The sequence below is a fragment of the Pseudomonas sp. N-1-13 genome (genome assembly GCF_057787095.1).
Genome location: NZ_JBYNRI010000001.1, coordinates 339008 through 454350, shown reverse-complemented (window position 1 = coordinate 454350; position 115343 = coordinate 339008). Strand labels below are relative to the sequence as shown.

The window sequence follows — 115343 nt, the reverse complement described above, 5'->3', positions numbered from 1 at the left end:
TTCGTTGCCGTCACGCTTGACCCGCACGCGGACCAGGGTCGACAAGGCGTTGACCACGGAAATACCTACCCCGTGCAAACCGCCGGAGAACTGGTAGTTCTTGTTGGAAAACTTGCCACCCGCATGGAGCTTGGTGAGGATCAACTCGACGCCGGATACGCCCTCTTCAGGGTGAATATCCACCGGCATACCGCGACCGTCGTCGCTGACTTCCAGCGAGTGATCGGCGTGCAGGATGACCTGCACCGAACGGGCGTGCCCGGCCAAGGCTTCGTCGACACTGTTGTCGATGACTTCCTGGGCAAGGTGGTTCGGCCGACTGGTGTCGGTGTACATGCCGGGGCGCTTGCGCACCGGGTCGAGGCCCGAGAGGACTTCGATGGCGTCTGCGTTATAAGAGCTAGCGCTGGGAGTGGCCATGGGGTCTCGTCGTCAGTGTTCAATGAAAAAGAGGCGATGGCTCACAGCGACGTGAAGTCGATCGCCTGGTACAAATCGGCGCCAATGCCGGCAAAACTCAACAGCGCCGGCAACTGCTGGGCAAACCCTTGAAAACTGTGGTCGCCGCCGGCCTGGATGCGCAAGGCACAGGCGCGGTAATACTGCTGGGCGTGGCGATAATCCAGCGTTTCGTCACCGGTTTGCAACCATACCTGATACCGCTGCGGATCCTGGGGCGCCGGCACTTCCAGTTCGGCCAGGGCCGTGACGTGGTCGTGGGTCAATTCCCAGGTTTCATCGGTGTACAAATTCTTCTGCGTGCCCAGGTAACCGTCGAACATCCGATGGGGGCTGACCGCAGGGTTGACCAGCAGGGCCTTGAGCCCGTGGCGCTCGGCCAAGTGAGTCGCATAGTAGCCGCCGAGCGAGCTGCCGACCAGCAGTGGGCGGCCCAGTTGTGCAATCGCCTGTTCCAGCTGACCGATGGCCTGGCGGGGGTGGTGATGCAAGGCGGGCACCTGTAGCTGGTCGCTGAGGCCGAGGCGTGCCATTACTTCGATCAACTGACTGGCCTTGGTCGACGCTGGGGCGCTGTTGAAGCCGTGGATGTAAAGGATCGAACCCGACATTGCCGACTCCCTGGGTGTTGGGCAAAGGGCGGAGTTTACAGGGAGATTGCGGTGATTGGGGGGGATTTGCCCGTGTTGTCGCCTCCTATGATCCGTCGATCACAGCACCTGTGGGAGCAAAGCTTGCTCGCGAGGCGGCTTTGTAGCCGATCTGTTTCTCCCGGTTGTACTTCGATCAAACTGTGGGAGCGAGCCTGCTCGCGATGGCGGTCTGATTGAGTACATATCCATTGCTGCGGTAACGGCTACTTATGGTTCCGCTCTTACAGCGGCTCACTTTTGAGAAGCCGGAATGCCGGCCCAGGCAAAAGTAAGCAAAACGCTTTTGCCCCACCACTCGGCACCTCGCCTAGGCTCGGTGTGCCCTCACTCCGGCATTGCTCCGTGGGCCCGCCGCGAAGGGCCATCCATGGCCCAGCGCGGCTATCCCGGCATCCATGCCGGGATGCCCACTCCACAATGCCTGCGTTCGGCCAGCGTGGTTAACGGGGCGCCCAAGATCAACGTCCACCGCGAGGCGGCCTGAGAGCCGACCTGGCTTAGGGTGATCGCGTTTCTCCTGTGGGAGCGAGCTTGCTCGCGATGGCGATGGGTCTGCTTGCATCAATACTGAATGTGCCGCTGCCATCGCGAGCAGGCTCGCTCCCACAGGGATTTGTGGTGAATGCGATACCTGAGAACAACTCGAAAAAAATGTGGGAGCGAGCTTGCTCGCGATGGCGGTGGACCAGCTTGCATCAGCGTTGGATGTACCACCATCTTCGCGAGCAAGCTCGCTCCCACAGTTGGATTGAAGTACTGCCACCGGAGACAGGTCGGCGATAAGTGCTCCCACACAATGCTTCCGCTCGGCGCTAGCGCGGATCGACGATATCCAACGCCCGGTTCGCCAACAATTCACTGAGTTCGATCATCTGCTGGACTCCCAGGGCGAAATGCCGACGCGAGCCTTCCAGGTCGAAGGTCAGGTCGCCGAGCATGGCGTTGGCGGAGGCCAGGGTTTCGCTGAGGTTGGCTAGGAGGGTTTCGGTGTCTGCGCTCTCCGCGACGGAGAACAATGGACCTGAGGGTTGTTTCTTCTTGGGTTGGGGGTTGGGGGTTGGGGGTTGGGGCTTGGGGTCGAGGTAATGGTCGATGGCCCGCTTGGCGGCTTCATCGAGTTTTTGGGGATCGAGACCGGCGTGGGGTGATGAGGGATCAGTTTCGGGGGGATTGGGTGTGGCTTTGAACATAGGGTGACACTCCGTTTACTGGTTGGAGCTACCACGTTCGTTTCCAAGCGAGGGGGTGGCAGCCGTACGCAGGTTGGAAAACCGGGGTAAACGAGCCCGACAGACCCGAAGGTCTCCCGCGCACAGCCGCCATAACGAAAGCATGGTCAAAAAACGACCGCAAGCATACGTTATGAAGGGCGCTTTCGCGCCGTCTACTTATCGGATTTCCAAGCCCGGCCGCTGAATTTGCAGCGACGGAAAAAGACTAGCGACAGCCCTTCCCACCCGGCAACCGCCAGAGTTCGTCGGAAAAATCTGCTTGCGTCAGGACGCGTGTCCGACCATTCCCACAACCCTGGTCGGCTGTCAGGCCGCCATCGCGAGCAGGCTCGCGATGGCGGCCTGATTTCGGTCGCTTATAAGATCAGTGCCCACCGCCAATCTTGTGGGAGCAAAGCTTGCTCGCGATAGCGGTGAGTCTGCTTGCATCAATGCCGAATGTACCGCCGCCTTCGCGAGCAAGCTTTGCTCCCACAGGTCCAGCTCAAACAAGTCTGATGGGTGTACACCTGCAAGAGCCAGGCCGGCTCTCAGGCCGCCTCGCGGTGGAGGTTGATCTTGGGCGCCCCGTTAACCACGCTGGCCGAACGCAGGCATTGTGGAGTGGGCAACCCGGCATGGATGCCGGGTTAGCCGCGCTGGGCCATGGATGGCCCTTCGCGGCGGGCCCACGGAGCAATGCCTACGTTCGGGCACACCGAGCCTAGGCGAGGTGCCGAGTGGTGGGGCAGAAGCGCTTTGGTTACTTTCGCGCTTTTCGAAAGTGACCCGCCGTAAGGGCGGAACCATAAGTGGCCGTTACCGCAGCAATGGATATGTACCCGGTCAACAACATCCTGGCCGGCTGTAAGGCCGCCATCGCGAGCAAGCTCGCTCCCACAGTTGGGCCGAACTTAATACCCGTTGGAGCCATAGTCCGGGGTAAACGCAAACCCAACCACCCGCTCAACCCCCGTCTCCAACCGCCCATCCGGCAAAAGCCGCAACCACCGATACCCCGGCGCCTGCCCCCCACCGCAAAATCCTCACTCCCCGGCTCAAACTGAATACAGGTCGAAGGCGAAGCCAACAAACGAACCCCCTCACGCACCTGATCAACCTCCTGATGCACATGCCCCCACAGAACAGCACGCACCTGAGGAAACCGATCCAACACCGCAAACAGCGCCTCAGGATTACGCAACCCAATCGGCTCCATCCACGCACACCCAATCGAAACAGGATGATGATGCAGGCACACCAAGTGATGTCGCTCCGGCGCCTCGCTCAAAGCATTGGCCAACAGAATCAATTGCTCCTCGGCCAAAAACCCCGGCACAGAACCTGGCACGGCAGAATCGAGCATCGTCACCCGCCAATTGCCAATGTCCACCACCGGATCGAGCAACGTACTCTTGACCGCCGCCTCAAGCATCACCTGCGGCTCATCATGGTTACCGGGAATCCAACGCGCCGGCGCGTCGATACGCGCACTCAGTTGCCGAAACGCCTCATAGGACTGCAGCGTTCCGTCCTGGGACAAATCCCCAGTGGCAAGCATCAGGTCAATGTTCGGCTGCTGCTTGAGCACCAAGTCAATGACCGCCCGCAGGCTGTCGCGGGTGTTCATGCCCAGCAACGAAGCGTCGGCCTCGGCAAACAGGTGACTGTCAGACAGTTGGACCAGCAGCGCCGTATCGGCGGTGGTCAAGGTGGATACGCTCGGCAAATCGCTCTCTCCCAGGCGCGACTACGCCATTGGATGAAGCGGCAATTATGCTGGGGAAGATCGAAAGGGGAAACCCGCGAACCGGAACCGGTTCACAACCAGTGTCCAGTTTTTGACCGGCAGCTACCGAACAACCTCGAATTCGTGGCCCAGCGCCAGGCAATGACTCAGCCATTCCCCCAGAAACAGGTTCAACTGGGCCTTTTCATCCGGTTGGTGCATCGACGCATTGGGATAAGGATAGATGCCGCGAAAACGTCGCGCATGTTCGGCGCTCACGACTTCGGCCATGCGCGCATCGTGATAGACCTGCACTTCCAGTTGCGGCACCGGCAGCCACGGCAGGCTGTGTTCCTGGCGCACTTGCAAGGTGGTGGTGTATGGGCAAGTTTGCAGCACTTCAATGGCCAGCACGCCGAGCATCTGGTCGCCATGGGTCACGGCGATGCGCCGGGGCGCGGGGTCGTTGCGCATGTCCGGCAACAAGCGCATCAGGCGGGCGTAGTTGGCCTCGCAGGCGGCCTGCAACCCGACCAGATCGACGCGATAACGGTCGCGCAGCTTGCTTAAGACCATAGCCCCCTCACTTCATCGCGATTCAAGGCCAGCCATTGCAAGGCAATGATGCTGGCCGCGTTGCAAATCTGCCCGTCGCGCACTGCTTGCAAGGCATCTTCAAAAGCCCAGACCTTCACACGAATGTCTTCGGCTTCTTCCACAAGCCCATGCAGGCCACCGGCCCCCGCACTGTCGCAACGCCCCAAATAAAGATGCACGAATTCATTGCTGCCGCCCGGCGATGGAAAATACTTGGTCATCGGCCAGAGCGCAGCGAAGACAAGCCCAGCTTCCTCCTGCGCTTCGCGATGAGCAACTTCTTCCGGTTGCTCGTCCTTGTCGATCAGGCCGGCCACCAGCTCCACCAGCCAGGGATTGGTGGTCTTGCCAATGGCGCCGACGCGAAACTGCTCGATCAGCACCACCTCATCGCGTTGCGGATCGTAGGGCAGCACGCACACCGCGTCATGACGCACGAACAGTTCACGGCTGATTTCACGGCTCATGCCACCGGCAAACAACTCGTGGCGCAGGTGGACGCGATCGAGTTTGTAGAAACCCTGAAAGCAGTTTTCACGCTTTACGATGTCCACGGCGCTCGGTGTGGCGTTGGCGAAATCGGTCATGACAGTCCTCGTTTGCAGCGGATCGATGCGAGGTTCCAGCCTCGGCTTCGCGCCATCCTAACGCGCCCGTACCGTTTGATGCAGCCCCTTTCCAGTCATCGGGATAGACGGCTGCCCTCAAAGCCACTCTAATGAGCTTAGTGGCGAACTGATTGCCCTGCCGACAGTCGAAGCGGGTAACTTTTCGCCTTTCCCTGTTTCATGAAGGACGCCCATGTCGCTTTTCAAAACCCTTTGCGTGGCCACTATTGCCCTGACCCTGGGCGCTTGCCAAAGCCTGTTCCAACCCAACTACCGCGCTCCGCTGGAAACCACCCGCGATGCCTCGGAACAACTGCAACCAGGATGCGCCAGCGCCGACTGCCCCCTGGTCAACATTGACACCCTGCGCTTTCCCGCCGAGCCGGCCTTGGACGGCATTATCGAGAAACGCCTGCTGCAAATGACCCGCACCACACCGGACGCTCCGGTGGCGCCGACGCTGGCCGCCTACCGCGAGCAGTTTTTGCGCAGCGCAGCGCCGCGCAACAGCAGTTACTTGCAAGCCAAGGTACGGGAGCAGCATGACGGCTTGGTGATCATCGAATTGTCCAGTTACCTGGACACTGGAGGTGCGCACGGTACGCCGGGGCGCGGTTTCATCAACTATTCGCGCCAGCAGCACAAGGTATTGACGCTGTCGGACATGCTGCTGCCGGGCCAGGAAGAGGCGTTCTGGAAAGCCGTGCAGGTCGCCCACAACAGCTGGCTGATCAGCACCAAACTGGATCAGGAACCGGAGTTCGTGAAGCAGTGGCCGTTCCAGAAAACCCCGAACGTGGCGCTGACCTACGGCGGGGTGATCCTCAAGTACCAAGTGAGCACTATCGCGCCATACGCCCTGGGCCACATCGAACTGAAGATCGCTTACCCGCGCCTCAATGGCATCCTCAAGCCCGAGCTGTTTCCCGGCCGTAGTTGAAAGCCCGGCCCAGTATCAGTTGCAGCAACCCTGCCAGGACCAGCGACGGCAGGGTGGCGCCGATGTCCGGGTAGAAGTTGGCCAGCAGGTGATAGGTGCTCACCCCGCCCAGCCAGGCCAACAGTGCCGGCCAGCACAACGCCGCTGACACGACCCGGCTGGCGCGCTTGCGCAGGATGAAGTGGTCCACCAGCACCACCCCGAACAGCGGTGCGAACACCGAGCCGATCAGCAACAGGAAATTCTGATACTGCGCCAACGGCGCGAAGCAGGCGATCAAGGTGCAGACCACGCCAATCGCCAAGGCCAGGTGCTCGACTTTCAACCCCGTCAGCATGCCGCTGGACACCGCCGCCGAGTGGATATCAGCGAAGGCATTTTCCGATTCATCCAGCAAAATCAGCAGCAGCGGGATACCCAACCCGGCGCCCGCCAGGGCCAGCAACAGCGCGTTGACTTCACCGCTCGGCGCGAACGCCAGGGTGTAGGCCACGCCCAGGCTCATCAGCCAGAAATTACCGATAAAGAACCCCAGCGCGGTGCCGCCGAAGACGTTTTTTGCGCGTTTGCCGAAGCGTGAGTAGTCGGCAATCAGCGGCAACCAGGACAGCGGCATGGCTATCGCAATGTCGAAACCGACGGCAAACGGCATCGAACCATCTCCCGCCCGCGCCCACAACGCCGCCAGATCAGCCTTGGCAAACAGGTTCCAGGTCAGCCAGATGCACGCCGCCAGCAGCAGCCAGATGCCCCACTTGCGCAGGACCTTACGCACGAACGTCAGCGGCCCGCTCACTGCCAGCAGGGTCGCCAGTGCGCCGAAAAATAATGTCCACAGCAGTGGGTTCGACCCCAGGCTGCCTTCGCTGAAGGCCCGGGCGCCGAGCAGGCTGGCGGCGTCACGCATGACGATGATTTCGAATGAGCCCCAACCGATCAACTGCAGCAGGTTCAACACCGCCGGCACGCTCGCGCCCTTGCCGCCGAGGCTGAGCTTGAGGGCGGCCATGGCCGACAGGCCGGTGTCACTGCCGATCACTCCGACGGCCGCCAGCAGCAGGACGCCCACCAGCGTGCCGAGGAAAATCGCCAGCAACGAACCGCTCAGGCCCAGGCCCGGCGCGAGCAAGGCGCCAACCTGCAAGACCATCAGGCCGATGCCGAGGGAAAACCACAGGGAGAACAGATCACGGGCGCCGAAGACGCGCCTGTCCAAGGGGACGGCGGCGTCGGGAGAGTAGGTGCTGGGTTGGATGTTCAAGGGTTGTTATCTCAGAGGAATATTTGTTGTTTTTTTGGCCGCTATCGCGAGCAAGCTCGCTCCCACAGAGGATCAACGGCGCACACAGACTTTGCGTCCACAGCAGATCCCCTGTGGGAGCGAGCTTGCTCGCGATGAGGGCAGTGAAAACACCGCCCCCCACAGCTCAAATCACACTTTCTTGTACAGCTGACTACCTTCCTTCTTGAACCGCTCAGCCTGTTCCGCCAAGCCCTGGGCGACCTCGACATCCACCGCTTCAATGCGCTGGTTGGCCGCGTATTCGCGCACTTCCTGGGTGATTTTCATCGAGCAGAACTTCGGCCCGCACATCGAGCAGAAATGCGCGACCTTGGCCGAATCCTTCGGCAGGGTTTCGTCGTGGTACGAGCGGGCGGTGTCCGGGTCCAGGCCGAGGTTGAACTGGTCTTCCCAGCGGAACTCGAAACGCGCCTTGCTCAAGGCGTTGTCGCGGATTTGCGCGCCTGGGTGCCCTTTGGCCAGATCGGCCGCATGCGCGGCGATCTTGTAGGTGATGATCCCGGTCTTCACGTCATCCTTGTTTGGCAGCCCCAAGTGTTCTTTCGGGGTGACGTAGCAGAGCATGGCGCAACCGAACCAGCCAATCATCGCCGCACCGATACCGGAGGTGATGTGGTCATAGCCCGGCGCAATATCGGTGGTCAGCGGGCCGAGGGTGTAGAACGGCGCCTCGTCGCAGCACTCCAACTGCTTGTCCATGTTCTCTTTGATCAACTGCATCGGCACGTGGCCCGGGCCTTCGATCATGCACTGCACGTCATGCTTCCAGGCGATCTTGGTCAGCTCGCCGAGGGTTTCCAGCTCACCGAACTGCGCTTCGTCGTTGGCGTCGGCAATCGAACCCGGACGCAGGCCATCGCCCAGCGAGAAGCTGACGTCGTAGGCCTTCATGATTTCGCAGATGTCTTCGAAGTGGGTGTAGAGGAAGTTCTCTTTGTGGTGCGCCAGGCACCACTTGGCCATGATCGAGCCGCCACGGCTGACGATGCCGGTGACGCGCTTGGCGGTCATCGGCACATAACGCAGCAGCACGCCGGCGTGGATGGTGAAGTAGTCGACGCCCTGCTCGGCCTGTTCGATCAACGTGTCGCGGAACAGCTCCCAGGTCAGGTCTTCGGCCACGCCGCCGACTTTTTCCAGGGCCTGATAGATCGGCACGGTGCCGATCGGAACCGGCGAGTTGCGGATGATCCACTCGCGGGTTTCGTGGATGTGCTTGCCAGTGGACAGGTCCATGACCGTGTCCGAACCCCAGCGAATGCCCCAGGTCAGCTTCGCCACTTCTTCTTCGATGGACGAGCCCAGTGCGCTGTTGCCGATGTTGCCGTTGATCTTCACCAGGAAGTTACGGCCGATGATCATCGGTTCCAGTTCGGTGTGGTTGATGTTGGCCGGGATGATCGCGCGCCCCCGGGCGATTTCGTCACGCACGAATTCCGGGGTGATGACTTTCGGCACACTGGCACCGAAGCTGTGGCCGGCGTGTTGCTGGTCCAGCAGGCCGGCGGCGCGGGCCACTTCCAGCTTCATGTTTTCGCGGATGGCGACGTATTCCATCTCAGCGGTGATGATGCCTTTGCGCGCGTAGTGCATCTGGCTGACGTTGGCGCCGGGTTTGGCGCGACGCGGGTTGTTCACATGGGCGAAGCGCAGTTTGGTCAGCTCGGGATCGGCCAGGCGTTCCTGGCCGAAGTTGGAGCTCAGTCCCGCCAGGCGCTCGGTGTCGCCACGGGCTTCGATCCACGGTGAGCGCACATCGGCCAGGCCTTTGCGTACGTCGATGATCACATTCGGGTCGGTGTAGGGACCCGAAGTGTCGTACACCACCACGGGCGCATTGATTTCGCCGCCAAAGTCGGTGGGGGTCACGTCGAGGCTGATTTCGCGCATGGGCACGCGAATATCCGGGCGGCTGCCCTGGACATAGATTTTTTGCGAGCGGGTAAAGGGCTGAACCGATTGCTCATCGACCTTGGCCGAATCACTGAGGTTGGTCGCGTTTTTTGATTTTGTCGTCATCACGGGCTCTCCAGACACACATCCAGGCAGTGGATTTTTGTCGGAGCGAACCTGTAACGAATGGACGCGTCCCTGCACGAGAGTGCGGACGCTGTGCTTGCTGCTCGAGGATGCTCGAAGATCGAAAGTCGATTGTCGAACAACATCCCGGACGAAGCACAAGAGGACTCGCCGGGTGACGAGAAATCTTGTTCCCTACGCAGGCGCTAACCTGATCAGGTTCAACGGGATCCGAAATTATTCGATCTCAGCCTCATAGCAAGGCACCCCGACAAGAACCCGGCCAGTCTAGACATAACCACCGCAGAACGCCATCGCGACGGCAAAAGGCGTGATGAATGGCGCATATACAGGATTGTTGCCGTGCGTGCGCGCAACTACACTCGCTACGCCGCGCCTCTTGTGCGCAATCATTTGAGAAGTAGGGAACGCCTCATGCTGCGCAAACTCTCACTGGCCCTTGCCGTGTCTTGTGCGTCCAATGGAATGGCCTGGGCTGCCGAAGCGCCCTTGACCACCAAAACCGATCTGGTGAGCGTGTATCAGGAAGCGGTGGACAACAACGCCGACCTGGCCGCCGCCCGCGCCCAGTATGGCGCCCAGAAAGAAGTGGTGCCCCAGGCGCGCGCCGGGTTGTTACCCAACCTGTCGGCCGGTGCCGACCTGAACAACACCCGTACCGAGCTCGACGAGCCCGCCATGACCGCCTCCCGTAGCGGTACGGTCTACCAGGCCACGCTGTCCCAGCCGATTTTCCGTGCCGATCGCTGGTTTCAGTTCCAGGCGGCGAAGTCGGTCAACGAACAAGCGTCGCTGCAACTCTCGGCCACTGAACAGAACATGATCCTGCAAAGCGCCGAGAGCTATTTCAACGTGCTGCGCAGCCAGGACAACCTGGCCTCGACCAAGGCCGAGGAAGCGGCGTTCAAGCGTCAGCTCGACCAGTCCAACGAGCGCTTCGACGTGGGTCTGTCGGACAAGACCGACGTGCTGCAATCCCAGGCCAGCTACGACACCGCGCGAGCCAACCGGATCCTGGCCCAGCGGCAGGTCGACGACGCCTTCGAAGCCCTGATCACCCTGACCAACCGTCAGTACAACTCGCTCCAGGGCATCGTCCACACGCTGCCGATCCTGCCGCCGGCACCGAACGACGCCAAGGCCTGGGTCGATACGGCCGCCAAGCAGAACCTCAATCTGCTGGCCAGCAACTACGCCGTCACGGCCGCCGAAGACACCCTGCGTCAGCGCAAGTCCGGGCATGCCCCGACCCTCGATGCGATCGCCCAATACAAAAAAGGCGACAACGATGGCCTCGGTTTTACCAACCCCAGCCCCACCGGCCAGCGTTATGGTGGCGATGCCGAGCAACGCACCATCGGCCTGCAATTGAGCATCCCGATCTACAGCGGCGGGCTGACCAGCTCTCAGGTGCGCGAATCCTACTCGCAACTGACTCAGACCGAACAACAGCGCGAGGCCCTGCGCCGGCAGGTGGTGGAGAACACCCGCAACCTGCACCGGGCGGTGAATACCGATGTGGAACAGGTCCAGGCCCGCCGCCAGTCCATCATCTCCAACCAGAGCGCAGTGGAAGCCACGGAGATCGGTTACCAGGTGGGCACGCGCAACATCGTCGATGTACTCGATGCCCAGCGTCAGCTGTACACCTCGGTGCGCAACTACAACAACGCCCGCTACGACTACATCCTCGACAACCTGCGGCTCAAGCAGGCAGCGGGTACGTTGAGCCCGTCGGATCTGCAGGACCTGTCGCGCTATCTCAAACCCGACTACAACCCGGACAAGGACTTTCTACCGCCGGATCTGGCACAGGCTGCGGCGGAGCAACTGCGCTCGCGGCCGACGCAGTAACCCCTCGGAGGGAAGCTCTGCCAGCGACCTCCTGTGGGAGCAAGGCTTGCCCGCGATGAATACAACTCGATCGCCCTGGAACCGGGGCGCTTGCATCGCGAGCAAGCGTTGCTCCCACAGATACTCAGTCGATCAACCGCCCCAACCCCTCCAGTAACCGCTGCAACGCGCCCTGATTGGTGCGCATCACCGCAAGCCCCGCCTCGGCCATGCGCTGGGCATCGCGAGGCAGTTCGAACAGGCGTTGTACCGCCAGAGCCAGGCTTTCGGCATCTTCGACTTCCGCCAGCGCCCCGGCAGCCCGCAGTTGCGCGGCGATTTCGAGGAAGTTGAACAGGTGCGGCCCGCTGAGCACCGGCTTGGCCAGTGCCGCCGGCTCCAGCAGGTTATGGCCGCCGTTGGGTACCAGGCTGCCGCCGACAAACGCGCTGTCGGCCAGCGCGTAGAGAAACAACAGCTCGCCCATGGTATCGCCCAGCAGCACCGTGGTCTGGGCAGTGACAGGCTGTGCGCAGGAACGCCGCACCGTGGCGAAACCTTCGTTCTCACACAATTGATGCACTGAATCGAAACGCTCGGGATGGCGCGGCACCAGGATCAGCAACGCATCGGGATAACTGGCGAGCAACCGACGGTGGGCGGCCAGCACCACCTCATCTTCGCCTTCATGGGTGCTGGCGGCGATCCACACCGGGCGTTCCGTCGCTTGCCACTCATGGCGCAAGGCGCTGGCGCTTTCCAGCAGTTGCGGATCGATGGTCAGGTCGAACTTGATCGAACCGGTGACCTCGACGGTTTGCGCCCGGGCACCCAACTGGCGCAAGCGCTCGGCCTCGGCTTCGGTCTGGACAGCGAACAGGCTCATCTCGGCGAGCATTGGCCGGGTGAGTTTGGGCAAACGTGCATAACCGCGCGCAGAACGCTCCGACAGTCGCGCGTTGGCCAGGGCAACAGGGATGCCGCGCCTGGCGCATTGATGAATGTGGTTGGGCCACAACTCGGTTTCCATGATCACCGCGAGCACCGGCCGAACCCGATCGAGGAAACGGTTGGCCGCGCAGGGCAAGTCGTAGGGCAAATAGCAATGCTGAATGCGTGGCTCGTTGGCGAACAACGCCTGGATGCGCTCGGAGCCGGTGGGCGTCATGCAGGTGACCGTGATCGGCAGTTGTGGATAACGTTGCAGCAAGGCGCGGATCATCGGCGCGGCGGCGATGCTCTCGCCCACCGACACGGCGTGGACCCAGATGCCTCCCGGCACCATCACCGGCAAACCCCAGGAAAAACGCTCGCCGATGCGCCGGGCGTAGGCCGGCGCCTTGCGTGCCCGCAACCAGAGCCGAATCGCTACCAGTGGCAGCCCCAGATAAAACAATGCGCTATAGAGAGTTCTGTTCATGGCGGCGGAGTTTATCGGGTTTTCAGCCGATCGCCTGCAACTGCACGGCAAAACGTTCCGCCAGCCAGCGCGCGGCCGGGCCCAACGGCTCGTCGCGGCGCCAGACCAGCTCCACCACCAGGGCCGGCGGGGTCCACTCACTGTTGAGCTCGACCATATCCCCCAGGTACGCCGGGTACTGCACCACATGCCGTGGCAGCCACGCCCAGCCCAGGCCGCTTCTCAGCCATTCGGCCAAGACGTAGAAACTGTCGGCGCGCCAGACCTGCGGGCTGGCCTGTTCACTCCCGGGGTAGACACTGGACTGGGTCGCCATGAGCAATTGTCGATGCCGGGCCATTTCCAGGCAGGTCACGTAATCATGGCTCGCCAGTGGATGCCCCCTGCCACAGACCGTGACCATCTCGACGCTGCCCAGCACCCGGCGCTCCAGCGCTTCGGGGATCTGGTCGTGATAAAACAACAACCCCAGGTCAGCGCGGCGCTCCACCAGTTTGCGCGCCACATCGCCCTGCGCGGCGCTGGCCAGTTGTACCTCGAGGGTCGGGAACCGCTCGGCCAGGGCCGCCAGGCTGTCGATGACCGGCTGATAGGGCATCGCCTCATCCTGAGCCAGGCGCAACATCGCCTCCTGACCGCGCATCAGGGCCAGGGCCCGGCCATTGAGACGCTCACACTGGCGCAGCACTTCCCGCGCCTCTTCCAACAAGGCCTCGCCGGCTTCGGTGAGCTTCGGCTGGCGGCCACTGCTGCGCTCGAACAGCGTCACGCCCAGGTCGGTTTCCAACAACGCAATCGCGCTGCTAATGGCCGATTGAGCCTTGCGCTGGTCCCGCGCCACGGCGGAAAACGAACGTTTCTCGGCGACACCGACAAACAGCCGCAGCTGCTCCAGATTCCACAGAACACTCATGCCCCGACCTATCTCGTATACAGATAGGTAATGACTTTACCCCATCTTACCGTGCCCTAAAATGTCCACACAGAAAGACGCACCCTTCAAGAGGATCTTCGCCTATGAACGCTTACTACTACCTGGCCATCGCCATCTGCGCCGAAGTGATCGCCACCGTGTCGATGAAAGCGATCAAAGGCTTGAGCACACCCCTGCCTCTGCTGCTGGTGATCGCCGGCTACGGCATCGCATTCTGGATGCTGACCCTGGTGGTGCGCACCGTTCCGGTGGGCGTGGCATATGCGGTCTGGGCTGGGATGGGGATCGTCATGGTCAGCGTGGCGGCGCTGTTCATCTACGGGCAGAAGCTGGACGTGCCGGCGATGCTGGGGATGGCGTTGATTGTACTGGGGGTGGTGGTGATCCAGCTGTTTTCCAAGACTGCCGGGCACTGAAAACATGGATTAATGGGGCTGATAGCACATGTGTGGCAAGGAGAAATCTGTGGGAGCAAGGCTTGCCCGCGATAAAATGACGCGGTCTCTCTGGAACCGAGGCGCCGGTATCGCGAGCAAGCGTTGCTCCCACAGGTTGAGCGGCGAAAACTCCATCCATCGAGTCTGTATACTGCGCCCTCGTCTTGAACACTGAGGTCGCTGCATGCCATCCGTTATTTCCACCGACGTTCTGATTGTCGGCGCCGGAGTCGCCGGCCTCTGGCTGAATGCGCGCCTGCGCCGCCAGGGCTTTTCGACTGTGTTGGTGGAAAGCGCCAGCCTCGGCGGCGGGCAGAGCATCAAATCCCAGGGCATCATCCATGGTGGCGCCAAGTACGCGTTGCACGGTGCCCTCACCGGCGCCTCGGAAGCCATCGCCGACATGCCACGCCGCTGGCGCGAAGCCCTGGCTGGCGAGGGCGAACTGGATCTGTCCGGCGTGCGCCTGCTGTCCGAAGCTCACTACCTCTGGTCTCCCGGCACCCTGGCCGGCAACCTCACCAGCTTCTTCGCCAGCAAGGCCGTGCGTGGGCGGGTCGATCAGGTCAAGGGCGAGCAACTGCCGCCGGCCCTGCAAGACAAGCGCTTCAAGGGCAAGGTCTATCGCCTGGCCGAGTTGGTGGTGGACGTCCCCAGCCTGCTTGCGCGGCTGGCAGATCTGGCCGGCGATGGTTTGCTGGCCGGCAAAGATATCGAGCCGTTGCGCGACGGCGACGAACTGATCGGCCTCAAGGTTGATGGCCGCGAGATTCGCGCCCAGCGTATCGTCCTCAGCGCCGGGGCCGGCACCGCCGATCTGCTCAGTGCCCTGGGCCTGGAGCAACCGGCCATGCAGCGTCGGCCGTTGCACATGGTGCTGGTCAAGGGACCGAGCCTCAAGCCGCTGTACGCCCACTGCCTGGGGGGCGGGCCGAAGCCGCGCATCACCGTGACCACCCACCCGGCCGCCGATGGCCAATGGGTCTGGTACCTGGGCGGCGACATTGCCGAAGCCGACGGCGTGGCCCGCGAGCCCGCCGCGCAGATTGCTACCGCCCAGAAAGAACTTGGCCAATTGCTGCCCTGGGTCGACCTCAGCGCCGCACAATGGGCCACGCTGCGGGTCGACCGCGCCGAACCGCTGCAATCGGGCCTGACCCGCCCGGACAACGCCTTTCTCGCCGAACAGGATCGCCTGCTGGTGGGCTGGCCGACCAAACTGGCCCTGGCCCCGGACTTTGCCGATCGAGTGATCGCCACGCTGCAACGCGATGGCATCACCCCCAGCCATCCGGCGCCATTGCCGGACCTGCCGAAACCGCCCATGGGCATCCCGGCCTGGGAGCAACTGCTGCCATGAGCCAACCGACCCTGCACGACTTGCATCGCCCGCTGGGCAATAACGGCCCGCGGGTTTCACCCCTGGGCCTGGGGACCGTCAAGCTCGGCCGCGACCAGGGGGTCAAATACCCCAACGGTTTCCAGATTCCCGATGACGACGAAGCGCGCATGCTGCTCAAACTGGCGCGTGACCTGGGCATCAACCTGATCGACACCGCGCCGGCCTATGGCCGCAGCGAAGAACGCCTGGGCCCGTTGTTGCGCGGCCAGCGTCAGGATTGGGTGATTGTCAGCAAGGTCGGTGAAGAGTTCAGTGACGGCCAGTCGCACCACGATTTCAGTGCCGCCCACACCCGACTCTCGGTGGAACGCAGCCTCAAGCGCCTGGAAACGGACTACATCGACATGGTGCTGGTGCACTCCGACGGCAACGACCTGGCGATCCTCAACGACAGCGAGGTCTACCCAACCCTGGCGGCGCTCAAGCGCGAGGGCAAGATCGGCGGCTTCGGCTTTTCCGGCAAAACCGTCGAGGGCGGTTTGAAAGCCCTGGAGCAAGGCGATTGCGCGATGGTCACCTACAATCTGAACGAACGAAACGAGAAGACTGTCATTGACTACGCAGCCTTGCATGGCAAGGCCATTCTGGTGAAGAAAGCCTTGGCCAGCGGTCACGTCTGCCTGAACCCGGGTGTGGACCCGGTCCGGGCCAGCTTCGAACTGTTGTTTGAACATCCCGGTGTCGCCAGTGCTATTGTCGGCACCATCAATCCGCTGCACCTCGCCCATAACGTCGCGACCGTAGCCAAGGTCCTACGTAAAAACTGACGCCGCCCTGCGCGGCCTTAAGGAAGGAGCCGACATGCCGCGCACGCTCATCAGAAAAAACCCCAGCAACTTCAAGACCCTGCCCCTGTTCGTCGAAGCGACACCCGAAGGCCTGACTTACCAGAGCGTCGGGATGCCATTGAATTTTTCCCAAACCCTGCAGCGGCGCCGTCCGGTGACGGTGGACGACCCCGAGCGTTTTTCCCTGGAACTGGCAAACCTCGGTGTCTCGGTGCGCCTGACCCTGCACTGGCAGAACCGCGACTATTGGGTGCTGGTGCGCCAGCGTCGACAGGACCGCGGCGACGTGGTGCTCAAGTTGATTTCCGGTTATGTCCCGGCCCATGAACTGAACCTGCCGCTGCTCACCGCCATCAGTGAAATTGCCGAAGAATGCCTTCTGGAAACCCCCGAGGGCTGGCTTGGCGGACGCTTCAATGACACCTGGTTGCCCGCGCCATACGCCACCGCCCTGCATTATCGTGAAGCCTTGCCGTTTCGCCTGACGCCGCTGTCCGGTTCGGCCCGCCCAGTGCGCAGCGCCAACCTGCAACTGATCGAGCGACCACGCGCCTACGTGCACCTGCCGACGGCCTCGCTGCAACTGATTTACGATTTGCGCCTGGATGTGCCCAAGGAAGCCAAGTCCCTGAGCCTGTTTCATGTGGATGAGCGCCTGGAGGGAGACCAACTGGTGGCGCGCCTGGACCGCAAGCGACCTGATCTTTACCTGATGCCGCTACAGGACGGCCAACCCTTGCCCGAGCTGTACACCTTGAAGAAGGATCAACTGTACCCGGCCAGCACCCGCGGGCTGTACCTGGCGGAGAGTTTTGCCAGGCAGGACGGCTGGCTGGTACGAGACGAGCGGATTCGCTGGAAGGATTGGCTGCACCAGCAAGGGCTGACGCCACCGGGCAAGGAGTCGGGGCTGACCCGGCTGAGGGGCAAGGCCCGGCAATTGCTCAAGAAGATCGTGCCGCGCAAGGTGGCTCGTTAACGTCATCGAGTTGGTGATGGGCCCTGTGGGAGCGAGCCTGCTCGCGATGGCGTTGGACCCGTCAGCCTCGATTTGGCTGACACATCGCTATCGCGAGCAGGCTCGCTCCCACAGGTTGGCGCATTGCCTGACACATTGTCACCAGCAAAGGCTCAGTGATTGCGGATCTTTTCCACAATCGCCGTCGTCGAGCTGTTTTCCACCAGCCCCAACACCTTCACAGTGCCGCCGTAGGCCGCGACAATGTCCGCTCCCACGACCTGATCGATCCCGTAGTCACCGCCCTTGACCAGCACATCCGGCTTGACCTCGCGCAGCAGGTTTTCCGGCGTGCCTTCGCTGAAGCTGATCACCCAATCCACCGCGCCAAGACCAGCCAGGACCGCCATGCGCCGGTCGACGCTGTTGATCGGCCGCCCCGGCCCTTTGAGACGACTCACGGATGCATCGTCGTTGACCGCGACGATCAGGCGATCGCCCTGGGCCCTGGCTTGCTCGAGATAGGTCACGTGGCCAGCATGCAGGATGTCGAAGCAGCCGTTGGTGAAAACGATTGTCTCGTTGTGGGCACGGGCGTCGTCGACGGCCAGCAGCAATTGCTCCAGGCCCAGCACGCCCCGCTCGGAGCCTTCTTCGCGCTGGATCGCGCGGCGTAGCTCCGGGGCGCTGATGGCGGCAGTACCGAGCTTGCCGACGACAATGCCCGCCGCCAGGTTCGCCAGGGCCACCGCATGGGGCAGTTCCTCGCCGGCGGCGATGGCCGCGGCCAGGGTGGAAATCACGGTATCGCCGGCACCAGTCACGTCGAACACTTCACGGGCACGCGCCGGCAGGTGCAACGCCGGATGATCGGGACGCAGCAGGGTCATGCCATGTTCGCCACGGGTCACCAGCAAAGCGCCGAGGTCGAGGTCTTGCATCAGCTGAGCGCCTTTGCTCACCAGTTCGTGCTCATCGGCGCAACCGCCGACGATGGTTTCGAATTCGCTGAGATTCGGCGTGATCACGCTCGCGCCGCGGTAGATCGAGAAATCCTTGCCCTTGGGGTCAGCCAGTACCGGAATGCCACGGGCACGAGCGGCCTGGATCAGCGCCTGATGGTTTTTCAACGCACCTTTGCCGTAGTCCGACAACACCAGCACCTTGACGCCTTCGAGCAGGTTATCGACCTCCGCCCCGAGGGCCAGGGGATCGGTGGCGAACGGTTCTTCGAAATCGATCCGCAACAGTTGCTGGTGACGGCTCATGACCCGCAGCTTGACGATGGTCGGCTGGTGCGCAACCCGCTGGAATATCGCCCGCACGCCGGCGCCATTGAGGCTATTGGTCAGGCTGTCGGCGGCTTCGTCGTCACCGGTCACCCCCACCAGAGAGGCCGGTGCACCAAGGGCGGCGATGTTCAAGGCAACGTTGGCGGCACCACCGGGACGGTCCTCGATGTGTTCGACCTTGACCACCGGAACCGGCGCCTCAGGGGAAATCCGTGAGGTACCGCCATGCCAATAGCGGTCGAGCATGACATCGCCGACCACCAATACAGGGGCTTGATCGAATCGCGGCATGGACAACTTCATGGAGCATCCCACATACAAAATGAACAGGGCCGCGATATTAGCACAGGGTTGGCGAAGGCTCGTCCATGGCCCTCCTGACCTGCGCTTTTTTCATTCCTTTTGCAGCAGTGCCGAAAGTCGGCCAACGGCTTGGGCCAGTTCCACCTCGCTGGTATCGATCTCACAGTCGGGCGACAGCGGCGCCTCGTAGGGGCTGTCGAGCCCGGTGAAATTCTTGATCCGCCCGGCGCGCGCTTCCCGATACAACCCCTTGGGATCACGCTGGGCGCAAACTTCAAAAGGCGTGCTTACATAAACCTCCAGAAAGACGCCCTGAGGGAACAATTTTCGCGCCGTCTCCCGATCAGCGCGAAACGGGGAGATTGCTGCCACTATCACGATCAGGCCGGCATCGACCATCAAGCGCGCCACTTCGCCAATCCGCCGGATATTTTCCTTGCGCGCCTCGGCGTCCATCCCCAGGTCACGGCACAACCCCCGGCGCAGGTTGTCGCCGTCGAGCAGGCAGGTGTGCAAGCCTTGCTGGTTGAGCTGCACCTCCAAAGCATTGCCCAGCGCAGACTTGCCCGCACCTGATAGCCCAGTCAGCCAGATACAACGCGGCCTCTGGGACTTGATCGCGGCCCGGTCCTTTGGCGCAACAGCCAGTGCGCAAGGGCCAATCTCTGACGTTGGCATCAACACCTTTGACGTTTCATTCATAGCCGAGCATCTCGTAGTCACGTTGATACACTCGCCGTACCAAACGGCGGGTACGCACAGAGCAGATTTCCCGGACCGGCAACGCCACGCGTTGCTGGGTACGATTTACGTGGGGCAACGTTGCAGTCAACCCCAAATGCTCGCACACCCTTTGATAATCACGGCTCAGGTACTCCTGATAACCGATGAAGTCCATCGCCAAGTGGCCAAGGGAGTCGGTGAGGAAATCCGTCTGGGCGGTGAAATGCAATTGCCGTGTAATGTTTTCCGGATGCAGCCAGCGGGCGACGAAATCATCGAAGTCCCGATAATGGCTTACCAGGTTTTGTGCGGCATGATCGCGTGCTCCCAACGTATTCCCTCGCAGGAAAGCATAGGCCGAATATGTGCGCTCCAACGGGTCACGGACAAAAGCAAATTTGAAGCTGCCCGCGTACTGCTCTGGAAATTGCTCCTGGTACCAGTACAGCGGCAAGTGACCCGGGCTGTAGCCATCGAACATGCCCGTGCAAATGCTGCTTCCGGCGCACTTGGGCACATGGATGAACAGACAAGCGCGCTGCGCGAAGGCTTTGGGGAAGCGGCAGTTGGCTGACATCGATTTGTTCACGATCTGTCGGTCAACCACCGACAAGCGTCCCAACAAGAAGGAGCGCTGCGACTTGGGCAGCAGCTTCCAGAGATAACGTTGCAGCATTCGAATACCCGCGCGCTGGGGGTTACCCCCTCATGATCCAAAATTCGTTCAGCAGGACTTCCTGTAGTCGGAACCATATCAAGCGCGGGTCATAGATTTATTGTGGGTTGGTCACTACAAGTAAGCGATTAGATACAAATGCCTGCAGGAGCACAGCCCCCCACAGGCTTGACCCGTACTCAGGCGATGTCCTGAGTGGGAGCGTCCAATCCCATGGCGTGGAGACGAGCATAATAGCCATTCTGCGCCAATAGCTCGCTGTGAACACCACGCTCGACAATCCGGCCCTGATCCATCACCAGGATCAGATCGGCCTTTTCGATGGTCGACAAACGATGCGCAATGACCAGCGTAGTGCGGCCTTTCATGACCTGATCCAGCGCGGCCTGGATATGCCGTTCGGACTCGGTATCCAGGGCCGACGTGGCTTCATCGAGAATCAGCAACGGTGCGTTCTTCAATAGGGCCCTGGCAATGGCCAGACGCTGACGCTGCCCGCCGGACAACAGCACGCCGTTTTCACCCACCTCGGTGTCCAGCCCCTTGGGCAGCTGCGCAATAAAGTCCATGGCGTAGGCGTCTTCAGCCGCCTTCTCAATATCGGCCCGTGGCGCGCCGGCCAAATCCCCGTAGGCGATATTGTTGGCCACCGTGTCGTTGAACAGTGTGACGTGCTGGGTGACCTGGGCGACATGTCGACGCAGGTTGCGCAGGCGATAGTCTTCTATTTCCACCTCGTCGAGAAAAATCTGCCCGACGTCATGGTGATAGAAGCGCGGGATGAGGCTCGCCAGGGTCGACTTACCGCTACCTGAACGCCCCACCAGTGCAATCATCTGCCCAGGTGCCGCCGTGAAACTGATGTCCTTGAGCACCTCCCGATCAGCGCCAGGGTAGGTGAAACTCAGATTGCGAACCTCCAGACGGCCGCTGACGCGCTCCTTCTCGACCGTTCCCCTATCGACTTCCGGCTCGACGTCCAGTTGTTCAAAAATGCTTTCAGCACCGGCCACGCCTTTCTGGATGGTGGAGCTGACTTCCGAAAGCTGGCGAATCGGCTTGGGCAACAAGCCCGCCGCAGTAATGTAAGCCACCAGATCGCCAGCCGTCGCATCGCCACGCAGAAAAAGCACCAGGAACATCAGAGCCGCCATGGCGGTGTAAATCACCAGTTGCAGCATGGGTGTATAGACAGCGCCGGTGCGAGTCATGCGCAGTTGTTTATCGGTATTACCCTGGCTGGCATTGGCAAAGCGCTGCTTTTCGTAGCCCTCGCCACCAAAACTGCGCACCACGCGGTACCCCTGGATGGTTTCGGACGCGACATGAGTAACGTCGCCCATGGCCACCTGGATTTTTTTACTTTGCTTGCGGAATTTTTTACTGGCGCTGCTCACCATTAATGCAATCAAAGGCAGGATCGCCAACATCACCAGCGTCAGCTTCCAGTTCATCCAGACGAGGTAAGCGAAGAGGAAGACCACAGTGAGACCTTCACGAATCACCACCTTGATAGCATCGGTGGCGGCGCCGGTAACCATGGTGACGTTAAACGTGATTCGGGAAATCAGATGCCCGGAGTTGTGCGTATCGAAGTAGCGGTTAGGCAGCACCAACAGTTTGTTGAACAGTTCGACCCGCAGGTCGTGCACCAGTCCCAGGGATACCCTGGCCAGGTAATAGTTTCCCAGGAACGACCCCAGGCCCTGCCAGGCAGCGATCAGAATGATCAGCAGCGGCACCGCCATCAGCAGTTTCAAGTCCTTGAGATACGGAACGGTGGGAAAGAGCACCGCATTGGGATTGCTCAGACCATCGACAAAATATTTGAGAATCCCCGCCAACATGGGTTGGGTGGACGCAAATATCACGAAGCCCAGGATACTCAGCAGGAAAATGCCAGCGTAGGGTTTGACGTATCCCAGCAAACGAAAATAGATCTTCAGGCTGGAATCCTGTTCCGTTTTGGGCGGTGCGTCACTCATTGTCGAGCTCACTGATTAAGAAGAACACGGAACTTTATCACAGGCGCCCGGCTTGGCCCGTGCCCAGACCAAAACCCCGGCCAAGCCGATCGGCAGCCAACTGATGAACCATTCCGCGCGAGGGGTTCCTGTCAGGCTCGCGGCGTCGAACTGCATCGCCAGGAATGAAAATACCCACATGCCCAGCACGCCTCGGCCCAGCAGGGTGTCCCGGGCACGCCAGGCTTCACGCAGCACAGCGAACCAGACCGTGCACCAAAGCAGCAGCCCAGGTAGCCCGAGCTGAATGGCAACGTGGCTGAACAGGTTATGCGCGTGATCAAAAGAGTGGCCTGGAATCGCGACCCTGTAGTCACCCGCCAACCCCAAGCCACCCCACGGCCGTTCGGCCATCATATGCAGGCTCGACATTAAAATCTCGGGCCGATAGGACGCACCTCTGGCCATCACCAGCGGTTCAAGCAACCAGAAGGTCAGCATGGCCAGCACCACAGTCATGGCGGCGATGACCCGTGTACGCTGGTCGGTGCAGTAAAGAGGCATTGCCAGCACACTTAGCAACAAGGCCAGGGCCGCGCCGCGACTCTGGGACATCACGACAAAGACACCCAGCACAGCCAACGCCAACGCCCAAAGTACCTGCAACCCGATATGGCGCGGCACCCAGTGCAGCATCCAGACCGCCGCCAGCCCAATCACGTAGGTGCCCAGGATCGGATGGGAAAGCTTGCCCAACCCCTCCAGGCGCGCCACCCAGTTGCGCCCTTCAATGCCGTAGAAGTCGACAATCGACACCAGCGCGACGAGCGCAAGCCCCAGCCCTCCCCACTGCATGATACGAATCACTCGCTCGGGCTGACGATTGGCAAGGATTGGGAAAAACAACAGGAACGCCAGGATATAGAGCAGTCGCTTGGCTTCGCGGCCTGGCTCCGACACCTCGGACCATAACAGTGTAATCAGCGCCCAGGCCGCCAACGCCAGAAGCGTCAGGTAAATCAACCGCTGGGCACGCCACACCTCCAACAGCCGATGGCGCGCTGACCAAGCGAAGATAATCACCGGCAACCAGAGAAACGCGATCAAACCTTGCTGATAGACCTTGTTGGTCGGTGCCAGGGCTATCGCCATCAAAAACCATAACAAGCCAAAGGCCATCCACGCCTGTGCCCAACGCGTCGCGTACATCTATCGCTCCTAAACGGTCTACCAGCCAAAACCGGCATGGTTAAAACACAAACTTTTGGGCATCATGGCCCGCTACGGCACCGGTTCTTTTTTCAACAAGGCTTTCCTACGATGCAATCCTCACGGCTTCCCCAAGCCGCTTTGAATCAATTGATTGAAGGCGCCAGTATTCTGGAGGCCGACGGCCACGGCCCGAAAGTCTATCTGTTGCAGGATGGGAATATCCTCAAATTGTTTCGCCTCAAGCGGTTTTTTTCTTCGGCCCTTTTACGGCCTTATTCAGCGCGGTTCATCAGCAACGCGACCCGATTGCAGGAACTCGGCGTGCCTACGCTCGAAGTGCTGGCTTTCTACAAATTGCAAAAGCCCGGCATGACCGCCGTGCTGTATCGACCTCTGCCAGGAAAAACCCTGCGTCAACTATCGAATCAGGAAAACTTCAGTTGGCAGCAGACCCTTCCGACACTGGTCGAGCTGATTCGCAGCCTTCACGCTCGTGGCATTTATTTTCGCTCATTGCACCTGGGTAACATCGTCGTCACTCCTGAGAACAAGCTGGGACTGATCGATGTGGCCGACATGCGCTTCCTGCGCTCCCCTCTGCCACGCCGCCTTGTGCGTCGCAACCTGCAACATTTCGCTCGTTATATTGCCAGGGAGAACCTGAACGAGAGCTTTCCCATGCAGGCGCTGGAAAGCGCCTTATTGCCCGTTTAAGATCAAATTCCGAGCGGTCTGGCTGAAACTCAGCCAAGCCTGCTCAGGGGCCAGTGCCTGGTACTGGGCCTGCGCTACGGCGTCAGCTGGAGCTTGTGAAGCCCTTGTGATCGCCTCACTCCAAGCCACTTCGTCATTGGCCGGTGCGTACCAGCCGGTATCCCCCAGTTGCTCACGGAATACAGCGATTTCGCTGGCCAGTACCGGGATGCCTGCCAGTATTGCTTCCTGAAGGATCAGACCAAGCCCTTCGTCGAGTGACGGAATCAACACCCAGTCGAATGCCTTATAAAGCGTCGCGACATCCTCCAGATGCCCAGTCAACAAGACCTTGCCAACAAGATCCGGCTGGGTAATCCGAGCCTGGAGCGCATCGCGTCTCGGCCCTTCGCCTACAATGACCAAGCGCCAATCGCCATGGCCCGACGCCGCTCGCGCGAACGCGTCCAACAAGCTGACAAATCCCTTTTTACCCACCAACCGGCCGACGGCGCCAAAAACACGCTGGTCCGCCAAGGATAAACCCAGACGGGCGCGAGCCTCCTCACGAGGCTTGAGTGAGGCCTGAAAGGCGACCGGATCGAACGCGCTGCGTAATGCAACGACCGGCAGGCCGAGTTCGTCCTGCAGCGACGTAGCCAAGGTCTCGGAGACTGCCGCCAGACTCAGGCGCGAAGCAGGAAACCCGCGCAGCAACTCACGGCTTGTAATGTGCAGGCGTGTCGCGCCATGGAAGATCACCACCACGCGGATCTGAGGCATGTCCTTGAGCACAGGCAAGAGAGTCCGGGCCACGCCCAGGCCATCGAGCAATACCACGCGGGCATCACTGTCGAGCAAAGCCTCCCGAAAACGGCTTCGCATCCAGGGTCTGAACAGACGCCAGATGTGCCGCCCCTTGAGTCGGGCTGACGTCAGATTCCACTCATGCGCGGGCCCGACATCGACCTGACAGTCAGAAGCCGCCCCCTGCAAAAGCCAGGTTTTTACGGGCATCCCAGGCTCGATTCGCGAAAGGATCTGATGATGGACCTTGTGTACCGAAGCAAACGGCAAACCGCCTGCCCACATAACATTGATAATGCTCATCAAGCAGCAAACCTTTTATCGCCGACCAGGATTCGTGCTTCGAGACATCTAATAATTGATAATCCAGCCAACGCAGACTCCGAGCAAAAGAACCAGAAAGAGCTTGATTTGCTCTCTGCGTCTGCGACGCGCTTTGCGCTGACGCTCGACAGGGACTTCGACATGGACGCCGAATCCGGTATGCAAAACAGCATCCCCTTCCAGCGTGACCGCCGTCAAGTTCAGTTGCGCATAGCGAAGCGACAGTGCCTTCTCGCCGCCATAGCCCGCAAACGGGGCACACAGCTGATACTCCTTCAGGCGTCGCAGGCCGGGATTGAGGGAAAAACTCTGCCACTCGGGCTTGTCGGATATAAGCGGATAACACGGCACGCCGCCGACGATCTCACGCTCGCCCAGGCGAATGTAAGGGCTGTGTACGCACAGGTCGTAAACATAGTTGCGCAGCCAGACCTGTAGGATTTCGGGACGTAATTCGAGAATCTTGCGCGAGTCTTCTACAAAGGCCGGGCGATAGAACTCCCAGTCATCCTCACAGTGAAAGATGTAAGGGGTCTTCACATGCCCGTACGCCAGGTCAATAGACGCCAATTGCCCCAGCTTCGGTCGATTGACGAATACGGTACAGCGATCCTTCCAATGCGCTGGGATAACTGCATTTACGCCCTCGTCGCCGGCATCTTCGGTAATGAAGACTTCACGAATCGGCGCCGTGTTGAAATGGTCGAAGCTCTCAAGGGTTCGCTTGAGCAGATCGAGCCGACCGCAACTGGTCACCACCAGGGTAATGTCACTTTCGTCGGAAAACTGCACCTGAAATACCATTTAGTCAAACGCCATCCGAACGCCAGATAGCTGAACGGTTCCCGTCAAACGCCCAGTTTCAGGCGCAATTTTTCCAGCAGACTCAACGGTGCACGAGGCCGCAAGGGCGGCTCCAGTGCCTCAACGATTTTTTGCCCGATGCGGGCGAAACTGAACTGTTCCAGCGCCAGCTCATGGCCGTTGCGCGCAATACGATGGGCCAGTTCGGGGTCAGCTCGCAGTCGGTAAAGCTTTTCCTGAAGCTGCGCAACGTCGCAATACAACACCACGTTATGCATGTCCTGCAACCCCAGCGCACGTGCTTCATCGACCCCCTGATCGAAAGCCAGCAGCACACAACCACAGGCCATGGCTTCGAAATTTTTGATCATGAACTCGCCCATACCCACATCGGCGCTGACAAAAAAACGAATGCGGTTCAGGGTTTCGCAATACTCTTCCCCGGACTTGGTGCGGGTTACCACCAGCGGCTCAACGCGTGCCAACTCATCCAGCAGTATCTTGCGCCCACTGTAGGCGGCGCTGTTGGTGCTTCCTACAAAGGCCAGTTCGATATCCCGCTCGCGATTCTGATTTTGCAATAACGATTGATCGTAGCCTTTGGGTACGAACACCGCATCGAAACCTTCGGTGCGAAGACGTTGAGCAACCATGAAACCGGAGCTGATGACCCGCACCCATGGCAGACGACGATAATGGGCACTGAACTTGCCCGTGTATTTGCACGCAATGTAGTTCTGATAGGCGTCGTGTTCCAGGATCACCAGATTCGGGATCGTGCGAATGAATGCCGCCTGGCGGATCTCCTGCTTGAAGCGCAGGAAAAATACGATCCGATCGTAACGCGATACGTCCACGTGACGCCGGAAATACCCTCGCAAGTTACGCTGCTCATTGCTGTCGAGCCAGCGCAGGTCACACTCGCAATGGGCTGCCACGCCTTCATAGAGGCGGTCCAGGATGGCCCGCTGCTCTTTCTGGACCAAAAATAAAACTTTCATCGTCTTCCTTGCGGCACCGAACGACTTGATAAATAACCCGGTATCGCGCCGGACGGACTTCCCCGCCTCATCATGCGAGGCTGCTACGCCGACGCCAACTGCGGATCTGATTGGATCAGGCCCTTGACGCCAGTTCGGCGACCATAGGCAAACGCCAGAAAGCCTCACGAGCAGCCCGATCGGAAAAGCGTTCACGCAAGCGATCAAGCATCAGCTCTGCACACCTGCGACGCTGCAACTCGTCCATGGCCGCCAAGTGTTGCAGCCCCTGCGCCATATGTTCGGCATCGCCTAGCGGAAATAAAATGCCGACACCCTCCACCACTTCCTTTGCTCCACCGCAGGCGGTGGCCAGTAGCGGCACACCGGCGGCCATGGCTTCGAGCAGCACCATGCCGAACGGCTCATGGTCAGAACTCAGAGCGAATACATCAAAGGCGCGAAAATAGCGACGCGCTTCAGGCACCTGACCGAGGAACAGCACACGGTCGGCAATGCCCAGTTCCAGCGCCAGTTCCTTAAGGTCTTGTTCCAGACGGCCCTTGCCGAGAATCACCAACTGGCTATTGGCGGGCAAATACTCCAGCGCCAGGGCAAAACCTCGCAACAGCGTGGCCTGGTCCTTGTCCGGGTGCAGACGGCCAACATTGCCGACAATCCAGGCCTGGGCATCCAACCCCAGGCTATGCCGCGCTTCGTCCCGGGACACCAGGCCAGCCTGTATGGCTTCCAGGTCGATACGGTTGTAGAGGGTCTGGATCCGGCTAGCCGGCCATTTCGGCAAGAGACGACGAATGTCGTCACGCACTGCATCGGAGACACCAAGCAGGCTCAGGCGTTTGCGGAAAAACTGGACGAACACCCGTCTGGTCAACCGCTGATAGTCCCCCAACGCGTGGTGCACTCCGATCACCGGCAGACCGGTAGCGAGCAAGGTGATGTAGATCGGCTTAAAGCGATGGGCGATGCAAAAACTGAAATTGCGCGAGGCGGCAATCTTTCTCAAATCGCTGATCGCGCCCAGCTTCAAGCCTCTGATGGCACTGGAGCTGTACTCCATGAACAGCACCTCGTCAGAGGCGCAACGGGCGGCCACTTCCGTATCGGCCGCCCCGGTAAGAAACACTGTCGTCACGCGATAGCCAGTGCCTGCGAACAGACTGGCATACTGACGGGCGCAGTCGAGGAACGGCCCATCGTAACCGTGACAGAACTGCAATACATGCCGCTCAGCCGAACGTGTCATATGCATCCACGCCGTCTTTGACCACCAGAATATCCTCCATGATCAGGTATTGCAGGTCAGAGCCAAAGAACATGTTCAGAGCGTCCGTAGGCGAGCAGATCATCGGTTCGCCACGGCGGTTGAGTGAGGTGTTCAGGGACACGCCGTTGCCGGTCAGTACTTCCAGGGCCTTCATCATGTCGTAATAGCGTGGGTTGTATTCACGCTTGAGTACCTGGGCCCGGGATGTGCCGTCTTCGTGGACGACTTCCGGCACGCGGGTTTTCCACTCTTCAGCCACTTCGAAGGTGAACGTCATGAACGGCGCGGGGTGATCGACCTTGATCATCTGCGGTGCGACCGTGTCGAGCATCGACGGGCAGAAAGGCCTCCAGCGCTCGCGGAACTTGATCTGTTCGTTGATGCGATCGGCCACGCCGCTGGCGCTCGGGCAACCGATGATCGAGCGACCGCCCAAGGCACGCGGGCCAAACTCCATGCGCCCCTGGAACCAGGCCACCGGGTTGCCGTCGACCATGATCTTGGCGATGCGCTCAGGGGTGTTGTCGATCTTGCGCCACGCAGGCTTGCTCGGATGGCGGGCGCAGGCGGCGATGACGTCTTCGTTGCTGTAGGCCGGGCCGAGGTAGACGTGTTCCATCTTCTCCACCGGCACGCCACGGGCGTGGGACACATAAGCTGCCGCCCCCACGGCGGTGCCGGCATCGCCGGAAGCCGGTTGCACGAACAGTTCCTTGACGTCGTCACGGGCGATGATTTTCTGGTTCAGCTTGACGTTCAACGCACAGCCACCGGCGAACGCCAGCTTGCCGGTTTCCTTGAGCACGTCGCCCAGATAGTGGTCGATCATCTGCAGCGCAAGTTTCTCGAACAGCGCCTGCATGCTGGCCGCGTAGTGGATGTACGGCTCGTCGGCGATGTCGCCTTCACGTTTCGGGCCGAGCCATTCGATCAGCTTCGGCGAGAAGTAGAAGCCTTTGCCCTTCTCTTTATATCGACGCAGGCCGATCACGTTGGCGTAGTCGGTATTGATCACCAGTTCGCCGTTTTCAAACGAGGCCAGGCGCGAGAAGTCGTACTTGCTGGCATCGCCGTAAGGCGCCATGCCCATGACCTTGAACTCACCGTCGAGCATCTCGAAACCCAGGAACTCGGTGATCGCGCCATACAGCCCGCCGAGGGAGTCCGGGTCGAAGAATTCCTTGATCTTGTGGATCTTGCCGTTTTCGCCGTAGCCGAAGAAGGTCGTGGCGTATTCACCCTTGCCGTCGATGCCCAGGATCGCGGTTTTCTCCTGGAAGCCCGAGCAGTGGTACGCACTGGAGGCGTGGGCCAGGTGGTGCTCGACCGGCTCGATCTTGATCTTTTTCGGATCAAAACCCAGCTGCTCCAGGCACCAGACAATCTTGCGGCGATAGCGCTTGTAGCGACGGTTGCCCATCAGGATCGCATCGAGGGCGCGATCCGGGGCGTACCAGTAACGCTTGGCGTAATGCCAGCGCGCTTCGCCGAACAGGCTGATCGGGGCGAACGGGATTGCCACCACGTCGACGTCGGACGGCTTGATGCCGGCCTGTTCCAGACAGAACTTCGCCGACTCGTAGGGCATGCGGTTCTTTGCATGTTTATCGCGTACGAAGCGCTCTTCCTCGGCCGCCGCGATCAGCTTGCCGTCGATGTACAGCGCTGCGGAGGGATCATGGCTAAGGGCGCCGGACAGGCCAAGAATCGTCAATGCCACAGGGGTCTAGCCTCTTAATGTCTGCATGCGAGGCGACAAACGCCTCGAAAAAAGATGTGCCGCACGCCGGGGCGCGGGGCAGCTAAAGGGCGGGATTATAGCTTAAAAGCGTTGGCAAGCCTCGTAGGAGCTGCCGAAGCTGCGATCTTTTGATTTTGATCTTTCCCTTGAACCTCAAGGGGTAAAACAAAGATCGCAGCCTTCAGCAGTTCCTACACAGAAGACGTGCCAAAGCAGCTATCGGGGCACCCTTCAAAAGCTTTTGGGCAACCGCTGATCAATCACCTGATACAACGCACTGTCTTGCGGCCAGTTGCGCATGAACCGCGCACGATCCCTGGCATAGGCGGGGGTGAAGCTGGAGAGGCTGCGGTGCTGGCACATGGAGTCCAGGTCGATCAGCGCCCAGCGATCGTCCTGCCAGAGCAGGTTGTGGCCCTTGAAATCGCCGTGACTGATACGCTCGCGGATCAGGCCGGCGAACAACCGGTCCAGCGCCAGCAACTCAGGCTCGGGAGCGGCGCCGTTTTCGACGTAAGGGGCCAGGCGTTCGATGATGTCAGGCCCCGACAGGTGCTCGGTCACCAGGTAGGCGCCGCGACGCAGCCACAGAAAACGCTTTTCCAGCAGCGCCAGCGGCTTGGGCGTGGCGATACCGAGGAACGTCAGGCGATGACCTTCGCGCCAGGCATGCCAGGCGCGGCTCGGACGCCAGAAGCGCTTGAGCCAGTGGGCGAAGTTTTTGATGTTGTAGCGCTTGATCAACACAGAGCGCCCGTCCACATCGACTTTACCAACGCTCGCCGACCCACCGGTCTTGTATAAGTGGCCTTGGTCAAGCAAGGCATCGGCCTGCTCCAGTACCGGCGCCATGACCGCCTCTTCATCACGACGAATCGCTCGCAAACCGAACGGACCACGCTGCACGCTGAACAGACTGCACTCACGCCCGACTTTTTCCAGAAAGTCATTCAGGCGCCAGGCGTACACCTTGTCGATCTGTTTTTGCAGCGCCTCCATGGGCAATGCGTGCTCGGCGTTGCCCAGCAGGTAATGCACCAACAACTCTTCGTTGAAAGGCTCGAGGGATTTGGGCAACTGGGCGAAAAATACCCCCAGGTTTTCAAGCACTTTGTTGCGCGACAATGGCTGGCCCGGGGTTTCGGCGCGGATGCCGCCTCCGTCGATCAAATAGAGTTTGCCGCCGTGACGCAACAGATTGTCCAGGTGCAAGTCTTCCTGCCACAGGCCTTTGCTGTGCAGTTGTGCAATCGCTCCCAACGCCTCGGCCAGTACCGCCGTTTGTTCGTCGGCGAGCAGTGGCAGGCCCTCGACCTGTTTCCAGGCGTCCCCGAGGCTTTCGGCCCCCTCGAGCAATTCGAACAGCAGCCAGCCACCCTCGCCTTCTTTCAGGCCATCGGCCAGCAACAGCGGCGTAGTCAGCCCCTGCTCGGCCAGCAGGCGCACGCCTTGCAGTTCGCGGTGAAAGTGCCTGCCCGCTTTACTGCCGACCAGCAACTTGGCCAACACCGGACGACCGCGCCAGACGCCAGCACCGACGTAGCGCTGTCCCGGCAACACACGCAACAGGGAAAGCAGCTGCAATTGCGCCGGGCCGGCGGCGTCCGCCAGCTCCAGGCTCAAAGGCAGGCTGGGACTGCGGCCGGCGTTCTTCAATTCGGATAAATGCATCAACGAGCCTCCTTATGGCTGCGCCGGGCGGTCAGACGAGTCATCCAGCGGTCAACCAGTGCACTCTTGAGCGGTTGATCCAGGTAGGTGCAGAGCATCTGGCGCACATCGTCGTCACTCCAGGCTCGCGCGCGACGCAGCAAGGGCTCCAGGTCCTTGATTCGATCCCGCTGACCGAACAATAGCGGCCGGGTCTTTTCGAGGTCGATCAACTGCGCCTGATAGCCACTGGCGGTGGCTTGCAGAAAAATGTGCTTGGGGTAGAAGCAACCATGGACCTGGCGCATGCCGTGCAGACGTCGCGCCAACTGCCCGCAAGCCTGCAGGACGGTGGCGCGTTGCGTCGCCGCCAGGCTGGACCAGCGTTGCAGCAATGAATCCAGGTCATCCCAACCGTCCAGGGCACGCGTCAGCAGAATCGCCCGCACCTCCCCGCCCACATTGCGCTGACCATAGAACACCGCTTGCAGGGCCGGAATCCCCAGTTGGCGGTAGCGGCTGATATTGCGAAACTCCCGGGAAAAGCTGGGCTCGCCGAAGGGGTGGGACCACGTCCTGGTGAGGTAATTACTCTGGCGCTTGAGGTAATAACCCCGCCCTTCCAGTTCCAGCCGGAAGACACTGCTCCAACCGCCGCCCGCGGTGTTGGGTTCATCCACCGCATCCAATTGCAGGTCCCAAAGGGCTTCGAAGCTATCCAGGCCGTGGCGTTGCAACAATGACTGGTCTTCAGTCGCCAGAAAATCAGTCATTCACGCCCCTCGAAAAATCTCACTACGTGACGGATGCGCTTCTTGTCACACGCATCGAGCCGGTTACGCTGGCGATACTGCAGGTAAAAACGCAGGCGCTGAGTGGCCGACAAATGATACTTGGCGACCTTGTCCAGGCACGCCAGGTCTTTGGTGATGCGATAGTTGAGCCAGAAACCGCGCCAGAAATCGCCGTTGGGGCAATCGATAAAGAACAGCCGTGACTGCTCGTCGATCAGCAAGTTGCGCCATTTCAGATCGTTATGGGTAAAACGATTTTCGTGCATGGTCCGGGTATAGCCGGCCAGTTGCCGACTCACCCCGTCGACCCAGGCACGATTGGCCAGCCTTGGATCGTGACGCCTTGCCAATGCCGAGAGGTCTTCGGTGCCCGGCAGCTCGCGCGTGATCATCGCGCCACGGTCATAGGCTGCGCCACGTCGCTCCAGCCCCCAGGCCACGACTTCGGCAGTGGGGATGCCCCACTTGGCGAAGCGCTTGAGGTTCTGCCATTCGGACTTGACCCGCGGCTTACCCAAGTATCGCCGCAGCCCCTTGCCGGCCCCGGTGTAGCGTTTGACATAGTAATTCACGCCGCTGCGCTGTACCCGAATCACCTCGGACAGCGGGTCCCGCGTCAGACGCTCGCCCTCGAGGGCGAACACTGCATCAAGACTGCCGAAATCCTCTGCCAGCTCAGCGTAGGAAGGCTCCAGTACCCAACCCGACATCAGAGCGCGCCCCCGTACCGCAGCTTGCGCGCATAAAGCCGGTTGGCTTTGCCTTCGAGCCAGGTCAGCAGCGAAGCTTCTTCGGCCAGGATCCGCCGTAGCGGCTGCTGGAAATAACCCTTGAGGAAGCGCAACTTGTCACGCCGGGTCAGACCGATGTCCAGTGCAGAGAAATACAGCGCCGCCAGGTCCTTGTTGCGCCAACGAAGGGGGATGGCCGGACGGATCTGCGCACGGTGCAGGTCAATCACAGAAAGTTTGAAATCCGTGGCGGTCACGGGCTTATCGGTGTGCAGCAGAAAGTGGCAGATGTAGCAGTCGCGATGGTTGACCCCGGCCCGATGCATCATGCCGGTCATGCGCGCCACTTCGGCGATCAGGGCCCGCTTGAGCTTCGGCTGTGGCGGCTGCTTGACCCAGTCCATGCTGAGATCTTCAAGACTGACGGTCGGCGCCAGTTCTTCGGTGACGATGAACGAATGCTGGTCGGCCGGGTTGCTGCCTTTCTCGCCATAGGCGACGGCGGTCATGGTCGGCACACCGACCTGCTGCAAGCGCTGGATGGCTTTCCATTCCTGTCCCGCACCCAGTACCGGCAACTTGGCGGTCAGCAGGTTCTTGAAGATCTCGCGCCAACCGATGCCACGGTGGATTTTCACGAAAAAGCCACGACCATCCACCTCCGTGCGCAAGGTGCGCCGGGCTTCCAGTTCGCGATAGACCTCGCCCTTGAGCGCCTCGACTTCGGCGAACGCATCGCGTCCGGCCCAAAGGCTCTTGAACGGTTCGGCCAGCATCAATTTCATTGTGCGTGCTCCGCCAATATCACATCGGCCGCGTGCTGCGGCATGCTGTAGAGGTCGGCCGTCTCGGCGAAGGCCAGACCGTTGCGGCTCCAGGCCGCGCGTGCGTCGGCGTCACCCAACATCCGCCCCAGGTACTCGGTGAGCTGCGCCTGTTCGAACGGCTCGTCCAAGACCAGGCCACTGTCGGCCTCGGCGATGTAATGGGCGTATCCACACACCGCGCTGACCAGCACCGGCAAGCCGGCCACCAGCGCTTCAAGCAGTACGGTACCGGTGTTCTCGTTGTACGCCGGGTGGATCAACAGGTCGGCGCCCAGCAGGAAACGCGGAATGTCGCTGCGGCCCTTGAGGAAGCGTACGTTGTCACCAAGCCCCAACGCGGCGCTCTGCAATTGGAATACTTTGGGGTCGTCCTGGCCGATTACAAACAGGCGGGTGCGTTTTTTAAGCTGCGAAGGTAGCGCGGCCAGGGCCTTGAGGCTGCGATCCACGCCCTTGGTCTTGAACCCGGAACCGATCTGCACCAGCAGCAGGTCATCATCGGCCAGATCGAATTCAGCACGAAACGCGGCGCGAACCTCATCGGCGTCGGCGGGCCGGCGACGATCCTGGGCGATGCCCGGTGGCAGCAGGTGAAAGCGCTCCAGCGGCGTGTCGTAGTGCTTGATGAACAAAGGCTGTTGCACTTCGGAAATCATCAGTATTTCGGTCTTGGCATCCTTGGCGAATACCGCTCGCTCGTACTCGGAAAAGTGGCGGTAACGCCCCCAACGCCGGTACAGCGAATTGCGCAGGTTCTGCGCCTTGTCTTCAAAGCAGCCGTCAGCGGCGTAATACACGTCCAGGCCGGGCATTTTGTTGAAGCCGATCAAACGGTCGACCGGACGCTTGGCCAGGTCATTTTCCATCCACGCACTGAGTTTTTCATTGCGACGGTGGTTGAACAGCGCCTTGACCGGCGCCACGAGCACTTCGAAGCCCGGCGGGACGTCACCTTCCCAGATCAGCGTGTAGACGCGGATCTGGTGACCACGCCGCTGGCATTCCAGGGCGATGCGCATGAAGTCACGCTGCAGGCCGCCGAAAGGGAAGTATTTATAAAGGACAAAAGCCAATTGCATCAGCGCGGCTCCTCAGCCAATAACGTGCTCAAGTGGCTGGCAACACGCTCGGGATTCAGACGCGTGAAGCACAGAGGCTGCTCGCGTTTCAGGTCAAACCGACGGGCATCTTCGGCGGTCGGCGGATAAGTGCATTGTTTCTGCATGCAGGGCGCGCAAGGGAAATCACTGGCGAGGTGAATCTGCCCCTTGCCATAGGCACCGGTCAGCACCGGGTTGGTGGGGCCGAGCAATGAAATGGTCGGCACATCCAGGGCCGCGGCCAGATGGCCAAGGCCGGTGTCCACGGCCACACAGGCCTGTGCGCCGGCCAACACCTTGCCCATCCCACCCAGATTCAGCTTTGGCAATACCAGGGCGTTGCGCAGGCCATTGGCAATCCGCTCGGCCCGGGCTTTCTCCAGCGGGCTGCCCCATGGCAGCTTCACCACGACGCCGAACTGCCCCATGCGCTCAACAAGTTGACGCCAGTAGAGCTCAGGCCAGTGCTTGGATTCCCAAGTCGTGCCGTGCAGGAACACCACGTAAGGGTAACTGCGCGGCAATTCAACCAGGCGATCGACATTCAGGCCGTAGCTGCCCATGGTTTTGGGCAGGTCATAACCCAGTGCCACAGCAAACAACTGGCGCACGCGCTCTACCGCATGCTGACCGCGAGCCACGCCCAGGCGACGGGAATAGAAGCGCGCTGCAAGGGGTTCGCGGGCCGATTCTTTATCCAGGCCTGCCACCGGGGCCTTGACGTAGCGGGTCAGCCAGGCGCTTTTCAGCAGGCCTTGGGCGTCGATCACCAGATCGTACTTCTTGGCACGCACGCTTTGCTTGAAACGTCGCCACTCGCCGCTTTTGATGGTTTGCCAGAGGTTCTTGCGCCAGCGACGAATCGCCACCGGAATGACTGTATCCACCGCCGGATGCCAGGTAGGAATTTCGGCAAAGCCTTCTTCCACCACCCAGTCGAACCTGATGCCGGGAATCGCCCGCGTCGCGTCGGTCAGCGCTGGCAGGGTGTGAACCACATCCCCCAGCGAAGAGGTCTTGATCAGCAATACCCGCAAGTTACTGAACCTCCACCGGTGCGCCCTGCAAACGCCCCAGGGCATCGTTCACCGACGGCGGCATGAGCTGGCGCAGGCAGTTGTAATGACCGAAGCGACAGGTGCGGTCGAAGCACGGACTGCATTCGATGCCCAGGCGTACGACTTCGACTTTTTCGGCCAGCGGCGGCGTAAAGCCCGGCGAAGTGGAACCGTACACGGCCACCAGTGGCCGGTTCAGGGCGGCGGCCACGTGCATCAGGCCGGAGTCGTTGGACACCACCGAATCGGCGCAGGACAACAGGTCGATGGCTTCGGCCAGGGAGGTATCGCCGCTGAGGTTCACCGACTCCTCCCGCAGGCCCGGGATCAGGCGCGAGCGGATGTCCTCGCCCACCGAATGATCGTTTTTCGAACCGAACAACCAGACCTGCCAGCCTTCGCGAATCTTCGTCTCGGCGACCTGGGCGTAATGCTCCGCCGGCCAGCGCTTGGACTCACCGAATTCGGCGCCTGGGCAGAGAGCCAGTACCGGGCGGTCCAGGCTCAGACCGAACTTGGCCAGCGCCGCTTCGCGGGTCACCGGGTCGATCGCAAGACTTGGGCGCGGATACGGCTTGGGCAACTCGGCACCTGGCTCGTAGGCCAGGGCCATGAAGCGCTCGATCATCAGCGGGTAGCGTTCTTTGTCCAGCGTGCGCACGTCATTGAGCAAGCCGTAGCGGAACTCGCCACGCCAGCCGGTGCGTTTGGGGATACTGGCGAAGAACGGCACCAGTGCCGATTTCAACGAATTGGGCAACAGGATCGCCTGGTCGTACTGACCGGCCAGGGACTTGCCGATGCGTCGACGGGTCGCCAGCTCCAGCACACCGTGGCCGAGCGGGAAGCTCAAGGCCTTGCGCACCTGGGGCATGCGCTCAAGAATCGGCCGACTCCACTCGGGGGCCAACACGTCGATTTCGCACTGTGGGTGGCGCTGCTTGAGGCACTGAAACAGTGTCTGCGCCATCACCATGTCACCGACCCAACTGGGCCCTACGATCAGAATATTCATGTGGCTTCCAAAAACGATGCGGGGAGGCCTACGCCTCCCCGCCTCGACAATCACTGTGGCTTAGGACGTTGCCTGCTGCCGTCACTCTACAACTGCGGGAGCGAGCCTGCTCGCGATGAGGCTCTCACATCCAATATCAATGTCGCCTGACACTCCGCTATCGCGAGCAGGCTCGCTCCCACAGGGAAATTCATCTACTTCAAGTATGGTGCAGCACCACAAATCCATTGTGAGAGCGAGCCTGCTCGCGATGGGGCCGGCACATCCAACATCAATGTCGCCTGACACTCCGCCTTCGCGAGCAAGCCCGCTCCCACATTTAAATCTTCAGCTCAGCCCCAGTTCTCGCCAGATTCGCAGCACCTGCCTGCGCTCATCCACAAACTGGTCGCCTGCAATCACCCCGGCGTCTTTCTGTAGAGCCTGGCGGTGGGCGGCTGAGCGGTAGGCTTTGTAGGCCTCGCGCAGCAGGGTAGCGTCTTCGACCGGCATCAGCCCGACGTCCTGCAACCCTTCCAGAATGCGGATGTTATCGGTGTAGCGCAGCAGCGACGGGTGCTCCTCGGACCACGCCAGGGCCGCGTATTGCACCATAAATTCAATGTCGACGATACCTCCGGCATCCTGCTTGAGGTCGAACGGCGCGGTGGCTTCAAAGGCATTCGCTGCGGTTCCGGCAGCGGTGACCTTGCTGCCGAGGTTATCGCGCATCTTGGCGCGCATCTCGCTGACTTCCTGGCGCAGCGTCGACAAATCACGCTTGCGCCCCAGCACCTGGGCACGAACCTTCTCGAACGCCTGACCCACGTCCTGGCTGCCCACCAGCACCCGAGCCCGCACCAAAGCCTGATGCTCCCAAGTCCAGGCCTCGTTCTCCTGATAGCGTGCAAAAGCCCCGAGGGAGCTGACCAGCAACCCCGACGCCCCGGACGGCCGCAAGCGCATGTCCACTTCGTAGAGCTGTCCAGAGTTGGTCTGGGCCGTCAGCAAATGGATGATTCGCTGGCCGAGCCGGGTGAAAAACTGCGCGCCGTCGATGGGTTTCGGGCCATCGGTTTCCGCCTGCGGATCGCCATCGTGGATGAACACCAGATCCAGGTCGGAACCATGCCCCAATTCCAGACCGCCGACTTTCCCATAACCGACAATGATGAAGCCCGGATCGCACAGGCTGCCGTCAGTGCGCAGCGGCACGCCATACTTGGCCACGGTCTGGCGCCAGGCCAGGGCCAGCACTTGTTCAAGAATTGCTTCGGCCAGCCAGGTCAGGTAATCGCTGACTTTCATCAACGGCAGGCTGCCGGCGATTTCCGAGGCGGCCACCCGCAAACGGTGCGCGAGCTTGAAATGCCGCAGGGCCTCCATCTGCTGCTCGAGATCATCCTCGGGGATGCGTGTCAGGCGTTCACGCAACTCCGCCGCCAGTTCCGGCGCCAGGGGGGGCTTGAAAAGTCGCCCCTCGTTGAGCAATTCATCAAGCAACAGGGGAAAGCGGGTGATCTGCTCGGCAATCCACGGGCTCGCCGCGCACAGCGTCAGCAGGCGTCGCAGGGCGCCGGGATTTTCCGTCAGCAGCACCAGATAGGCCGATCGGCGCGCCACGGCTTCCACCAGCGGCAATACGCGCTCAAGCACCAGGTCCGGATTGGCATGCTCCACCGCCTGGGCCAACAGGCGCGGAATGAATGCATCCAGACGCTCGCGCCCCAGACGCTGCATGGCGCGCAATTGCGCACTGCCGCGCAGGGCGGCCAGGGCTTTGAGCGCCTTGGGTGCGTCGGCGAAGCCGCCCTCCTCCAGTTGACGACACGCCGCCCCTTCATCCTGGCTGTCTTCCCACAGCGGCAACCATTCGCCGCCCACCGTCACTTCGCTTTCGCCGTCCTGCTCTTCATCCGGGTCGGCGATGACCTGGCCGAAGTGCCAGGCTACGCGACCGCGCCAGTACATCAATTGCTCATGGAAGGCCGCCCAGTCGGCAAAACCCAGCATGAACGCAATGCGCGCCTGATCCTGCGGGGTGTCCGGCAGCATCTGGGTCTGGCGGTCGGCGATGGCCTGGATCGCGTGTTCGGTGTAACGCAAGAATTCATAACCCTGGCGCAGCTCATCGACCACCTTGGCCGGCAGATAACCCTGGCCTTCCAGGGTCGCCAGCACTTTCAACAACGGGCGCTGCTGCAAACTCAAGTCACGACCGCCATGGATCAACTGGAACGCCTGGGCAATGAACTCCACCTCGCGGATGCCGCCCGAACCCAGCTTGATGTTGTCGGCCATGCCCTTGCGCCGCACTTCCTGCTGGATCAACTGCTTCATGGTGCGCAGCGCTTCGATGGCGGAAAAATCCAGATAACGGCGATAAACGAACGGACGCAGCATGTCGAGCAGTTGCGCGCCGGCCACCTGGTCACCCGCCACCACCCGCGCCTTGATCATCGCGTAGCGTTCCCAGTCACGGCCCTGATCCTGGTAATACTGCTCCAGCGCGTTGAAACTCAGCACCAGCGCTCCGGCCGAACCATAGGGGCGCAGGCGCATGTCGACGCGGAATACGAAGCCGTCGACGGTCATCGGGTCCAGGGCCTTGATCAGGCGCTGCCCCACACGAATGAAAAACTCCTGGTTATCCAGTGCCCGCTTGGCGCCAACAGTCTCGCCGCCCTCGGGGTAGGCGAAAATCAGATCGATGTCCGACGACAGGTTCAGCTCCACCGCACCAAGCTTGCCCATGCCCAGGATAACCATGTGCTGCGGTTCACCACTGCGCCGCCCGGTAGGCGTACCGAATTGCTGACTGTGGCGCTGGTACAGCCATTGATAGGCCTGGTCGATGCAGGTATCGGCCATGTCGGAGAGATCGCGACAGGTCTGGACCAGGTCGGCCTGGCGGGTCAGGTCGCGCCAGATGATCCGCACCTGTTGGCGGCTGCGCTGGCGACGCAGGATGCGACCCAGTTCGTCTTCAGTCTCGGCGGCCTGGACGGCTGCGCCAATCTGAGCGCACATTTCGCCGGGAGCCAGGTGGCGGTCCAGTTCGCCGCTGCGCACCAGTTCCAGCAACATAGAGGGGTCACGAACACTCTGCTCGATAAAAAAATCACTGGCGGCGGCGACACGGTTGAACTCGCTCCAGCGTTCGGGCGCCCAGGTGGACAGCCCGTGGTCGTCGTCCAGGGAAGCGACCGCCGCACGGAACGACTGCTCGGCACGACTGACCAATGACTGGAGAATTGCCGGAACTTCGGTAAGCGGGGGCAGGCTCATGGTCTATCCTTGATCGGCGCGGGGAAAGGCTGGATGTAGTGTTTTTTCAACTGCCACTACCTGATCGACTGTCGAACAAAGATGATAAATAGCTGAAAATCTGATTTTATTGGCAGCCGACATCAAGTTTTTACCTGTACGAGTTGGCTAACGACCAACAGTAACGATTATTCTCACAACGAAACGAGGGGCCATAAGCCGCTCATGTGTAGTTTTACTACTCGTCTATACATTCGAAAGGCTGAAACGGCCGACGATTTGTAGTAAAACTACACGCCGCCGAAACAACCTTCGGCAATCCAAGAATTTATACCGTCTGCCCACAAGGCCAGTCGCAAACTCAGGCAACCGATTCTGGTAGCCTTTCCGCCCTGGAGCAAGCCATGCAAGACCTCGATCCCGTCGAAACCCAGGAATGGCTGGACGCCCTGGAATCGGTTCTCGACAAAGAAGGCGAAGACCGTGCTCACTATCTGATGACCCGTATGGGCGAACTCGCAACCCGCAGCGGTTCGCAATTGCCTTACGCCATCACCACGCCATACCGCAACACAATCCCCGTTACCCACGAAGCACGCATGCCCGGCGACCTGTTCATGGAACGCCGCATTCGCTCGCTGGTACGCTGGAACGCGATGGCCATGGTGATGCGTACGAACCTGAAAGATTCTGACCTGGGCGGTCACATCTCCAGCTTCGCCTCCAGCGCAACCTTGTACGACATCGGCTTCAACTATTTCTTCCAGGCCCCGACCGACGAACACGGCGGCGACCTGATCTACTTCCAGGGCCACACCTCGCCAGGCGTTTACGCCCGTGCATTCATGGAAGGCCGCATCAGCGAAGAGCAGATGAACAACTTCCGCCAGGAAGTGGATGGTCAGGGCCTGTCGTCCTACCCGCACCCTTGGCTGATGCCTGATTTCTGGCAGTTCCCGACGGTATCCATGGGTCTGGGCCCGATCCAGGCCATCTACCAGGCGCGTTTCATGAAGTACCTGGAAGCCCGTGGCTTCATTCCCGAAGGCAAGCAGAAAGTCTGGTGCTTCCTGGGCGACGGCGAGTGCGACGAGCCGGAATCCCTGGGCGCGATCTCCCTGGCTGGCCGCGAGAAGCTGGACAACCTGATCTTCGTCATCAACTGCAACCTGCAGCGCCTCGACGGCCCCGTTCGCGGCAACGGCAAGATCATCCAGGAACTCGAAGGCGTGTTCCGTGGCGCCCAGTGGAATGTGACCAAAGTCATCTGGGGCCGTTTCTGGGACCCACTGCTGGCCAAGGACGTCGACGGCATCCTGCAGCGCCGCATGGACGAAGTCATCGACGGCGAATACCAGAACTACAAGGCCAAGGACGGCGCGTTCGTCCGTGAGCACTTCTTCAACACGCCTGAACTCAAGGCAATGGTTGCCGATCTGTCCGACGACGAGATCTGGAAGCTCAACCGTGGCGGCCACGACCCGTACAAGGTCTACGCGGCGTACCACGAAGCGGTCAACCACAAGGAACAACCGACCGTCATCCTGGCCAAGACCATCAAGGGTTATGGCACCGGTGCCGGCGAAGCGAAAAACACTGCGCACAACACCAAGAAAGTCGACGTCGACAGCCTGAAGTTGTTCCGCGACCGCTTCGACATCCCGGTCAAGGACGAGGAACTGGAAAACCTGCCGTTCTTCAAGCCGGAGCCCAACAGCGCCGAAGCCCGCTACCTGAGCGAGCGTCGCACCGCACTGGGTGGTTTCGTGCCCCAGCGCCGCGCCCAGAGCTTCAGCGTGCCGACCCCATCGCTCGATACCCTCAAGGCCATCCTTGACGGCTCGGGCGACCGTGAGATTTCCACCACCATGGCCTTCGTGCGGATCCTCGCGCAATTGGTCAAGGACAAGGAAATCGGCCCGCGCATCGTTCCAATCATCCCGGACGAAGCCCGTACCTTCGGTATGGAAGGCATGTTCCGTCAGTTGGGCATCTACTCCTCCGTCGGCCAGCTCTACGAGCCAGTCGATAAAGACCAGGTGATGTTCTACAAGGAAGACAAGAAGGGCCAGATCCTCGAAGAAGGCATCAACGAAGCAGGCGCCATGAGCTCCTTCATCGCTGCCGGTACTTCGTACTCCAGCCACAACCAGCCGATGCTGCCGTTCTACATCTTCTATTCGATGTTCGGTTTCCAGCGTATCGGCGACCTGGCCTGGGCCGCTGGCGACAGCCGGACCCGTGGCTTCCTGATCGGCGGTACCGCCGGCCGGACCACGCTCAACGGCGAAGGCCTGCAACACGAAGACGGTCACAGCCACATCCTGGCTGCCACCATCCCGAACTGCCGCACCTTTGATCCAACCTACGGCTACGAGCTGGCGGTGATCATCCAGGACGGCATGAAGAAGATGACCGAAGAGCAACAGGACGTCTTCTACTACATCACCGTGATGAACGAATCCTACCAGCAGCCAGCCATGCCGGCCGGCGTGGAGGAAGGCATCATCAAGGGCATGTACCTGCTCGAAGAAGACACCCGCGAAGCGGCGCACCACGTCCAGCTGATGGGCTCCGGCACCATCCTGCGCGAAGTGCGTGAAGCAGCGAAGATCCTGCGTGAAGAGTTCAACGTCGGCGCTGACGTGTGGAGCGTTACCAGCTTCAACGAACTGCGTCGCGATGGCCTGGCCGTGGAGCGCAGCAACCGTCTGCACCCGGGCCAGAAGCCGAAACTGAGCTACGTCGAAGAATGCCTGAACGGCCGCAAAGGTCCGGTCATCGCTTCTACCGACTACATGAAACTGTTCGCCGAGCAGATCCGTCAGTGGGTTCCTTCCAAGGAATTCAAGGTGCTGGGCACCGACGGTTTCGGCCGTAGCGACAGCCGCAAGAAGCTGCGTCACTTCTTCGAAGTCGACCGTAAGTTCGTTGTGTTGGCAGCCCTGGAAGCCCTGGCTGACCGTGGCGATATCGAACCCAAGGTGGTGGCCGAGGCCATCGTCAAGTTCGGCATCGATCCGGAAAAACGCAACCCACTGGACTGCTGAGGAGAATTTCCGTGAGCGAACTCATTCGCGTACCTGACATCGGCAGCGGTGAAGGTGAAGTAATTGAACTGTTTGTGAAGGTCGGCGACCGTATCGAAGCCGAGCAGAGCATCCTGACGCTTGAATCGGACAAGGCCAGCATGGAAGTGCCTGCGCCGAAGGCCGGTATCGTCAAAAGCCTGAAAGTGAAGCTAGGCGATCGCCTGAAAGAAGGCGACGAACTGCTGGAGCTGGAAGTCGAGGGCGCCGCTGCCGCGCCTGAGGCGGCTCCTGCTGCCCCGGCAGCGGCTGAAAAGCCTGCCGCCGCACCGGTTGCCGAGGCGGCTCCCGCCCCTGCCGCCGCGCCTGCCGCTGCCACGGTCCAGGACATTCATGTTCCGGACATTGGCTCCTCGGGCAAGGCCAAGATCATCGAAGTGCTGGTCAAGGTCGGCGACACCGTCGAAGCCGACCAGTCGCTGATCACCCTGGAATCCGACAAAGCCAGCATGGAAATCCCGTCGCCGGCCGCCGGCGTGGTGGAAAGCGTCGAGATCAAGCTGGAAGACGAAGTGGGCACCGGCGACCTGATCCTGAAGCTGAAAGTGGCCGGTGCTGCGGCACCTGCTGCCCCAGCCCAGGCTGCTGCGCCTGCCGCCAAGGCCGAAGCCGCTCCAGCTCCGGCTCCGGCTGCCGCGCCTGCCGCCAAGGCCGAGACAGCTCCTGCTCCTGCCGCCACACCTGCACCCAGCGGTGCCAAGGTGCATGCCGGCCCTGCGGTGCGTCAGCTGGCCCGTGAATTTGGTGTCGAGCTGTCCGCCGTCAGCCCAAGCGGCCCACATGGCCGCGTGCTGAAAGAAGACGTGCAGACTTACGTCAAGGCCATGATGCAGAAGGCCAAGAACGCTCCGGCCGAAGGCGCTACCGGTGGTGCGGGCATCCCGCCGATCCCGGCAGTGGATTTCAGCCGCTTCGGCGAAACCGAAGAAGTGGCAATGACTCGCCTGATGCAAATCGGCGCGTCGAGTCTGCATCGCAGCTGGCTGAACATTCCACACGTGACTCAGTTCGACCAGGCCGACATCACCGAACTGGAAGCTTTCCGCGTCGCGCAAAAAGCCGTGGCCGAGAAGGCTGGCGTCAAGCTGACCGTGCTGCCCCTGCTGCTCAAGGCCTGTGCGCACCTGCTCAAGGAATTGCCGGACTTCAACAGCTCGCTGGCCCCAAGCGGCAAGGCTGTCATTCGCAAGAAATACGTGCACATCGGGTTTGCCGTCGACACCCCGGAAGGCCTGCTGGTACCGGTCATCCGCAACGTCGACCAGAAGAGCCTGCTGCAACTGGCTGGCGAAGCCGCTGCCCTGGCCGAAAAAGCCCGGAGCAAAAAGCTCACCGCCGACGACATGCAGGGTGCCTGCTTCACCATTTCCAGCCTCGGCCACATTGGCGGTACCGGCTTCACGCCGATCGTCAACGCGCCGGAAGTGGCGATCCTGGGAGTCTCCAAAGCCACCATCCAGCCCGTCTGGGACGGTAAAGCCTTCCAGCCGAAGCTGATGCTGCCACTGTCGCTGTCCTACGATCACCGTGTGATCAACGGCGCCGCCGCTGCACGCTTCACCAAGCGTCTGAGCGACCTGCTGGGCGACATCCGTACCATCTTGCTGTAACACCGGGCGGCCCTCCCCACGGAGGGCCCTTCGGACCGCTGTTTTCCGAGCGCCACGCTCGTACCTCAACCCCGCCCGTTTGGCGGGGCTTTTTTTTGCCTGAAATAAAGTCGAACTTGCAGAGCAGCCCGTTCCAGGGCCCAACTTTCCTACTGCACTTCACCTAGATGACTACGTCATCTATTGGACGTTTCCCACAACACGCGCCCCCTCTCCTATCAATATTTATCCCATGCATCGCTTTAGGATGAGTTCAGGGAAGCCATTAACTACTTACCTAAAAAACTTTAACTTCGAATGGACTCGAATGATGTTCAAACCCACTGTTGGCCCTATTGTCGGCCACACGACACCTCATCACACGCGGATATTCCTGCGAGGGGATAACGATAAGAACAGCCTGGTATTTGCCGCCATCCGTTACCGGCGCCAGGGAGATTCAATCTGGTCGAAAGGACACTTTGTTCAGTTGCATGCTTACCGCGACATGTCCGATGTCATCGTATTGAAGAACCTTCAAGCCGATACCGCCTATGAATACCAAGCCGGCTGGTTCAGCCGCCTGAGCCCTACTCATACAATCGAAACCGTTCAGGAACTGCCGCTGCAATGGCCTCGGGATATTTACCAGATGCGCACGCCGTCCAGCAAAATCGGTGCACCGCGCAGCTATATCGTGGGTTCCTGCCGCTACCTGCGGGTGACGGCCGGCGTCCCCTCCAGACCTGAACTGGGCGACCGGACTTTCGCTGGCATCAACCGCATCGTGGCCCAGGCCGACCCGCCGATCAGTGCTGTAGTGATGACCGGCGACCAGGTTTATCTAGACGATTTGAATATTGTCGCCCCGGACCGGAACCCAAAGGATATTCTTTTCAAATACCGCACCGCCTTTTCCCAGCCGCATATTAGAAAGTTGATAGCGGGAACACCGAGCTACATGATTCTCGACGATCATGAAATCAAAGATAATTGGCCTGCCAGCAAGAAAAAAGGCGACGAAAACTTTTATGCCAATGCCATGGACGCCTATGCGCTTTATCAAGCCAGCCATAGTCCGGCACATGAACTGTTAAGTGACGGAACATTAAGCAAACCATTGAGACAATGTTGGTATCAGTTCGCTCACGGCGATATCGAATGGTTCGTCACCGACAGTCGGACCCAGCGCAATCTATCGCCGGATGATCGACGTATCCTGGATCAAGCGCAGGAACGATCGCTGATCAAATGGCTGGTCAACAGTCCGGCGCGGGTCAAGTTCATCGTGACCGGCGTGATGTTCTACCCGGACCGCAAGCTCAATACCTCGGACGCCTGGCAGGCCTTCCCGGAACAGCGTCTGCGCCTGCTGGAAACCGTTCGCCGCCATCGGATCAAGAACGTTATTTTCGTGTCCGGCGACGTCCATGGCTCTCTCACCAGTCGCCTGAGTCACAGCCAGGACCCTGACTTCGAGGTACATACCATCGTTTCCTCGCCGTTTTGCAACAGCAAACTGCTTCCTTATGCCAGCGCCGCGAGTTTTATTTTTGGTGATGCCATGGCTCGGACGCCCAGCGGGGACTATCGCTATGGGTTGAGCGGCAAGGTCATCAGCCAGGACAACTTCGCCCACCTGAAAGTCACGGCGCAGAGCGTTCAGGTCACGTTTCACGACCGTGATGGCAGCCCATTACAGACAGTAGATATCCCGCTGCGCTGACGGGTGGTATAACCACCCATGCCGTCTGATCGGCGGGCGACTGGAGAAATCCCTTCGTCGGCCGATAAAAGGTTTATAGCACTTGGCCTTCATCTCTCTTGTCAGCCAGTGCCGCAATGATGCAACCTTGCGGCAGTCCGTAATAACGAGGGCGTCAGCCCGGCGCGATCAGCATTTTCGAAGCGAGTTTCCCCATGAAAAGCCAACCCGATGCCGCCAGCCGTATGGCGGCCGAGGTAGTGACGCAGTTACCGGTGCCCTCGCGGCTCGGCATGCTGCGTTTCGAACGGCTGAATGAAGCAAGCTGGGCGCTGCTGTTCCTCGACCCCAACTGCGAGCGTTACTTCGGTCTGCCGGCCGTCGAGCTTTGCTCGCTGGTCAGTTCGCCCTACGCCAGCCTGATGGAGCCCGAAGCGCGCTATCAACTCCACGATGCGATCCAGCAGCAGTTGGCCCAGGCCCCGCATTACCTGATCCGCTACACGCTCCACACCGCCAAGGGCGCCATGAATATGCTGGAAATGGGCGAGCCCTATAAACAGCACAATCGCCATCTACTACGCGGCTACCTGCTGGCCGTGGACGATTTGCTGGCAAGCGAGCCGTCGATGCCGGCCCTGGACCTGGAAACTCAAAACTCGCGCCTGCAAATTGCCCTGGAACTGAACCAGCGCGCCCAGCAGGAGCAGCTGCAACACCTGGACCGGGTGCGCGCCCAGCAGGACCTGATCCTGCTGCTGACCCGCCAGCGCTACAGCGCCAACAATTCCCTGCAGGAAGCCGCCGAGCTCATCACCCGCAGCGCCTGCGACATCTACCAGATTGATTGCGCCAGCATCTGGAACCTGGAAGATGGCCAGTTGGTGCCGATTTCGGCTTATAACCGCGCCTCCCAAGACTACTTTCTGCCGGACGTGATCAACGCCAACGAGTTTCCTGACTACATGGAGGCGCTGCAGACCTGCCGCGCCATCGACGCGCACAATGCGATGCGCGACCCGCGTACCCGGGAAATGGCCGCAAGCCTGCGCACCCGCGAAGTCAACGCCATGCTCGACGCCAGCGTTCGTATCGACGGCCAGGTGGTGGGCGTACTGTGCCTGGAGCAGATAGGCGTCACCCGCGCCTGGCAGTCCGACGAGATCGCCTTTGCCGGTGAACTGGCTGACCAGTTCGCCCAGGTCATCAACAACCACAACCGCCGGACCGCCACCAACGCCCTGCACTTGTTCCAGCGCGCCGTGGAGCAGAGCGCCAACGCGTTCCTGCTGGTCAATTGCGACGGCGTGGTGGAATACGTCAACCCCAGCTTCACCGCCATCACCCAATATTCCACCGAGGAAGTCCACGGCCAGCGACTGTCGGAACTACCGGCCCTGGAAAACCTCAGCGAGCTGCTGTTCGATGCACCGTCGGCCCTCGCCCAGAGCAATAGCTGGCAAGGTGAATTCAAGAGCCGACGCAAGAATCTGGAACCCTACTGGGGCCAATTGTCGATTTCCAAGGTCTATGGCGATAACCGTGAACTGACCCACTACATCGGCATTTACGAAGACATCACCCAGACCAAACTGGCCCAGCAGCGCATCGAGCGCCTGGCCTACACCGACAACCTGACCAACCTGGGCAACCGCCCGGCGTTCATCCGCAACCTCGATGAGCGCTTTGCCCGGGACAGCGATTCGCCCATCAGCCTGTTGCTGGTGGACATCGACAACTTCAAGCGCATCAATGACAGCCTCGGCCATCAGACCGGCGACAAGCTGCTGATCAGCCTGGCCCGCCGCCTGCGCAACAGCCTGAGCCCCAGCGGCAGCCTGGCACGGTTCGCCAGTAATGAATTCGCCGTACTGCTGGACGACACCGACCTGGAGGCCGGGCAGCAGATCGCCAGCCAGTTGCTGATGACGCTCGACAAGCCGATGTTCGTCGATAACCAACTGATCAGCGTGACCGGCTCCGTGGGCCTGGCCTGCGCGCCACTGCACGGCCGCGACCCCCAGACCCTGATGCGCAACGCCGGACTCGCCCTGCACAAGGCCAAAGCCAACGGCAAGCATCAGGTCCAGGTATTCACCGAGGCGCTGAACGCCGAGGCCAGCTACAAGTTGTTCGTGGAAAACAACCTGCGCCGCGCCTTGACCCAGAACGAGCTGGACGTGTTCTACCAGCCAAAACTGTGCCTGCGCAGCGGTCGCTTGCTGGGCATGGAGGCGCTGCTGCGCTGGAACCATCCCGAGAAGGGCATGATTCGCCCGGACCAGTTCATCAGCGTGGCCGAAGAAACCGGCCTGATCATCCCCATCGGCAAATGGATCGCCCGTCAGGCATGCCGCATGAGCAAGCAATTGACCGCCGCTGGCCTGGGCAACCTGCAAGTGGCGATCAACCTCTCGCCCAAGCAGTTCTCCGACCCGGACCTGGTCGCCTCGATCGCCAGCATCCTCAAGGAAGAACAACTGCCGGCCCGCCTGCTGGAACTGGAACTGACCGAAGGTCTGCTGCTGGAGGCCACCGAAGACACCCACCTGCAGCTCGACCAACTCAAGCGCCTGGGCCTGACCCTGGCCATGGACGACTTCGGCACCGGTTACTCATCCCTGAGTTACCTGAAAAAATTCCCGATCGACATCATCAAGATCGATCGCAGCTTCATCCACGAGATTCCGGACAACCAGGACGACATGGAAATCACTTCCGCGGTGATCGCCATGGCCCACAACCTGAAACTCAAGGTGGTGGCCGAAGGTATCGAAACCGCACAGCAACTGGCGTTCCTGCGGCGCCACCGCTGCGACGTCGGCCAGGGCTACCTGTTCGACCGACCGATCCCCGGCGCGGAGCTGATCGAGAAGCTCAAGCGTTATCCGCGCGGCCCAATTGCCTGACAAGCGGTGTAACACTCGGGCACACTGACGGTCTCATTGCTTACATTCGCTCAACTCAATCTGACTGAGAGGACTGATGATGGTCTTGCGCTCGGAAATCCTGGTGAACAAAAACGTGCTCCCTACTCAAGAACAAGCTCTGCCTGGCCGCGAAACCCCAATGACCGTGCCGGAAAAACACTTCGTCCACGATGCGCCGCTGCTGGGTCCGTTTGCCATGGACGTGGATTTCGCGATCTTCGGCCTGGGCTGTTTCTGGGGCGCGGAACGCAAGTTCTGGCAGCGCGAAGGCGTGGTCAGTACAGCGGTGGGTTACGCCGGTGGCTTTACGCCGAACCCGACGTACGAAGAAGTCTGCTCGGGCCTTACCGGCCACAGCGAAGTGGTCCTGGTGGTCTACGAGCCAGAAAAAGTCAGCTACGAGCAGCTTCTGAAGATGTTCTGGGAGCTGCACAATCCGACCCAGGGCATGCGCCAGGGCAATGACATCGGCACCCAGTACCGCTCGGTGATCTATGCCACCAACCCAACCCAACTGGCTGCCGCCAAGCACAGCGCGCAAGTATTTCAGGCTGAATTGACCAAGGCCGGCAAAGGCGTCATTACCACCGAAATCGAAGAAGCCCCGACGTTCTTCTTCGCCGAGGCCTATCACCAGCAATACCTGGCGAAGAACCCTGAAGGTTATTGCGGAATTGGCGGTACGGGCGTGACTTGCCCGATCTGACTTTTTGCCGCTGAAAAGCTTCGCGAGCAAGCCCGCTCCCACAGGGTTCTGAGTCTGACCAATGTGGGCGCGGGCTTGCTCGCGAAGGCGCCCTATCAGACGGTATCAATGCATCTGATCAGCTTTCAGCGATCAGCCAATCCATCTGCCAGCCGCCCTGGGTCTGCCCAAGCTTCTTCGACAACCAAGGCAGCAGCTCGCGCAATTCCTCCTCCAGCCCCCATGGCGGATTGGCAATCGCCAAGCCGGAGCCGTTCAGGCTATTGGGCGTGGCCAGCGGATGCACCAGCAATTCCACTCGCAACAATTTCGGCGCACCGGTGCCGGCCAGGTCCTGATAGAAACGGCGCAACAGCCGCTGGTCCTTCACCGGGTACCAGATTGCTGCCACTGTCTGGCGCATCCGGCCGATGGCCTCCTTGAGTGACGCCGCACAGCGTTGCATCTCGTCCAGCTGTTCAAAGGGCGGATCGATCAGCATCAGGCCGCGCTTTTCCGCCACCGGCAGCAGCGCCCGGGGCACATGCCAGCCTTCGCCCAAGTGCACCGCCACGCGACGATCGCCTTTCATGTTGTCCTTGAGCAGCACACCGTCTTCTGGATGTTTTTCGTTCAGAAGTACCCGATCCTGCGGACGGGTCAGGCGCCGCGCCAGTTCCGGTGACCCCGGGTAGTAACGCAACTGCCCGTCCGGGTTCATTTCGTGCAGCACTTTCATGTAGTCGGCGGTCAGGGCGGGCAGATCCTCCTGGCCCCACAACCGCGCGATGCCTTCAAGGTATTCGCCGGTACGATTGGCCTGGTCGCCCTGCAAGTCGTACAGCCCGATGCCCGCATGGGTATCGAGATAGGCGAAGGGCTGCTCCTTGCGCGACATCAAAGCGATGAGACGGGTCAAGGTCAGGTGTTTGAACACATCGGCGTGATTGCCGGCGTGGAAGGCGTGGCGATAATTCATGGCGGCTCCTGCGAAGGCCGAGGAGTTTACCTTGAAGCGCGCCCAACGTCAGGGGGTTGCAGCCGAGCGGACGGGCCGTGACCACACCCGGTGGTCATCTGCCCAATTCCTGCATCAAGTATTCTTGCAGGGGGGCTTTTGGCCCATGGACCATCCCTGGCTCCCCAAGAAAATGCCTGATCTTGCAGCGCAGGATGCTCTCGTCGGCCTGTTCGAACAGATACGGATGCTCTTCGCTCAACCACTTGAGCAAGTTATTGAGCAGGCAGTCCGTCGTATCCCCGGCCAGTTCCTGCAACAACAGCGCAGGCACTTCCCACCAGGGGAACGCCCGGGCCGGGCGCAGGGCATTTCCCGGGATCTCGAAAGACCGACCGTTGATCAGGCAACGGCTGATGGCGGGCAACAGCTGGCTGACCTCCACCGCATCCGATCGCAGGATCGGCTGGATAAAACGCCCATCCCAAAAGCGGAAAAAAACCGACTTGCCACTGGGCAGCAGAACCTGGGTGAGCCCACGCAGATGTTCGGCAAGGCTTTGCTGGCTGCAAGCGGTCACCGCCAGCCAGCCCCAATCAAGCGAGTCGGTCGTCGCGACCCAGTCAAGAAACTCGCTGTCCGGGGCGACAGCTCCGACATAGGGCATGACCGTTTCCCAGTCGGCGTAAGGCGTATCGGCCCAGATCGGGCTGGGCGCCACCGTCATCGAACGCCTCCAGGCCATCAGCGGCCCGGCGGTGCTGGCGCTGCTGAAAATGGCGTAGAGCTGCTCGGATGCCTGCAAGGGGTGTTGCTCAAGCCAAGCGCGGGGAGATTGACCGGTACTCATGGACGCTCCTGGACACCAGCCCGCCTGGGCATCACCGGCAATGGTTCGCAGACGCCTCCTTTGCAACGCTCACACTCCTCACAGAATGGCGCCTGGCCCTGCAGGCTGAAAACTTGCGCGAGGGAAAGTTGCGCGGCTGCGGCCGCGACAAGTGCTTCGGGACTGCCAGGTGAACCTGGCGCGGCATTCCTGGCCGTCATCGGTGCCCCACCCACCTGGATCGGCACGCTGCTGAAGATCCCCCCAGCCCCGATGTTGATCCAATGCCCGCCGGCCTGAATGGTCGCGCTGACGCCGCCATCCAGTACCACTTGCTGCCCGGCGCTGACGTGAAATTGCTGGGTGGCATTGAGGGCCTGACTGGTTACCCGAATATGCCGCTCGCCGGCCACCACCAGATGATCATCCTGCCTGACCTCAACCTGGCGCTGACCATGGGTGATGCGCAACTCATCGGCCTTGAGCTCATGCCGCGCGGTGCCGGTGACGACGATGCTGCGTTCGTGATCAACCTGAACCCGCTGATCATGCAGCACATGCTGGGTCCAGTTGCGTTGAGCCCGCAGGTAAATCTCCTCGGCGCCCTGGCGATCCTCGATGCGCAATTCGTTATAACCGCCCCCGCCAGGGCTGCTCTGGCTGCGCAATATGCTGCGGGTTTTATCGGCCGGCAGGTCCAGGGGCACCGGGGTCGCGCCGTTCGGCAGGCAGCCCACGACCAATGGCTTGTCCACATCACCGTCGATGAAACCCACCAGCACCTCCATGCCGACCCGGGGAATCATCACGCTGCCATAGCGATCATGGGCCCAACCCGTGGCCACCCGTAGCCAGCAACTGGAGTGCTCGTCGCGCTGACCGTGGCGATCCCAGATCAGTTGCACCTTGACCCGTCCGTATTCGTCGCAATGGATCTCGCTGTCCACCGGCCCCGTCACCACCGCCGACTGATAACCGTGGGCGGCTGGCTTTTCGTGGGACAGGGGCGGACGAAAGAAAACATCCCAGGGGGTGGCGAGGAACGTATTGCTGTAGCCCTGGAACTCATCCGGACTGTCACCGACCGTTTCCTCCAGCACTTGTGGCTGGCGACCATGGTGGGTGACTTGCGTGAGCAGCCAGAGATCGTTCCATTGCGCTCGGGGATGGCCTTTGATTTGGAGGAAGTGCCCACTGACGAGTGCGCATTGGTCGCTGCGCCCCTCGGCCAGACGGTGGTCGGCGCCATGGCGCTCCAGTGCGCGCCGGGTAAGGTGCCGGCCATGGTCGCGATCGGAAAACCGGCCGGGGTAGTGATACGCCTCCAGAGCCGGTTGCTGCTGACTGTCCAGACTGGTTTGCAACAGCAGACCGGGCTTTTGAAAATCGTAGTCACGCAGCGTCACCGCCGTGGTCCGGGTCTGTAGACGCACAGCCAGGCGCTTGATCGCCGGCTCGCTGGCGGCCATGCCACTGCCGGGCAGATACAACGTCGCCTCGGGCAGGCGGGGAAACACCGTCTGGTCGTCACCGAACACCAACAGATGGCCGTCGCGGCTGTGCCGGAAGTGATAATGGATCCCGGCCTCGGCGCAGATCCGCCCGATGAAGGCCAGGTCGCTTTCACCAAACTGCACACAGTATTCGCGTTCGGGGTATTGCCCACCGAGGTTGAACTGGAACGCGTCACCCTGAATCCCGTGATCCGTCAAGATCAGGGTAATGATTGACGGCACGCTCAGGTGCTGGAAAATCCGCTGGTTGATTCGATGGTCCAGGTAAGCCAGGCGTGGTACCAGACTGATCTGGTAACGGGTCAAGCGCTTGCCCGAGTCGCCTTGGGCCGCGCTATAAACCTGGCCGTGTATGCCCCGCCCCTGATCATCAAAAGCCAGAAAGGCCTGACGATGCAGGAGGTCTTCCAGCGCCAGATCCGGCCGCTCACTGACCAGTTCCAGATCAAAGCAATAGGGTTGACTGATGGCTTCCTTGCCCCTGAACTCAAGCACCTTGAGTTCATTCGGCCCGCTGTCGAGTGCCAGGGTGAAACGCGGTTGGTTGGCAGGCGCGAACATCCGATGTGCCTCTGCTGAATAAAAGCGGGCGATTCTGCATGAGCACCAGGGAGAGTTGATCGGACCTCAGGAAAAACAGAATTGCCTTACATTCAAGGAGATTAAAACCGCATTGCCCGCTGCGTTTTCCGACAGACATTCCGCGCATGGTGGTGACCGAAGTCGCCGCAGGAAACAATCAGCAAATTCCTACAACCTGACGGCCTCAGGACCGCACTGGGCCGTGCTAACGTCCTTTCGTCGCAAAAAGCAAAGGACGCAACCCATGACGACTCGCTACGCAAAAATCGCAATGACCCTGGCTCTCGCCGCTTTCGCCTTGCTGACCGTGTTCAACAACATCACGGACTACCATTCCAACTTCAATTTCGTCCATCACGTGCTGAGTATGGACACCACCTTTCCCGACAATGCCGCGCGCTATCGCGCCATCGACCAGCCTTGGGCATGGCACGGCGCCTACTGGCTGATCATCCTTGGCGAAGCGCTCACCGCAGGCTTGCTGGGCTATGGCGCGCTCGAACTATGGCAGGCACGTAAAACCCCGAGCGTGGTTTTCGCTCAGGCCAAACGCTGCGCCATCATCGGTTTGACGGTGGGTTTCTTCGTCTGGTTCTTTGGCTTCATGGTCGTCGGCGGGGAATGGTTTCTGATGTGGCAATCAGAAATCTGGAATGGCCAGGACGCAGCCTTCAGGTTCTACATGGCGCTACTGGGCGTGCTGATATTTCTCAATCAGCCCGACACAGAGCTGGACTGATGCCCATAAAAAAACGGCCCGTCTCCATGGGAGGACGGGCCGTTTCTCTATTCAGAACCTTCGCGCGAGCCGTCAAGGCCTCGCTGGAGGTCTTACTGGTTCAGGCGAAAATCTTTCTCAGCCGCTTCGAAGCGCTGCAGCATACCGGCGGTAGGCGAGCCCATCTTGCTGACGAAGTAGATAGCCAGGCTGGCGAAGATGAAGCCTGGGATGATTTCGTACAGGCCCAGCAGCTCGAAGTGTTTCCAGACGATCACGGTGATCGCCCCCACCAGGATGCCTGCCAGCGCGCCGTTACGGGTCATGTTTTTCCAGATCACCGAGATCAGGACAACAGGACCGAAGGCAGCACCGAAACCGGCCCAAGCATAGCTCACCAGACCCAGGACACGGTTCTCCGGGTTGGCAGCCAGGAAGATGGCAACCACTGCCACCAGCAACACCATGGCGCGGCCGACCCAGACCAGCTCCAACTGGGAAGCATGCTTGCGCAGGAAAGCCTTGTAGAAGTCTTCGGTCAGGGCACTGGAGCACACCAGCAACTGGCAGCTCAGGGTGCTCATGACAGCTGCCAGGATCGCCGACAGCAGCACACCGGCCACCCATGGGTTGAACAGCAGCTTGGCCAGCTCGATGAACACACGCTCAGGGTTCTCGGTCACGGGGCCGGCCACTTCCGGGTGCGCCGAGAAGTAAGCGATACCGAAGAAGCCGACAGCCACGGTGCCGCCCAGGCAGAGAATCATCCAGGCCATCGAGATACGACGAGCCTTGGCGATGGACTTGACCGAGTCAGCAGCCATGAAACGCGCCAGGATGTGCGGCTGGCCGAAGTAGCCCAGGCCCCAGCCCATCAGCGAGATCACGCCGATGAACGTGGTGTTTTTCAGCATGTCGAAAGCAGTAGGATCTTTCGCTTCGATGGCCAGGAACGTGGTGTCCACGCCGCCGGTCGCCAGCAGCACGATGATCGGCGTGAGGATCAGCGCGAAGATCATCAGGGTCGCTTGTACGGTGTCGGTCCAGCTCACGGCCAGGAAGCCACCAATGAAGGTGTAGGCAATGGTTGCCGCCGCACCGGCCCACAGCGCTGTCTCGTAGGACATGCCGAAGGTGCTTTCAAACAGACGGGCACCGGCCACGATGCCGGAGGCGCAGTAGATGGTGAAGAACACCAGGATCACCACCGCAGAGATGATCCGCAGCAGGCCGCTGGTATCTTCAAAACGGCTGGAGAAGTAATCCGGCAGTGTCAGCGCGTCACCGTTGTGCTCGGTCTGTACCCGCAGGCGACCGGCCACGAACAGCCAGTTCAGGTAGGCACCGATGATCAGGCCGATGGCGATCCAGCCTTCCGACAGGCCGGACATGTAGATAGCACCGGGCAAGCCCATCAACAGCCAGCCGCTCATGTCGGAGGCACCGGCGGACAATGCAGTCACGACGCTGCCCAGGCTGCGACCGCCCAGGATGTAATCGGAAAGGTTATTGGTGGAGCGATAAGCCATCAGGCCGATCAGGACCATTACAGCGATATAGATCACGAAAGTGATCAGGGTGGGATTACTAACACTCATGAGTTACGCCCTGGCTTTGTTTTTATGTAGCGGTGGCAGTAGGAAGCGTCGACAAGACAACCATAGACCTTGCTTGACGTTTCCAGGACCCGCGAATTTATGACTGATGTTTCCCCAGGAAAGCCATCAGCCGATGCCCCTCGGCTTCGAGCCGGTTGCACCTTGGCGACGAATGCTATTCAACAAATGAAATAAGGTGCAACCAGTTTCGCTCGATTCAGTTGCACCCAGTCGGTTTTTTCGCCAAATGACCGTTTTTTGCTCCCTTTTAGTGCGGTATCAACCTTTGGCTAGAAGCCAATGCACTAAGCAGAAGCACCGCTCACGCCGCGAATTTTGCTTTCCTGATGAGCTGCTTATTTTTTCGACGAAAAAAGGTTGCACCCGGTTGCACCTCGGCCAGCTCGCAGCTAATCTTGCCGCCAGCTGATGCCACGCGATACGTGGTAAACATGAGGATAAAAATATGGCTACCACCACCCTTGGGGTCAAACTCGATGACCCAACCCGCGAACGCCTCAAGGCGGCCGCAACCTCGATTGATCGCACGCCCCACTGGCTGATCAAGCAGGCAATTTTCAATTACCTGGAAAAACTCGAGGGTGGTGCAACCCTGACCGAACTGAACGGTTCGACCCGCGCCGACAACGATGAAGCCGGCGACGTCCAGGTCGACCACGCGCACCAGTGCTTCCTGGAGTTTGCCGAAAGCATTTTGCCGCAATCGGTCCTGCGCGCCTCTATCACCGCCGCTTACCGTCGTCCGGAGCCGGAAGTGGTGCCGATGCTGATCGAGCAGGCGCGCCTGCCGGCCGACATGGCCGAAGCCACCAACAAACTGGCCTCCTCGATTGCTGAAAAACTGCGCAACCAGAAGAGTGCCGGCGGCCGTGCCGGTATTGTTCAGGGGCTGTTGCAGGAGTTTTCCCTGTCGTCCCAGGAAGGCGTGGCGCTGATGTGCCTGGCCGAGGCGCTGCTGCGTATCCCGGACAAAGGTACTCGCGACGCACTGATCCGCGACAAGATCAGCACCGGCAACTGGCACCCGCACCTGGGCAACAGCCCATCGCTGTTCGTCAACGCCGCCACTTGGGGCCTGCTGCTGACCGGCAAACTGGTCGCCACCCATAATGAAGCGGGCCTGACTTCCTCCCTGAGCCGCATCATTGGCAAGAGTGGCGAGCCGATGATCCGCAAGGGCGTCGACATGGCCATGCGCCTGATGGGCGAGCAGTTCGTCACCGGTGAAACCATCGCCGAAGCCCTGGCCAACGCCAACAAATTCGAGACCAAGGGTTTCCGCTATTCCTACGACATGCTGGGTGAAGCCGCACTCACCGAACATGACGCCCAGAAGTACCTGGCCTCGTACGAACAAGCCATCCACTCGATCGGCAAGGCGTCCCACGGCCGCGGGATTTATGAAGGTCCGGGCATTTCCATCAAGCTCTCGGCCCTGCACCCCCGCTACAGCCGAGCCCAGTACGAGCGCGTCATGGAAGAGCTGTACCCGCGCCTGCTGTCGCTGACCCTGCTGGCCAAGCAATACGACATCGGCTTGAACATCGACGCCGAAGAAGCCGACCGCCTCGAACTGTCCCTGGACCTGCTGGAACGCCTGTGCTTCGAACCACAACTGACTGGCTGGAACGGCATTGGCTTCGTGATCCAGGCCTATCAGAAGCGTTGCCCGTACGTGATCGACTACGTCATCGATCTGGCCCGCCGCAGCCGTCACCGCCTGATGATCCGCCTGGTGAAAGGCGCCTACTGGGACAGCGAGATCAAGCGCGCCCAGGTCGAAGGCCTGGAAGGCTATCCGGTCTATACCCGCAAGGTGTACACCGACGTGTCCTACATCGCCTGCGCGCGCAAACTGCTGTCGGTGCCGGAAGCCATCTACCCGCAATTCGCCACGCACAACGCCCATACCCTGTCGGCCATCTACCACATCGCCGGTCAGAACTATTACCCGGGCCAGTATGAGTTCCAGTGCCTGCACGGCATGGGTGAACCGCTGTACGAGCAGGTTGTAGGCAAAGTTTCCGAAGGCAAGTTGAACCGTCCGTGCCGCGTGTACGCTCCGGTCGGCACCCACGAGACACTGCTGGCTTATCTGGTTCGTCGCCTGTTGGAAAACGGTGCCAACACCTCGTTCGTCAACCGCATCGCCGACCAGTCCATTTCCATTCAGGAGCTGGTGGCCGATCCGGTTGCCAGCATCGAGCAGATGGCAACCCTGGAAGGCGGTTTCGGCCTGCCGCACCCGCGCATCCCGCTACCGCGTGACCTGTATGGCAGCGAGCGCGCCAACTCCAGCGGCATCGACCTGGCCAACGAACATCGCCTGGCCTCGCTGTCCTGCGCCCTGCTGGCTACCGCCCATAACAACTGGAAAGCCGCGCCGATGCTCGGTTGCGCAGCCAGCGAAGAAACACCGGCACCGGTGCTGAACCCGTCCGATCACCGTGACGTGGTCGGCCATGTGCAGGAAGCCACGGTCGCTGACGTCGACAACGCCATCCAGTGCGCCCTCAACGCGGCGCCGATCTGGCAGGCCACGCCACCGGCCGAGCGCGCTGCGATCCTGGAGCGCGCCGCCGACCTGATGGAAGGCGAGATCCAGCCGTTGATGGGCCTGCTGGCCCGCGAAGCCGGCAAGACCTTCGCCAACGCCATCGCCGAAGTGCGTGAAGCCGTGGACTTCCTGCGTTACTACGCAGTGCAGGCCCGCAACGACTTCACCAACGATGCCCACCGCCCACTGGGCCCGGTGGTCTGCATCAGCCCGTGGAACTTCCCGCTGGCGATTTTCAGCGGACAAGTGGCCGCCGCGCTGGCCGCCGGTAACCCGGTACTGGCCAAGCCTGCCGAGCAGACGCCGTTGGTGGCTGCCCAGGCCGTGCGCCTGATGCTCGAAGCCGGTATTCCGGAAGGCGTGCTGCAACTGCTGCCGGGCCGTGGCGAAACCGTCGGAGCCCGTCTGGTGGGTGACGATCGGGTCAAAGGCGTAATGTTCACCGGCTCCACCGAGGTCGCTCGTCTGTTGCAGCGCAACATCGCCGGGCGCCTGGACAACCAGGGGCGGCCGATCCCGCTGATCGCCGAAACCGGTGGCCAGAACGCAATGATCGTCGACTCCTCGGCCCTGACCGAACAAGTGGTCATCGACGTGGTGTCTTCAGCATTCGACAGCGCCGGCCAGCGTTGCTCCGCCCTGCGGGTCCTGTGTTTGCAGGAAGACTCGGCCGACCGCGTCATCGAAATGCTCAAGGGTGCCATGGCTGAATCGCGTCTCGGCAACCCGGAGCGTCTGTCGGTAGACATCGGCCCGGTGATCGATGCTGAAGCCAAGGCCGGTATCGAGAAACACATCCAGGCCATGCGCGACAAAGGTCGTACGGTTTATCAGATGGCAATCGCCGACAGTGCCGAGTGCAAACGCGGCACGTTTGTGATGCCGACCCTGATCGAGCTGGAAAGCTTCGACGAGCTGCAGCGTGAGATTTTTGGCCCAGTGCTGCACGTGGTGCGCTACAAGCGCAAGGAACTGGATCAACTGATCAACCAGATCAATGCCTCCGGTTATGGCCTGACCCTGGGCGTACACACCCGCATCGACGAGACCATCGCCAAGGTGATCGATAACGTCCATGCCGGTAACGTCTATGTGAACCGCAACATCGTGGGTGCCGTGGTCGGCGTGCAACCGTTCGGTGGCGAAGGCCTGTCGGGCACCGGTCCCAAGGCCGGTGGTCCGCTGTATCTGTACCGCCTGCTGTCGACACGGCCTACCGATGCGATCCAGCAGTCGTTCGTCCGTGACGACGCCCTCAACGCGCCAGACCTGCGCTTGCGTGACGCCATGAGCAAGCCGCTGACCGCCCTGCAAGCCTGGGCAGACAGCCAGAAACTCGCCGAATTGAGCGCCCTGTGCGTACAGTTCGCGGCTCAGTCGCAAAGCGGTATCACCCGCCAACTGACCGGCCCGACCGGCGAACGCAACAGCTACGCCATTCTGCCCCGCGAGCACGTGCTGTGCCTGGCGGACGTAGAGGGCGATCTGCTGACGCAACTGGCCGCGGTGCTGGCGGTAGGCGGCTCGGCTGTTTGGCCGGAAACCGACACCAGCAAAGCTCTGTTCGCACGCTTGCCGAAAGAAATTCAAGCGCGCATCCAGCGGGTTTCCGACTGGGCCAAGGACGAAGTGGCTTACGACGCCGTCCTGCATCATGGCGACTCGGATCAACTGCGCAGCGTTTGCCAGCAAGTGGCCAAGCGTGCCGGCGCCATTGTCGGAGTCCAGGGCTTGTCCCAGGGCGAAACCAACATCGCACTGGAGCGCCTGGTGATCGAACGGGCGTTGAGCGTCAACACCGCTGCGGCGGGTGGCAACGCCAGCCTGATGACCATCGGCTAAACCGCTGTAGACCAGGCATCTGCAATGGGTGCCTGGTCATCAAAATCCCTGTGGGAGCGAGCCTGCTCGCGATAGCGGTGGATCAGTCGACAACATTCCTGACTGACCCACCGCTATCGCGAGCAGGCTCGCTCCCACATTTAGATTAGTGTTGCCCTCACCTCTGCATCACTGCCATCAATCATCCTGTTCAGCCTCTATTGCCACGCCTAGACTCGGCCCATTCTAAAAAAAGGTAAGCCGCCATGTCCGAGACGTTGCTCAGTTCCCGAAATCTGGCTTTCGAGCTGTATGAAGTCCTTGATGCCGAGGGCTTGACCCAGCGCGAGCGGTTCGCCGAGCACAATCGCGAAACCTTCGACGCGGCCATCGGCACCGCCCGCAGCATCGCCGAAAAATATTTCGCACCGCATAACCGCAAGAACGATGAAAACGAGCCGCGCTACGAGGACGGTCAGGCGATCCTGATTCCGGAAGTAAAGCCGGCGGTGGATGCCTTCCTGGAGGCCGGTTTTCTCAATGCCGCACGCAGTTTCGACGCCGGCGGCATGCAATTGCCGACGCTGCTGTCCCAAGCCTGCTTCGCGCACTTTCAGTCGGCCAACGCCGCTTCGACCTCTTACCCGTTCCTGACCATGGGCGCGGCGAACCTGATCGAAAGCTTCGGCAGCGAGGAGCAGAAACAACGTTTCCTGCAACCGATGATCGATGGTCGCTTCTTCGGCACCATGGCCCTGACCGAACCCCACGCCGGATCTTCGCTATCGGATATTCGTACCCGTGCGGAGCCGGCATCCGACGGCACTTATCGGCTCAAGGGCAACAAGATCTTCATCTCCGGCGGCGATCATCCGCTGTCGGAAAACATCGTGCACATGGTCCTGGCGAAACTGCCGGACGCGCCACCCGGCGTTAAGGGCATCTCGCTGTTTATCGTGCCCAAGTTCCTGGTCAACGACGACGGCAGCCTCGGCCAGCGTAACGACGTGCTGCTGGCCGGGCTGTTCCACAAGATGGGCTGGCGCGGCACCACCTCCACGGCGCTGAACTTCGGCGACAACGGCGAATGCGTCGGTTACTTGGTAGGAAAACCGCACCACGGCCTGAGCTACATGTTCCAGATGATGAACGAAGCGCGGATCGGCGTTGGCATGGGTGCGGTCATGCTGGGTTACGCCGGCTACCTGTATTCCCTTGAATACGCCCGCGAACGTCCGCAGGGCCGGGTGCCCGACAGCAAGGACCCCACCACCGCTCCCGTGGCGATCATCCAGCACGCCGATGTACGTCGCATGCTGCTGACCCAGAAGGCCTACGTTGAAGGCGCATTTGACTTGGGCCTGTACGCCGCACGCCTGTTCGACGACACCACCACCCTTGAAAGCGAAGCCGAGCGCAGACGCGCCCATGAGTTGCTGGATCTGCTGACCCCCATCGTCAAATCCTGGCCATCGGAGTTTTGCCTGAAAGCCAACGAACTGGCGATCCAGATTCTGGGGGGCCACGGCTATACCCGCGAATACCCGGTCGAACAGTATTACCGCGACAACCGCTTGAACCCGATTCACGAAGGCACCCACGGCATCCAGTCCCTGGACCTGCTGGGACGTAAACTGGCGCAAAACGGCGGTGCAGGGCTCAAGCAACTGATCCGCCTGGTGGCCGACACCAGCGAACGCGCCCAGGCGTACGAATCATTGGCGGCGTTGCGTCAGCCGCTGGAAGCCCTGGTGGCGCGCCTGCAAACGGTGACCCTGGGCCTGCTGACGGACCTGGCCCAAGGCAAGGTCAACAGCAGCCTCGCCAACTCGGCGCTGTATCTCAAGGTGTTTGGGCACATGGTGATTGGCTGGCGCTGGCTGGAGCAGGCGATTCGGGCCGAGGAAGGCCTGGCCAAGGGGAACGCAGCGGACACCGACTTCTATAAAGGCAAGCTGCAAGCAGCGCGGTATTTCCTGACCTGGGAAGTCCCAGGTTGTCAGCATGAGCTGGCGCTGCTTGAGGCGCGGGATGATACCTGCCTTGGGATGCGGGATGAGTGGTTCTGATCCAGTTCTTGCGGCGCGGCTGAAATCCAATCGCGAGCAGGCTCGCTCCCACAGTGGATCGGCGGTGAACACGGATATTGCGTTCACTCAGCCCCATGTGGGAGCGAGCCTGCTCGCGATGACTTAAGTACAGACAACGACGCTTTGTAAGCCAAGTTGCGACTTCAAGCCTGCTGAATCGTCTTGGAAATGACCTCGACCGTGGCGCTGACTTGCTCTTGGTAACGGTCGAGTTCCGCTTGATGTTGCTTCTGCATTTCCATCTGCTGCGAGCACAGGTTCATGGCCGCCAGCACCAGCAGACGATCACCGATCAGCGTCGGGTATTTCCTTTTGGTGTCGGCCAGAGCGGCCTTGAGCATCGAAGCGGCGTCCAGCAGGGCCTGTTCCTGCCCGGCCGGCGCCTTGATTGAATAGTCCTCTCCCAGGATCGAGACGACTGTCACCCCGTCGGCGCCATGCTTCATGCGCTGACAGGACCGGCGCTGGCGCGCTCGATCAGGGCCTGGATGCGCGCGGCGGTGGTGCCGTGCAGCTCTTCCTGTTCCATCAGGCTCAGTTGCAAGCTTTCATTTTCATCCTTGGCCTTGGCCAGTTCCGCGTTCAGGGTCTCATTCAGGCCGGCCAGTTGACGGTTCTGTTGCACCAGGTCGTTGACCAGTTGTTCCAGTTGGCTGAGGGATGTTTCCAACATATTGATTTCCAGGCTTTTTCAAGGGGGCGCGTACGATAAAGAAAAGTCACCGTCAATGCCACGACTTGGGGCGGCGGTGCTTCGCTGGCGAGCTGTAAAGACTGTGAATGGAAGATCTGGTTCCCCCCTTCGTCGCGCAGCAGGCGCCGCCCTGCGACAAAAGCACGCAGCGACTCAAGACTTTAGTCGTATGACCGATAAGTCAGGGAACACCTGTCACCACCCCCGCACGGACGCGCCCCCTTCCGGTACTTTCCATGTCCCTACGTAATATGAATATCGCGCCGCGGGCGTTCCTGGGGTTTGCCCTGATCGGCGCCCTGATGCTGGCCCTCGGGGTGTTCGCCCTGAGCCAGATGAGCAAAATCCGTGCATCCGGCGAAAGCCTCGTCCAGAACAGCGTGCCCAGCATCAAGGCCCTGGATGAATTCACCTCGCTGACCCTGCGTCTGCGCGTGCTGTCCTATCGCTTGCTGGTCAACCGCGAACCGGACGTCCAGCAGAAAACCTTCAGCTTGTTCGAGCAACGCAACCAGCAGATCCAGACGGCTCAAAGCGCCTACGAAAAACTCATCAGCTCCCCGCAAGAGCGGGCCGCCTACGATCAGTACGTTCAATTGCTGGGCCAATACCGCCAGCTCGAAGAGCGGATGAAAACGTTGTCGCGCAACAATCAGCTCGATGAACTGCGTGCATTGCTCAACACTGAACTGCTGAGCAACTCAGACGCCATCAACGCGGCGATCGCCCGCTTGGTGGACATCAACAACCAGCAAGCCGAGGCCCTCAATCAGGGTGCGACCCAGCAATATTCAACGGCCTTCAATTGGGTGGTCACGCTGCTGGTCATCGCCACCGGCCTGACCCTGCTGTTTGCCTGGCTGCTGACCAACAGCATTACCCGTCCGATCGGCAGCGCCCTGGACGCCGCCGAAGAAATCGCCAAGGGCAACCTGACCCGACCGATTACCGTGGATGGCAACGATGAAGCCGGTCGCCTGCTGCGGGCGATGTCGACCATGCAGGACAAACTGCGCGACACCCTGCAACGGATCTCCGGCTCGGCCACCCAACTGGCTTCCGCCGCCGAAGAGCTCAACAGCGTCACCGACGAAAGCGCCCGTGGCCTGACCCAGCAGAACAATGAAATCGAACAGGCCGCCACCGCAGTCAACGAGATGACCAGCGCCGTCGAAGAAGTGGCGCGCAACGCGGTCAGCACCTCCGAAGCCTCGAAAGACGCCACCGCCTCTGCCGGTGACGGTCGCGACCTGGTACAGGAAACTGTCAGCGCCATCGAGCGCATGAGCGCCGATGTGCAAAGCACCGCCACGTTGATCGGCGACCTGGCCAATGAGTCCCGCGACATCGGCAAAGTGCTGGACGTGATTCGCGGCCTGGCTGACCAGACCAACCTGCTGGCCTTGAACGCCGCCATCGAAGCGGCCCGTGCCGGTGAGGCCGGTCGTGGTTTCGCCGTGGTGGCCGACGAAGTGCGCGCTCTGGCCCATCGCACCCAGCAGTCGACCAGCGAGATCGAACGCATGATCGGCAGCATCCAGAGCGGCACCGAACACGCCGTGGATTCGATGCGCAACAGCACCGAACGTGCCGAGTCGACGCTGAACATCGCCCGTGGTGCCGGCCTGTCCCTGGACACCATCAACACCGCCATCGTCGAAATCAACGAACGCAACCTGGTGATCGCCAGCGCCGCCGAGGAACAGGCCCAAGTGGCCCGTGAAGTGGACCGCAACCTGGTGAACATCCGCGACCTTTCGGTGCAATCGGCCACTGGCGCCAACCAGACCAGCGCCGCCAGTGCCGAACTGTCGCGCCTGGCCGTGGACTTGAACAGCATGGTTGGGCGGTTCAGCCTTTAAGCGAAACCTGCCCTTGCGGCGTGGGGATTTATCCCCGCTGGGCTGCGAAGCGCCCCCCAATACTGTACTGCCATGCAGTCAGCAGGCGAGCGCTTCGCACTCGATCGGGGATAAATCCCCTCGCCACAAGGGCTGTGCCCTGCCCCCAATCCGCCAACCTTTTTTGACAGCATCACATTTCAACAGGTTAGAATCGCTGGCACGCAGACTGCATGGTCAGTTTGCACCCGCCCCCCACGCTTGCTCGGAGTACTGCCTTTGACTGCGACGACCATCAACAGCCTGTTCTTGATCGGCGCGTTGCTGGTAGGTGCGAGCATTCTGGTCAGTTCTCTTTCGTCCCGCCTGGGCATCCCGATTCTGGTGATCATCCTGGCCGTGGGCATGGTTGCCGGTGTCGACGGCGCCGGGATTCTGTTCGATAACTACGCCACGGCCTATCTGGTCGGCAACCTCGCGCTGGCGGTCATTCTGCTGGACGGCGGCTTGCGCACACGGGTGTCGAGCTTTCGCGTGGCGTTGTGGCCAGCATTGTCGCTGGCCACCGTTGGCGTCCTGATCACCACCGGGCTGACCGGCCTGGCGGCGGCGTGGCTGTTCAATCTGAACCTGATGCAAGGTCTGCTGATTGGCGCCATCGTCGGCTCGACCGATGCCGCGGCGGTGTTTTCGCTGTTGGGCGGCAAGGGCCTGAACGAGCGGGTCAGCGCGACACTGGAGATCGAGTCCGGTAGCAACGACCCCATGGCGGTGTTCCTGACCGTAACCCTGATCGGCATGCTCGCCAGCGGTGAAACCGGTCTGCATTGGAACCTGCTGGGGCACTTGTTGCGTGAATTCGGCATCGGCGGGGTGATCGGCCTGGGTGGTGGCTGGCTGATGCTGCAACTGGTCAACCGCATCAACCTGGCCAACGGGCTCTACCCGATCCTCGTCATCAGCGGCGGCCTGGCGGTGTTCGCTCTGACCAATGCCCTGCACGGCAGCGGCTTCCTCGCGGTTTACCTGTGCGGCCTGGTGATCGGCAACCGCCCGGTGCGCAGCCGTCATGGCATCCTGCACATGCTCGATGGCATGGCCTGGCTGGCGCAGATCGGCATGTTCCTGGTGCTGGGGCTGCTGGTCACGCCCCATGACCTGTTGCCGATCGCCCTGCCGGCCCTGGGCCTGGCCTTGTGGATGATCCTGATCGCACGTCCGCTGTCGGTGATGGTGGGGCTGTTGCCGTTCAAGGCTTTCCATGGCCGCGAGAAAGTGTTCATTTCCTGGGTCGGCCTACGCGGCGCGGTGCCAATCATCCTGGCAGTGTTCCCGTTGATGGCCGGCCTGCCCAACGCCCAGCTCTACTTCAACCTGGCGTTCTTTATCGTGCTGGTGTCGTTGCTGGTGCAGGGTACGAGCCTGCCGTGGGTCGCCAAACTGTTGCACGTTACCGTCCCGCCAGAACCCCTGCCGATCTCCCGGGCAGCGCTGGAGGTCCACGTCACCAGCGAGTGGGAACTGTTCATCTATCGCCTCGGCGCGGAGAAATGGTGCATCGGCTCGCCCCTGCGGGATCTGAAAATGCCCGACGGTACACGGATCGCGGCACTGTTTCGTGGCCAGCAACTGCTCCATCCGTCGGGTAGTACGGTGCTGGAAGTCGGTGATTTGTTGTGTGTGATCGGCCATGAACACGATTTGCCGGCCCTTGGAAAACTGTTCAGCCAGGCACCGCAAAGGGGCTTGGATCTGCGCTTCTTCGGCGACTTCGTACTCGAAGGAGACGCCCAGCTGGCCGCGGTTGCGGCCCTGTACGGGCTGAAGCTGGACGGCATCGATCCGGACATGTCCCTGGGCCGTTTCATCGCCCAGAAAGTCGGTGGCGCGCCAGTAGTCGGTGACCAGGTGGATTGGAACAACACCCTTTGGACCGTTGCGGTCATGGACGGGAACAAGATCGGCAAAGTGGGCGTCAGATTCCCCGAAGGAAGTCGCCCGGGTCCCGGCTTGTTCCTCTAAACTGCTCCCACTTTCACTTGCTCGACCGGTCTCTATGCCTACCCTGCGCTCCTTTTTAACCATTGCCCTGCTGGGCCTGAGTCTTTCCGTCTGCCCACTGCAAGCCGCCGAACCGCTCACCAGCGCTTCGGTCCAGGCCAGCCTGGACAAAATCGCTGACCGCAAACTGCCGGAAGCCGAGCAGAAGGCCTTGCAGGAGACCCTGCAAAAGACCTTGACACAGCTCACCAGCAAGGCCGAATACGAGCAGAAGCTGGTCGATCTCAAACAGCAGCTGGCCAGTGCCCCCAAGCAAAACATTGAAAACCAGCGCGAGCTGGCCCGGCTCAAGAGCACCCCTGTGGTGCCGGTGGCGCAGCGTTACGCCAACCTGCCGGTGCCCCAGCTCGAACAGATGCTGACGGACCGTTCCACCCAGCAGAGTGACCTGCAAAAAGCCCTGGCCGATGCCAACAGCCTGATCATCACCGCCCAGACCCGCCCCGAGCGCGCCCAGGCCGAAATCGCCAGCAGCCAGACCCGCATCCAGCAGATCAACACCATCCTCAAGACGGGCAAGGATGCCGGTAAAACCCTGAACGGCGAACAGCGCGACCAGCTCAACGCCGAACTGGCCGCACTCAATGCCCTGATTCCGCTGCGGCGCCAGGAACTGGCCGGCAACAGCCAGTTGCAAGACCTGGGCAACAGTCAGCACGACTTGCTGACGGAAAAGATCGACCGCATGGAGCAGGAAATCCAGGACCTGCAGACGCTGATCAACCAGAAGCGACTGGCCCAGTCCCAGGAAACGGTGACCCAGCAATCCATCGAAGCCCAGAAGGCCGGCGGCAGCAGCCTGCTGGCGACCGAAAGCACGGCCAACCTGAAACTTTCCGACTATCTGCTCAAAAGCACCGACCGCCTCAATGAGGTCACCCAGCAGAACCTGCAGACCAAGCAACTGCTGGACAGCGTTACCCAGACAGACGCGGCCCTGGACGAGCAAATCAGCGTACTCAAGGGCAGCCTGCTGCTGTCCAAGATTCTCTACAAACAGCGCCAGACCCTGCCGCGCCTGGAACTGGACAAGAATCTGGCGGACCAGATTGCCGACATTCGCCTGTACCAGTTCGAAGTCAGTCAACAACGCGAGCTGCTGAACAACCCAAGCGCCTATGTCGACAATCTGCTGGCCTCGCAGCCTGCCGAGCAAGTCACGCCGCAACTGCGCAAGACCCTGCTGGAACTGGCCCTGACCCGGGTCGACCTGCTGGAAAGGCTGAACCGCGAGTTGAGCGCGGTGCTTAACGAATCCATCACCTTGCAGCTCAACCAGAAGCAACTGCTCAGTACCGCCCAAAACTTGCGGGCGACCCTGGAAGAGCAAATGTTCTGGATTCCCAGCAACAAGCCGCTGGATTTCGAATGGATGCGGGGCGTGCCAGCGCGCCTGGAAAAACAGGTCGACTCGCTACCCTGGGCCTCGAGTCTCAGTGAGCTGGCGGACGGCCTGACCCAGCGGCCGCTGCTGTTCCTGCCCCTGGCGCTGCTCATCGGTGCGCTGCTGTGGCGACGCAAGAATCTGTATGCCCGGTTGAACAAGGTTCACCAGGACGTCGGCCACTTCAAGCGTGACAGTCAGTGGCACACCCCCCAGGCGATTCTGATCAATATCCTGCTGGCAATGCCGGTAGCCCTGGCGCTGGCCCTGTGCGGCTACGCCCTGCAGATCGACGCCCGGGGCCAGAACGCCAACCTCGGCGCGGCGCTGCTGCAGATCGGCCAGGCCTGGCTGGTGTTCTATACCGCCTATAGGGTGCTGGCGCCCGGTGGCGTGGCCGAGTTGCATTTCCGCTGGGAAAAACCCCAGGTCGAATTCCTCCAGGGCTGGATCCGCCGGCTCGGGCTGGTGGTACTGGCGCTGGTCGCGGTGGTGGCCGTGGCCGAATTGCAACCCTCGGCCCTGGCCGACGATGTATTGGGCATGCCGGTGGTGCTGACCTGCTACGCCCTGATGGCCTGGCTGCTCAGCCGCCTGTTGCTCAGCAGCCCGACCCACCAGAACACCTCGCTGTTCCGCAAGGCCGTCGGGGTGATGTTCACCGCGCTGCCAATCGCCTTGTTCGTAGCGGTGTGCTTCGGCTACTACTACACCGCGCTCAAACTCAGCGACCGACTGATCAATACCCTGTACCTGCTGATGTTCTGGCTGGTGATCGAGGCCACCTTCGTGCGCGGCCTGTCCGTCGCGGCGCGGCGCCTGGCCTACCAGCGCGCCCTGGCCAAGCGTCAGGCGACCAAGGAAGCCGGTGATGGCGAAGCAGTGGTCGAGGAGCCGACCCTGGACATCGAAAAGGTCAACGAACAGTCCCTGCGCCTGATCCGCCTGGCGCTGCTGGGCGGTTTCATCGCCGCGCTGTACTGGGTCTGGTCGGACCTGATCAGCGTGTTCTCCTACCTGGACAACATCACCCTCTACGAGTACACCAGCGGTACCGGCGCCACCATGAGCATGGTGCCCATCAGCATCGGTGACATGCTCGGCGCCCTGATCATCATCGGCATCACCTTCGCCCTGGCACGTAACCTGCCGGGACTTTTGGAAGTGTTCGTCCTGTCCAAGCTCAACCTGGCCCAGGGCAGCGCCTATGCCGCCACCACGCTGCTGTCCTATGTGATCGCCGGCATCGGCTTCGTCACCACACTGTCCACCCTGGGCGTGAGCTGGGACAAGCTGCAATGGCTGGTGGCCGCGCTCTCAGTCGGCCTGGGCTTCGGCATGCAGGAAATCTTCGCCAACTTCATCTCCGGGATCATGATCCTGTTCGAACGTCCGGTGCGGATCGGCGACACCATCACCATTGGCAACCTGTCGGGCACGGTCAGCAAAATCCGTATCCGTGCCACCACCATCACCGACTTCGACCGTAAAGACATCATCGTTCCGAACAAAACGTTCATCACCGGACAGTTGATCAACTGGTCGCTGACCGACACCGTCACCCGAGTAACCCTCAAACTGGGTGTCGACTACGGATCAGACCTTGATCTGGTCAAGGAACTGCTGCTCAAGGCTGCCCGCGAGAACCCGCGCGTGCTGAAAGAACCAGAACCACTCGTGTACTTCCTCAACTTCGGGGAGAGTACCCTGGACCATGAGCTGCGCATGCATGTGCGCGACCTGGGTGACCGCAATCCTGTGCTGGACGAGATCAACCGGTTCATCAGTCGCGAATTCAAGAAGCAGAACATCAGCATTGCGTTCCGGCAGGTAGAAGTTTCCTTGAAAAATCTTCAAGGCCTGGAATACAAGCTGACACCTGTCTTGCCTGGAGACAAAACCGCGACGCCTGAGCCTCCCCTCACGCCAGGGCCCAAGTCCTTGCCAGAGCCGCCGGCAGCCACCCTCGACTGATCGCGCGAAGCCTGCGGGCATCGCGCCGGAGACGGCCATGAAAACCCTGGAAACATTGACCTTCGATAACCGCTTCGCCCGTCTTGGCGACGGTTTCTCGGCCCACGTGCTACCCGAGCCCATCGACAATCCCCGGCTGGTCGTTGCCAGCGACCAAGCCATGGCATTGCTGGACCTGGACCCAGTCGAAGCCCAGGCGCCGCTGTTCGCCGAGCTGTTCGGCGGACACAAGCTGTGGGCTGAAACCGAGCCCCGGGCGATGGTGTATTCGGGCCACCAGTTCGGCCATTACAACCCACAACTGGGGGACGGCCGCGGGTTGCTACTGGGGGAGGTATACAACGAGGCCGGGGACCACTGGGACCTGCACCTCAAGGGCGCCGGCCAGACACCGTTCTCACGCATGGGCGATGGACGGGCGGTATTGCGCTCCTCGATCCGCGAGTTCCTGGCGTCCGAAGCGCTGCACGCCCTGGGCATACCGACTACACGCGCCTTATGCGTGATCGGTTCCGACACCCCGGTATGGCGCGAAAAGCAGGAGCGCGCCGCCATGGTGTTGCGGATGGCGCCGAGCCATGTGCGCTTCGGGCATTTCGAATACTTCTACTACACCAAAAAGCCCGAGTTGCATGCCACCCTCGCGGAGCATGTGCTGAACATGCACTTTGCCGAGTGCCGCGAACAACCGGAGCCGTACCTGGCGATGTTCCGCGAAATCGTCGAGCGCAACGCCGAACTGATCGCCAAATGGCAAGCCTACGGCTTCTGCCACGGTGTGATGAACACCGACAACATGTCGATCCTGGGCATCACCTTCGATTTCGGGCCGTTCGCCTTCCTCGACGACTTCGACGCCAACTTCATCTGCAACCACTCCGACGACCAGGGCCGCTACTCGTTCAGCAACCAGGTGCCAATCGGCCAATGGAACCTCAGCGCACTGGCCCAGGCCCTGACACCGTTCATCAGCGTCGAGGCCCTGCGTGAAACACTCGGTTTGTATTTGCCGCTGTACCAGGCCCACTACCTGGACCTGATGCGCCGCCGCCTGGGCCTGACCAGCGCCGAGGAGGATGACCAGAACCTGGTGGAGCGCCTGCTGCAATTGATGCAAAACAGCGGCGTCGACTACAGCCTGTTCTTCCGCCGGCTAGGCGATCAGTCCCCCGAACAGGCCGTCGCCGCCCTGCGCGATGACTTCGTCGACCTCAAGGGCTTCGACGCCTGGGGCGAGCTATACGTTGCCCGCGTCAGCCGCGAAGGCCCTGTCGATCAAGACCTGCGTCGCGTCCGCATGCACGCGGTGAACCCACTGTATGTGCTGCGCAACTACCTGGCGCAGAAAGCCATCGACGCCGCCGAGGCAGGCGACTACGAAGAAGTCCGCCGCCTGCACACGGTGCTGAGCAGGCCGTTCGAAGAACAGCCGGGCATGGACAGCTACGCGCAACGCCCGCCGGAGTGGGGCAAACATCTGGAGATCAGTTGTTCGTCGTAAAACCTTCAGTCCTGCGAGGGCAAGGCATGTGGGAGCAAGGCTTGCCCGCGATGAAAGCAACTCGGTCTTCCCCATAAACCGAGGAGCCTGTATCGCGAGCAAGCTTTGCTCCCACAGGGAAACGTCAAATAAAGGTTTCAACCGACACGCCGAAGCGCCCCGCCAGCCAGCGGATCTGCCTCAAATTGAGCTGGCGCTTGCCGCTCAACACCTCCGATACCACCGACTGGGTGCCGACGCCCGGCAAGTCGCTCTGGCTCATCCCATGCTCGCGCATCAGGTAGCGAAGTGTCTCGACGCCGCTGGCCTTGGGCATTGGCCGATGTTGGTGATCCCAAGCCTCGATCCATTCGCCGATGATGTCCACCAGGCTCATAAGGGGATGGGCTTCGTCTTCACCAATCAATTCCAGCAATTCATCGAGAGCTGCGACCAACCGGTCGTAGTCCTCCTCGTTCCTGGGTTTGCGCAGCAGGGGCGACACAAACTCCCAATGGGCGGCGACTTGTTCGATTAGTGCACTCATCCCTTTTCCTCCTTCCACTTGCCTCTGTCGTATTCCTGATGATCCAGCACGCATTTGATGTACAAGCGCTGAGGCCGATAGCGAACCACGGCAATCAGTCGTAATTTATTGCCACCAATATCGAACACATGGAGCGGACCGACCTTGTCGGTTGCGGGAAAAATGGATTTCATCGCAGCGAAGTCAGCCGGGCTGTTGCGTTTGATAAGCCGATACCATTGATCCAGCGAATTGGCGCAGCGCGGCCATTTTTCCTTGGCCTCCCAGATGCGCTTCTCAGTGATCACATGCATGCAATGTCCTTATCGCATTTTGCTATGGAGGAGTTAAACACAGATCGGACGCATCGCAAATTGCGATAGAGCCAAATAGACAGAAGGTTGCCGAAGTTTTTTTTAGCCTAGTCACTCAAGGCTTCAAGACTTCGGCAAAAAATGTGAGCGGATGTGAGCCCTGCTCACCCCACCTTATCGTTGCCCTGCTCAGGCGTCTCGATGCCCGGTTCTGCCTCGCCACTCTCTGCTTCACCAGCCGGTTTGGCCGGCGGTTTTTTCTCGGGGTAGCCGGGCATGCCGCGGGCGTCTTCGGGAGTCAGTTCATCCCGTTCGTGGCGACGGTCGATGGCGTAGGACGGGGCGGCGTTCGGGTCTTCGTCGCGGCCGGCGGTGCCGAGGACGAAGCCGTCGTCGTTAGGGTTGGTGGGTGCCTGGGGGATAGTTGGGTCTTGAGGATTGCTCATGGGGCCTCCTGGGTTGCGAACAGGTGCTGTGTGTTTTTTGAGGGCCTGGGGCGTTTTCAGTGCGGCGCACCTGATGAATGGCAGTCTTGATAAATGTCCTGGGAAAATGCCTGGATCGTGAGTCCGCTCCCACAAGGGAAATCCGGTGGTAATGCTGCCTGCGCCCTACGCCATATCACTCTGGCTGAATTCTTCGGCCAGAAAATCAATCAGCGTGCGCACCGACGGCAGCAACCCGCGCCGGGAGGCGAAGATCGCATGGACGATCCCGCACTTGGGCGTCCAGCCCGGTACCAATTCCACCAGCCGGCCAGCAGCCAGGTCTTCGCGCACCACCACGGCAGGCAGGTGAGCGATGCCGATACCCGCCAGTACCGCGTGACGCAGGGCCAGCAGGTCATCGGTGACCATGCGTGGTTCATGGCGAATCAACGCGCTGGCGCCGTCCGGGCCGAACAATTCCCACTGGTATTCACGCTGCGCCGCCCCCCAGTGCACGCTCGGCAAACCGTGCAGGTCCGCCGGTGAAGCGGGTGAGGACAGACGCTCGCGGTAGGCCGGGCTGCCTACCAGGCACTGGGTGCTATTGCCCAGTACTTTCATGACCATGTCGGTGTTTTCCAGCGGCGGAAAGCGTACCCGCAACGCGATATCGAAACCCTCATGGATCAGGTCGACCCGGCGGTTGGTGCTCTCAATGAACAACTCCACCCGTGGGTACTTGAGCATGTAGCGGGTCAGCATCGGCCCGACCCAGCTGTTGAGCAACGCTGTCGGGCAACTGATACGCACCAGGCCCTGGGGCTCGGAGCGGTTGCGCTCGATCACTTCGGCCGCGCTCTCGGCCTCGACCCGCATCGCCAGGCAGCGCTGGTAGTAGGCCTGGCCGATCTCCGTCAACGAGCAATGACGACTGGAGCGATGGATCAACCGCACCCCAAGGCGTTCTTCCAGTTGGGCAATGCGCCGGCTGAGCTTCGATTTGGGCATGTCCAGCGCTCGGCCGGCGGCGGCGAAACCGCCGTGCTCGACCACTTGGGTGAAGTAGTAAAGCGTGTTGAGGTCTTCGATGATCGTTCTCCAAATAGAACGCTAAGGCTGATTTTTGCAGTCTAGCGCATCAAAGGTGCCAGTTTTAATCTATGTCCATCGCTTAGCAACACACCAACACTGAAAACTTTAACCACGCCGAACCGCTCGGCAGCCAAAACTTAGAGGACTAACGCCATGACCACTTCCTACAAGCGTCTCGACAAAGATAACGCCGCCGTTCTGCTGGTGGACCACCAGGCTGGCCTGCTGTCGCTGGTGCGTGACATCGACCCGGACCGCTTCAAGAACAACGTGCTGGCCCTGGCCGACCTGGCCAAATACTTCGAGCTGCCGACCATCCTCACCACCAGTTTCGAAACCGGCCCCAACGGCCCGTTGATGCCCGAGCTCAAGAGCCTGTTCCCGGACGCGCCGTACATCGCCCGCCCCGGCCAGATCAACGCCTGGGACAACGAAGATTTCGTCAAGGCGATCAAAGCCACCGGCAAGAAGCAACTGATCATCGCCGGCGTCGTCACGGAAGTCTGTGTAGCCTTCCCGGCACTGTCGGCCCTGGCCGAAGGTTTCGAGGTGTTCGTGGTCACCGATGCCTCTGGCACCTTCAACGAGCTGACCCGTCAATCGGCCTGGGACCGCATGTCCTCCTCGGGCGCGCAATTGATGACCTGGTTCGGTCTGGCCTGCGAACTGCACCGCGACTGGCGCAACGATGTGGAAGGGCTGGCGACCTTGTTCTCCAACCACATCCCGGACTACCGCAACCTGATGACCAGCTACAACACGCTGACCAGCGCGAAGTAACCGGCAACGCGTAACCCCTGTGGGAGCGAGCCCGCTCGCGATGACGGCAGGACAGTCAATGACGTATTGACTGTCAGGCCGCAATCGCGAGCAGGCTCGCTCCCACAAGTGTTTGCGGTGTGCTCTACACGGTGGTCAAATCTTTACCAATGATCTTTTCTGGAGTTGTCCCAATGCTGATCCCCTGCCCCCACTGCAACGGGCTCAACCGCATCCCCGCCGAACGCCTGGGCGATGAGCCCAAGTGCGGGCGCTGCAAGGCCCAGGTGCTGTTGAGCAAACCGTTCGAACTCAAGCAAGGCGACTACGCCAGCCAGATCAAGGGTGACCTGCCGTTACTGGTGGATGTGTGGGCCGATTGGTGCGGGCCATGCAAATCCTTCGCGCCCGTGTTCGAACAGGCCGCCACGCAACTGGTGGGTAAATGCCGCCTGGCCAAGCTCGACAGCGAAGCCAACCAGCAGCTATCGGCACAGCTGGGGATCCGCTCGATACCCAGCCTGATCCTGTTCAAGGACGGCCGCGAAGTGGCGCGCCAGAGCGGGGCATTGCCGTTGCCGCAGTTGATGAGTTGGTTGCGCGGCCAGGGGATTTGACCTCAGCACTGTGGGAGCGAGCCTGCTCGCGATAGCGGACTGCCTGGCTACCTCTATGTTGAATGTGCCACCGCAATCGCGAGCAGGCTCGCTCCCACAGTGGACTTGTATACGCCAGTCAATCAGGCGCTTTCCAGCAAGCTATGCAACTCCATGAACTGCTGGGTCAGCTTGTGCCGCGGGTCCAGATGGATCAGGGGCAAGCTCGCCTGATGGGATTCTCGCATGCGCACCGAACTGCTCAGGTACACCGGCAAAACCGGCAAGCCTTCGGCAATGAGTTCGTCAAGGATCTGCTGCGGCAGGCTGGCCCGCGCCTGGAACTGATTGACGACGATGCCTTCGACTTCGAGCCCTTCGTTGTGGTCGTCCTTGAGCTCTTCTATTTCCGCCAACAGACCGTACAACGCCTGACGTGAAAAGCTGTCGCAATCGAAGGGAATCAGCACACGATCAGCGGCGATCAGTGCCGAAACCGCATAGAAGTTCAAGGCGGGCGGGGTATCCAGATAGATCCGGTCGTAATCCTCGCCCAGCTCTTCGAGCAACTTGCGCAGTTTGTTGATCTTGTGTTTCGCCTCAAGCTTGGGTTGCAGATCCGTCAGCTCGGCGGTGGCAGTGATGACGTGCAGGTTGTCGAACGGTGTTTCGTAGATATCCACCTTGTTCTTTTTCGAGAAGGGCCCGGACGACAGGGTTTGCTTGAAGAAATCGGCGATACCCATGGGGATGTCGTCGCCGGTAAGGCCCGTCAAGTATTGAGTCGAATTGGCCTGGGCATCCAGGTCCACCAACAGCGTGCGATACCCCTCGCTGGCACTGACCGCTGCCAGATTGCAGGCGATGCTGGACTTGCCCACGCCACCTTTCTGATTGAATACCACGCGCCGCATGTCAAAACTCCGTGTATCAAAGATTCCCGAGTGTAGTAGGCCTCGATACCCCTTCGCTACCTTCGCTGCGGATGGACTACGACGCCGGAGGTTTTTTCCACCCCTGAAGCATCAACTTGGCGCGAGAGTGACAGAAACGTCCGACAGACATACTCGTCATAATCGCGACAATGGCTCTTGTCTGCGCCTGGACGAACGAACCGGTACATTTCGCTGAGCAAAATGTAACCAGCATTTGCTACAAGCCAACCGCACCCTGATAATGCGCGCCACTTGGGTCGCAAGACCATGCAGGGTTGGACGCGGGTCAAACCACTGAACCGTGACAATAAAAGCCCGCAGGGGTGGGGTGTATTTGTGATCAATTTCAACATCGCCCAATGGCGCGCGTGGGCCCCTGGGCTCGAAAGCGTGGACGACTGGCAGGCATGGAGCCGACAGCCGGTCGTGTTGCCCGCCAGCGATGCCGCCCCTGACGTTTCGTTTCTGCCGGCCATGCAGCGCCGTCGCCTCAGTCGCCTGGCGCGGATGGCCTTCAGCGTGGGCTGGCCGCTGGCCGAAGGCCGGTCGAACCTGCCGTTGGTCTTTATTTCCCGTCACGGCGAAACCCCGCGTACTTTTGAGATTCTCAAGGACCTGGCAGCCAACCAACCGTTATCGCCGACTCAATTCAGCCTGTCGGTGCATAACGCCGTGATCGGCCTGTGGTCGATCCTGCGCGGCGAAACCAGCGAAATGACCGCCCTGGCGGCCACGGGCGACGGGCTGGAACACGGGATCCTGGAAGCCGTTGCGCTGCTGAACGAGGGAGCGGCGGCGGTGCTGCTGGTGATCACCGAAGAGCAGCCGCCCCAGGTGTACGCTCCCTGGGTCAACGATGTGCCCTTCCCCTATGCAGTGGGCTTGCTGTTGACTCCAGGCGACGATTGGCAACTGGACCTGTCCACCCAGGCCGATCAAAGGCCCGCCAGCGACTGGCCCCATGCCCTGGGTTTGTTGCGTACGCTGCTGAACAACCTATCCACCTGCCAACATGCCTGGAAGAATCGTGTATGGACCTGGCAACGCAACCGGTGAACGGCAAACATCGCGACGCCTACTACTGGCGCCTGATCGCGACTGCGGCAAGCTTCGTCCTGTTCGGGCTAGGCGGGCTGTGCCTGCGATTGCTGGTGTTTCCATTGCTGGCCTGGCTGCCCGGCGACGCCCAGGCCCACCGCCTGCGAGCCCGCCGCACTGTGGGGCGACTGTTCTGGTTCTTTATCCGTTTCATGGCCCGCACCGGCGTGCTCACCTATCAGATCGACGGCGCGGAGAAACTCGGTCGCCCCGGGCAAATGATCATCGCCAACCATCCGTCGCTGATCGACGTGGTGTTCCTGATCGGCCTGGTGCGCGACGCCAACTGCGTGGTCAAGCAGAGCCTGTGGGAAAACCCCTTCACCCGCGGCCCGCTGCGTTCGACCCAATACATCAGCAACGACGGCAGCATGGACATGCTTGATGCCGCCAGCGACGCCCTGCAGGACGGCCAGAGCCTGATCGTGTTCCCCGAAGGCACCCGTACTCGGCCAGGCCAACCACCGGCCTTTCATCGGGGCGCAGCGGCCATCGCGCTGCGAGGTGCGAAAATCCTCACTCCGGTGACCATCAAGGTCAGCCCCACCACTTTGACCAAGGCCGAACCCTGGTATCGCATCCCTCAGCGCCGCGTGCACTTCAGTTTCCACGTGGGGGCCGATATAGATCCACAGGCGTTCGCCGCGCTCGGCCCTGCGCCGCAGGCTTCGCGCAGGCTCAACGATTTTCTGCATCACTATTACATCAAGGAGCTCGCCGAAGATGAGCGATCTGCACCATGACATCAAACAGCTGATCATCGACGCCCTCGGCCTGGAGGACATCAGCACCGACGATATCGGCGACCACCAGACCCTGTTCGGCGAAGGCCTGGGCCTGGACTCGGTGGATGCCCTGGAGCTGGGCCTGGCGATCCAGAGGGAGTACGGGATCAAGATCGATGCCGACGCCAAGGACACCCGCAACCATTTCAGCAATGTGGCAAGCCTTGCGGCCTTCGTCACTGCAAATCGCGTAGCCTGAGACCGGACCATGCAAACTCGTGACGACATTTTCAATACCCTGCGCGATGCTCTGGTCGAGCTTTTCGAGCTGGACCCTGAGCGCGTAACGCTGGAGTCGAACCTGTATCAGGACCTGGAAATCGACAGCATCGACGCGGTCGACCTGATCGACCACATCAAGCGCCAGACCGGCAAGAAGATCGCCGCCGAAGAGTTCAAGTCGGTGCGCACCGTCAACGACGTGGTCGAGGCGGTCTATCGACTGGTTCAACCGGCCGCATGACCCGGCTGATTGGCCTCGGCCTGCTGCTGGTGGGCCTGTTGTACCCCTTTGCGGTGTATTTCGGCATGGAGCATTTCGCCCCATGGCAGTTCGGCCTGCTGCTGGGTAGCCTGTGGCTGGCCCGGGCATTGCTCGGTAAAAGCGGGCCCGGCAGCCGCTGGATGGCGGTTACGGCAATTGCCTTCAGTGTTTTGCTCGCGCTGTTCGACAGCCCGCTCCTGCTGCGCTGGTATCCGGTGCTGATCAGCGCCTTCATGCTCGGGCTGTTCGCCCTGAGCCTGAAATACGGTCCGCCGATGGTCGAGCGCCTGGCGCGCCTGCGCGAACCGCAGCTACCGGCCAACGCGGTGGTGTATACCCGCCAGGTCACGGTGGTCTGGAGTGTGTTTTTCCTGTGTAACGGCTTGCTCGCCGCCGCCCTGACCCTCTGGGCGCCGCTGAGCTGGTGGATGTTGTACACCGGCCTGATTTCCTACGGATTGATGGGGCTGCTGTTTGCCATTGAATGGCTTATACGACAACGGGTAAGAGGCCGCCCATGAATTGGATAACACTTGAGCAGATGTTGCTCAGCGCCCAGCCGGACCGTGCTGTGGCCGTCGACCCGGCGCTGAGCCACTCGCAACTGCGGGACGCGGCGCTGGGCCTGGCCGCCGGTCTGCAGGCCCGCGGCGTACGGCGCATAGCGGTGCACCTGGAAGACGCCGCCGACCTGGCGGTGGCCCTGCTCGGTGCCTGGCGCGCCGGGGCCAGCGTCTTGCTCCCGGCCGACCTGCAAGCCCAGACCCGCCAGCGCTGGTCGGCGGACGTCGACCTGTGGTTGACCGATCAACCCACGGACATCCGTCTCGACGACCTGCGACAAGCCCCCCTTGAGGCCACTGAACTGGACCTCGATCAGTGCTGGCTGAGCCTGTGCACCTCAGGGTCAAGCGGCGAGCCCAAGCGCATCGAGAAAAATCTGCGTCAGTTGAGCAACGAAGTCCAGGCCCTGGAACAATTGTGGGGCACCGACCTGGGCCCGGCCTGCGTGATCGGCAGCGTCGCCACCCAGCACATCTATGGCCTGCTGTTTCGGGTGCTGTGGCCGCTGTGTGCCGGGCGTACATTCGTGCGCCGGCAACTGGCTTTTCCCGAAGACCTGCAACGCGCCAGCCGTCAGTACCCGGCTTTTGCCTGGGTCGCCAGCCCGGCCTTGCTCAAGCGCATGGGCGATAACCTCGACTGGCCAGCCTTGAGCTGCGTACGCCGGGTATTCTCCTCCGGTGGTGCCTTGCCGACCGAGGCCGCCCAAAGCCTGCACCAGCGGCTGGGGCAATGGCCGACGGAAATCTTTGGCAGTTCGGAAACCGGCGGCATCGCCTGGCGTCAGGGCGCAGGCTTATGGCAGCCCTTCGCCGACGTAAAGCTGAGCCAGGACAGTGACGGCGCCTTGCTGATCGCCTCGCCTTATCTGCCGGCCGGCCATGTGGAACACACCGCCGACGCGGCGCGGATCGCCGGGGATGGACGCTTCGAACTGCTCGGGCGGCTGGATCGCATCGTCAAGCTTGAAGAGAAACGCATCTCCCTGCCCATGCTGGAACAGGCGTTGATCGCCCACGACTGGGTCAGCGAAGCCCGACTGGGGGTGGTCCAGGAAAATCGCGCCTCCCTCGGGGCGCTGCTGGTGCTGAGCGAAAGCGGCCTGCACGCCTTGCGCAACCTGGGTCGACGCGCCGTGACCGAGGCCTTGCGCCGTCACTTGAGCGAACACTGCGAAACCCTCGCCTTGCCTCGGCGCTGGCGCTGGCTGCGGCAGTTGCCGCTCAACGCCCAAGGCAAGCTGCCCCAGGCCGAAGTCGAAGCCCTGCTGATGGCTGCGCGCCCCAAAGCCCCGCAAGTGCTCGAACAGGTCGAAACCGACGGGCAATGGAGCCTGCAACTGCTGGTGCCCCCGGACCTGGCGTATTTCAGCGGCCACTTTCCCACCGCACCGGTCCTCCCCGGCGTGGTGCAGGTCGACTGGGCCTTGAGCCTGGGCCGACAACTGATGGACCTGCCGCCGCGGTTCGTCGGCATGGAAGTGCTGAAGTTCCAGCAACTGATGCGCCCCGGCGATGAAATCCAACTGCACCTGCGTTTCGACCGCGAGCGCGGCAAGCTGTACTTCGCTTATCGCAATGACACGGCGGCCTGTTCGAGTGGGCGGATTGTCCTGGGGGTGGCCGATGATTGATTCATGCAAAAACACCGCTCCGTTGTGGCGAGGGGATTTATCCCCGCTGGGTTGCGAAGCAACCACAAAAGCTGCGCAACGACACCGCCCGATGACGAGCGCTTCGCACTCGAGCGGGGATAAATCCCCTCGCCACAATGGAATGGGGCAGGACGGAAATTATGCATAACCCCTGCGCCGTCATCCCGGTCTACAACCACGAAACCGCCGTCGCGACCGTGGTGCAGGCACTGCTCGCCAACGGCTTGCCCTGCGTGCTGGTGGACGACGCCAGCAGCCCGGCCTGCGCGGCGGTATTGGAGCAACTGGCCGAGGGCGAGCAGGTTCATCTGGTCAGGCTGGCGGTCAATCAAGGCAAGGGTGGCGCGGTGATGACCGGTCTGCGGGAAGCGTCGCGCCTGGGCTTCAGCCACGCCCTGCAGGTCGATGCCGACGGGCAACACGATCTTGGCGACGTAAGGAACTTCATCGAGCAATCCCGCGCTCACCCGGAGGCGGTGATCTGCGGTTATCCCCAATACGATGAGAGTGTGCCCAAAGGCCGCTTGTATGCACGCTACCTGACGCATGTCATGGTCTGGATCAACAGCCTGTCCCTGCAAATCCGCGACTCGATGTGCGGGTTTCGGGTCTACCCCCTGCCACCGGTCCTGACGCTGATCAATTCGGCGAACATTGGCAAGCGCATGGATTTCGACTCCGACATCCTGGTGCGCCTGGCCTGGCGCAATCAACCGATGCGCTGGTTGCGTACCCGGGTTCACTACCCCTTGGACGGGGTTTCGCACTTTCGCCTGTTCCACGACAACGTACTGATTTCCAGCATGCACACCCGGTTGTTCTTCGGCATGCTGGTGCGCTCCCCCCTGATTCTCTGGCGACGGTGGCGAACATGAGCCTTGAGACAGACAAGCAGCACTGGGCCGACCGCCAGGAGCGCGGCAGTTTCTGGCTGATGAAACTCACCGCGTTCGCCGCCAAGGTGTTGGGCCGCCGCTTATTGAGCCCGTTGCTCTACGGCATCGTCCTGTACTTCTTCATTTTCGGCCGCAGCGCCCGGCAGGCAGCCTGGCAATACCAGCAGCGCCTGGCCGACTGGAGCGGCCGCACCGAGCTGCGCCCAAGCCATTGGCGAGTGTTCGGGCAGTTCATGGCGTTTGCCGACTCCCTGCTGGACAAGCTCGACGTCTGGAACGGCAAGCTGAGCCTGGAACAGATCGAAATCGTCGATCCGGCATTGCTGCGCAATCACTTGCGCGACGGCCGTGGGCAGATGCTGGTGGGCGCACACCTGGGCAACCTGGAAATGTGCCGGGCCCTGGCCGAGCTGGGCGAGAAAGTGATCATGAACGTGCTGGTGCACACCAAGCATGCCGAACAGTTCAATCGTTTGCTGGGGGAAGCCGGCGCCACGCATCTGCGGCTGATCCAGGTCAGCGAGCTGGACCCGGTGATCATGCTGCAACTGAGCGAACGCCTGGAACGCGGCGAGTGGCTGGCGATAGCCGGCGACCGCATACCGCTGCACGGCGCACGCACTGTGACCGTGGACTTCATGGGTCGCCCGGCGGCATTTCCCCAAGGGCCCTGGCTGCTGGCCGGGCTGCTCAAATGCCCGATCAACCTGCTGATGTGCCTCAAGCACGAGGGACGCTATCGGGTCACCCTCGAACCCTTCGCCGAGGCCGTAGTGTGGAAACGCAGCGACCGCGAGCAGGTCATCACCCATTGGGCCGGCCTCTACGCCCAGCGCCTGGCGCACTATTGCCTCCAGGCACCGCAACAGTGGTTCAACTTTTACCCTTTCTGGAAGACCGATGACGATGCCCACTCTTGAGCCGGTAACCTTCGGCGAACGCCCCTTGCGCATCGAGGACGTACTGGCCCTGGCCAATCGTCAGGTGCAGACGCGGTTGCAGGATGATCCGGCGTTCCGCCAGCGCATCGCCAAGGGTGCGCAATTCCTCGACTCTTTGCTGGACAAGGAAGGCGTGATCTACGGCGTGACCACCGGTTACGGCGACTCCTGCGTGGTGGCCGTGCCGTTGCACCACGTCGAGGCCCTGCCCCGTCACTTGTATACGTTCCACGGTTGCGGCCTGGGCAAACTGCTGGATCCGCAGGCCACCCGCGCCGTGCTGGCGGCACGCTTGCAGTCGCTGTGCCACGGCGTGTCCGGGGTGCGCGTGGAACTGCTGGAGCGACTCCAGGCCTTTCTCGAACATGACATCCTGCCGCTGATTCCGGAAGAAGGCTCGGTGGGCGCCAGCGGGGACCTGACGCCCCTGTCCTACGTCGCCGCCACCCTCTCCGGCGAGCGGGAAGTGATGTTCGCTGGCGAACGCCGCCTGGCCGCCGATGTGCACCGCGAACTCGGTTGGACTCCGTTGGTGCTGCGGCCCAAGGAAGCCCTCGCGCTGATGAACGGCACCGCCGTGATGACCGGCCTGGCCTGCCTGGCCTTCGCCCGCGCCGACTACCTGTTGCAACTGGCAACCCGCATCACCGCGCTGAACGTGGTCGCGCTGCAAGGCAACCCGGAGCACTTCGACGAGCGCCTGTTCGCCGCCAAGCCGCATCCGGGGCAAATGCAAGTGGCCGCGTGGCTGCGCAAGGACCTGGCGATCGACGCCCCCACCGCGCCGCTGCATCGCCTGCAGGATCGCTACTCCCTGCGCTGCGCCCCCCACGTGCTCGGCGTGCTGGCCGACAGTCTGAACTGGTTGCGTTCATTCATCGAAATCGAGCTCAACAGCGCCAACGACAACCCGATCATCGACGCCGAAGCCGAGCGCGTACTGCACGGCGGGCATTTCTACGGCGGGCATATCGCCTTTGCCATGGACAGCCTCAAGAACCTGGTGGCCAACGTCGCCGATCTGCTGGACCGCCAGCTCGCGCTATTGGTCGACGAACGCTACAACCACGGCTTGCCGAGCAACCTGTCCGGCGCCAGCGCCGAGCGAGCGATGCTCAACCATGGCTTCAAGGCGGTGCAGATCGGCACCAGCGCCTGGACCGCCGAAGCCTTGAAAAACACCATGCCGGCCAGCGTGTTCTCGCGCTCCACCGAATGCCACAACCAGGACAAAGTGAGCATGGGCACCATCGCTGCCCGGGATGCGATCCGCGTGCTGGAACTGACCGAACAAGTGGCCGCCGCGACGCTGCTGGCCGCCAACCAGGGCGTGTGGCTGCGCAGCCGTGCCGAAGATGCCCGACCGCTGCCGCCGGCCTTGGCCGACATGCACGAACAGCTGGCCGTGGATTTCCCGCCAGTCATCGAGGATCGCGCTCTGGAAGGCGAATTGCGCCTGTGCCTGCAACGCATCGCCGAACAACACTGGAGGCTGCATGCGTAGCCAAGGGGTGTTGCACGTAGAAACGCAGATCGTGGTGCCGTTTTTCGATGTCGATTCGATGAACGTGGTCTGGCACGGTCATTACGTCAAGTACCTGGAAGTGGCCCGCTGCGCCTTGCTCGACCTGATCGGCCACAACTACAACGACATGCTCGCATCCGGCTATGCGTGGCCGGTGATCGACCTGCAACTGCGCTACGTGCGCAGCGCCGTGTTCGGTCAGACCCTGACCGTGCGCGCCAGCCTGGTGGAATGGGAGAACCGCCTGAAGATCAATTACCTGATCAGCGACGCAGCCACGGGTGAACGTCTGACCCGCGCCAGCTCGGTGCAAGTGGCGGTGGACGTCGCGAGTCGCGAAATGCTGCTGGCCTCGCCGCGGGTCTTTGTCCAAGCCGTCGAGAGGAAACTACCGTGAAACGCCTGTTCATCTGGCTGCTGCTGTGGGGCCTGGCGCCCTTTGCCCAGGCGTTCGACTTGCAACAGTTGAGCGAACAACTGGCGCGCCCGGACGTGATCCACGGCCAGTTCATCCAGGAAAAGCACCTGCGCGCCCTGCCCCAGCCGCTCACCAGCAAGGGCCGTTTCGTATTGGCAAAAAACCATGGCCTGCTGTGGCTGCTGCAAACCCCGCTGCAGCAGGATTACCGCATCACCCCCCTGGGAATCGCCCGGCGCGATGGCGGCACCTGGCAGACACTGCCGAACAAGAGTGCCGGCGCCGAGCAGAATCGTTTGTTCCTTGCGGTGTTACAGGGCGACAGCAGCGGCCTGCAACGGGACTTCGACCTCAGTCTGTCGGGCCAACCGCAGCAGTGGAAGCTCACCTTGACCCCGCGCTCGGTGCTGCTCAAACAAATCTTCAACCAGATCAACATCGATGGCGGCGAACTGGTGCAGCGTATCGAACTGCTGGAAACCCAGGGTGACCGTACCGTGCTGCGCATGCAAAACAGCACCAGCGCGAAAGCCTTGAGCGAAGCGGAGCAACATGACTTTGCCGAGTGAACACAAGCTGCCGCGACTGTTCCTGATTCTGCTGTTGGCGGTGATGGCGCTGGCCGGTTGGCAGTGGCGCAATGGCGCGCCGCTGTCGGCCAACCTCATGGAGCTGGTGCCCGGTACCGCTCCTGATGCGCTTGAACTCATCGCCGAACAACGCATGCAAGAACCCCTCAACCGCGAGGTGCTACTACTGGTCGGGCACACCGAGCGCCAACAGGCGATCGCTTTGGCGCAAACCCTTGGCGAGCAATGGCAAGCCAGCGGTTTGTTCGACAAGGTCCAGTGGACGTTGCAAGCCGATCTGCCGGCCTTGCGCGCGCAATTGCTCAAGGGGCGACTGGCAATGCTCTCGGCCGCGGATCGGCAACAATTGATCGATCAGCCCCAGGCCTTCATCCAGCAACGGGTGCAGGCGCTCTTCGATCCGTTCAGCGGCTTCAGCCTGGTGCCGAGCCAGGACGACTGGCTGGGCCTGACCGGGCGCATCCAGAACAGCCAGCCCCAACGCGGTGCGATACAGCTGGACGTGGGCAGCGGCGCGCTGATTGCCGAAGCCGACGGCAAAAACTGGGTGATGCTGCGGGCCCGCACCCATGGCAACGCTTTCGACATGGACCTGCCGCTGCAAGTGGCCGACCTGCTGCAACGCAGCCGTGATCAGGCGGGCCTGGCCCAAGGGCAATTGCTGGCGGCCAGCGGCCTGCTGTACGCCGCCAGTGGCCAACAACAGGCTTCGCGGGAAATCACCTGGGTGGGCGGCGGGGCGACAATCGGCATTTTGCTGTTGCTGTTGCTGGCCTTCCGACGCTTGCGAGCGTGGCTGGCATTCGTGCCGGTACTGGTGGGTATCCTGTTCGGCACGGTGGCCTGCGTGGCGCTGTTCGGTCGCATGCATGTCATGACCCTGGTGCTGGGTTCCAGCCTGATCGGTGTGGCGGTGGATTACCCGCTGCACTACCTGTCCAAAAGCTGGAGCCTCAAACCGTGGCGCAGTTGGTCGGCCCTACGCCTGACCCTGCCGGGACTGAGCCTGAGCCTGGCGACCACCTGCATCGGCTACCTGGCCCTGGCCTGGACGCCGTTCCCGGCCCTGACCCAGATCGCGATCTTTTCCGCCGCCGGTTTGATCGGTGCTTACCTGACAGCGGTTTGCCTCTTGCCGGCACTGCTCAAGGGCGTGGACTTACACCCGGCCCAGTGGCCGCTGCGGCTGTGCGAACACCTGCTCAGGGCGCGTGAAGCGTTGCTGGCGCGGGTGCGAACACCGGTCTTGTTGGGGCTCTTGCTGATCTTCTGCGCCGGCGGCCTCTGGCAACTGACCACGAAAAACGACATTCGCCAATGGATCGGCACGCCTGAGCAGTTGACCGACGAAGCCCAGGCCATCGCCCGTATCACCGGCTTCCAACCCACCAGCCAATTCTTCCTGATCCGCGCCGATAATCAGTCACACCTGCTGGAACGTCAGACGGTGCTCAACGAGCGGCTGGAGCAGTTGATTGGCCTGGAGAAGCTGGAGGGCTACCTGTCGCTGAACCAACTGGTCAGCCCGCCCGCCGAACAGCAGAAAGTGCGTGACGCCCTGGCCCGGTTGCCGGCGTTCTGGCAACCGCTGCTGGACCTGGGAGTGCCGGTCGCCGCACTGCAAGCCGAACTGACGCAATTGCAGGCATTGCCGGTGACCGCCATCGATACCGCACTGGCCGGCCCCCTGGCCGAACCGTACCGCACACTCTGGCTCGGCCCGACGGCGGAGGGCGTGGCGGCGGTGGTCAGCCTGCAAGGCTTGAATGATGCAGCGCTGCTCAGGGTGCAGACGCTGGATCTGCCCGGCGTACAACTGGTCGATCGCCTGGGGGACCTGAACCGGGTCTTTGCCGCCACGCAAGTCAGCGCCGCCGAATTGAAACTGGCCTCCTGCGTGCTCATCCTGCTGTTATTGACCTGGCCGTTCGGTGTCGGCGGCGCCCTTCGTGTCGTCGCGCTACCGTTGCTGGCGGCGCTGTGCAGCCTGGCGAGCCTCGGCTGGCTGGGCCAGCCACTGACCCTGTTCGGCCTGTTCGGTCTGTTGCTGGTCACCGCCATCGGTGTCGATTACGCGATCCTGATGCGCGAACAGATAGGCGGCGCCGCGGTGAGCCTGCTGGGCACCCTGCTGGCGGCAGTCACCACCTGGTTGTCGTTCGGCCTGTTGGCAGTTTCCAGCACGCCAGCGGTGAGCAACTTCGGCCTGGCGGTCAGCCTGGGGCTGGCCTTCAGTTTCATGCTGGCGCCGTGGGCCGGGCATCAGACCCACGCGGCAGCGGTTACGGAGCCGGCCCAGTGATCATCCTGATGTTCTGGCTCATGGCTCTGGGGCTGTTCGCGGTGGCGACAGTCATCGGCCGTCGCTTCGGGCTGATCCCGATTGTCAGCCAATTGCTGTTGGCGACGCTTGGCCTGCCGTTGCTGATGTACTTCTGGATCGAACCAGGCTGGCAGCTCAACGGCGCGCAACTGGTGGCGCCGGTGTGGCTGAGCAGTCTCTACAGCCTCGCCTTCGCCCTGTTGCTGGGGCACATCCTCAGCGACGTGATCGACCTGCGGCTGGACCGCCAGAGCGTGAAAGTCGCCCTGCCCAGCTTCGGCGTTCCATTCGCCTGCGGTTTGGCGACCGCGCTCTGGCTGCTACCGCCCCAGCCCTGGATCAGTTCCCTGGCGGTGGGGCTGCTGTTTGCGATCACCGCCATCCCGGTGCTGTACCTGTACCTGCGTCACATCGACTACCCGCCCGCCGCCACACGGCGCCTGGTGCAAACCGCGATTCTGATCGACTTGATCTGCTGGAGCCTGTTCGCCCTGGCCCAAGGCAGCCTGCACCTGGCCAGCCTGTTGCTGCCGTTGGCCGGTGCCTGTGTGCCGCTGCTGTTGCGACTGCTTGGCCTGCGCCAGCCGCTGCTGCACAGCGGGATCTTTTTCGCCTTGCTGGTGGTGGCCGAACACTACCGGCTCAACGCGCTGATTGTCGGCATCGGCTATCTGCTGTGCATGGCCGCGCTCAAGGTGCCGCTGGTGTTGCCGCTCAACACGAACTGGATGCAAGGTTTGCAGACCTACCTGGCGATCCCGCTGATCCTCACCTTCGGCATCGTGCAGATCAACGTCCACAGCGCCCTGAGTCGCCTCGACTGGCTCCAGATCGGCGCATTGCTGCTGTTACCCATCGCCAGCAAACTGCTGGGCAACTGGCTGGGATTGGGCTGGGCCGGGGCCTCGTTCCCTGGCGCCAGTCGCTGGCGCGAAAGTGTCTTGCTGAACATTCGCGGCTTGAGTGAAATCGTGTTCCTCAACCTGCTGCTACAACAACAGCTCATCAGCCCGGCGGTGTACTTTGCGCTGATGCTGATGGGCCTGATCGCGACATTGCTGCCGGCCCTGGCCGGCTTCCACCGTATTCCCTCGATTGCCGTCCCGGCCAGGAGCTCCAGTGCCAACAGTTGAAATGGAACGTCGACAGGTCGTCGTCATCGGCGCAGGTCCCTCTGGCGCTATCGCCGCCGCGCTGCTCAAGCGCAAGGGCCACGATGTGCTAGTCATCGAGCGCCAGCATTTCCCACGGTTTTCCATCGGCGAAAGCCTGTTGTCCCATTGCCTGGACTTCGTCGAAGAGGCCGGCATGCTCGACGCGGTGAATGCCGCCGGGTTTCAGCGCAAGAATGGCGCGGCGTTCGCCTGGGGCGAGCGCTACAGCGCCTTCGATTTCGGCGATACCTTCAGCAAAGGCAAGCCCACCACCTTCCAGGTGCAGCGCGCCGACTTCGACAAGCTGCTGGCCGATCAGGCGGCGTTGCAAGGTGTCGAGATCCGTTATGGACAGGCCATCACCGGCGCCGACTTCTCACTTGCCAAACCACAACTGGGCGTCCAGCGCGAAGACGGCAGCGCGTACCTCGTAGAGGCCGATTTCGTCCTCGACGCCAGCGGCTATGGCCGGGTCTTGCCACGCCTGCTGGACCTTGAGGCGCCCTCGAACTTTCCGCTGCGCCAGGCGGTGTTCACCCACATCGAAGATTGCATCGATGCCCCAACCTTCGACCGCGAAAAAATCCTTATCACCACTCACCCGACCCAACGCGATGTGTGGTTCTGGACCATCCCGTTCAGCGACGGGCGCTGTTCAGTCGGCGTGGTCGCGGCGGCGGAACATTTCGCCGGTCGCACTGACGATCTTGACGCTTGCCTGCGCGGCTTCATCGACGAAACACCAAGCCTGGCCGGTGTACTCAGCAACGCGATATGGGACACCCCGGCGCGAACCATTGGCGGCTATTCGGCCAATGTCAAAACACTGCATGGTCCCGGGTTCGCCCTGCTGGGCAACGCCGCGGAATTCCTCGACCCGGTGTTCTCTTCCGGCGTGACCATCGCCATGCGCTCGGCCAGCATGGCCGCTGGGGTGCTGCATCGGCAGTTGCAAGGAGAAAGCGTGGACTGGCAAAGCGAATTCGCCGAGCCACTCAAACGTGGCGTCGACACCTTCCGCTGCTACGTCGAGGGCTGGTACGCCGGCACCTTCCAGGACGTGATTTTCTACACCGACGGCTCGCCAGACATTCGCCGCATGATCAGCGCGATCCTCGCCGGTTATGCCTGGGATGAGCGCAATCCGTTCGTCAGCGAACCCAAGCGGCGCCTGCGCATGCTGTCGGAAATCTGTGCGAGCCCGGCACCATGAGAAAGCAGCCATGAGCTACCTGAGCGACAACTACGTCGAAGAGACTCGCTTCGGCTTCTGGTTCCTGCGCAGCCACACCTGGCAGCACCATGTCTTGCGGGTGGCGATCAATGACCTGCGCAACCTTTTCAGCGGCCCGTTGCCGGTGGCTCCGGTGCTGCTCGATGCCGGTTGCGGCCAGGGCAAGTCGTTCCAATACTTGCACCAGGTGTTCGCGCCACAACGCCTGATCGGCGTCGACGCCGACCCTCACAGCCTGGACCTGAGTCTTGCGGAAGCCGCACGCCAAGGCATCGCCGTGGAACTGGTCGGCAGCGATTGCGCGACGTTGATGGTGCCTGATGACAGCGTCGACCTGCTGTTCTGCCATCAAACCTTTCATCACCTGGTGGAGCAGGAAAAAGCCCTCGCCGAGTTCTATCGCGTGCTCAAGCCCGGCGGCTATCTGATGTTCGCGGAGTCCACGGCGGCCTACATCGATACCTGGGTGATCCGCTGGCTGTTCCGTCATCCCATGCACGTGCAAAAAAGTGCCGCGCAGTACCTGGAGATGATCCGCGATCAGGGTTTCCAGTTCGAAGCCGCCAACGTCTCGTATCCCTATCTGTGGTGGAGCCGCGCCAGGGATTTCGGCCTTCTCGAACGCTTCGGCCTGCGCCGCCCGCGGCCCTTTGGCGAGCGGGAGGAAACCCTGATCAATGTAGTGGCCCGTAAACCCGTTGAAGGGACTGTCGAATGATTCGTGCGCTGCTTTTGGGCTGCTTGCTGTTGCTCGGGGCCTGCGCCAGTCAGGCGCCGTTGCCGGAACGCACACCAACCCTGGCACTGCCGCTGCAGTTGCATATCGAGCGACAACTGGCCGGACAGCGCCAGGATTGGCTGCTGGTGATCCAGCGCGAAGGCGCCGGTATCCGCTGGTCGATGCTGGACCCACTGGGCATTCCCCTGGCCCGCCAACGCCTGGTGGACGGCCAGTGGCAAGCCGACGGACTGCTGCCACCCAATGCCGAAGCCCGTGAGCTTTTCGCCGCGCTGTTGTTTGCCCTGACGCCTGAAACCGAGCTGCCGGACAACTACCCCACCGCCCGGCAAGAGGTTCGGCAACGAACCCTGGGCCAACGCTGGCAAGTGCGCTACAAGCAACCGCTGGATTTTGAACTGGGCCTGCACGAAGGCCCGCACTACCGCATCATGCCGTTGACCGAGAGTACCCCATGACCGCTTATTTGAATGCCCTGGGGGTAATTTGCGCCCTGGGCCGGGGTAAAGATGAAGTGGCGCGCAACCTGTTTGCCGGCGACTGCGGCGGCGTGCGCGTGCAGGATGGCTGGGTGGCCGAACGTAAATTGCCGGTGGCCTCGGTGCCCGGTGAACTCGCTTGCATACCGCAATCTTTGATCGCGCACCGCAGCCGCAACAATCAGTTGCTGCTCGAAGCGGGGATGCAGATTCGCGATGAGATCGATCAGGCCATCCAGACCTACGGTCGCGCTCGCATCGGTGTCGTGCTGGGCACCAGTACCTCGGGCATCGAAGAAGCCAGTCAGGGCATTGCCCATTACCTGCGTGAGCAGCACTTCCCCGACGGCTACGACTACCAGCAACAGGAGCTGAGCGCACCGGCCAACTTCCTTTGCGACTGGCTGGAGCTGAGCGGCCCGTCCTATGTGATATCCACCGCCTGCACATCCAGCGCCCGGGCCTTGATGAGCGCCCGACGCCTGCTCGACCTGGGCCTGTGCGATGCGGTGCTCTGCGGCGGCGTGGACAGCCTGTGCAAACTGACCCTCAACGGCTTTTCGGCCCTGGAAGCGGTATCGGGGGAGCGCTGTAATCCGTTTTCGGTCAACCGCAGCGGCATCAACATCGGCGAGGCCGCGGTGCTGTTTCTCATGAGCAGGACGCCGGGACATCCGGCACCGATCGCCTTGCTGGGTGACGGCGCCAGCTCCGATGCCCACCATATTTCAGCGCCGGAGCCCAGTGGTCGCGGCGCTCGCCAGGCCATGGAAAAAGCCTTGCGTCGCGCCGGCCTGCAACCCGGCCAGATCGATTACCTGAACCTGCACGGCACCGCCACGCAACACAACGACGCCATGGAAAGCCAGGCAGTGGCCGGGCTGTTTCCAGCGGGAGTGCCCTGTTCGTCGACCAAGCCCATGACCGGCCATACCCTCGGGGCCGCCGGGGCGCTGGAAGCGGCGTTCTGCTGGTTGAGCCTGAGTACGCAAAACACCGCCCAGGCCTTGCCGCCGCATGTCTGGGACGGCCAGGCCGATCCTGCACTGCCGGCATTGAAGTGGATCACTACCGACACCCGCCTGAACCCGACATCACCGCGCCGCCTGATGAGCAACTCGTTCGCCTTCGGCGGCAACAACGTCAGCCTGATTATCGGAGACGCCCCATGATTGACTGGCCGCTCGCCGAACTCCTGCCCCACGCCGGCGACATGATTCTCATCGACCGCGTCCTGGCGTTCGATGATGAACAGATCCACACCCTCGCCACTGTCAAGCCCGACGGGTTGTTCAGCCGCGACGACGGCGGGCTGCCGGCCTGGGTCGGCATTGAATTGATGGCCCAGAGCGTCGCCGCGTTTGCCGGTTGTCATGCACGCCGCCGCGGCGACGCCGTGGAGCTGGGTTTTTTGCTCGGCACCCGCAAGTTCGAATGCAATGTCGAATTTTTCCCGGCCGGGACCGAATTGACCATCCACGGTTTGCGCTCGCTGGAAGACGACAACGGCATGGGCGTGTTCGAATGCCACATCAACGCCCCGGGCATTCATGCCATGGCCCGCTTGAATGTGTTCCGGCCACCTCAGCCAGCCCACTACCTTCATGAACCGTCCGCAACAGGAAATACGCCATGACTGAATCCGTACTGGTCACCGGCTCCAGCCGTGGCATCGGCCGTGCCATCGCCCTGCGCCTGGCCCAGGCCGGGTACGACATCGTGCTGCATTGCCGCAGCGGGCGCGCCGAGGCTGAGGCCGTCCAGGTCGAAATCCAGGCGCTGGGCCGCAATGCCCGGGTGCTGCAATTCGACGTGTCGGACCGCAGCGCGTGCAAAACCATTCTCGAGGCGGATGTTGAAACCCACGGTGCCTATTACGGCGTGGTGCTCAACGCCGGCCTGACCCGCGACGGCGCATTCCCGGCCTTGAGCGAGGACGACTGGGATGTGGTGATGCGGACCAACCTGGACGGTTTCTACAACGTCCTGCACCCGGTGATGATGCCGATGATCCGTCGGCGCGCCGCTGGGCGAGTTGTTTGCATCACCTCCGTTTCGGGGCTGATCGGCAATCGCGGCCAGGTCAATTACAGCGCGTCGAAAGCCGGCCTGATCGGCGCGGCAAAGGCGTTGGCAATCGAGTTGGGCAAGCGCAAGATCACTGTCAATTGCGTCGCGCCCGGACTGATCGATACCGCCATGCTCGATGAAAACGTGCCCGTGGAAGAACTGATGAAAATGATCCCCGCCCAGCGCATGGGTACCCCGGAAGAAGTCGCGAGCGCGGTGAATTTCCTGATGTCCGCCGAGGCCGGCTACATCACCCGGCAGGTCCTGGCCGTCAACGGAGGCCTGTGCTGATGAAGCGCGTCGTCGTTACCGGCATGGCCGGCATCACCTCTCTGGGCAGCGACTGGGAAACCATCGCCGCCAACTTCGCCGCCAACCGCAGCGGCATACGACGCATGGATGAATGGGACCGGTTCACCGAGCTGAATACACGCCTGGCCGGGCCTGTCGATGATTTCCAGGTCCCGACCCACTGGACGCGCAAGCAACTGCGCAGCATGGGTCGGGTATCGCGCCTGGCCGTCGGCGCCGCCGAACAGGCCCTGGCCGATGCGGGGCTGTTGGGCGATGAGTCGATCAAGGACGGGCGCATGGGCGTCTCCTGTGGTTCGTCAACCGGCAGTACCGACGAGATCAAGGCGTTCGGCAACATGCTGCTCAACAGCGTGGCCGAAGGGTTGAACGCCAACTCCTATGTACGGATGATGCCCCACACCACGGCGGCCAATATCAGTATCTTCTTCGGGCTTACCGGACGGCTGATCCCCACCTCCAGCGCCTGCACCAGCGGCAGCCATGGCATCGGCTATGCCTATGAGGCAATCAAATTCGGTCGCCTGCCGCTGATGCTCGCCGGCGGCGCGGAAGAGCTCTGCCCGACCGAAGCGATGGTCTTCGATGCGCTGTACGCCACCAGCCTGAAAAACGACGCCCCGCAGACCAGCCCACGGCCCTATGACAAGGACCGCGATGGCCTGGTGATCGGTGAAGGCGCCGGCATGCTGGTACTCGAAGAACTGGAACACGCCCTGGCCCGAGGAGCGCGAATCCATGCCGAAATCGTCGGCTTCGGCAGCAACGCCGACGGTCAGCACGCTACCCGTCCCGAACTGAGCACCATGCGCCGGGCCATGGAACTGGCCCTGGAAGATGCGGGCCTGGAACCTGCCGCCATCGGCTACGTCAACGGCCACGGCACCGCCACCGAACAGGGCGACATCGCCGAAACCCTGGCCACCAGCAGCCTGTTTGGCGAGCACATGCCCATCAGTTCGCAGAAAAGCTTTCTCGGTCATACCCTCGGCGCCTGCGGTGCGCTGGAATCGTGGTTCAGCATCGAAATGATGAACCGCGATCTCTACGTGCACACCTTCAACCTCGATGAGGTCGATCCCCAGTGCGGCAAGCTCGACTACCTGTGCAATGAGTTCAGGTCCATGAGCAACGAGTACGTGATGAACAACAACTTCGCTTTTGGCGGGGTCAACACCTCGTTGATTTTCCGCCGCTGGCGCTGAGCTGGATTGATATCCCTGTTACCCGTGATCAAGGAATGAGGGGCTGCGACCGGCATTGATCGGCTTGCACCAGGCAGCCAAACAATCTGTGGGAGCAAAACTTGTCCCCACAGATGCAGTGGCTTCGACCGTTTCGTTCGTACACCGCCTGACACCGCTGCAGGCGGTATCTATCTACCACCCTGCCTGCGTTCTTCTCCCATAGGTTGCTCCTTCCGAAAATTTCTCAGGAAGAGAACATGCTGGAAGACAACCCGTTACAGGCCGACAGTGCCATGGCCACAAGCGCTGCGCTGATAAACCGGCTCAATGCCTCGCAGCAGCAGATGATCCACCTGAACGGCGCCGTTCCCCGTCCGTCGAAGGTGACAGCCCAACATATGGAGTACTGGCTGGCGAAAGCCTTTCCCAGCCTGGCGAACACTCTGGTAGCCAAAGACATACTGGTGTGCCGGCGGCAGGACGAGCCGACTTCAAAACGAACGGTGGTGCAGACTGTTCCCCTCGATACGCTTTTCTGGCGCGCGATCGCCGGCGAGATCAACGCGCGCGAGTTCTTCCTCGAATTGGACAATATCGACATCGTCACGGGTAAGGACGATGCCACGCAAATGCCGGCAGTCCTCAATAGTCGTGACGCAAAGGAAGAGATCAGGCGGCGGATAAGCGTCACGCCCGCGTCTCATGCACGACTGCTGGAGCGGGCGCTGGAGCATTTTTGGGATAAACCTGCCGAGTTCAGCCAAGGCCGCAGTGTCAGCGACTGGCTGGCCGATGAGTTCGGCACGCAACTCAAGGCACAGGCGGATCTCCACCGGCTGGACGCTGTGTTGAGCCTGCCGATGCACAAAGCGGTGGCGGACTTCGCCCTGTCGGCGCCGGACGGCGCGTCCCGTGCCAAGCTGGCGGAGCGTGTCCGGCCCGGGGTCTACGGTTTGAATCTGACCCCCGAAGGGTGGGGGTTCAGCGTACCGATGCCGGGGGCGGTTGCGCTGACGCAGCATGATAATGCCGATCATCCGGGGGGCGCGGTGCTATGCAGCCCGGGTAGCCCACTGGAGGTTTACGCTGACTTGACGGCGTTGAAGGCCAGCCTGGTGGAAGACCGCACTCAGGATACGGTGAGCACGGCGTCAATGGCGCAGAACTTTCTCGCTCGCCTGGTCACTGACCTGCGAGCGGCGCAGAAAACCGCCGTGAGCGAGGTTCTATCCAGCGGCCCGGCAGAGGGAGAGAGTCTCACCACCTGGATGGCCAGGATAGATGCGGCGGCGGACCTCAGGCACAAGCTGGATCTGTCCGGCGCCATGGACGAGCGCGAGTTACGGCTGAACCGGAAAAAACTGCACGACTGGCTGCACCGCGACCCTAACGTTATCGGCAGCGACCGTCTGGCCTGGTGGAAGGCCGTGCAGGACTTGCAGCAAACCCTGACAGATTCGCCACCACCGCCGGACCCGGTCACCCTGGCAACCCCTGACGCCCTTCATGACCGGACTCGCACCCTGCTTGCCAGGTTCATCAAGGAGAAGTACCCACCGGTCGATCCTGACCAGGTCTCTCTGAGTATCCGCAAGCATCTGCTCGATCCGCACGCCCCGACAGGCGAGTCGCCATTCGGCTCCGGGCTCTCGTCGGGCAAGGTGAAGGGCCTATTTGATGACCGCCGCTCCCTGACGCAGTGGGCAATGTCCAACCTGACGCCGGAGGAACGCACGGCCAGCGACACCACGGTGGAAGGTCCGCTGAGTTTTGCGCAGATTGTAGAAGTCATTGAACGGGCAAACATCGGTGCCCGGCTCTCGCCCGCGTTGCAGCTCGCAGCCCGGGAACAGCAAGCACAGTGGATGTCCCTGAAGGCCAAACAGATGCGGGCGCAGGCGTGGGCCGCCCATATCTCGGGCGACTTTACCCACGACAAGGACAATACCGGGCTGAACCTGGTGCTGGCGGCACTGGACAGCCCGACGCCGCAGGGGCGCAGCAAGGTCAACGGACATGAGGTGGTGGTCCGCCAGATCCAGTGGGGTGACAGCGTACTCAAGGAGCTGCTGGCCTTTGGGGTGAAGACCCTTGGCAGCCGGCCTTCGTTGACCCTGTACACACCAGAAGCACCGGACGGCAAGCAGTTCAGGGACGTCGATGCGGCAAGCGACCGGGAGCTGGAGGCGGCCCTGGTGCGGACGCTCACCGCCACGCCGGAAATGACCCGCTGGCTGATTTCGCACCTGCCGCTGCTCAAGCAAGCCGATCAGCTTGCCAGCCTGGTGCCGTCCGCGGAAAACCTGACCCTCAACGAGAAGATCAAGAAAGTGACGCAACCCACGTTCTCCTGGATCAAGCACAGGGTTCAGGACGACTTCGCATTGAAAGTCTATTCGCCCGTGGTTAAAGGCAACCTTTTCAAAGCGCTGCATGAGACGCAGATCACCCAAGCGATCCAGACGGCGGACCTGCTGACCGTGACCAACGCCGAGCGCGACAGCACAGCGGCACAAGATGGGCGCAGGACTGCAGTCATGCTACTGACGGGGGCGATGTCAATGTTCTATGCAGGCCGGCTGGGTGGGGTACTGGGCCGCGCGATTCTGCCCGTGATGACCGGCGGCGCTGCGGTGTCGGCGATAAAGGATGAAGGGGGCAGCTTCAGCCAGTGGACGAGTGATCTTATCAGCGGGCTCGGTGAGGTACTGGCAGAGGGCGGTCAGGACCTGATCATGTCCCGCGCGGCACGGCGCCGAGGTAAGCCTCGCCCGGCGCTCTCAGCCTTGCCCCGCATGCCGGACCCGGAGCTCGAACCGTTCATCCTCAAAGGGTTCGACGGCAAGGGACTGGTGCCCGAGGGGCGCAATCGGTACAGGGACGCCGGTGGGCAGGGCTATCTGAAGCTGGGCAAGGACTACTGCAAAACCGCCATACAAGCAGGCGAACGAATCATCTACGGGCCGAACAACCGTACCGACCAGCGGACGGTAACCTGGGAAAATGGCCGCTGGCAGATCGAAGAACCAAAACGGCTGCTCGGTGGTGGAGTCATACAAAGCCTGTTCGGTCGGACTCCGGAAACCCCGCAACAGAAAACCTATAACGCGTTGGTAGAGGGCGTCCTCGTCGACCATCAGTGGCCGTCTCGGGCAGTGGTGAATACGGCAAAAAAAGTCATCTACTCGATGCCCGAGGAACTGGCAGAGCGTATCGTGCGCGAGAGCATGAATGACATCCACGTACGCGACATAGACACTTATCGCTCACGAATAAACTGGATAAACAAAGGACACCAGGACCTCACGCAACATAAAAAGGCCCACGACAGCCTGCTGTATAAATACAACGTATGGCAGGCCGTCGACTACTGCACCAGAGACATCGACTCCCAGGCAAGAGGGATCCAGCTGACGTCCGCTCAAAAGATAAAAGTATTCGACATGACCCTGCCGCTGAAAAGGGAGCTTTTCGACAGCGAAGGCAACTTCAAGATGATGATGTCCTCCTTGCCCGACAATCTCACCGGCGCGTCATTCATTACCATCATCCCTGAACAGGGGAAAAAGAAAGCCGCCATGACTAAAATCCAGGACGATATTCATGACGTGGTCGAGGCAGCGGAAAAGCGCGTTTGGGTCGATCTGGGCGAGCGGTACTCAGGGACGGGACCCGAGGTGGAAGCGGCCAGGGAACAATATAAACAGAACCCTGAAAATTTCCGGGCGTATAAAAGTAACAAACTCAGCGCGTTCAGGGACGAGATGAAAAAAAGACACAAGCCCGGCCTCCTGACCGAAATCCGCAACCATAAGATTCCTTATGTCATCGTCAACAAGGGCAAGTCGCAGCGGAAAACGTTATTGGTCACCGGCGAGGACATCACGAACTTCAGTAAAAACCTCTCGAACTACGACACGTTTGATATCGAGGTCGTGACCCAAGTCCCGACGAAGAAAGTCACCGGCAAGCCTGCGGCCGCGACCGCCCCCCTCGCTGTTGCGGAAGGCCCGGTTGTCGCAGACAAATTTTCGACAAGCACCAGCCTGCTGGCCGAGTCACAGATGTCATATGACACTTTTACTGAGGCAGCCAAAACGAAAATAACGGAAATCATGGCTGACATTCGTGCAGGCCGGGTCACCACCAAGCGCATCAACCGGTATTACTGGTACGACATGGCGCAACTGTCACCCGGGAGTGGCAGAGGCGCATGGCGCGCTGCCTTTGAACGCAAGGGCGATACCTGGACCCTTCAAGGGTTTTATGACTATCACGTCAATAGGCCTGCGACGGTTTGGGAGGGTTAAGGAATACGGTAAATAGTTGGGCCGATGCTGAGGCTGTAACGAAGAAGGGCGCCTTATGGCGCCCTTCACAAACAGACTGGCTTGTCATTCATCATGCTGACCTGTTCAGGTGCTGGCATGCAGTTTCAGTCCCAACGCTTTGACAACTTTTCAAAATAGTGCCGAACTCAGGATTTCCTTCCCCCGACAAGGCGCGGTAAAGATTTTCCCGGGACAGCCCGGCATCACGGGCCAATTCCGCGAGCTCGTGCAATGGTTCCCAAGGCTTTGCGATGAATGCAGGATCGTCTCCTGCCTCCTCCATGCATGCGTCCAGGTAGTTAGCCATGTCCTCTTCGGTCTTGAGGTACTCGGCAGAGTCCCAGCGAGTGAGTTGTTCGGTCATGGGTTTTGCTTCTGCCAGGATTTCGCTGCGCCTGGTCTGTTTCTCAGGAGGGTACTGAATTCGTCGCCAAGCCTAGGCAGGCAACTTCCGCAACTTTCGTAATCCATTTCCCAAGCGGCCATTAGGTCATTGAGCCAACTCCTGCCCTATGCTTAAGTAAAAGTCCAGACAAACATACAAAACTACAAAACTACAAAACCTCAGACTTTAAACTCAAAAGGATTTGAACCATGAAACAGAAAGAAATCACTTTACCCGCCACTGATATCACGGGCACTTGGAGAGGTTCCTTAGGTGGATACTGGTCTACGGACGGAATTATCATTGACGGAACTTATATATATCCACCTCCTCAACCCGACGTATTGACAGAAGATGATGACCTCTACATAACCGACCTTATAAAAACTCAAACGGGACTGGATGATTTCACCTTCAACCTTAGAATCCTCGACAAAGCCATAAACCATAAAAACGCCTACGGCGCAATAAAAGACATATGGCGAATTGTCGAAAAAGAGCGCGGCTGGGTAGCACCTTACTGGCGTATAAATGATGTATTTTTTAAAAACAAAATGATTAGCTTCAGCCTGGCTGATGCGCTTGAAAGAAGCGGCTTTACGTCTAGAGAAGCCATCATCGCTGTGGCCAACTCAAAATACGCCCGCAGTACAACATTCAAACTCGAAACACCAAAATTATCTGGAGGCACATTCAGCCCAGTAAAAGCATTAGCACACTATTTATGGGGGAAGGGTGAGAAGCTCGAAGTCGACATAAATAGCATTGGCTTACAAATAAAAGAACACAACCTGTCTTTATTAAAACAGACCATTGAACATACCAAGACACCCGGAAAGTATCACCTCGTGGATCCAAAGGTGGGTTATGACACCGGTAGAGACAGTTGGATCAGTGGTGCTTATCTGGGGCGAATCACTCTTCGCGTCGAAGGTGACTTCATTCGCCACAAGGACACCTCCTGGCAATTTCTGGGAACAGTCAAGGCCTACCATGATTTTTATGATTTTAATAAAAGCAATAGACCGCTGGCACTGGAACAATTAACTACCGCCGGCAGGGTTCTACCAGGAAAAAGTTACGAAATCGATATATCAGGCGAACACAAAATACACTTGATAGGGAAGGGTTTCCAGACCCCGAATTTTTAAGCGAAACGCCATGACCATGGGCAACACTTTGTTATCGACAATGAGATAAATCATGAAAACCCACAACTATTTATCGCTCTATTTAATCAGCCTTTCAACCACTCCATTCATCGGCGGCTACAATTTATACTCGAACTTCACAAACAATCTTTACGCTGCCGACCATGATATTATCGCCATCCCATTTTCAGCGATTATTGGCACCCTACTCATATCACTACTATGCCTTCTCTTCCAGCACCCTTATCGCTTGAAAAAAATAAACAATTCGCCCAGCAACCTCCTCACAAAGCTCGCGAGCTACGTCTCCACCGCTTTAACCGTAGCCATATTGGTCCACCATGTAAGCTACTGGACATCCCCACACCACTTGCAGATTTTCAGCATATTCTTAATCACTCTCTGCCTTTACATTTATTACCAACTTCAACTTTATGGAGTCATCGGTACCTACTCTAAGAAACAGACAAATCCACGACATTAGTCAACAACTCCACAAACGCCCTTGCCATCGGCGAGCACTGATCCTTGCGTTGCACCAGCCACACTGCCGACATTGCCGCCGGATCGAGCAGTGGCCGGTAGACCACGCCGTCAATACGCATGCGCTGGTAGGACGCCGGCAGGACCGAGACGCCCAGCCCCGCCGCCACCAGGCCGATGATGGTCATGGCCTCACCGGCCTCCTGGGCGAAGTTCGGGCTGAAGCCGGCGTCGCGGGCCAGGCTCAGGAGTTGTGCATAGAGGCCGCTGCCGTAGCTGCGGGGGAAGAACACGAACGGTTCCTGGGCCAGTGCAGAGAGGAACAGGCCCCCTTCGCTGCCCTGGGCCAGTGGATGCTTGGAACTGAGCACGGCCACCAGCGGCTCGCGGCTCAATTCGATCTCCCGCAGGGAGTCGGGCAGCGGCAAGGGCCGCATGATGCCCACCTCGATTGCCTCGTCCACCAGGGCGTCAGCCACTTGGGTGCTGCTCATTTCCCGAAGGTTCAGGTGTACAGCGGGAAAGCGCTGGCGAAACGTGAAAATCGCCTGGGGGATGGTGGAGTTGAAAGGCGCCGATGACGTGAAGCCGATTTTCAGCTCGCCCAGTTCGCCCAACTCTGCGCGACGCGCGACATCGGCGGCCTTGTCGACCTGGGCCAGCACCTGTCGGGCTTCTTCGAGAAACAATCGTCCGGCTTCACTCAGTTCGACGCGACGATTGGTGCGATTGAACAGCCGCGCGCCGATCTCTTGCTCCAGTGCCTGGATCTGCTGGCTAAGGGGCGGCTGGGAGATGCCCAGCGCCAGCGCGGCGCGACCAAAATGCAGTTCTTCGGCAACGGCTATGAAGTAACGCAGATGACGCAGTTCCATAAGCAATCCAATAGGTCGTAGAACGTCTTAAACAGGTCGAACAATATATTGGATAGAAACATTAACCGGCTATATGCTTTTTCCATTGCCTGCCTGGTCGTGCTCCTGCGAGGTTCACCGTGAAAACTGCTGTCGCTCCACTGGCCCATGAGATCCCTCCGCCTGCCGATGATGGCGTCACCGGACGCAAAGACATCTACATCGAAAAAGGCACACCGTTGTTCATGCGTACGGTGCTGGCGTTGTTTTGTGGCGGTTTTGCGACCTTCGCCCTGTTGTATTGCGTGCAACCGATGATGCCGCTGCTCTCCGAAGAGTTTTCCATCAATGCCGCCCAGAGCAGTCTGATCCTGTCGGTGGCGACCGGCCTGCTCGCCGTCGGGCTGCTGATCACCGGCCCGATTTCCGATCGCATCGGCCGCAAGTCAGTGATGGTCGCGGCGCTGTTTGCCGCGGCGTTGTGCACCATTGCCAGCGCGATGATGCCGACCTGGCAGGGTGTACTGGTGCTGCGTGCCCTGGTGGGGCTGTCATTGAGCGGCGTGGCGGCAGTCGCGATGACTTACCTGGGTGAAGAAATCCATCCCAAGCACATTGGCCTGGCGATGGGCTTGTACATCGCCGGCAACGCCATCGGAGGCATGAGCGGCCGCTTGATCGCCGGGGTGCTGATTGACTTCGTCAGCTGGCACGCCGCGATGCTGGTGGTCGGTGGCCTGGCCTTGATCGCGGCGGCGGTGTTCTGGAGGATTCTTCCCGAGTCACGCAATTTCCGCCCCCGCTCGCTGCATCCGCGCAGCTTGCTGGACGGTTTCACCATGCACTTTCGCGATGCCGGGTTGCCGCTATTGTTTCTCGAAGCTTTCGTATTGATGGGTGCATTCGTGACGCTGTTCAACTACATCGGCTATCGCCTGCTAGCCGGGCCTTATCACTTGGACCAGGCCTTTGTCGGGTTGCTCTCGGTGGTCTACCTGTCGGGTATCTACAGCTCGGCGAAAGTCGGCGCACTGGCCGACAAACACGGCCGTCGCAAAATGCTCTGGGCGACTATCGCGCTGATGCTGGCCGGTCTTGCGCTGACCATGACCACGCCGCTGTGGCTGGTGATCCTGGGCATGCTGGTGTTCACCTTCGGCTTCTTCGGCGCTCACTCGGTCGCCAGCAGTTGGATCGGCCGCCGCGCAACCAAAGCCAAGGGACAGGCCTCGTCGTTGTACCTGTTCAGCTACTACGCCGGCTCCAGCGTCGCAGGTACGGCTGGCGGGTTAGCCTGGCATCTGGGCGGATGGAACGGTGTCAGCCTGTTCATCGGCGGCTTGCTGGTGGTGGCGTTGCTGGTGGCGGTGAAACTGGCGAAGTTGCCGGTGTTGCCGGGCAACGCTCAGGTTTGAGCGGACACTGTTCAGACGCTGGCCCGCCGCTCAAGTCATTGCCCCAACACCATCCGCGCGTCCAGGACACCGTTGCGCACTTCCAGGCTCAGCACCTGCAAGGTGGCGCCGTCCCGCTCGTGTCGGTCCAGCCAGTCGAGCAGTCGATTGGCATCGCCACTGACGGCAAGCCGTAACGAATCACCGTCGATCTCCAGCTCCGCCAGCTCCAGCCCCGCGGCCGTCGCACTGTCGTTGATCCTGACGGACAAAGAGCTCGTGGCGGTCGTAGCGCCGGTGGGTTCCAGGCGCTGGATCCGGGCAGCGAGTTCGGCCTGCTGCCAATACTGACGCTCGGCCAGGTCGAGCCGATGTCGGGTGGGCTGCCAGATCGAGGTAAATAGAAGGAACAATCCCTGAATCTATTTTTCCGAGTCCAGAAGAAAAACTTCTTACAGGCAAAGTTAGTTACTAAACAAAAGAAAACAGATAAACCGACAAAGATAGCCAACTTGTTTCATTGAATAATTAGCAGGCAAAAAAAAGCCTGCCTGGAACGAATCCCGACAGGCTGGATGAGCGAGCTACGATCAGTCGTGGTATTGCGCCGACAACTCATGCACCGCGCGCAGGAAAGCACCGGCGTGTTCCGGATCGACTTCCGGCGTAATGCCATGGCCAAGGTTGAACACATGACCGCTGCCCTTGCCATAGCTGGCGAGGATGCGCCCGACTTCGGTGCGGATGGCTTGCGGTTTGGCGTAAAGCACAGTCGGATCCATGTTGCCTTGCAGAGCGACTTTGCTGCCGACACGCTCGCGGGCGTTGCCAATGTCGCAGGTCCAATCCAGGCCCAGGGCGTCGGCACCGGCATCGGCGATGCTTTCCAGCCACAGGCCGCCGTTCTTGGTGAACAGGATCACCGGTACTTTACGACCTTCATGTTCGCGGATCAGGCCGCTGACGATCTTGCGCATGTAGGCCAGGGAAAACTCCTGGTACGCCGCCGCCGAGAGATTGCCGCCCCAGGTGTCGAAGATCTGCACCGCTTGCGCACCGGCCAGGATCTGCCCGTTGAGATAGGACGTCACCGACTGGGCCAGCTTGTCCAGCAGCAGGTGCATGGCTTGCGGGTTGTCGTAGAGCATCGCCTTGGTCTTGCGGAAGTCTTTCGACGAGCCGCCTTCAACCATGTAGGTGGCCAGGGTCCAGGGGCTGCCGGAGAAGCCGATCAGCGGCACGCGACCGTTGAGTTCTCGACGGATGGTGCTGACCGCGTCCATGACATAACCCAGGTCCTTCTGCGGATCGGGAATCGGCAGGGCTTCGATGTCGGCCAGAGTGCTGACGACTTTCTTGAAGCGCGGGCCTTCGCCGGTCTCGAAGTACAGACCCTGGCCCATGGCGTCGGGAATGGTGAGAATGTCGGAAAACAGAATCGCCGCGTCCAGCTGCGGGTAACGATCCAGCGGCTGCATCGTGACTTCGCAGGCGAACTGGGGATTCATGCACAGGCTCATGAAGTCGCCGGCCTTGGCCCGACTGGCGCGGTATTCCGGCAAGTAGCGACCGGCCTGACGCATCATCCACACGGGAGTGACGTCTACGGGTTGCTTGAGCAGGGCGCGGAGGAAACGGTCGTTCTTCAGGGCAGTCATGTCGGCATCCGGAAAAAAAGTGCGGGCATTTTCTCAGAGCGCGACGCAAAAGGCACGGCAAGAGCCGTGCCTTTTATCTATCGGGGCAATTTGTCGCGGTATCAGGCAACACCTAAAACCACTGTGGGAGCGAGCTTGCTCGCGATGAGGGCATCACATTCAACATTTTCGTCGACTGATTCGCCGCTATCGCGAGCAAGCTCGCTCCCACATTTGATTGCATTCCCATTCAGGAAATGATCAGACCCCCAAGTAATCCAGAATCCCTTCCGCCGCATTGCGGCCTTCGAAGATCGCCGTCACCACCAGATCGGAACCCCGAACCATGTCGCCGCCGGCGAAGATCTTCGGGTTGCTGGTCTGGTGCTTGTACTGGCCCTGTTCCGGGGCCACGACGCGGCCCTGGCTGTCGGTCTGGATGCTGAACTGCTCAAACCACGGCGCCGGGCTTGGGCGGAAGCCGAAGGCGATGACCACGGCATCGGCCGGGATGATCTCTTCGGAACCGGGGATCGGCTCAGGGCTGCGGCGGCCACGGGCGTCCGGTTCGCCGAGACGGGTCTCGACCACCTTCACGCCCTCGACCTTGTCTTCACCGACAATGGCGATCGGCTGGCGGTTGTAGAGGAACTTCACGCCCTCTTCCTTGGCGTTCTTCACTTCTTTGCGCGAGCCGGGCATGTTCGCTTCGTCACGACGATAGGCGCAGGTCACCGACTTGGCGCCCTGGCGAATCGAAGTGCGGTTGCAGTCCATCGCCGTGTCACCGCCGCCCAGCACCACGACCTTCTTGCCTTTCATGTCGACGAAATCTTCCGGCGACTTTTCAAAGCCCAGGTTGCGGTTGACGTTGGCGATCAGGAAGTCCAGCGCGTCGTAGACGCCCGGCAGGTCCTCGCCGGCAAAGCCGCCCTTCATGTAGGTGTAGGTGCCCATGCCCATGAATACGGCATCGTACTCTTCGAGCAGTTGCTCCATGGTCACGTCCTTGCCTACTTCGGTGTTCAGGCGAAACTCGATGCCCATGCCGGTGAAGACTTCGCGACGATTGCTCAGCACGGTCTTTTCCAGCTTGAACTCGGGGATGCCGAAGGTCAGCAGGCCGCCGATTTCCGGGTTCTTGTCGAACACCACCGGGGTCACGCCACCGCGCACCAGCACATCGGCGCAACCCAGGCCCGCCGGGCCGGCCCCAATGATCGCCACGCGCTTGCCGGTCGGCTTGACCTTGGACATGTCCGGGCGCCAGCCCATGGCGAACGCGGTGTCGGTGATGTACTTCTCCACCGAACCGATGGTCACCGCGCCAAAACCGTCGTTGAGGGTGCATGCACCCTCACACAGGCGGTCCTGCGGACACACCCGGCCGCAGACTTCCGGCAGGGTGTTGGTCTGGTGGGACAACTCGGCGGCCTGGAGGATGTTGCCCTCGGCCACCAGCTTCAGCCAGTTGGGAATGAAGTTGTGCACCGGGCACTTCCATTCGCAGTATGGGTTACCGCAGCCCAGGCAGCGGTGGGCCTGGTCGGCCGACTGCTGGGGTTTGAAAGGCTCGTAGATTTCCACGAACTCTTTCTTGCGTTGACGCAACAGTTTCTTCTTCGGATCCTTGCGCCCGACATCGATGAACTGGAAGTCATTACTCAGACGTTCAGCCATTGTTAAAACCTCATCAAACTCTTCAGGCGCATATCACTGCGGGTTGGCACGGGTGCTGGAAAGCAACGATTTCAGGTTGGCAGCCTTGGGCTTGACCAGCCAGAAACGACGCAGATAGTCATCGAGGTTTTCGGCGAGTTCACGACCCCACTCGCTGTCGGTTTCCTCGACGTATTCGTCCAGCACGCGCTGCAAGTGGCTGCGGTAGGCTTCCATCGCCTCGCCGCTAATCCGCTGGATTTCCACCAGTTCGTGATTGACCCGGTCAACGAAGGTGTTGTCCTGGTCGAGCACGTAGGCGAAACCGCCGGTCATGCCAGAGCCGAAGTTGTAACCGGTCTTGCCCAGGACACAGACGAAACCACCGGTCATGTACTCGCAGCAATGATCACCGGTGCCTTCCACCACAGTGTGGGCCCCGGAGTTACGCACGGCGAAACGCTCGCCCGCGGTGCCGGCGGCGAACAGCTTGCCGCCCGTGGCGCCGTACAGGCAGGTGTTGCCGATGATGGCACTGTCCTGAGTCTTGTAGACGCTGGCCTTGGGCGGAACGATGACCAGTTTGCCGCCGGTCATGCCCTTGCCCACGTAATCGTTGGCATCGCCTTCCAAGTACATATTCAGGCCACCGGCGTTCCAGACGCCGAAGCTCTGGCCTGCGGTACCCTTGAAGCGGAAGGTGATCGGCGCCTTGGCCATTCCCTGGTTGCCGTGCTTGCGCGCGATTTCGCCGGAGATCCGCGCGCCGATGGAACGGTCGCAGTTGCAGATATCCAGGTCGAACTCGGCACCACTGAGGTCGTTGATCGCCGAAGCGGCCATGTCGACCATCTTCTCGGCCAACTCACCCTTGTCGAACGGCGGGTTGCGATCAACCTGGCAGAACTGTGGCTTGTCCGCCGGGATGAGATCGCTGCCCAGCAACGGCGTCAGGTCCAGGTGATGCTGCTTGGCGGTCTGGCCCTCGAGCACTTCCAGCAGGTCGGTACGGCCGATCAGCTCTTCGAGCGAGCGCACGCCCAGCTTCGCCAGCCACTCGCGGGTTTCCTCGGCGACGTAGGTGAAGAAGTTCACCACCATGTCGACGGTGCCGATGTAGTGGTCCTTGCGCAGCTTTTCGTTCTGGGTCGCCACACCGGTAGCGCAGTTGTTCAGGTGGCAGATACGCAGGTATTTGCAACCCAGGGCGATCATCGGCGCGGTGCCGAAGCCGAAGCTCTCGGCGCCGAGGATGGCCGCCTTGATCACGTCCAGGCCGGTTTTCAGGCCGCCGTCGGTCTGCACCCGGACCTTGCCGCGCAGGTCGTTGCCGCGCAGGGTCTGATGGGTCTCGGCTAGGCCCAGTTCCCACGGCGCGCCGGCATATTTGATCGAGGTCAGCGGTGATGCGCCGGTGCCGCCGTCATAGCCGGAGATGGTGATCAGGTCGGCGTAGGCCTTGGCCACACCGGCGGCGATGGTGCCAACGCCGGCTTCTGCCACCAGCTTCACCGAGACCAGCGCCTTCGGGTTCACCTGCTTGAGGTCGAAGATCAGTTGCGACAAGTCTTCGATCGAATAGATGTCGTGATGCGGCGGCGGCGAGATCAGGGTCACGCCGGGTACTGCGTAACGCAGTTTGGCGATCAGGCCGTTGACCTTGCCGCCGGGCAGTTGGCCGCCTTCGCCGGGCTTGGCGCCCTGGGCAACCTTGATCTGCAGCACTTCAGCGTTGACCAGGTACTCCGGTGTCACACCGAAGCGACCGGTGGCCACCTGCTTGATTTTCGAACTCTTGATGGTGCCGTAGCGCGCCGGGTCTTCACCGCCTTCGCCGGAGTTGGAACGCGCGCCGAGGCGGTTCATGGCTTCAGCCAGGGCTTCATGGGCTTCCGGAGACAAGGCACCCAAGGAGATACCAGCGGAATCGAAGCGCTTGAGCACCGATTCCAGCGGCTCGATTTCGCTGATGTCCAGCGGTGTGTCCAGGGTCTTGACCTTGAGCAGGTCGCGAATCATCGACACCGGACGGTTGTCCACCAGCGAGGTGTATTCCTTGAACTTGCCGTAGTCGCCCTGCTGCACGGCGGCTTGCAGGGTGTTGACCACGTCCGGGTTGTAGGCGTGGTATTCGCCACCGTGGACGAACTTCAGCAGGCCGCCTTGCTGGATCGGCTTGCGCGGGCTCCAGGCTTCGGCCGCCAGGGCTTTCTGTTCGGCTTCGATGTCGACGAAACGCGCACCCTTGATGCGGCTCGGCACGCCACGGAAGCTCAGCTCGCAGACTTCTTCGGACAGGCCGATGGCCTCGAACAGTTGCGCACCGCGGTACGAAGCGATGGTCGAGATCCCCATCTTCGAGAGGATCTTGAGCAGGCCCTTGGTGATGCCTTTGCGGTAGTTCTTGAACACCTCATAGAGGTCGCCCAGCACTTCACCGGTACGGATCAGGTCACCCAGCACTTCATAGGCCAGGAACGGATACACCGCCGAGGCACCGAAACCGATCAGCACCGCAAAGTGATGCGGATCGCGAGCGGTGGCGGTTTCCACCAGGATGTTCGAATCGCAACGCAGGCCTTTTTCGGTCAGGCGATGGTGCACCGCACCGGTGGCCAACGACGCGTGGATCGGCAACTTGCCCGGGGCGATGTGACGGTCGGTCAGCACGATCTGGGTGCGACCGGCGCGCGCGGCTTCTTCAGCCTGGTCGGCAACGTTGCGGATCGCCGCTTCAAGGCCGACGCTTTCGTCGTAGTTCAGGTCGATGACCTGACGCTGGAAACCCGGGCGGTCGAGGTTGGTCAGCGAGCGCCATTTGGCCGGGGAAATGACCGGCGAACTGAGGATCACACGCGAGGCGTGTTCCGGCGACTCCTGGAAGATGTTGCGCTCGGCACCGAGGCAGATTTCCAGGGACATCACGATCGCTTCGCGCAGCGGGTCGATCGGTGGGTTGGTCACCTGAGCGAACTGCTGGCGGAAATAGTCGTACGGCGTACGCACGCGCTGGGACAGCACGGCCATCGGCGTGTCGTCGCCCATGGAACCGACCGCTTCGTAGCCCTGCTCACCCAACGGACGCAGCACCTGGTCACGCTCTTCGAACGTCACCTGGTACATCTTCATGTACTGCTTGAGCTGATCGACGTCGTAAAAAGCCGAACCGTGATCGTTGTCCTCCATGGTCGCCTGAATGCGCAGGGCGTTCTTGCGCAGCCATTGCTTGTACGGATGACGGGACTTGAGACGGTTGTCGATGGCGTCGGTGTCGAGGATCTGGCCGGTTTCGGTGTCCACGGCAAAGATCTGGCCCGGGCCCACGCGGCCCTTGGCGATGACGTCTTCGGGCTGGTAGTTCCAGACACCGATTTCCGAAGCCAGGGTGATGAACCCGTTGGTGGTGGTTACCCAGCGCGCCGGACGCAGACCGTTACGGTCGAGCAGGCACACGGCGTAGCGGCCGTCGGTCATGACGATACCGGCCGGGCCGTCCCACGGTTCCATGTGCATGGAGTTGTATTCGTAGAACGCACGCAGGTCCGGGTCCATAGTCTCGACGTTCTGCCAGGCCGGCGGCACCAGCATGCGCACGCCACGGAACAGGTCGATGCCGCCGGTGACCATCAGTTCCAGCATGTTGTCCATGCTCGAGGAGTCCGAGCCCACACGGTTGACCAGCGGGCCGAGCTCTTCCAGATCCGGCATCAGATCGTTGGCGAACTTGGTGCGACGGGCCAGCGCCCAGTTGCGGTTGCCGGTGATGGTGTTGATCTCGCCGTTGTGGGCGAGGAAGCGGAATGGCTGGGCCAGCGGCCATTTCGGCAGGGTGTTGGTGGAAAAGCGCTGGTGGAACACGCAGATCGCGGTTTTCAGGCGCTCGTCGCTCAGGTCCGGATAGAAGGCGGTCAGGTCCGCCGGCATCATCAGGCCTTTATAGATGATGGTCTTGTGGGAAAAGCTGCAGATGTAGTGATCGGTGTCGGCGGCGTTGGCCACGGACGAACGACGACGGGAGCTGAACAGCTTGATCGACATGTCCTGGTCGCTCAGGCCTTCGCCCGCGATGAACACTTGTTCGATCTGCGGCAGACGCTCAAGGGCCAGGCGGCCGAGGACGCTGGTGTCGATCGGCACCTTGCGCCAGCCCACCAATTGCAGGCCGGCGGCCAGGATCTCGCGGTTCATGTTTTCGCGAGCCGCTTGGGCCTTCACCGGGTCCTGATTGAAGAACACCATGCCCACCGCGTACTGCTTGGGCAGGGTCACGCCAAACGTTTCCTGGGCAATGGCACGCAGGAACTCGTCAGGCTTTTGAATCAGCAAGCCACAACCGTCACCGGTCTTGCCGTCGGCGTTGATCCCACCGCGGTGGGTCATGCAGGTCAGGGCCTCAATGGCCGTTTGTAAAAGGGTATGGCTGGGTTCGCCCTGCATATGAGCAATCAGGCCGAAACCGCAGTTATCCTTGAATTCATCTGGTTGGTACAGACCTGCTTTCATAGACACTTTCTCACCAGGCTGCCTCTTATCGAGGCAAATTTCTTTTCAATTCAGCCAGTTGCGTGCCGCGCCGAACGTACGCCAGCTTTGCGGGGGCAAAAGGGAGGTCATTGTACACACCGACACAAGGGCTCACAAATTTGACGACGAAACGTCGCAAATCCATGTCGCATTTATGAAAGGTTTAAAGCTATACGCTGTGCTAGTCAAAACTTTTTTGGGTTCGACCGCTGCGACTCAAACGCTACTGTGACGCAGACACCACAAGGCGCGCGGCCTGAAAGGTCGCTCGCCCTTGCGGAAATTTTGAGGTGCCGGGAGAGGCGGCCTGGGTAAGGCCGCCGAATCTTCAGCGAGTTGCTGCCAGTTCCTGTTGGACGCTGGCGACAGTGCGAGGCCAAGGTTTACCAGCCTGAACCTTCGCTGGCAAGGCCTTGATGGCGGAAACGGCTGCATCACGGTTGGCGAAATTGCCGTAGGTGATGACATAAAGCGGTTTGCCGTTGAGCATTTTCTTGAAATAACGGTACTCGCCGCCCTGCTCCTTGACGAACTTTTGCGCAGACGCTTCGGAGCTGGTGCCGAGGATCTGTACCACGTAGCTGCCTGGAGCCTGACCGGCGTACCAGTTACCGCCAGCGGCCTGAGTGGCCGGCTTGGCGGCCGGGGCTGGAGCAGGTTTGGCGGTGGCCACCTGGGCGGGAGCCGGCGCAGGCTTGGCAGCCGGAGCGGGCGCCGGGGCTGGGGCTGGAGTTGGAGTTGGCGCCGGGCCAGCCGGCACACCCGCCGGTGGGGCGCTGGTGGTCACGGTTGGCGGCGTATCGCTGGTGTCATCGATCGGTGGTGGCGCGCCGTCATCACCCTCGGTGATACCGCCAGCGGCCTCAGCCAAGGGACTGCGCATGACCGGTTGCGACTGGCCGACCAGCGGCAGCGGCATCGGCTGGGTGTTACCCGCGAACTCCACCTCCGGGGCAGCGCCATTGGGCTGCGCGGCGTCCTGGCCCAGCGGCAGTTGTGCCTGCTCGTTGGCGGGTGCGCCGGTGGTCGGCGCCTTGCTGCGACCCGGCATCAGCCAGGCGGCGGCGATCGCGACCACGACGACGGCGGAAATCGCCAATACGTGTTTCTTCGGCATGTTGAACCCCATACTTGGACGCTTTACCGCTGAGCGGCTGGCAATCATGACTTCGATGAGAGCATCGCGGGCCACCTGGTTAATATTTCCAGGCCAGCCATCGGAGCTTTCGTGAATCTCAGAGATCTGATCCGCGGTGAAAAGTTCGATGCCCCGACCGGCGCCTTCAAGGCGTTGGGCCAGGTATTCACGGGTTTCTTCTTCGGTGTAGGGCGCCAGCTCAATGACGTGGAAGCGCTCTTGCTCAAGATTCAGCTGCTCCAGATCGGCGATCAGCGACGACTCACCAAACAGGAAGACGTGGGGACGGCCTTCCGGCGCACCGGCAGCCAGAGCCAGCAAGGCTTCCAGGGCCGACTCGTCGAGTTGCTCGGCGTCGTCCACCAGCAGATAGACTTCCTGCCCGGTCAGCGCCAGTTGCACGATCTGATCCAGAATCGCACCGACTTCAGCCTGGGCGACATTCAGCGCCTGGGCCACCTGACGCAACACACCGGCTGCATCACCGGCGCCGCGGGCCGACACCACCACGCTTTGCACCGACTGTTTGTTGGTGCTGGCCACCAGGGCCTGGCGCAGCAAGGTCTTGCCGCTGCCTTGAGGGCCGGTGACCACCAGCAACAGCTGGCTGTAACGCGCCAGGTGATGCAACTGGCCCAGAACCGGTTTGCGTTGGGCGGGGAAAAACTTGAAGCCTGGAACCCGTGGCGCGAAAGGGTCATGACTCAACTGGAAATGGCCGAGGAAAGCCTCGTCGGCATGCAAACTAGTCATCGGAATCTTATTAACCTTTAAGCTGAGCCAGGGCGCGATAATCCGCTCCCAGCGTGGCCTGTAGAACCTCTTTCGGATAATCGTCGGTCACCACAGCTTCGCCCATGTGGCGCAGCAGCACCAGACGCAGGCGACCGTCGATCACTTTTTTGTCGATTGCCATGTGTTCGAGAAAATCGGCTTCGGTCATTTCTTCGGGCGGGATCACCGGCAGCCCGGCGCGCTGGAACAGAGCAATACCGCGATCGCGCTCCTGCTCACTGATCCAACCCAAACGCGCGGACATCTCCAGGGCCATGACCGTACCGGCCGCAACCGCTTCGCCATGGAGCCAGACACCATAGCCCATGTGGGTTTCGATAGCGTGGCCAAAGGTATGCCCCAGGTTGAGCGTGGCGCGCACGCCCGACTCGCGCTCATCGGCACCGACCACCGCGGCCTTGGCCGCACAGGAACGTTCGATAGCGTAGGTCAGCGCAGCCTGATCCAGCGCACGCAGGCGGTCGACGTTTTCTTCCAGCCAGCCCAGGAACGGTTCGTCGCAGATCAGCCCGTACTTGATGACTTCAGCCAGCCCCGCAGACAGCTCGCGGGCGGGCAATGTATTGAGAGTCGCGGTGTCGATCAGCACCACGTTGGGCTGGTAGAAAGCACCCACCATGTTTTTGCCCAGCGGATGGTTGATCCCGGTCTTGCCGCCCACCGACGAGTCCACCTGGGACAACAGGGTCGTGGGGATCTGGATGAAATCAACACCGCGCTGATAGCAAGCGGCGGCGAAACCGGCCATGTCGCCGATCACGCCGCCGCCCAAGGCCACCACCGTGGTGCGGCGGTCATGCCGCGCGGTCAGCAGGCCATCGAAAATAAGCTGCAGGGTTTCCCAATTCTTGAAGGCTTCGCCGTCAGGCAGCACCACGGAAATGACCGAGAAAGCCGACAGGCTGCGGGTCAGACGCTCCAGATACAAAGGTGCGACGGTTTCGTTGGAGATAATCGCCACTTGCCGTCCAGCGATATGCGGCGCCAGCAAGTCGGGCCGGTCCAGCAAACCTTCGCCAATGTGAATCGGGTAGCTGCGCTCGCCCAGGTCGACCTTAAGTGTCTGCATGTGTCCCCACAGTGAAGATGGAATCAGGCGTCCTGCCTGCAATTAACGAAAGTCCACGGTGCCTGTTGTGATGTCAATCGATGGCCATCGGCCACGTCCCGGCGGGCCATGACGGGACGCCGAGGATAGCGCATTTCCCGCGACGCATTAACGGGGTGGC

The 115343-nt window shown here is 61.0% G+C and carries 90 protein-coding genes, 3 pseudogenes and 1 riboswitch (2 of these 94 running past the window's edge); of the genes and pseudogenes, 45 read left to right on the top strand and 48 right to left on the bottom strand.

From position 1 onward, the window contains the following. The 6 genes and pseudogenes from parE to AC3I65_RS02020 all read right to left on the bottom strand — a co-directional run. Positions 1–420, bottom strand: partial view of a DNA topoisomerase IV subunit B gene (parE, locus tag AC3I65_RS02045; RefSeq protein WP_047227288.1) — the start only. The gene continues 1485 nt to the left of window position 1, outside the view; the window shows 420 of its 1905 coding nt (coding positions 1–420); its start codon is at positions 418–420; its stop codon lies off the left edge, out of view. 41 nt (positions 421–461) lie between these two features. Beyond that, positions 462–1070 (bottom strand): YqiA/YcfP family alpha/beta fold hydrolase, encoded by a 609-nt coding sequence (locus AC3I65_RS02040; protein ID WP_047227287.1) that lies wholly within the window; start codon positions 1068–1070, stop codon positions 462–464. Positions 1071–1924: 854 nt separating this feature from the next. Next, positions 1925–2302: a DUF6124 family protein gene (locus AC3I65_RS02035; RefSeq protein ID WP_488523426.1), complete on the bottom strand. Its 378-nt coding sequence runs from the start codon at positions 2300–2302 to the stop codon at positions 1925–1927. Between the two features lie 935 nt (positions 2303–3237). Beyond that, positions 3238–4052: pseudogene (gene cpdA / locus AC3I65_RS02030) on the bottom strand (3',5'-cyclic-AMP phosphodiesterase). A 123-nt stretch (positions 4053–4175) separates the two neighbouring features. Further along, positions 4176–4628: a DUF1249 domain-containing protein gene (locus AC3I65_RS02025; protein WP_047225883.1), complete on the bottom strand. Its 453-nt coding sequence runs from the start codon at positions 4626–4628 to the stop codon at positions 4176–4178. After that, positions 4619–5236 (bottom strand): NUDIX domain-containing protein, encoded by a 618-nt coding sequence (locus tag AC3I65_RS02020; protein ID WP_076382912.1) that lies wholly within the window; start codon positions 5234–5236, stop codon positions 4619–4621. The genes AC3I65_RS02025 and AC3I65_RS02020 overlap by 10 nt, the downstream gene beginning before the upstream one ends. Before the next feature lie 214 nt (positions 5237–5450). On the opposite strand from AC3I65_RS02020, the gene AC3I65_RS02015 reads away from it, so the two are divergent. Continuing rightward, positions 5451–6197, top strand: a complete 747-nt coding sequence (locus AC3I65_RS02015) for a DUF3298 domain-containing protein (RefSeq protein ID WP_076382914.1) — start codon at positions 5451–5453, stop codon at positions 6195–6197. Here AC3I65_RS02015 and cytX read toward each other — a convergent pair. Both cytX and thiC read right to left on the bottom strand, forming a co-directional pair. After that, a complete protein-coding gene (gene cytX, locus AC3I65_RS02010) occupies positions 6166–7458 on the bottom strand; it encodes a putative hydroxymethylpyrimidine transporter CytX (RefSeq protein WP_047225886.1) in 1293 nt (430 codons plus the stop codon). The two genes, AC3I65_RS02015 and cytX, sit on opposite strands and share 32 nt — an antisense overlap. 171 nt (positions 7459–7629) lie before the next feature. Then, positions 7630–9519, bottom strand: a complete 1890-nt coding sequence (thiC, locus tag AC3I65_RS02005) for a phosphomethylpyrimidine synthase ThiC (protein ID WP_076382918.1) — start codon at positions 9517–9519, stop codon at positions 7630–7632. A gap of 175 nt (positions 9520–9694) precedes the next feature. Next, a riboswitch (TPP riboswitch) is annotated at positions 9695–9800 on the bottom strand. 154 nt (positions 9801–9954) lie between these two features. On the opposite strand from thiC, the gene AC3I65_RS02000 reads away from it, so the two are divergent. Next, positions 9955–11394: a TolC family outer membrane protein gene (locus tag AC3I65_RS02000; protein WP_047225888.1), complete on the top strand. Its 1440-nt coding sequence runs from the start codon at positions 9955–9957 to the stop codon at positions 11392–11394. 124 nt (positions 11395–11518) lie between these two features. On the opposite strand, the gene waaA is transcribed toward AC3I65_RS02000, so the two are convergent. Then, complete coding sequence (gene waaA, locus AC3I65_RS01995) at positions 11519–12793, bottom strand: lipid IV(A) 3-deoxy-D-manno-octulosonic acid transferase (RefSeq protein ID WP_160893748.1); 1275 nt, start codon at positions 12791–12793, stop codon at positions 11519–11521. A 22-nt stretch (positions 12794–12815) separates the two neighbouring features. Then, the gene (locus AC3I65_RS01990; protein ID WP_047225890.1) at positions 12816–13706 is read right to left on the bottom strand and encodes a LysR family transcriptional regulator; all 891 of its coding nucleotides are present in this window, start codon (positions 13704–13706) and stop codon (positions 12816–12818) included. Positions 13707–13810: 104 nt separating this feature from the next. Here AC3I65_RS01990 and AC3I65_RS01985 point away from each other — a divergent pair, with 104 nt between their 5' ends. The 4 genes from AC3I65_RS01985 (at position 13811) to AC3I65_RS01970 (ending at position 17333) form a co-directional block, all read left to right on the top strand. Beyond that, complete coding sequence (locus tag AC3I65_RS01985; protein ID WP_047225891.1) at positions 13811–14143, top strand: DMT family transporter; 333 nt, start codon at positions 13811–13813, stop codon at positions 14141–14143. Between the two features lie 205 nt (positions 14144–14348). Further along, on the top strand, positions 14349–15524 hold the full coding sequence (locus AC3I65_RS01980; RefSeq protein WP_047225892.1) for an NAD(P)/FAD-dependent oxidoreductase: 1176 nt from the start codon (positions 14349–14351) through the stop codon (positions 15522–15524). After that, positions 15521–16333, top strand: coding sequence for an aldo/keto reductase (locus tag AC3I65_RS01975; protein ID WP_047225893.1), 813 nt, complete (start codon positions 15521–15523; stop codon positions 16331–16333). Before AC3I65_RS01980 ends, AC3I65_RS01975 begins: the two co-directional genes overlap by 4 nt. A gap of 34 nt (positions 16334–16367) precedes the next feature. Next, a complete protein-coding gene (locus tag AC3I65_RS01970) occupies positions 16368–17333 on the top strand; it encodes a hypothetical protein (RefSeq protein WP_047225894.1) in 966 nt (321 codons plus the stop codon). Positions 17334–17485: 152 nt separating this feature from the next. Here AC3I65_RS01970 and hldE read toward each other — a convergent pair whose 3' ends face one another. From hldE to AC3I65_RS01945, 5 genes are all read right to left on the bottom strand, one after another. Then, positions 17486–18907 carry a bifunctional D-glycero-beta-D-manno-heptose-7-phosphate kinase/D-glycero-beta-D-manno-heptose 1-phosphate adenylyltransferase HldE gene (gene hldE / locus AC3I65_RS01965; protein WP_047225895.1) on the bottom strand — a complete coding sequence of 474 codons (1422 nt, stop codon included), beginning with the start codon at positions 18905–18907 and terminating at the stop codon, positions 17486–17488. Between the two features lie 90 nt (positions 18908–18997). Then, positions 18998–19609 (bottom strand): adenylyl-sulfate kinase, encoded by a 612-nt coding sequence (cysC, locus tag AC3I65_RS01960; protein WP_305467203.1) that lies wholly within the window; start codon positions 19607–19609, stop codon positions 18998–19000. Continuing rightward, positions 19602–20306: a sulfotransferase family 2 domain-containing protein gene (locus AC3I65_RS01955; protein ID WP_107321434.1), complete on the bottom strand. Its 705-nt coding sequence runs from the start codon at positions 20304–20306 to the stop codon at positions 19602–19604. The genes cysC and AC3I65_RS01955 overlap by 8 nt, the downstream gene beginning before the upstream one ends. A 179-nt stretch (positions 20307–20485) precedes the next feature. After that, entirely contained in the window at positions 20486–22291 is a 1806-nt protein-coding gene (gene msbA / locus AC3I65_RS01950; RefSeq protein WP_047225897.1) for a lipid A export permease/ATP-binding protein MsbA, read from the bottom strand. Positions 22292–22306: 15 nt separating this feature from the next. Continuing rightward, positions 22307–23479: an O-antigen ligase family protein gene (locus tag AC3I65_RS01945; RefSeq protein ID WP_488523425.1), complete on the bottom strand. Its 1173-nt coding sequence runs from the start codon at positions 23477–23479 to the stop codon at positions 22307–22309. 111 nt (positions 23480–23590) lie between these two features. On the opposite strand from AC3I65_RS01945, the gene AC3I65_RS01940 reads away from it, so the two are divergent. Further along, positions 23591–24196 carry a lipopolysaccharide kinase InaA family protein gene (locus AC3I65_RS01940; RefSeq protein WP_305468492.1) on the top strand — a complete coding sequence of 202 codons (606 nt, stop codon included), beginning with the start codon at positions 23591–23593 and terminating at the stop codon, positions 24194–24196. Here AC3I65_RS01940 and AC3I65_RS01935 read toward each other — a convergent pair. From AC3I65_RS01935 to glnE, 13 genes are all read right to left on the bottom strand, one after another. Next, positions 24182–25285 (bottom strand): glycosyltransferase, encoded by a 1104-nt coding sequence (locus AC3I65_RS01935; protein ID WP_305467197.1) that lies wholly within the window; start codon positions 25283–25285, stop codon positions 24182–24184. The two genes, AC3I65_RS01940 and AC3I65_RS01935, sit on opposite strands and share 15 nt — an antisense overlap. 48 nt (positions 25286–25333) lie before the next feature. Beyond that, positions 25334–26098: a glycosyltransferase family protein gene (locus tag AC3I65_RS01930; protein WP_305468490.1), complete on the bottom strand. Its 765-nt coding sequence runs from the start codon at positions 26096–26098 to the stop codon at positions 25334–25336. 56 nt (positions 26099–26154) lie between these two features. Next, positions 26155–27111, bottom strand: coding sequence for a glycosyltransferase family protein (locus AC3I65_RS01925; protein ID WP_047225901.1), 957 nt, complete (start codon positions 27109–27111; stop codon positions 26155–26157). 115 nt (positions 27112–27226) lie between these two features. After that, positions 27227–28357 (bottom strand): glycosyltransferase, encoded by a 1131-nt coding sequence (locus AC3I65_RS01920; RefSeq protein WP_488523424.1) that lies wholly within the window; start codon positions 28355–28357, stop codon positions 27227–27229. Further along, the gene (locus AC3I65_RS01915; RefSeq protein WP_047225903.1) at positions 28341–30098 is read right to left on the bottom strand and encodes a carbamoyltransferase family protein; all 1758 of its coding nucleotides are present in this window, start codon (positions 30096–30098) and stop codon (positions 28341–28343) included. The genes AC3I65_RS01920 and AC3I65_RS01915 overlap by 17 nt, the downstream gene beginning before the upstream one ends. Before the next feature lie 252 nt (positions 30099–30350). After that, a complete protein-coding gene (locus tag AC3I65_RS01910; RefSeq protein ID WP_173407454.1) occupies positions 30351–31790 on the bottom strand; it encodes a lipopolysaccharide kinase InaA family protein in 1440 nt (479 codons plus the stop codon). Continuing rightward, complete coding sequence (locus AC3I65_RS01905; protein WP_076382930.1) at positions 31790–32542, bottom strand: lipopolysaccharide kinase InaA family protein; 753 nt, start codon at positions 32540–32542, stop codon at positions 31790–31792. The genes AC3I65_RS01910 and AC3I65_RS01905 overlap by 1 nt, the downstream gene beginning before the upstream one ends. Further along, the gene (locus tag AC3I65_RS01900; RefSeq protein ID WP_076382932.1) at positions 32539–33273 is read right to left on the bottom strand and encodes a lipopolysaccharide kinase InaA family protein; all 735 of its coding nucleotides are present in this window, start codon (positions 33271–33273) and stop codon (positions 32539–32541) included. The genes AC3I65_RS01905 and AC3I65_RS01900 overlap by 4 nt, the downstream gene beginning before the upstream one ends. Then, positions 33273–34079, bottom strand: a complete 807-nt coding sequence (gene rfaP / locus AC3I65_RS01895; protein ID WP_047225907.1) for a lipopolysaccharide core heptose(I) kinase RfaP — start codon at positions 34077–34079, stop codon at positions 33273–33275. Before rfaP ends, AC3I65_RS01900 begins: the two co-directional genes overlap by 1 nt. Next, on the bottom strand, positions 34076–35200 hold the full coding sequence (locus AC3I65_RS01890; RefSeq protein ID WP_139048600.1) for a glycosyltransferase family 4 protein: 1125 nt from the start codon (positions 35198–35200) through the stop codon (positions 34076–34078). The genes rfaP and AC3I65_RS01890 overlap by 4 nt, the downstream gene beginning before the upstream one ends. Next, on the bottom strand, positions 35200–36258 hold the full coding sequence (waaC, locus tag AC3I65_RS01885; RefSeq protein WP_488523423.1) for a lipopolysaccharide heptosyltransferase I: 1059 nt from the start codon (positions 36256–36258) through the stop codon (positions 35200–35202). The genes AC3I65_RS01890 and waaC overlap by 1 nt, the downstream gene beginning before the upstream one ends. Position 36259: 1 nt before the next feature. After that, positions 36260–37294, bottom strand: coding sequence for a lipopolysaccharide heptosyltransferase II (gene waaF, locus AC3I65_RS01880; RefSeq protein WP_107321432.1), 1035 nt, complete (start codon positions 37292–37294; stop codon positions 36260–36262). A gap of 327 nt (positions 37295–37621) precedes the next feature. Then, entirely contained in the window at positions 37622–40561 is a 2940-nt protein-coding gene (gene glnE / locus AC3I65_RS01875) for a bifunctional [glutamate--ammonia ligase]-adenylyl-L-tyrosine phosphorylase/[glutamate--ammonia-ligase] adenylyltransferase (RefSeq protein ID WP_305467191.1), read from the bottom strand. 383 nt (positions 40562–40944) lie between these two features. Between glnE and aceE the strand changes: the two genes are divergently transcribed. The 5 genes from aceE (at position 40945) to msrA (ending at position 50559) form a co-directional block, all read left to right on the top strand. Further along, positions 40945–43590: a pyruvate dehydrogenase (acetyl-transferring), homodimeric type gene (gene aceE / locus AC3I65_RS01870; RefSeq protein WP_047225912.1), complete on the top strand. Its 2646-nt coding sequence runs from the start codon at positions 40945–40947 to the stop codon at positions 43588–43590. 11 nt (positions 43591–43601) lie between these two features. Continuing rightward, the gene (aceF, locus tag AC3I65_RS01865; RefSeq protein WP_288911019.1) at positions 43602–45239 is read left to right on the top strand and encodes a dihydrolipoyllysine-residue acetyltransferase; all 1638 of its coding nucleotides are present in this window, start codon (positions 43602–43604) and stop codon (positions 45237–45239) included. Between the two features lie 310 nt (positions 45240–45549). Next, a complete protein-coding gene (locus AC3I65_RS01860; protein ID WP_107321429.1) occupies positions 45550–46944 on the top strand; it encodes an alkaline phosphatase D family protein in 1395 nt (464 codons plus the stop codon). Between the two features lie 194 nt (positions 46945–47138). After that, positions 47139–49832 carry a putative bifunctional diguanylate cyclase/phosphodiesterase gene (locus AC3I65_RS01855; RefSeq protein WP_047225915.1) on the top strand — a complete coding sequence of 898 codons (2694 nt, stop codon included), beginning with the start codon at positions 47139–47141 and terminating at the stop codon, positions 49830–49832. Positions 49833–49911: 79 nt separating this feature from the next. After that, positions 49912–50559 carry a peptide-methionine (S)-S-oxide reductase MsrA gene (msrA, locus tag AC3I65_RS01850; RefSeq protein WP_047226186.1) on the top strand — a complete coding sequence of 216 codons (648 nt, stop codon included), beginning with the start codon at positions 49912–49914 and terminating at the stop codon, positions 50557–50559. 118 nt (positions 50560–50677) lie between these two features. On the opposite strand, the gene AC3I65_RS01845 is transcribed toward msrA, so the two are convergent. The 3 genes from AC3I65_RS01845 to AC3I65_RS01835 all read right to left on the bottom strand — a co-directional run bounded on the left by AC3I65_RS01845 (position 50678) and on the right by AC3I65_RS01835 (position 54400). Next, positions 50678–51517: a 23S rRNA (adenine(2030)-N(6))-methyltransferase RlmJ gene (locus tag AC3I65_RS01845; protein ID WP_047225916.1), complete on the bottom strand. Its 840-nt coding sequence runs from the start codon at positions 51515–51517 to the stop codon at positions 50678–50680. A gap of 94 nt (positions 51518–51611) precedes the next feature. After that, entirely contained in the window at positions 51612–52346 is a 735-nt protein-coding gene (locus AC3I65_RS01840; protein WP_488523422.1) for a DUF4123 domain-containing protein, read from the bottom strand. Continuing rightward, the gene (locus AC3I65_RS01835) at positions 52343–54400 is read right to left on the bottom strand and encodes a type VI secretion system Vgr family protein (protein WP_488523421.1); all 2058 of its coding nucleotides are present in this window, start codon (positions 54398–54400) and stop codon (positions 52343–52345) included. Before AC3I65_RS01835 ends, AC3I65_RS01840 begins: the two co-directional genes overlap by 4 nt. Before the next feature lie 265 nt (positions 54401–54665). Here AC3I65_RS01835 and AC3I65_RS01830 point away from each other — a divergent pair, with 265 nt between their 5' ends. Further along, complete coding sequence (locus tag AC3I65_RS01830; RefSeq protein WP_076382946.1) at positions 54666–55160, top strand: DUF2165 family protein; 495 nt, start codon at positions 54666–54668, stop codon at positions 55158–55160. 92 nt (positions 55161–55252) lie between these two features. Here AC3I65_RS01830 and putP read toward each other — a convergent pair whose 3' ends face one another. After that, the gene (gene putP, locus AC3I65_RS01825) at positions 55253–56737 is read right to left on the bottom strand and encodes a sodium/proline symporter PutP (RefSeq protein WP_047225920.1); all 1485 of its coding nucleotides are present in this window, start codon (positions 56735–56737) and stop codon (positions 55253–55255) included. A 466-nt stretch (positions 56738–57203) separates the two neighbouring features. On the opposite strand from putP, the gene putA reads away from it, so the two are divergent. Together putA and AC3I65_RS01815 are read left to right on the top strand one after the other, a co-directional pair. Then, complete coding sequence (gene putA / locus AC3I65_RS01820; RefSeq protein ID WP_076382950.1) at positions 57204–61157, top strand: trifunctional transcriptional regulator/proline dehydrogenase/L-glutamate gamma-semialdehyde dehydrogenase; 3954 nt, start codon at positions 57204–57206, stop codon at positions 61155–61157. Between the two features lie 245 nt (positions 61158–61402). Continuing rightward, positions 61403–63205, top strand: a complete 1803-nt coding sequence (locus tag AC3I65_RS01815; RefSeq protein WP_076382952.1) for an acyl-CoA dehydrogenase — start codon at positions 61403–61405, stop codon at positions 63203–63205. Positions 63206–63369: 164 nt separating this feature from the next. Here the strand turns inward: AC3I65_RS01815 and AC3I65_RS01810 are convergent, their stop codons facing one another. Both AC3I65_RS01810 and AC3I65_RS01805 read right to left on the bottom strand, forming a co-directional pair. Further along, complete coding sequence (locus tag AC3I65_RS01810) at positions 63370–63672, bottom strand: cell division protein ZapA (protein ID WP_047225923.1); 303 nt, start codon at positions 63670–63672, stop codon at positions 63370–63372. Further along, the gene (locus AC3I65_RS01805) at positions 63669–63899 is read right to left on the bottom strand and encodes a hypothetical protein (RefSeq protein WP_047225924.1); all 231 of its coding nucleotides are present in this window, start codon (positions 63897–63899) and stop codon (positions 63669–63671) included. Before AC3I65_RS01805 ends, AC3I65_RS01810 begins: the two co-directional genes overlap by 4 nt. Positions 63900–64156: 257 nt before the next feature. Here AC3I65_RS01805 and AC3I65_RS01800 point away from each other — a divergent pair. The 5 genes and pseudogenes from AC3I65_RS01800 to selO form a co-directional block, all read left to right on the top strand. Beyond that, positions 64157–64879 (top strand): annotated as a pseudogene (locus AC3I65_RS01800) (MCP four helix bundle domain-containing protein); the annotation flags it as partial. Positions 64880–64909: 30 nt separating this feature from the next. Further along, complete coding sequence (locus tag AC3I65_RS01795) at positions 64910–65782, top strand: methyl-accepting chemotaxis protein (protein WP_370695185.1); 873 nt, start codon at positions 64910–64912, stop codon at positions 65780–65782. 258 nt (positions 65783–66040) lie between these two features. Further along, positions 66041–67783: a potassium/proton antiporter gene (locus AC3I65_RS01790; RefSeq protein ID WP_047225926.1), complete on the top strand. Its 1743-nt coding sequence runs from the start codon at positions 66041–66043 to the stop codon at positions 67781–67783. 34 nt (positions 67784–67817) lie between these two features. Further along, positions 67818–71180 (top strand): mechanosensitive channel MscK, encoded by a 3363-nt coding sequence (mscK, locus tag AC3I65_RS01785; protein WP_448693265.1) that lies wholly within the window; start codon positions 67818–67820, stop codon positions 71178–71180. A 37-nt stretch (positions 71181–71217) separates the two neighbouring features. Then, on the top strand, positions 71218–72681 hold the full coding sequence (selO, locus tag AC3I65_RS01780) for a protein adenylyltransferase SelO (RefSeq protein ID WP_107321425.1): 1464 nt from the start codon (positions 71218–71220) through the stop codon (positions 72679–72681). A 124-nt stretch (positions 72682–72805) separates the two neighbouring features. Here selO and AC3I65_RS01775 read toward each other — a convergent pair whose 3' ends face one another. The 4 genes from AC3I65_RS01775 to AC3I65_RS01760 form a co-directional block, all read right to left on the bottom strand. Then, complete coding sequence (locus AC3I65_RS01775) at positions 72806–73207, bottom strand: helix-turn-helix domain-containing protein (protein WP_076382957.1); 402 nt, start codon at positions 73205–73207, stop codon at positions 72806–72808. Beyond that, a complete protein-coding gene (locus AC3I65_RS01770) occupies positions 73204–73500 on the bottom strand; it encodes a type II toxin-antitoxin system HigB family toxin (RefSeq protein WP_188252186.1) in 297 nt (98 codons plus the stop codon). Before AC3I65_RS01770 ends, AC3I65_RS01775 begins: the two co-directional genes overlap by 4 nt. A 164-nt stretch (positions 73501–73664) precedes the next feature. Next, positions 73665–73946, bottom strand: coding sequence for a hypothetical protein (locus AC3I65_RS01765; protein ID WP_047225931.1), 282 nt, complete (start codon positions 73944–73946; stop codon positions 73665–73667). Between the two features lie 165 nt (positions 73947–74111). After that, positions 74112–75017 (bottom strand): LysR family transcriptional regulator, encoded by a 906-nt coding sequence (locus AC3I65_RS01760; protein ID WP_188252209.1) that lies wholly within the window; start codon positions 75015–75017, stop codon positions 74112–74114. Positions 75018–75173: 156 nt separating this feature from the next. Between AC3I65_RS01760 and ycaC the strand changes: the two genes are divergently transcribed. Together ycaC and trxC are read left to right on the top strand one after the other, a co-directional pair. Then, positions 75174–75800, top strand: a complete 627-nt coding sequence (ycaC, locus tag AC3I65_RS01755) for an isochorismate family cysteine hydrolase YcaC (RefSeq protein WP_047225933.1) — start codon at positions 75174–75176, stop codon at positions 75798–75800. 173 nt (positions 75801–75973) lie between these two features. Then, on the top strand, positions 75974–76396 hold the full coding sequence (gene trxC / locus AC3I65_RS01750; protein ID WP_171061286.1) for a thioredoxin TrxC: 423 nt from the start codon (positions 75974–75976) through the stop codon (positions 76394–76396). 122 nt (positions 76397–76518) lie between these two features. Here the strand turns inward: trxC and AC3I65_RS01745 are convergent, their stop codons facing one another. Beyond that, positions 76519–77289, bottom strand: a complete 771-nt coding sequence (locus AC3I65_RS01745; RefSeq protein WP_047225935.1) for a ParA family protein — start codon at positions 77287–77289, stop codon at positions 76519–76521. 357 nt (positions 77290–77646) lie between these two features. Here AC3I65_RS01745 and AC3I65_RS01740 point away from each other — a divergent pair, with 357 nt between their 5' ends. The 21 genes from AC3I65_RS01740 (at position 77647) to AC3I65_RS01640 (ending at position 100073) form a co-directional block, all read left to right on the top strand. Further along, the gene (locus AC3I65_RS01740; protein WP_047226187.1) at positions 77647–78366 is read left to right on the top strand and encodes a beta-ketoacyl synthase chain length factor; all 720 of its coding nucleotides are present in this window, start codon (positions 77647–77649) and stop codon (positions 78364–78366) included. Beyond that, positions 78342–79151 (top strand): lysophospholipid acyltransferase family protein, encoded by an 810-nt coding sequence (locus AC3I65_RS01735; RefSeq protein WP_047225936.1) that lies wholly within the window; start codon positions 78342–78344, stop codon positions 79149–79151. The genes AC3I65_RS01740 and AC3I65_RS01735 overlap by 25 nt, the downstream gene beginning before the upstream one ends. Next, on the top strand, positions 79132–79392 hold the full coding sequence (locus AC3I65_RS01730) for a phosphopantetheine-binding protein (protein WP_047225937.1): 261 nt from the start codon (positions 79132–79134) through the stop codon (positions 79390–79392). The genes AC3I65_RS01735 and AC3I65_RS01730 overlap by 20 nt, the downstream gene beginning before the upstream one ends. A gap of 9 nt (positions 79393–79401) precedes the next feature. Further along, positions 79402–79656, top strand: a complete 255-nt coding sequence (locus AC3I65_RS01725; RefSeq protein WP_030140951.1) for an acyl carrier protein — start codon at positions 79402–79404, stop codon at positions 79654–79656. Continuing rightward, positions 79653–80198 (top strand): COG4648 family protein, encoded by a 546-nt coding sequence (locus AC3I65_RS01720; protein WP_047225938.1) that lies wholly within the window; start codon positions 79653–79655, stop codon positions 80196–80198. Before AC3I65_RS01725 ends, AC3I65_RS01720 begins: the two co-directional genes overlap by 4 nt. Beyond that, positions 80195–81874 carry an ApeI family dehydratase gene (locus AC3I65_RS01715; RefSeq protein WP_107321424.1) on the top strand — a complete coding sequence of 560 codons (1680 nt, stop codon included), beginning with the start codon at positions 80195–80197 and terminating at the stop codon, positions 81872–81874. Before AC3I65_RS01720 ends, AC3I65_RS01715 begins: the two co-directional genes overlap by 4 nt. A gap of 161 nt (positions 81875–82035) precedes the next feature. Continuing rightward, on the top strand, positions 82036–82770 hold the full coding sequence (locus tag AC3I65_RS01710; protein ID WP_047225940.1) for a glycosyltransferase family 2 protein: 735 nt from the start codon (positions 82036–82038) through the stop codon (positions 82768–82770). Then, a complete protein-coding gene (locus tag AC3I65_RS01705; RefSeq protein WP_281459614.1) occupies positions 82767–83711 on the top strand; it encodes a lysophospholipid acyltransferase family protein in 945 nt (314 codons plus the stop codon). Before AC3I65_RS01710 ends, AC3I65_RS01705 begins: the two co-directional genes overlap by 4 nt. Then, complete coding sequence (locus AC3I65_RS01700) at positions 83692–85236, top strand: HAL/PAL/TAL family ammonia-lyase (RefSeq protein WP_047225942.1); 1545 nt, start codon at positions 83692–83694, stop codon at positions 85234–85236. The genes AC3I65_RS01705 and AC3I65_RS01700 overlap by 20 nt, the downstream gene beginning before the upstream one ends. Continuing rightward, a complete protein-coding gene (locus tag AC3I65_RS01695; protein ID WP_076382963.1) occupies positions 85229–85654 on the top strand; it encodes an acyl-CoA thioesterase in 426 nt (141 codons plus the stop codon). Before AC3I65_RS01700 ends, AC3I65_RS01695 begins: the two co-directional genes overlap by 8 nt. Continuing rightward, on the top strand, positions 85651–86244 hold the full coding sequence (locus tag AC3I65_RS01690; RefSeq protein ID WP_047225944.1) for an outer membrane lipoprotein carrier protein LolA: 594 nt from the start codon (positions 85651–85653) through the stop codon (positions 86242–86244). Before AC3I65_RS01695 ends, AC3I65_RS01690 begins: the two co-directional genes overlap by 4 nt. Next, positions 86228–88567, top strand: a complete 2340-nt coding sequence (locus tag AC3I65_RS01685; RefSeq protein WP_488523420.1) for an MMPL family transporter — start codon at positions 86228–86230, stop codon at positions 88565–88567. Before AC3I65_RS01690 ends, AC3I65_RS01685 begins: the two co-directional genes overlap by 17 nt. Positions 88568–88575: 8 nt before the next feature. After that, on the top strand, positions 88576–89721 hold the full coding sequence (locus AC3I65_RS01680; protein ID WP_488524296.1) for a cation:proton antiporter: 1146 nt from the start codon (positions 88576–88578) through the stop codon (positions 89719–89721). After that, positions 89708–90955, top strand: a complete 1248-nt coding sequence (locus AC3I65_RS01675; RefSeq protein ID WP_139048620.1) for an NAD(P)/FAD-dependent oxidoreductase — start codon at positions 89708–89710, stop codon at positions 90953–90955. Before AC3I65_RS01680 ends, AC3I65_RS01675 begins: the two co-directional genes overlap by 14 nt. Positions 90956–90965: 10 nt before the next feature. Further along, complete coding sequence (locus tag AC3I65_RS01670) at positions 90966–91694, top strand: class I SAM-dependent methyltransferase (protein ID WP_076382971.1); 729 nt, start codon at positions 90966–90968, stop codon at positions 91692–91694. Further along, positions 91691–92173 carry a DUF3261 domain-containing protein gene (locus AC3I65_RS01665; RefSeq protein ID WP_488523419.1) on the top strand — a complete coding sequence of 161 codons (483 nt, stop codon included), beginning with the start codon at positions 91691–91693 and terminating at the stop codon, positions 92171–92173. Before AC3I65_RS01670 ends, AC3I65_RS01665 begins: the two co-directional genes overlap by 4 nt. Further along, positions 92170–93366, top strand: coding sequence for a beta-ketoacyl-[acyl-carrier-protein] synthase family protein (locus AC3I65_RS01660; RefSeq protein ID WP_139048623.1), 1197 nt, complete (start codon positions 92170–92172; stop codon positions 93364–93366). The genes AC3I65_RS01665 and AC3I65_RS01660 overlap by 4 nt, the downstream gene beginning before the upstream one ends. Then, positions 93363–93830: a hotdog family protein gene (locus AC3I65_RS01655; protein WP_092395582.1), complete on the top strand. Its 468-nt coding sequence runs from the start codon at positions 93363–93365 to the stop codon at positions 93828–93830. The genes AC3I65_RS01660 and AC3I65_RS01655 overlap by 4 nt, the downstream gene beginning before the upstream one ends. Further along, the gene (gene fabG, locus AC3I65_RS01650; protein ID WP_281459617.1) at positions 93827–94555 is read left to right on the top strand and encodes a 3-oxoacyl-ACP reductase FabG; all 729 of its coding nucleotides are present in this window, start codon (positions 93827–93829) and stop codon (positions 94553–94555) included. The genes AC3I65_RS01655 and fabG overlap by 4 nt, the downstream gene beginning before the upstream one ends. Then, positions 94555–95781 (top strand): beta-ketoacyl-ACP synthase, encoded by a 1227-nt coding sequence (locus AC3I65_RS01645; protein ID WP_047225953.1) that lies wholly within the window; start codon positions 94555–94557, stop codon positions 95779–95781. Before fabG ends, AC3I65_RS01645 begins: the two co-directional genes overlap by 1 nt. Before the next feature lie 239 nt (positions 95782–96020). Continuing rightward, entirely contained in the window at positions 96021–100073 is a 4053-nt protein-coding gene (locus tag AC3I65_RS01640) for a dermonecrotic toxin domain-containing protein (RefSeq protein WP_488523418.1), read from the top strand. A 105-nt stretch (positions 100074–100178) separates the two neighbouring features. On the opposite strand, the pseudogene AC3I65_RS01635 reads toward AC3I65_RS01640, so the two are convergent. Further along, positions 100179–100458 (bottom strand): annotated as a pseudogene (locus AC3I65_RS01635) (addiction module antidote protein). Positions 100459–100688: 230 nt separating this feature from the next. Here AC3I65_RS01635 and AC3I65_RS01630 point away from each other — a divergent pair. Beyond that, positions 100689–101630: a lipid II-degrading bacteriocin gene (locus AC3I65_RS01630; protein ID WP_173407466.1), complete on the top strand. Its 942-nt coding sequence runs from the start codon at positions 100689–100691 to the stop codon at positions 101628–101630. Positions 101631–102085: 455 nt separating this feature from the next. Here AC3I65_RS01630 and AC3I65_RS01625 read toward each other — a convergent pair whose 3' ends face one another. Beyond that, the gene (locus AC3I65_RS01625) at positions 102086–102988 is read right to left on the bottom strand and encodes a LysR family transcriptional regulator (protein WP_173407467.1); all 903 of its coding nucleotides are present in this window, start codon (positions 102986–102988) and stop codon (positions 102086–102088) included. A 140-nt stretch (positions 102989–103128) separates the two neighbouring features. Here AC3I65_RS01625 and AC3I65_RS01620 point away from each other — a divergent pair, with 140 nt between their 5' ends. Continuing rightward, positions 103129–104382 (top strand): MFS transporter, encoded by a 1254-nt coding sequence (locus AC3I65_RS01620; protein ID WP_256677059.1) that lies wholly within the window; start codon positions 103129–103131, stop codon positions 104380–104382. Positions 104383–104417: 35 nt separating this feature from the next. Here AC3I65_RS01620 and AC3I65_RS01615 read toward each other — a convergent pair whose 3' ends face one another. From AC3I65_RS01615 to aroK, 7 genes are all read right to left on the bottom strand, one after another. Next, positions 104418–104774 (bottom strand): type II secretion system protein M, encoded by a 357-nt coding sequence (locus tag AC3I65_RS01615; protein WP_218575788.1) that lies wholly within the window; start codon positions 104772–104774, stop codon positions 104418–104420. A gap of 177 nt (positions 104775–104951) precedes the next feature. After that, a complete protein-coding gene (gene hemE, locus AC3I65_RS01610; RefSeq protein WP_047225959.1) occupies positions 104952–106019 on the bottom strand; it encodes a uroporphyrinogen decarboxylase in 1068 nt (355 codons plus the stop codon). Positions 106020–106259: 240 nt separating this feature from the next. After that, the gene (locus AC3I65_RS01605; protein WP_047225960.1) at positions 106260–107678 is read right to left on the bottom strand and encodes an FAD-dependent oxidoreductase; all 1419 of its coding nucleotides are present in this window, start codon (positions 107676–107678) and stop codon (positions 106260–106262) included. Between the two features lie 33 nt (positions 107679–107711). Beyond that, on the bottom strand, positions 107712–112160 hold the full coding sequence (gltB, locus tag AC3I65_RS01600; protein WP_047225961.1) for a glutamate synthase large subunit: 4449 nt from the start codon (positions 112158–112160) through the stop codon (positions 107712–107714). Positions 112161–112509: 349 nt separating this feature from the next. After that, positions 112510–114072: an AAA family ATPase gene (locus AC3I65_RS01595; protein ID WP_173407468.1), complete on the bottom strand. Its 1563-nt coding sequence runs from the start codon at positions 114070–114072 to the stop codon at positions 112510–112512. Positions 114073–114082: 10 nt separating this feature from the next. Then, on the bottom strand, positions 114083–115183 hold the full coding sequence (gene aroB / locus AC3I65_RS01590; RefSeq protein WP_047225963.1) for a 3-dehydroquinate synthase: 1101 nt from the start codon (positions 115181–115183) through the stop codon (positions 114083–114085). A gap of 147 nt (positions 115184–115330) precedes the next feature. Further along, positions 115331–115343, bottom strand: the 3' portion of a protein-coding gene (gene aroK / locus AC3I65_RS01585) for a shikimate kinase AroK (RefSeq protein ID WP_003196983.1). It continues 506 nt past the right edge of the window; only the last 13 of its 519 coding nucleotides appear in the window; the start codon falls outside the window, past its right edge — the gene reads right to left on this strand; its stop codon occupies positions 115331–115333.

Excerpts from the sequence above, each read along its gene's own strand:
- AC3I65_RS01940 (WP_305468492.1), top strand. The coding sequence starts at position 23,591 with ATGCAATCCTCACGGCTTCCCCAAGCCGCTTTGAATCAATTGATTGAA.
- AC3I65_RS01680 (WP_488524296.1), top strand. The coding sequence starts at position 88,576 with ATGTTCTGGCTCATGGCTCTGGGGCTGTTCGCGGTGGCGACAGTCATC.
- selO (WP_107321425.1), top strand. The coding sequence starts at position 71,218 with ATGAAAACCCTGGAAACATTGACCTTCGATAACCGCTTCGCCCGTCTT.
- AC3I65_RS01975 (WP_047225893.1), top strand. The coding sequence starts at position 15,521 with ATGAGCCAACCGACCCTGCACGACTTGCATCGCCCGCTGGGCAATAAC.
- AC3I65_RS02015 (WP_076382914.1), top strand. The coding sequence starts at position 5,451 with ATGTCGCTTTTCAAAACCCTTTGCGTGGCCACTATTGCCCTGACCCTG.
- AC3I65_RS02025 (WP_047225883.1), bottom strand. The coding sequence starts at position 4,628 with ATGGTCTTAAGCAAGCTGCGCGACCGTTATCGCGTCGATCTGGTCGGG.
- AC3I65_RS01710 (WP_047225940.1), top strand. The coding sequence starts at position 82,036 with ATGCATAACCCCTGCGCCGTCATCCCGGTCTACAACCACGAAACCGCC.
- thiC (WP_076382918.1), bottom strand. The coding sequence starts at position 9,519 with ATGACGACAAAATCAAAAAACGCGACCAACCTCAGTGATTCGGCCAAG.
- AC3I65_RS01735 (WP_047225936.1), top strand. The coding sequence starts at position 78,342 with ATGGACCTGGCAACGCAACCGGTGAACGGCAAACATCGCGACGCCTAC.
- AC3I65_RS02040 (WP_047227287.1), bottom strand. The coding sequence starts at position 1,070 with ATGTCGGGTTCGATCCTTTACATCCACGGCTTCAACAGCGCCCCAGCG.
- AC3I65_RS01630 (WP_173407466.1), top strand. The coding sequence starts at position 100,689 with ATGAAACAGAAAGAAATCACTTTACCCGCCACTGATATCACGGGCACT.
- mscK (WP_448693265.1), top strand. The coding sequence starts at position 67,818 with ATGCCTACCCTGCGCTCCTTTTTAACCATTGCCCTGCTGGGCCTGAGT.
- cysC (WP_305467203.1), bottom strand. The coding sequence starts at position 19,609 with ATGAATGAAACGTCAAAGGTGTTGATGCCAACGTCAGAGATTGGCCCT.
- putP (WP_047225920.1), bottom strand. The coding sequence starts at position 56,737 with ATGAGTGTTAGTAATCCCACCCTGATCACTTTCGTGATCTATATCGCT.
- AC3I65_RS01695 (WP_076382963.1), top strand. The coding sequence starts at position 85,229 with ATGCGTAGCCAAGGGGTGTTGCACGTAGAAACGCAGATCGTGGTGCCG.
- AC3I65_RS01955 (WP_107321434.1), bottom strand. The coding sequence starts at position 20,306 with ATGCTGCAACGTTATCTCTGGAAGCTGCTGCCCAAGTCGCAGCGCTCC.
- AC3I65_RS01715 (WP_107321424.1), top strand. The coding sequence starts at position 80,195 with ATGAATTGGATAACACTTGAGCAGATGTTGCTCAGCGCCCAGCCGGAC.
- AC3I65_RS01685 (WP_488523420.1), top strand. The coding sequence starts at position 86,228 with ATGACTTTGCCGAGTGAACACAAGCTGCCGCGACTGTTCCTGATTCTG.
- AC3I65_RS01730 (WP_047225937.1), top strand. The coding sequence starts at position 79,132 with ATGAGCGATCTGCACCATGACATCAAACAGCTGATCATCGACGCCCTC.
- AC3I65_RS01835 (WP_488523421.1), bottom strand. The coding sequence starts at position 54,400 with ATGTTCGCGCCTGCCAACCAACCGCGTTTCACCCTGGCACTCGACAGC.
- msbA (WP_047225897.1), bottom strand. The coding sequence starts at position 22,291 with ATGAGTGACGCACCGCCCAAAACGGAACAGGATTCCAGCCTGAAGATC.
- AC3I65_RS01855 (WP_047225915.1), top strand. The coding sequence starts at position 47,139 with ATGAAAAGCCAACCCGATGCCGCCAGCCGTATGGCGGCCGAGGTAGTG.
- AC3I65_RS01720 (WP_047225938.1), top strand. The coding sequence starts at position 79,653 with ATGACCCGGCTGATTGGCCTCGGCCTGCTGCTGGTGGGCCTGTTGTAC.
- AC3I65_RS02000 (WP_047225888.1), top strand. The coding sequence starts at position 9,955 with ATGCTGCGCAAACTCTCACTGGCCCTTGCCGTGTCTTGTGCGTCCAAT.
- aceE (WP_047225912.1), top strand. The coding sequence starts at position 40,945 with ATGCAAGACCTCGATCCCGTCGAAACCCAGGAATGGCTGGACGCCCTG.
- AC3I65_RS01905 (WP_076382930.1), bottom strand. The coding sequence starts at position 32,542 with ATGACTGATTTTCTGGCGACTGAAGACCAGTCATTGTTGCAACGCCAC.
- AC3I65_RS01745 (WP_047225935.1), bottom strand. The coding sequence starts at position 77,289 with ATGCGGCGCGTGGTATTCAATCAGAAAGGTGGCGTGGGCAAGTCCAGC.
- AC3I65_RS01665 (WP_488523419.1), top strand. The coding sequence starts at position 91,691 with ATGATTCGTGCGCTGCTTTTGGGCTGCTTGCTGTTGCTCGGGGCCTGC.
- AC3I65_RS01920 (WP_488523424.1), bottom strand. The coding sequence starts at position 28,357 with ATGACACGTTCGGCTGAGCGGCATGTATTGCAGTTCTGTCACGGTTAC.
- AC3I65_RS01660 (WP_139048623.1), top strand. The coding sequence starts at position 92,170 with ATGACCGCTTATTTGAATGCCCTGGGGGTAATTTGCGCCCTGGGCCGG.
- AC3I65_RS01980 (WP_047225892.1), top strand. The coding sequence starts at position 14,349 with ATGCCATCCGTTATTTCCACCGACGTTCTGATTGTCGGCGCCGGAGTC.
- AC3I65_RS01925 (WP_047225901.1), bottom strand. The coding sequence starts at position 27,111 with ATGAAAGTTTTATTTTTGGTCCAGAAAGAGCAGCGGGCCATCCTGGAC.
- AC3I65_RS01900 (WP_076382932.1), bottom strand. The coding sequence starts at position 33,273 with ATGTCGGGTTGGGTACTGGAGCCTTCCTACGCTGAGCTGGCAGAGGAT.
- AC3I65_RS01670 (WP_076382971.1), top strand. The coding sequence starts at position 90,966 with ATGAGCTACCTGAGCGACAACTACGTCGAAGAGACTCGCTTCGGCTTC.
- waaA (WP_160893748.1), bottom strand. The coding sequence starts at position 12,793 with ATGAACAGAACTCTCTATAGCGCATTGTTTTATCTGGGGCTGCCACTG.
- AC3I65_RS02020 (WP_076382912.1), bottom strand. The coding sequence starts at position 5,236 with ATGACCGATTTCGCCAACGCCACACCGAGCGCCGTGGACATCGTAAAG.
- AC3I65_RS01815 (WP_076382952.1), top strand. The coding sequence starts at position 61,403 with ATGTCCGAGACGTTGCTCAGTTCCCGAAATCTGGCTTTCGAGCTGTAT.
- putA (WP_076382950.1), top strand. The coding sequence starts at position 57,204 with ATGGCTACCACCACCCTTGGGGTCAAACTCGATGACCCAACCCGCGAA.
- AC3I65_RS01775 (WP_076382957.1), bottom strand. The coding sequence starts at position 73,207 with ATGAGTGCACTAATCGAACAAGTCGCCGCCCATTGGGAGTTTGTGTCG.
- AC3I65_RS01805 (WP_047225924.1), bottom strand. The coding sequence starts at position 63,899 with ATGTTGGAAACATCCCTCAGCCAACTGGAACAACTGGTCAACGACCTG.
- AC3I65_RS01890 (WP_139048600.1), bottom strand. The coding sequence starts at position 35,200 with ATGCAATTGGCTTTTGTCCTTTATAAATACTTCCCTTTCGGCGGCCTG.
- AC3I65_RS01770 (WP_188252186.1), bottom strand. The coding sequence starts at position 73,500 with ATGCATGTGATCACTGAGAAGCGCATCTGGGAGGCCAAGGAAAAATGG.
- AC3I65_RS01860 (WP_107321429.1), top strand. The coding sequence starts at position 45,550 with ATGTTCAAACCCACTGTTGGCCCTATTGTCGGCCACACGACACCTCAT.
- AC3I65_RS01990 (WP_047225890.1), bottom strand. The coding sequence starts at position 13,706 with ATGAGTGTTCTGTGGAATCTGGAGCAGCTGCGGCTGTTTGTCGGTGTC.
- AC3I65_RS01645 (WP_047225953.1), top strand. The coding sequence starts at position 94,555 with ATGAAGCGCGTCGTCGTTACCGGCATGGCCGGCATCACCTCTCTGGGC.
- AC3I65_RS01595 (WP_173407468.1), bottom strand. The coding sequence starts at position 114,072 with ATGACTAGTTTGCATGCCGACGAGGCTTTCCTCGGCCATTTCCAGTTG.
- rfaP (WP_047225907.1), bottom strand. The coding sequence starts at position 34,079 with ATGAAATTGATGCTGGCCGAACCGTTCAAGAGCCTTTGGGCCGGACGC.
- msrA (WP_047226186.1), top strand. The coding sequence starts at position 49,912 with ATGGTCTTGCGCTCGGAAATCCTGGTGAACAAAAACGTGCTCCCTACT.
- glnE (WP_305467191.1), bottom strand. The coding sequence starts at position 40,561 with ATGAGCCTGCCCCCGCTTACCGAAGTTCCGGCAATTCTCCAGTCATTG.
- fabG (WP_281459617.1), top strand. The coding sequence starts at position 93,827 with ATGACTGAATCCGTACTGGTCACCGGCTCCAGCCGTGGCATCGGCCGT.
- AC3I65_RS01935 (WP_305467197.1), bottom strand. The coding sequence starts at position 25,285 with ATGAGCATTATCAATGTTATGTGGGCAGGCGGTTTGCCGTTTGCTTCG.
- AC3I65_RS01840 (WP_488523422.1), bottom strand. The coding sequence starts at position 52,346 with ATGAGTACCGGTCAATCTCCCCGCGCTTGGCTTGAGCAACACCCCTTG.
- AC3I65_RS01945 (WP_488523425.1), bottom strand. The coding sequence starts at position 23,479 with ATGTACGCGACGCGTTGGGCACAGGCGTGGATGGCCTTTGGCTTGTTA.
- trxC (WP_171061286.1), top strand. The coding sequence starts at position 75,974 with ATGCTGATCCCCTGCCCCCACTGCAACGGGCTCAACCGCATCCCCGCC.
- AC3I65_RS01655 (WP_092395582.1), top strand. The coding sequence starts at position 93,363 with ATGATTGACTGGCCGCTCGCCGAACTCCTGCCCCACGCCGGCGACATG.
- AC3I65_RS01605 (WP_047225960.1), bottom strand. The coding sequence starts at position 107,678 with ATGGCTGAACGTCTGAGTAATGACTTCCAGTTCATCGATGTCGGGCGC.
- gltB (WP_047225961.1), bottom strand. The coding sequence starts at position 112,160 with ATGAAAGCAGGTCTGTACCAACCAGATGAATTCAAGGATAACTGCGGT.
- AC3I65_RS01765 (WP_047225931.1), bottom strand. The coding sequence starts at position 73,946 with ATGAGCAATCCTCAAGACCCAACTATCCCCCAGGCACCCACCAACCCT.
- AC3I65_RS01700 (WP_047225942.1), top strand. The coding sequence starts at position 83,692 with ATGACGATGCCCACTCTTGAGCCGGTAACCTTCGGCGAACGCCCCTTG.
- AC3I65_RS02035 (WP_488523426.1), bottom strand. The coding sequence starts at position 2,302 with ATGTTCAAAGCCACACCCAATCCCCCCGAAACTGATCCCTCATCACCC.
- AC3I65_RS01830 (WP_076382946.1), top strand. The coding sequence starts at position 54,666 with ATGACGACTCGCTACGCAAAAATCGCAATGACCCTGGCTCTCGCCGCT.
- hemE (WP_047225959.1), bottom strand. The coding sequence starts at position 106,019 with ATGACTGCCCTGAAGAACGACCGTTTCCTCCGCGCCCTGCTCAAGCAA.
- AC3I65_RS01625 (WP_173407467.1), bottom strand. The coding sequence starts at position 102,988 with ATGGAACTGCGTCATCTGCGTTACTTCATAGCCGTTGCCGAAGAACTG.
- aroB (WP_047225963.1), bottom strand. The coding sequence starts at position 115,183 with ATGCAGACACTTAAGGTCGACCTGGGCGAGCGCAGCTACCCGATTCAC.
- AC3I65_RS01705 (WP_281459614.1), top strand. The coding sequence starts at position 82,767 with ATGAGCCTTGAGACAGACAAGCAGCACTGGGCCGACCGCCAGGAGCGC.
- AC3I65_RS01910 (WP_173407454.1), bottom strand. The coding sequence starts at position 31,790 with ATGCATTTATCCGAATTGAAGAACGCCGGCCGCAGTCCCAGCCTGCCT.
- ycaC (WP_047225933.1), top strand. The coding sequence starts at position 75,174 with ATGACCACTTCCTACAAGCGTCTCGACAAAGATAACGCCGCCGTTCTG.
- AC3I65_RS01985 (WP_047225891.1), top strand. The coding sequence starts at position 13,811 with ATGAACGCTTACTACTACCTGGCCATCGCCATCTGCGCCGAAGTGATC.
- AC3I65_RS01640 (WP_488523418.1), top strand. The coding sequence starts at position 96,021 with ATGCTGGAAGACAACCCGTTACAGGCCGACAGTGCCATGGCCACAAGC.
- AC3I65_RS01845 (WP_047225916.1), bottom strand. The coding sequence starts at position 51,517 with ATGAATTATCGCCACGCCTTCCACGCCGGCAATCACGCCGATGTGTTC.
- AC3I65_RS01795 (WP_370695185.1), top strand. The coding sequence starts at position 64,910 with ATGTCGACCATGCAGGACAAACTGCGCGACACCCTGCAACGGATCTCC.
- hldE (WP_047225895.1), bottom strand. The coding sequence starts at position 18,907 with ATGAAGTTGTCCATGCCGCGATTCGATCAAGCCCCTGTATTGGTGGTC.
- AC3I65_RS01810 (WP_047225923.1), bottom strand. The coding sequence starts at position 63,672 with ATGAAGCATGGCGCCGACGGGGTGACAGTCGTCTCGATCCTGGGAGAG.
- AC3I65_RS01970 (WP_047225894.1), top strand. The coding sequence starts at position 16,368 with ATGCCGCGCACGCTCATCAGAAAAAACCCCAGCAACTTCAAGACCCTG.
- waaF (WP_107321432.1), bottom strand. The coding sequence starts at position 37,294 with ATGAATATTCTGATCGTAGGGCCCAGTTGGGTCGGTGACATGGTGATG.
- AC3I65_RS01725 (WP_030140951.1), top strand. The coding sequence starts at position 79,402 with ATGCAAACTCGTGACGACATTTTCAATACCCTGCGCGATGCTCTGGTC.